The 93,426-nt window shown below is 74.3% G+C and carries 86 protein-coding genes, 1 tRNA gene and 1 pseudogene; 34 read left to right on the top strand and 54 right to left on the bottom strand.

Annotated elements, in window-relative coordinates; translation table 11 throughout:
• Together ABD254_RS13750 and ABD254_RS13745 are read right to left on the bottom strand one after the other, a co-directional pair.
• Window positions 1–894: pseudogene (locus ABD254_RS13750) on the bottom strand (hypothetical protein); the annotation flags it as partial.
• Window positions 895–1,038: 144 nt separating this feature from the next.
• Window positions 1,039–1,362, bottom strand: a complete 324-nt coding sequence (locus ABD254_RS13745) for an MTH1187 family thiamine-binding protein (RefSeq protein WP_344248987.1) — start codon at window positions 1,360–1,362, stop codon at window positions 1,039–1,041.
• Between the two features lie 145 nt (window positions 1,363–1,507).
• Here ABD254_RS13745 and cofD point away from each other — a divergent pair, with 145 nt between their 5' ends.
• The 3 genes from cofD to ABD254_RS13730 all read left to right on the top strand — a co-directional run bounded on the left by cofD (window position 1,508) and on the right by ABD254_RS13730 (window position 3,644).
• Window positions 1,508–2,476, top strand: a complete 969-nt coding sequence (cofD, locus tag ABD254_RS13740) for a 2-phospho-L-lactate transferase (protein WP_344248986.1) — start codon at window positions 1,508–1,510, stop codon at window positions 2,474–2,476.
• 101 nt (window positions 2,477–2,577) lie between these two features.
• Window positions 2,578–3,246: a 2-phospho-L-lactate guanylyltransferase gene (gene cofC, locus ABD254_RS13735; RefSeq protein WP_344248985.1), complete on the top strand. Its 669-nt coding sequence runs from the start codon at window positions 2,578–2,580 to the stop codon at window positions 3,244–3,246.
• A gap of 68 nt (window positions 3,247–3,314) precedes the next feature.
• On the top strand, window positions 3,315–3,644 hold the full coding sequence (locus tag ABD254_RS13730; RefSeq protein WP_344248984.1) for a cupin domain-containing protein: 330 nt from the start codon (window positions 3,315–3,317) through the stop codon (window positions 3,642–3,644).
• A gap of 30 nt (window positions 3,645–3,674) precedes the next feature.
• Here the strand turns inward: ABD254_RS13730 and ABD254_RS13725 are convergent, their stop codons facing one another.
• Window positions 3,675–4,655 carry an aldo/keto reductase gene (locus ABD254_RS13725; protein ID WP_344248983.1) on the bottom strand — a complete coding sequence of 327 codons (981 nt, stop codon included), beginning with the start codon at window positions 4,653–4,655 and terminating at the stop codon, window positions 3,675–3,677.
• A 78-nt stretch (window positions 4,656–4,733) separates the two neighbouring features.
• Here ABD254_RS13725 and pdxR point away from each other — a divergent pair, with 78 nt between their 5' ends.
• Complete coding sequence (gene pdxR / locus ABD254_RS13720; protein ID WP_344248982.1) at window positions 4,734–6,194, top strand: MocR-like pyridoxine biosynthesis transcription factor PdxR; 1,461 nt, start codon at window positions 4,734–4,736, stop codon at window positions 6,192–6,194.
• Window positions 6,195–6,204: 10 nt separating this feature from the next.
• Here pdxR and ABD254_RS13715 read toward each other — a convergent pair whose 3' ends face one another.
• The 3 genes from ABD254_RS13715 to ABD254_RS13705 form a co-directional block, all read right to left on the bottom strand.
• Window positions 6,205–6,834, bottom strand: coding sequence for a nitroreductase family protein (locus ABD254_RS13715; RefSeq protein ID WP_344248981.1), 630 nt, complete (start codon window positions 6,832–6,834; stop codon window positions 6,205–6,207).
• Between the two features lie 178 nt (window positions 6,835–7,012).
• The gene (locus ABD254_RS13710; protein WP_344248980.1) at window positions 7,013–9,220 is read right to left on the bottom strand and encodes a YhgE/Pip family protein; all 2,208 of its coding nucleotides are present in this window, start codon (window positions 9,218–9,220) and stop codon (window positions 7,013–7,015) included.
• Window positions 9,217–10,029, bottom strand: a complete 813-nt coding sequence (locus ABD254_RS13705; protein WP_344248979.1) for a P-loop NTPase family protein — start codon at window positions 10,027–10,029, stop codon at window positions 9,217–9,219. The genes ABD254_RS13710 and ABD254_RS13705 overlap by 4 nt, the downstream gene beginning before the upstream one ends.
• A gap of 105 nt (window positions 10,030–10,134) precedes the next feature.
• Here ABD254_RS13705 and ABD254_RS13700 point away from each other — a divergent pair, with 105 nt between their 5' ends.
• Window positions 10,135–10,785 carry a TetR/AcrR family transcriptional regulator gene (locus tag ABD254_RS13700; RefSeq protein WP_344248978.1) on the top strand — a complete coding sequence of 217 codons (651 nt, stop codon included), beginning with the start codon at window positions 10,135–10,137 and terminating at the stop codon, window positions 10,783–10,785.
• A 136-nt stretch (window positions 10,786–10,921) separates the two neighbouring features.
• Entirely contained in the window at window positions 10,922–11,425 is a 504-nt protein-coding gene (locus tag ABD254_RS13695; RefSeq protein ID WP_344248977.1) for a DUF6174 domain-containing protein, read from the top strand.
• A gap of 70 nt (window positions 11,426–11,495) precedes the next feature.
• Here the strand turns inward: ABD254_RS13695 and ABD254_RS13690 are convergent, their stop codons facing one another.
• Window positions 11,496–14,462 (bottom strand): FAD-binding and (Fe-S)-binding domain-containing protein, encoded by a 2,967-nt coding sequence (locus ABD254_RS13690; RefSeq protein ID WP_344249306.1) that lies wholly within the window; start codon window positions 14,460–14,462, stop codon window positions 11,496–11,498.
• A gap of 230 nt (window positions 14,463–14,692) precedes the next feature.
• On the opposite strand from ABD254_RS13690, the gene ABD254_RS13685 reads away from it, so the two are divergent.
• Window positions 14,693–15,754 (top strand): NAD-dependent epimerase/dehydratase family protein, encoded by a 1,062-nt coding sequence (locus tag ABD254_RS13685; protein WP_344248976.1) that lies wholly within the window; start codon window positions 14,693–14,695, stop codon window positions 15,752–15,754.
• A gap of 125 nt (window positions 15,755–15,879) precedes the next feature.
• On the opposite strand, the gene ABD254_RS13680 is transcribed toward ABD254_RS13685, so the two are convergent.
• From ABD254_RS13680 to ABD254_RS13665, 4 genes are all read right to left on the bottom strand, one after another.
• Window positions 15,880–20,235, bottom strand: a complete 4,356-nt coding sequence (locus ABD254_RS13680) for a S8 family serine peptidase (RefSeq protein WP_344248975.1) — start codon at window positions 20,233–20,235, stop codon at window positions 15,880–15,882.
• A 185-nt stretch (window positions 20,236–20,420) separates the two neighbouring features.
• Window positions 20,421–20,864 (bottom strand): OsmC family peroxiredoxin, encoded by a 444-nt coding sequence (locus ABD254_RS13675; protein WP_344248974.1) that lies wholly within the window; start codon window positions 20,862–20,864, stop codon window positions 20,421–20,423.
• A gap of 127 nt (window positions 20,865–20,991) precedes the next feature.
• Window positions 20,992–22,503: a hypothetical protein gene (locus tag ABD254_RS13670; RefSeq protein WP_344248973.1), complete on the bottom strand. Its 1,512-nt coding sequence runs from the start codon at window positions 22,501–22,503 to the stop codon at window positions 20,992–20,994.
• 59 nt (window positions 22,504–22,562) lie between these two features.
• The gene (locus ABD254_RS13665; protein ID WP_344249304.1) at window positions 22,563–23,111 is read right to left on the bottom strand and encodes an RNA polymerase sigma factor; all 549 of its coding nucleotides are present in this window, start codon (window positions 23,109–23,111) and stop codon (window positions 22,563–22,565) included.
• Window positions 23,112–23,283: 172 nt separating this feature from the next.
• On the opposite strand from ABD254_RS13665, the gene ABD254_RS13660 reads away from it, so the two are divergent.
• Together ABD254_RS13660 and ABD254_RS13655 are read left to right on the top strand one after the other, a co-directional pair.
• Complete coding sequence (locus tag ABD254_RS13660) at window positions 23,284–25,194, top strand: DUF4012 domain-containing protein (protein ID WP_344248972.1); 1,911 nt, start codon at window positions 23,284–23,286, stop codon at window positions 25,192–25,194.
• Between the two features lie 121 nt (window positions 25,195–25,315).
• Window positions 25,316–26,068 carry an LPXTG cell wall anchor domain-containing protein gene (locus ABD254_RS13655; RefSeq protein WP_344248971.1) on the top strand — a complete coding sequence of 251 codons (753 nt, stop codon included), beginning with the start codon at window positions 25,316–25,318 and terminating at the stop codon, window positions 26,066–26,068.
• Between the two features lie 84 nt (window positions 26,069–26,152).
• On the opposite strand, the gene dtd is transcribed toward ABD254_RS13655, so the two are convergent.
• The 9 genes from dtd to ABD254_RS13610 all read right to left on the bottom strand — a co-directional run bounded on the left by dtd (window position 26,153) and on the right by ABD254_RS13610 (window position 32,394).
• Window positions 26,153–26,581: a D-aminoacyl-tRNA deacylase gene (gene dtd, locus ABD254_RS13650; protein WP_344248970.1), complete on the bottom strand. Its 429-nt coding sequence runs from the start codon at window positions 26,579–26,581 to the stop codon at window positions 26,153–26,155.
• A complete protein-coding gene (locus ABD254_RS13645; RefSeq protein WP_344248969.1) occupies window positions 26,578–27,669 on the bottom strand; it encodes an asparaginase in 1,092 nt (363 codons plus the stop codon). Before ABD254_RS13645 ends, dtd begins: the two co-directional genes overlap by 4 nt.
• A gap of 7 nt (window positions 27,670–27,676) precedes the next feature.
• Window positions 27,677–28,009, bottom strand: coding sequence for a DUF2516 family protein (locus ABD254_RS13640; RefSeq protein WP_344248968.1), 333 nt, complete (start codon window positions 28,007–28,009; stop codon window positions 27,677–27,679).
• Window positions 28,010–28,066: 57 nt separating this feature from the next.
• Window positions 28,067–28,492: a type II toxin-antitoxin system VapC family toxin gene (locus ABD254_RS13635; RefSeq protein ID WP_344248967.1), complete on the bottom strand. Its 426-nt coding sequence runs from the start codon at window positions 28,490–28,492 to the stop codon at window positions 28,067–28,069.
• Window positions 28,493–28,610: 118 nt separating this feature from the next.
• The gene (locus tag ABD254_RS13630) at window positions 28,611–28,907 is read right to left on the bottom strand and encodes a type II toxin-antitoxin system Phd/YefM family antitoxin (RefSeq protein ID WP_344248966.1); all 297 of its coding nucleotides are present in this window, start codon (window positions 28,905–28,907) and stop codon (window positions 28,611–28,613) included.
• Between the two features lie 125 nt (window positions 28,908–29,032).
• Window positions 29,033–29,815, bottom strand: a complete 783-nt coding sequence (locus ABD254_RS13625) for an ABC transporter permease (protein WP_344248965.1) — start codon at window positions 29,813–29,815, stop codon at window positions 29,033–29,035.
• A complete protein-coding gene (locus ABD254_RS13620; RefSeq protein WP_344248964.1) occupies window positions 29,812–30,882 on the bottom strand; it encodes an ABC transporter ATP-binding protein in 1,071 nt (356 codons plus the stop codon). Before ABD254_RS13620 ends, ABD254_RS13625 begins: the two co-directional genes overlap by 4 nt.
• A gap of 160 nt (window positions 30,883–31,042) precedes the next feature.
• Window positions 31,043–31,963 (bottom strand): permease prefix domain 1-containing protein, encoded by a 921-nt coding sequence (locus tag ABD254_RS13615; RefSeq protein ID WP_344248963.1) that lies wholly within the window; start codon window positions 31,961–31,963, stop codon window positions 31,043–31,045.
• Window positions 31,960–32,394 carry a PadR family transcriptional regulator gene (locus tag ABD254_RS13610; protein ID WP_344249302.1) on the bottom strand — a complete coding sequence of 145 codons (435 nt, stop codon included), beginning with the start codon at window positions 32,392–32,394 and terminating at the stop codon, window positions 31,960–31,962. Before ABD254_RS13610 ends, ABD254_RS13615 begins: the two co-directional genes overlap by 4 nt.
• A 227-nt stretch (window positions 32,395–32,621) precedes the next feature.
• Between ABD254_RS13610 and ABD254_RS13605 the strand changes: the two genes are divergently transcribed.
• Window positions 32,622–34,640 carry an MDR family MFS transporter gene (locus tag ABD254_RS13605; protein ID WP_344248962.1) on the top strand — a complete coding sequence of 673 codons (2,019 nt, stop codon included), beginning with the start codon at window positions 32,622–32,624 and terminating at the stop codon, window positions 34,638–34,640.
• A 19-nt stretch (window positions 34,641–34,659) separates the two neighbouring features.
• On the opposite strand, the gene ABD254_RS13600 is transcribed toward ABD254_RS13605, so the two are convergent.
• The 3 genes from ABD254_RS13600 to ABD254_RS13590 are packed head-to-tail and all read right to left on the bottom strand — an operon-like array spanning window position 34,660 to window position 37,663.
• Window positions 34,660–35,913: an FUSC family protein gene (locus ABD254_RS13600; protein ID WP_344248961.1), complete on the bottom strand. Its 1,254-nt coding sequence runs from the start codon at window positions 35,911–35,913 to the stop codon at window positions 34,660–34,662.
• Between the two features lie 18 nt (window positions 35,914–35,931).
• The gene (gene ygfZ / locus ABD254_RS13595; RefSeq protein WP_344248960.1) at window positions 35,932–37,083 is read right to left on the bottom strand and encodes a CAF17-like 4Fe-4S cluster assembly/insertion protein YgfZ; all 1,152 of its coding nucleotides are present in this window, start codon (window positions 37,081–37,083) and stop codon (window positions 35,932–35,934) included.
• Window positions 37,084–37,093: 10 nt separating this feature from the next.
• Entirely contained in the window at window positions 37,094–37,663 is a 570-nt protein-coding gene (locus ABD254_RS13590; protein ID WP_344248959.1) for a heme-binding beta-barrel domain-containing protein, read from the bottom strand.
• A 251-nt stretch (window positions 37,664–37,914) separates the two neighbouring features.
• Between ABD254_RS13590 and ABD254_RS13585 the strand changes: the two genes are divergently transcribed.
• Both ABD254_RS13585 and ABD254_RS13580 read left to right on the top strand, forming a co-directional pair.
• Window positions 37,915–38,301: a DsrE family protein gene (locus tag ABD254_RS13585; protein WP_344248958.1), complete on the top strand. Its 387-nt coding sequence runs from the start codon at window positions 37,915–37,917 to the stop codon at window positions 38,299–38,301.
• Between the two features lie 249 nt (window positions 38,302–38,550).
• Window positions 38,551–39,210 carry a YceI family protein gene (locus ABD254_RS13580; RefSeq protein ID WP_344248957.1) on the top strand — a complete coding sequence of 220 codons (660 nt, stop codon included), beginning with the start codon at window positions 38,551–38,553 and terminating at the stop codon, window positions 39,208–39,210.
• Window positions 39,211–39,313: 103 nt separating this feature from the next.
• Here ABD254_RS13580 and ABD254_RS13575 read toward each other — a convergent pair whose 3' ends face one another.
• The gene (locus ABD254_RS13575) at window positions 39,314–40,051 is read right to left on the bottom strand and encodes a hypothetical protein (protein ID WP_344248956.1); all 738 of its coding nucleotides are present in this window, start codon (window positions 40,049–40,051) and stop codon (window positions 39,314–39,316) included.
• Between the two features lie 255 nt (window positions 40,052–40,306).
• Between ABD254_RS13575 and ABD254_RS13570 the strand changes: the two genes are divergently transcribed.
• Window positions 40,307–41,080 carry a winged helix-turn-helix transcriptional regulator gene (locus ABD254_RS13570; protein ID WP_344248955.1) on the top strand — a complete coding sequence of 258 codons (774 nt, stop codon included), beginning with the start codon at window positions 40,307–40,309 and terminating at the stop codon, window positions 41,078–41,080.
• 148 nt (window positions 41,081–41,228) lie between these two features.
• Window positions 41,229–42,167 (top strand): alpha/beta fold hydrolase, encoded by a 939-nt coding sequence (locus tag ABD254_RS13565; protein WP_344249300.1) that lies wholly within the window; start codon window positions 41,229–41,231, stop codon window positions 42,165–42,167.
• Between the two features lie 9 nt (window positions 42,168–42,176).
• On the opposite strand, the gene nth is transcribed toward ABD254_RS13565, so the two are convergent.
• A complete protein-coding gene (nth, locus tag ABD254_RS13560) occupies window positions 42,177–42,851 on the bottom strand; it encodes an endonuclease III (RefSeq protein WP_344249298.1) in 675 nt (224 codons plus the stop codon).
• Window positions 42,852–43,167: 316 nt separating this feature from the next.
• Between nth and ABD254_RS13555 the strand changes: the two genes are divergently transcribed.
• A complete protein-coding gene (locus ABD254_RS13555; protein WP_344248954.1) occupies window positions 43,168–43,845 on the top strand; it encodes a Crp/Fnr family transcriptional regulator in 678 nt (225 codons plus the stop codon).
• A 146-nt stretch (window positions 43,846–43,991) separates the two neighbouring features.
• On the opposite strand, the gene ABD254_RS13550 is transcribed toward ABD254_RS13555, so the two are convergent.
• Complete coding sequence (locus ABD254_RS13550) at window positions 43,992–44,627, bottom strand: TetR/AcrR family transcriptional regulator (protein WP_344248953.1); 636 nt, start codon at window positions 44,625–44,627, stop codon at window positions 43,992–43,994.
• Between the two features lie 81 nt (window positions 44,628–44,708).
• Here ABD254_RS13550 and ABD254_RS13545 point away from each other — a divergent pair, with 81 nt between their 5' ends.
• Window positions 44,709–45,317, top strand: a complete 609-nt coding sequence (locus tag ABD254_RS13545; protein WP_344248952.1) for an NADPH-dependent FMN reductase — start codon at window positions 44,709–44,711, stop codon at window positions 45,315–45,317.
• A 71-nt stretch (window positions 45,318–45,388) separates the two neighbouring features.
• The gene (locus tag ABD254_RS13540) at window positions 45,389–46,798 is read left to right on the top strand and encodes an MFS transporter (RefSeq protein WP_344248951.1); all 1,410 of its coding nucleotides are present in this window, start codon (window positions 45,389–45,391) and stop codon (window positions 46,796–46,798) included.
• Window positions 46,799–46,892: 94 nt separating this feature from the next.
• Here ABD254_RS13540 and ABD254_RS13535 read toward each other — a convergent pair whose 3' ends face one another.
• Together ABD254_RS13535 and sp36 are read right to left on the bottom strand one after the other, a co-directional pair.
• Complete coding sequence (locus ABD254_RS13535) at window positions 46,893–47,375, bottom strand: RidA family protein (protein WP_344248950.1); 483 nt, start codon at window positions 47,373–47,375, stop codon at window positions 46,893–46,895.
• A complete protein-coding gene (gene sp36, locus ABD254_RS13530; RefSeq protein ID WP_188522161.1) occupies window positions 47,372–47,536 on the bottom strand; it encodes a Sp36 family protein in 165 nt (54 codons plus the stop codon). The genes ABD254_RS13535 and sp36 overlap by 4 nt, the downstream gene beginning before the upstream one ends.
• Before the next feature lie 152 nt (window positions 47,537–47,688).
• Here sp36 and ABD254_RS13525 point away from each other — a divergent pair, with 152 nt between their 5' ends.
• From ABD254_RS13525 to ABD254_RS13495, 7 genes are all read left to right on the top strand, one after another.
• Entirely contained in the window at window positions 47,689–50,091 is a 2,403-nt protein-coding gene (locus tag ABD254_RS13525; protein ID WP_344248949.1) for a transglycosylase domain-containing protein, read from the top strand.
• 23 nt (window positions 50,092–50,114) lie between these two features.
• The gene (locus ABD254_RS13520) at window positions 50,115–51,047 is read left to right on the top strand and encodes a metallophosphoesterase (protein ID WP_344248948.1); all 933 of its coding nucleotides are present in this window, start codon (window positions 50,115–50,117) and stop codon (window positions 51,045–51,047) included.
• Window positions 51,048–51,139: 92 nt separating this feature from the next.
• Window positions 51,140–51,216 (top strand) — tRNA-Pro (locus ABD254_RS13515).
• 617 nt (window positions 51,217–51,833) lie between these two features.
• A complete protein-coding gene (locus ABD254_RS13510; RefSeq protein WP_344248947.1) occupies window positions 51,834–52,223 on the top strand; it encodes a hypothetical protein in 390 nt (129 codons plus the stop codon).
• Between the two features lie 115 nt (window positions 52,224–52,338).
• The gene (locus tag ABD254_RS13505) at window positions 52,339–52,995 is read left to right on the top strand and encodes a hypothetical protein (RefSeq protein ID WP_344248946.1); all 657 of its coding nucleotides are present in this window, start codon (window positions 52,339–52,341) and stop codon (window positions 52,993–52,995) included.
• Between the two features lie 344 nt (window positions 52,996–53,339).
• Window positions 53,340–53,837 carry a GNAT family N-acetyltransferase gene (locus ABD254_RS13500; protein WP_344248945.1) on the top strand — a complete coding sequence of 166 codons (498 nt, stop codon included), beginning with the start codon at window positions 53,340–53,342 and terminating at the stop codon, window positions 53,835–53,837.
• A gap of 137 nt (window positions 53,838–53,974) precedes the next feature.
• Window positions 53,975–55,213, top strand: coding sequence for an NAD(P)/FAD-dependent oxidoreductase (locus tag ABD254_RS13495; protein WP_344248944.1), 1,239 nt, complete (start codon window positions 53,975–53,977; stop codon window positions 55,211–55,213).
• A 24-nt stretch (window positions 55,214–55,237) separates the two neighbouring features.
• Here the strand turns inward: ABD254_RS13495 and ABD254_RS13490 are convergent, their stop codons facing one another.
• On the bottom strand, window positions 55,238–57,235 hold the full coding sequence (locus ABD254_RS13490) for a LamG-like jellyroll fold domain-containing protein (protein WP_344248943.1): 1,998 nt from the start codon (window positions 57,233–57,235) through the stop codon (window positions 55,238–55,240).
• Window positions 57,236–57,507: 272 nt separating this feature from the next.
• On the opposite strand from ABD254_RS13490, the gene ABD254_RS13485 reads away from it, so the two are divergent.
• Window positions 57,508–58,887, top strand: coding sequence for a DUF4232 domain-containing protein (locus ABD254_RS13485; protein ID WP_344248942.1), 1,380 nt, complete (start codon window positions 57,508–57,510; stop codon window positions 58,885–58,887).
• A gap of 53 nt (window positions 58,888–58,940) precedes the next feature.
• Here the strand turns inward: ABD254_RS13485 and ABD254_RS13480 are convergent, their stop codons facing one another.
• The gene (locus ABD254_RS13480; RefSeq protein WP_344248941.1) at window positions 58,941–60,947 is read right to left on the bottom strand and encodes a cytochrome c biogenesis protein CcdA; all 2,007 of its coding nucleotides are present in this window, start codon (window positions 60,945–60,947) and stop codon (window positions 58,941–58,943) included.
• Between the two features lie 184 nt (window positions 60,948–61,131).
• On the opposite strand from ABD254_RS13480, the gene ABD254_RS13475 reads away from it, so the two are divergent.
• Window positions 61,132–61,827 (top strand): fasciclin domain-containing protein, encoded by a 696-nt coding sequence (locus tag ABD254_RS13475; RefSeq protein ID WP_344248940.1) that lies wholly within the window; start codon window positions 61,132–61,134, stop codon window positions 61,825–61,827.
• A 79-nt stretch (window positions 61,828–61,906) separates the two neighbouring features.
• Here ABD254_RS13475 and ABD254_RS13470 read toward each other — a convergent pair whose 3' ends face one another.
• The 3 genes from ABD254_RS13470 to ABD254_RS13460 all read right to left on the bottom strand — a co-directional run bounded on the left by ABD254_RS13470 (window position 61,907) and on the right by ABD254_RS13460 (window position 64,443).
• Entirely contained in the window at window positions 61,907–62,638 is a 732-nt protein-coding gene (locus ABD254_RS13470; RefSeq protein WP_344248939.1) for an anti-sigma factor, read from the bottom strand.
• Window positions 62,631–63,215, bottom strand: coding sequence for a sigma-70 family RNA polymerase sigma factor (locus ABD254_RS13465; RefSeq protein ID WP_344248938.1), 585 nt, complete (start codon window positions 63,213–63,215; stop codon window positions 62,631–62,633). Before ABD254_RS13465 ends, ABD254_RS13470 begins: the two co-directional genes overlap by 8 nt.
• Before the next feature lie 160 nt (window positions 63,216–63,375).
• A complete protein-coding gene (locus ABD254_RS13460) occupies window positions 63,376–64,443 on the bottom strand; it encodes a 3-deoxy-7-phosphoheptulonate synthase (RefSeq protein ID WP_344248937.1) in 1,068 nt (355 codons plus the stop codon).
• A 485-nt stretch (window positions 64,444–64,928) separates the two neighbouring features.
• Between ABD254_RS13460 and ABD254_RS13455 the strand changes: the two genes are divergently transcribed.
• Both ABD254_RS13455 and ABD254_RS13450 read left to right on the top strand, forming a co-directional pair.
• A complete protein-coding gene (locus ABD254_RS13455; RefSeq protein WP_344248936.1) occupies window positions 64,929–65,315 on the top strand; it encodes a DUF5655 domain-containing protein in 387 nt (128 codons plus the stop codon).
• 204 nt (window positions 65,316–65,519) lie between these two features.
• The gene (locus tag ABD254_RS13450; RefSeq protein ID WP_344248935.1) at window positions 65,520–67,862 is read left to right on the top strand and encodes an immune inhibitor A domain-containing protein; all 2,343 of its coding nucleotides are present in this window, start codon (window positions 65,520–65,522) and stop codon (window positions 67,860–67,862) included.
• Window positions 67,863–67,987: 125 nt separating this feature from the next.
• On the opposite strand, the gene ABD254_RS13445 is transcribed toward ABD254_RS13450, so the two are convergent.
• The 8 genes from ABD254_RS13445 to ABD254_RS13410 form a co-directional block, all read right to left on the bottom strand.
• On the bottom strand, window positions 67,988–68,719 hold the full coding sequence (locus ABD254_RS13445) for a glutamine amidotransferase (RefSeq protein ID WP_344248934.1): 732 nt from the start codon (window positions 68,717–68,719) through the stop codon (window positions 67,988–67,990).
• A gap of 10 nt (window positions 68,720–68,729) precedes the next feature.
• Entirely contained in the window at window positions 68,730–69,686 is a 957-nt protein-coding gene (locus ABD254_RS13440) for a bile acid:sodium symporter family protein (protein ID WP_344248933.1), read from the bottom strand.
• Between the two features lie 123 nt (window positions 69,687–69,809).
• Complete coding sequence (locus ABD254_RS13435; protein ID WP_344248932.1) at window positions 69,810–70,625, bottom strand: ABC transporter permease; 816 nt, start codon at window positions 70,623–70,625, stop codon at window positions 69,810–69,812.
• Complete coding sequence (locus ABD254_RS13430) at window positions 70,622–71,605, bottom strand: ABC transporter ATP-binding protein (RefSeq protein WP_344248931.1); 984 nt, start codon at window positions 71,603–71,605, stop codon at window positions 70,622–70,624. Before ABD254_RS13430 ends, ABD254_RS13435 begins: the two co-directional genes overlap by 4 nt.
• Window positions 71,606–71,723: 118 nt before the next feature.
• Window positions 71,724–72,518, bottom strand: coding sequence for a hypothetical protein (locus tag ABD254_RS13425; protein ID WP_344248930.1), 795 nt, complete (start codon window positions 72,516–72,518; stop codon window positions 71,724–71,726).
• Window positions 72,519–72,523: 5 nt separating this feature from the next.
• Window positions 72,524–73,312, bottom strand: coding sequence for a hypothetical protein (locus ABD254_RS13420; RefSeq protein WP_344248929.1), 789 nt, complete (start codon window positions 73,310–73,312; stop codon window positions 72,524–72,526).
• Window positions 73,309–74,280 (bottom strand): ATP-binding cassette domain-containing protein, encoded by a 972-nt coding sequence (locus ABD254_RS13415; RefSeq protein WP_344248928.1) that lies wholly within the window; start codon window positions 74,278–74,280, stop codon window positions 73,309–73,311. Before ABD254_RS13415 ends, ABD254_RS13420 begins: the two co-directional genes overlap by 4 nt.
• Window positions 74,277–74,663, bottom strand: a complete 387-nt coding sequence (locus ABD254_RS13410; RefSeq protein WP_344248927.1) for a GntR family transcriptional regulator — start codon at window positions 74,661–74,663, stop codon at window positions 74,277–74,279. Before ABD254_RS13410 ends, ABD254_RS13415 begins: the two co-directional genes overlap by 4 nt.
• 249 nt (window positions 74,664–74,912) lie before the next feature.
• Between ABD254_RS13410 and ABD254_RS13405 the strand changes: the two genes are divergently transcribed.
• The 3 genes from ABD254_RS13405 (at window position 74,913) to ABD254_RS13395 (ending at window position 77,378) form a co-directional block, all read left to right on the top strand.
• A complete protein-coding gene (locus ABD254_RS13405) occupies window positions 74,913–75,614 on the top strand; it encodes a hypothetical protein (protein ID WP_344248926.1) in 702 nt (233 codons plus the stop codon).
• A 152-nt stretch (window positions 75,615–75,766) separates the two neighbouring features.
• The gene (locus tag ABD254_RS13400) at window positions 75,767–76,366 is read left to right on the top strand and encodes a DUF6318 family protein (RefSeq protein ID WP_344248925.1); all 600 of its coding nucleotides are present in this window, start codon (window positions 75,767–75,769) and stop codon (window positions 76,364–76,366) included.
• Between the two features lie 340 nt (window positions 76,367–76,706).
• The gene (locus ABD254_RS13395) at window positions 76,707–77,378 is read left to right on the top strand and encodes a hypothetical protein (RefSeq protein WP_344248924.1); all 672 of its coding nucleotides are present in this window, start codon (window positions 76,707–76,709) and stop codon (window positions 77,376–77,378) included.
• 93 nt (window positions 77,379–77,471) lie between these two features.
• Here the strand turns inward: ABD254_RS13395 and ABD254_RS13390 are convergent, their stop codons facing one another.
• The 4 genes from ABD254_RS13390 to ABD254_RS13375 form a co-directional block, all read right to left on the bottom strand.
• Complete coding sequence (locus tag ABD254_RS13390) at window positions 77,472–78,542, bottom strand: Fic family protein (RefSeq protein WP_344248923.1); 1,071 nt, start codon at window positions 78,540–78,542, stop codon at window positions 77,472–77,474.
• Window positions 78,543–78,737: 195 nt separating this feature from the next.
• Window positions 78,738–79,853: an aspartate-semialdehyde dehydrogenase gene (locus ABD254_RS13385; RefSeq protein ID WP_344249296.1), complete on the bottom strand. Its 1,116-nt coding sequence runs from the start codon at window positions 79,851–79,853 to the stop codon at window positions 78,738–78,740.
• A gap of 5 nt (window positions 79,854–79,858) precedes the next feature.
• The gene (locus tag ABD254_RS13380; protein WP_344248922.1) at window positions 79,859–81,163 is read right to left on the bottom strand and encodes an aspartate kinase; all 1,305 of its coding nucleotides are present in this window, start codon (window positions 81,161–81,163) and stop codon (window positions 79,859–79,861) included.
• 125 nt (window positions 81,164–81,288) lie between these two features.
• Entirely contained in the window at window positions 81,289–82,071 is a 783-nt protein-coding gene (locus ABD254_RS13375; protein ID WP_344248921.1) for a TSUP family transporter, read from the bottom strand.
• Window positions 82,072–82,162: 91 nt separating this feature from the next.
• Between ABD254_RS13375 and ABD254_RS13370 the strand changes: the two genes are divergently transcribed.
• On the top strand, window positions 82,163–82,693 hold the full coding sequence (locus ABD254_RS13370) for an SRPBCC domain-containing protein (RefSeq protein ID WP_344248920.1): 531 nt from the start codon (window positions 82,163–82,165) through the stop codon (window positions 82,691–82,693).
• Between the two features lie 15 nt (window positions 82,694–82,708).
• On the opposite strand, the gene ABD254_RS13365 is transcribed toward ABD254_RS13370, so the two are convergent.
• The 6 genes from ABD254_RS13365 to ABD254_RS13340 form a co-directional block, all read right to left on the bottom strand.
• Window positions 82,709–83,278 (bottom strand): DUF5063 domain-containing protein, encoded by a 570-nt coding sequence (locus tag ABD254_RS13365; RefSeq protein WP_344248919.1) that lies wholly within the window; start codon window positions 83,276–83,278, stop codon window positions 82,709–82,711.
• Between the two features lie 73 nt (window positions 83,279–83,351).
• Entirely contained in the window at window positions 83,352–83,951 is a 600-nt protein-coding gene (gene recR, locus ABD254_RS13360) for a recombination mediator RecR (RefSeq protein ID WP_344248918.1), read from the bottom strand.
• A gap of 119 nt (window positions 83,952–84,070) precedes the next feature.
• Window positions 84,071–84,676 (bottom strand): response regulator, encoded by a 606-nt coding sequence (locus ABD254_RS13355; protein ID WP_344248917.1) that lies wholly within the window; start codon window positions 84,674–84,676, stop codon window positions 84,071–84,073.
• Window positions 84,673–86,010, bottom strand: coding sequence for a sensor histidine kinase (locus ABD254_RS13350; protein ID WP_344248916.1), 1,338 nt, complete (start codon window positions 86,008–86,010; stop codon window positions 84,673–84,675). Before ABD254_RS13350 ends, ABD254_RS13355 begins: the two co-directional genes overlap by 4 nt.
• Before the next feature lie 62 nt (window positions 86,011–86,072).
• Window positions 86,073–86,927 (bottom strand): ABC transporter permease, encoded by an 855-nt coding sequence (locus ABD254_RS13345; protein ID WP_344248915.1) that lies wholly within the window; start codon window positions 86,925–86,927, stop codon window positions 86,073–86,075.
• Window positions 86,924–87,889, bottom strand: a complete 966-nt coding sequence (locus ABD254_RS13340; RefSeq protein WP_344248914.1) for an ABC transporter ATP-binding protein — start codon at window positions 87,887–87,889, stop codon at window positions 86,924–86,926. Before ABD254_RS13340 ends, ABD254_RS13345 begins: the two co-directional genes overlap by 4 nt.
• Before the next feature lie 147 nt (window positions 87,890–88,036).
• On the opposite strand from ABD254_RS13340, the gene ABD254_RS13335 reads away from it, so the two are divergent.
• Window positions 88,037–88,543, top strand: a complete 507-nt coding sequence (locus ABD254_RS13335; RefSeq protein WP_344248913.1) for an NUDIX hydrolase — start codon at window positions 88,037–88,039, stop codon at window positions 88,541–88,543.
• Window positions 88,544–88,599: 56 nt separating this feature from the next.
• Here ABD254_RS13335 and ABD254_RS13330 read toward each other — a convergent pair whose 3' ends face one another.
• The 3 genes from ABD254_RS13330 to ABD254_RS13320 form a co-directional block, all read right to left on the bottom strand.
• Window positions 88,600–89,010: a VOC family protein gene (locus ABD254_RS13330; RefSeq protein ID WP_344248912.1), complete on the bottom strand. Its 411-nt coding sequence runs from the start codon at window positions 89,008–89,010 to the stop codon at window positions 88,600–88,602.
• Window positions 89,011–89,064: 54 nt separating this feature from the next.
• The gene (locus ABD254_RS13325; protein ID WP_344248911.1) at window positions 89,065–89,451 is read right to left on the bottom strand and encodes an NUDIX hydrolase; all 387 of its coding nucleotides are present in this window, start codon (window positions 89,449–89,451) and stop codon (window positions 89,065–89,067) included.
• 79 nt (window positions 89,452–89,530) lie between these two features.
• On the bottom strand, window positions 89,531–92,887 hold the full coding sequence (locus tag ABD254_RS13320) for a DNA polymerase III subunit gamma and tau (protein WP_344248910.1): 3,357 nt from the start codon (window positions 92,885–92,887) through the stop codon (window positions 89,531–89,533).
• A gap of 123 nt (window positions 92,888–93,010) precedes the next feature.
• On the opposite strand from ABD254_RS13320, the gene ABD254_RS13315 reads away from it, so the two are divergent.
• Window positions 93,011–93,426, top strand: a 416-nt coding sequence (locus tag ABD254_RS13315) for a TetR/AcrR family transcriptional regulator (RefSeq protein WP_344248909.1), incomplete at its 3' end; no start/stop codon positions are given.

The raw sequence follows: 93,426 nt of genomic DNA, 5'->3' as shown, positions 1-93,426 counted from the left end.
CCGGCCGAGCCCGGCGGCCGGCCGGGGGTCCGCCGGGGGCGGGGGAACCGAGCCCTCGAGGTCGGGGACCGCCGGCGTCGCGCGGCGGCGACCGGCCCGGGTCGGGGCGTCGTCGGGCCGCCCGCGCGCGGGCTGCGCCGCGGCCGGCTGCTTGCCGCCCAGCGCCAGCCCGACGGCGACGCCCTCGGCGAAGCTCTCCGGCTCGAGGTCGGTCGACCCGTCGGCGTCCGCCGTCGCCGCGGCGGGGTCGGCGCGCTGGCCGGTCACGCCGGGGGCGGTCGCGGCGCCCGGCCCGGTCGACAGGCGCGGCGACGCAGGCGCCGACGCGGGATGGATCACGAGCGGCGAGACGTCGACGAAGCGGCGCCCGTCCGCGCTGTGCACCACGCCCATCTTCAGCACCTCGACGGGCATCGTGGGCTGCCGCAGAAAGTCGACGGCGTTGAGGATCTCCTCGCTCGCCTCCTGGCAGATCATGATGAGGCGCGCGCTGCTGCGCCCCGGCTGGGAGCGGGTGATCGGGACGCTGTCGTAGAACGCGGCGACGTCGCGGTGGAACGCCGACGCGCCGCCGTGGTACCGCGCCGCGAGCTCGCCCCGGGTCAGGCGTCCCGCCGCACCGGCGTGGTCGAGGGCCCGCGTGAGCGCCTCGCGGTCGAGGTCGCCGACGAGCTCGACGACGACGGGCGACCCGGTGGCGTCGAGCGCGAGCAGGTGGGGTTCGTCGGGACCGGCCCCCGGGGCGACCGGGAAGATCTGCTCGCCCAGCAGCCCGTCGATGTGGCTCTCCACGACGGCATGGGCCGTGGTGCCGACACCCGGTTCACGGGTGACCTGGGACCGACCGGACTGGACGAGGAGGGGCCGCTGGGCGTCGACCTCGAACAGTGGCATGCAACACAACTCCTGGTTCGGATCACGACCCCCGCGGCCGGATCCCGGGCACAGCCTAGGCCAGTCGGATGAGTGACCCGTGACACGGGACATTTCGCCCGCCCCGGGGCACGCCGTGCGCCAGGTCCGGGCGAACGGTACGTCTCAGGCGTGCCCGGTGGCGCCGTCGTCGTCCTCGGCGAGCCGCTCCTCGACCCGCGCGACCTTCGCGTCGAGCTGCCCCGTGTAGCCGGGGCGGATGTCGGCCTTGAGCACCAGGGACACGCGGTGGCCGCCGGCGGCGACCGCCTCCGTGGCACGCCGCACGACGGGCATCACCTCGTCCCACTCCCCCTCGATCTCGGTGAACATCGCGGTGGTGCGGTTCGGCAGGCCCGAGGACCGGACGATGCGGACGGCCTCGGCGACGGAGTCCGCGACGGACTCGCCGGCACCGAGCGGGGCGACGGAGAAGGCAAAGACGGCCATGCCCCCATCCTGCCCCCCATCTCGGTGCCGAACATGTGCTTGCTCCGGCTCTCAGAGGTCCGATCCCGTACCAACCCCCTGGTCGGCCTCACGGAACCGCATGCTCGGCCATCGAGGTCTCGGCGTCAGCGCTTAGGCTCGACGGGTGACCTTCTCCCCCGCCGCCCCCCGCGTCACCCTGCTCGCCGGCGGCGTCGGCGGCGCCCGCCTCGCGCACGGCCTGGCCCTGGCCCTGCCTGACGGCGGCGCGGAGCACCTGACCGCCGTCGTCAACGTCGGCGACGACACCGAGCGGCACGGCCTGCTCGTCTCCCCCGACCTCGACACCGTCATGTACACGCTCGCGGGCGCGAACGACGAGGAGCGTGGCTGGGGGCTGCAGGGCGAGACGTACGCGACGCTCGAGCAGCTCGCCCGGCTCGGCGAGGACACCTGGTTCACCCTCGGCGACAAGGACCTGGCGACCCACGTCGTGCGCACCGCCGCCCTGCGCGACGGCGAGCCGCTCAGCGCCGTCACGACGCGGCTCGCGGCGGCGCTCGGCGTCCGCGCCCGGCTGCTGCCCGTCACCGACGACCGGCTGCGCACGCTCGTCGACACGCCCTCGGGCCGCGTCGCGTTCCAGGAGTACTTCGTCCGACGGCGGCACGCCGACGCGGTGCTCGGGCTGGCGTTCGACGGCGCCGCGACCTCACGGCCCGCGCCCGGCGTCCTCGACGCGGTCGCGGGCGCCGACGTGCTCGTCGTCGCGCCGTCCAACCCGTTCCTGTCGGTCGAGCCCGTGCTCGCCGTGCCGGGGGTGCGCGACGCCGTGCGCGCGTCGTCCGCCCGGCGTGTGGCCGTGAGCCCGATCGTCGGGGGCCAGGCGATCAAGGGCCCGGCCGCGCAGATCCTCGAGACGCTCGGGCACGAGGTCTCCGCCCTGGGCGTCGCCCGGCTCTACGCCGGCCTGGTCGACGTCATGGTGGTCGACGACGCCGACGCCGCCCTCGCCGACCCGATCCGCGAGATCGGCCTCGACGTCGTCGTGACCGACACGATCATGGGCGACCCCGCCGGCCGCGAGCGCCTCGCACGCGCCGTGCTCGCCGCCGTCGGCCACCCCGTCCCGTGACCATGCGCTTCGATCGTGCCGAGCATGCGGTTCCTCCGGGACTCCCGGCTCGAGACCCGCAGGAACCGCATGCTCGGCAGGAGGAGCAGGAGGGGGGCGCCGTGGCGGTGGTGCCGCTGCGGGACGGCGTCTCGGGCAAGTCGCGGCTCGCGACGGCGCTGGACCCGCGGGCGCGACGGCGGCTGGTCGCGACGCTCGCGCGCCACGTCGTGGGGGTCCTGGCGGCGGCGCCCCTGGTGGACGCCGTCGTGGTGGTCACCGCGGACGTGCCGTTCACCCGCGAGACGCTTGCCGGCCTGACTCCCTCGGGTCAGGGCGGGATTGCGCCCGTGACCGTCGTCGAGCAGCCGGCGGACCGTCCGGGGCTGAACGCGGCGGTCGACGTCGGCCGCGAGTCGGCGGTCGCGCTCGGGGCGGGGCGGCTGCTCGTCGCGCACGCCGACCTGCCGCTGCTCACCACCGAGGACGTCGCCGCGGTGCTCGCGGCGGGCGGGCTAGGGCGCGACGCCGTGGTTGTCGCGACCGACCGTCACGACGGCGGCACCAACCTGCTGCTCCTCCCGCTCGACGCGGGGGTCGGGTTCGGGTTCCGCTTCGGGACGGGCTCCCGGGCGGCGCACGTCGCCGAGGCCGAGCGCGCCGGGCTGCGCGCCGCCGTCCTGCACCGGCCCGGCACCGCCGCTGACCTCGACACCCTCGACGACTGGGCCCAGCTCCCGGCCGGCGTCCGCGAGCGGCTGCACGACGGCGTCGGCCTCCCGCTGACCTGACCCCGCCCGACCGGGACGCCCCGGTGGCCCTCCGCTCAGTTCTGTTGCCCCGTCCGGTCGACCGGGGCATGAGCATCTCCCCGATCCAGCAGTCCGACCTGCCGGGCAAGAGCTTCGAGGGCTACCTGCACGGCTCGGCAGTGTCCGTCATCTTCTCGCGCACCGACGTCGACGGCGCCGGGCCGCGCCTGCACCTGCACCCGTACGCGGAGACCTTCGTCATCCGTTCCGGCCGGGCCCTGTTCCGCGTAGGCGACGACGAGGTGGTCGCCGTCGGCGGGCAGATCCTCGTGGCACCGCCGAGCACGCCGCACAAGTTCACCGTGATCGGGCCGGAGCTGTACGAGGCCGTGCACGTGCACGCCAGCGACCGGTTCGTCACCGAGTGGCTGGAGTAGCCCCGCACGGCCCCGTCGAGCCCCGCCCCGTCAGACGGCGTCCAGGCGGGCCCGCAGCTCGGGGTCGAGGTCCAGGTCGGCCGCGCCCAGCAGCTCGTCGAGCTGCGCGACGCTGCTCGCCCCGACGATCGGGATCACCGGCACCTCGCCGCCGGTGAGCCACGCGAGCACCACCTGGTTCGGCGTCGCGCCGAGCTCCGCGGCGACCTCGCGCAGCACGCGCAGCCGCTCGTGCGTCGTCGGGTGGTCGAAGCCGTCCCACAGCGGCTTGTCGTCGCGCACGAGCGCGCCCTGCATGAGCGGCGAGTAGGCCGTCACGGCGAGCGGGGCGTCCGTCGCCGCCGACGCGCCCGCGTAGTCGAGCAGCTCGTACGACGCCCAGTTGTGCCGGCCGACGTCGGGCCGCGGGTACGGGTAGGTGAGCTGCTGCTGCACCAGCCCGTAGGGTGCGACGCCCTGGCGCCGCGCCTCCTCGCGCGCCTCGACCACACGGCGCAGCGCGACGTTGGAGATCCCCGCGATCCCGACCAGCCCCTCCGCCTGGAGCTTGCCGAACGCGCCGACCGTCTCCTCGAGCGGGGTGTCGTAGTCGTCGACGTGCCCGTAGTAGGCGTCGAGGTGGTCGATGCTGAGGTGGCGCAGGCTCTCGCGCGCCTCCCAGGCGACGGTCTCCGCCGCGAGTCCCTGGTAGTTGGTCGGCGGGACGTGCTGCAGCGGCAGGTTCGGGTCCTTCTTGGCGGCGCCCACCTTCGTGGCGATGCGCAGCTCGTCCCGGTTGCCGCGGTCGGCGAGCCAGCGGCCGACGACACCCTCGCTGTCGCGGCCGGTGCCCCCGATCCACGAGCTGTAGTTGTTGGCGGTGTCGAGGAACGTGCCGCCCGCCTCGACGTAGCGGTCGAGCACGGCGCGGGCCGTCTGCTCGTCGGTCCGGGTGCCGAACCACATCGTGCCGAGGCACAGGGTGCTGACCTCGAAGGTCGTCGTGGTGTCGCCGATGGTGCGGTAGCGCATGAGGTTCTCCTCGTCCTGGCGTTGCCCTGGTACCGACGACGCTACGGAGCGATCGGTCCGGGTGTACGGTCCATTGGCGTGGGAGATGTCCAGGCCAATTCTCGTCTCGCGTGGGACACCGTGCTCGACCTCGGGCAGGGTCCGGGGTCGCTCGCGCAGCGCCTGGAGCGGGCGGTGCGCGACGCCGTGCACGCCGGCCGTGTCCCGCCCGGCGCCGCGCTGCCGCCGAGCCGGGCGCTCGCCGAGTCCCTCGGCGTCTCACGCTGGGTCGTGACGGAGGCGTACGGCCAGCTCGTCGCGGAGGGGTTCTGCGAGGCCCGCGTCGGCTCGGGCACGCGGGTCGCCGCCGCGGCGGCGCGCCCGGCACGCCCGGCACCCCCGCGACCGGCCGACGCCGGAGGGCCGGCTGCGGAGACCAGGCCCCGCGCGCGCCTCGACCTCGGCCCCGGCGTCCCCGACCTGCGGCACGTCCCCCGCGCCGCGTGGGCACGCGCCGTCCGCGACGCGCTCGCCGACGCCACCGACGTCGACCTCGCCGCCCCGGACCCGGCCGGGCACCCGGCCGCCCGTGCCGCCGTGGCCGGGTACCTCGCCCGGGCGCGGGCGGCCGTCGCGGGGGCGGGCGACGTCGTGGTCACGCACGGCGCGACGGACGGGATGACGCGGCTCGCGCGCCTGCTGCGCTCGGCCGGGCACCGCAGCCTGCTCGTCGAGGACCCGAGCTGGGGTCGCCTGCGCGACGTCGCGCGCGACGCCGGGCTCGACCTCGTCGTCGCGGGTGTCGACGACCGCGGCGTCGACGTCGGCGCGCTGGTCGCCGCAGCCCGGCGCACGGGCGCCCGCGCCGCGCTGCTCACCCCGGCCCACCAGTTCCCCACCGGCACCCTGCTCGCCCCCGAGCGGCGCGAGCAGGTCGTGGCGTGGGCCCGGCAGGTCGACGGCCTGGTCGTGGAGGACGACTACGACGCCGAGTTCCGCTACGACCGGCGGCCCGTGTCGGCGCTGCAGGGTCTCGACCCCGAACGCGTCGCGCTCGTGGGCTCGCTGAGCAAGACCGTCTCGCCCGCGCTCGGGCTGGGCTGGCTCGTGCTGCCGCCGCGCTGGCGGGCGCGGCTCGGGCCGCACGCGGGCGGGTTCCCACCGTCGGTGGTGGACCAGCTCGCCCTCGCGCGCTTCGTCACCGACGGCGGGTACGAGCGACACCTGCGCGCGGCGCGCGGCCGCTTCCGACGGCGCCGCGCAGCCCTGCTCGAGGCGCTGGCGCGACGGCTGCCGGGTCTGCCCGTGACCGGCCTGGCCGCGGGGCTGCACGTGGTCCTCGGCCTGCCGGACGGCGTGGCCGCCGACGCCGTCGTGCGCGCGGCCGCGGAGCGCGAGGTCGCCGTCGCCGACGTGCGGCGTTACCGCGTGCCGTCCGGCCCCCCGGCGGCCGGGGCCGCACCCGGGTCCCTCGTGCTGGGCTACGGCAACCTGGCGGACGCGCGCGTCCAGGAGGCGGTGGCCGCGCTCGCCGCGGCCGTGCGCGACGTCGCCCGCTGAGCCTCGCGCCTCACCACCGGCCGCGGTGCACGACGTCCTCCAGCGGCTTGCGACGCCGCCGCGTCGGCGACCCCTTCGCCCCGCCGTCGGCCGGGTGCCCGACGGCGACGACGCCCGTCTGCACCCACGCGTCCGGGATGCCGAACGCTTCCCGGAACGCCGGCGTCTCGCCCGCCCCGACGCCGAAGAAGCACGCCCCGAGGCCCTCGTCGACCGCCGTCTGGAGCATGAGCAGCGCCGCCATGCCGGCGTCGACGTGCCAGTACGGCACCGGCCAGCGCGCCTCGTCGCGGTCGGTCCACCCCTTGTCGGCCTCCGCGTACCGGCCGAGGTAGGCGTCCTTCGAGCAGAGCGCGACGACGAGCACCGGCGCGGTGCGCATGCCGTCGAGCCACGTCGACATGTCGCGCTGCGACGACCCTTCGGCAGGCTCAGGGCGGCGCGCCGGGGTGGCGGCCGTCCAGAACCGGTCCCGGTCCTCCGGCTCGGTCAGGACGAGGAACGACCAGCCCTGCGAGAAGCCCGCGCTGGGCGCCCGCACGGCGTTGCGCACCAGCCGGTCCACCACCTCCGGCGACACCTCCTCGTCTGTGAACCGCCGCACCATCCGCCGCCTGCGCACCACGTCCTGGAACTCCATGCCGCACATCCTGCCCGCTGCCTCCCGTCCGCCGTCCGCCGTCCGCCGACCATGCCGTTCCGGGGTGCCGACCATGGGGTTGCTCCGGGATTCGGGGTCCGAATCCCCGAGGAACCCCATGTTCGGCGCGAGGGTCGGGGGCGGGCGGGGGGCGGGGCGGGCGGGGGGCGGGGCGGGGCTACAGGACGAGCTCCGGCTGGAGCCTGGTCACCGTCCACACGCGCTGGCGCCGGGCGGCGAGCGTCGTGCAGGCCAGCGCCACGACGAGCACGCCGACCAGCACGGTGACGTCGCGCGCCACCGTCGCGAGGTTGCCGCCGTACAGGAGCTGCCGCAGCCCCTCGACGGCATAGGTCATGGGCATGAACCGGTGCATGGCCTGCAGCGGCTGCGGGATGGTCTGCCACGGGAACGTGCCGCCCGCGGTGACGAGCTGCACCAGCATCAGCACCAGCCCGAGGAACTGCCCCGCCGCGCCGAGCCACACGTTGAGCGCCTGGAGGATGGCGACGAACGTCCCGGAGACGAGCACGAGGAAGAGCGCGGTCGCCAGACCGTGCGCCGGCTGGATGTCGAGCGCGAACTTCGTCACCGCGAACATCGCGGCCACCTGCACGACGCCGATCGCGGCCGGCGTCGCCCAGCCGCCCAGGGCCGTCGCGAGCCCCGACCTGCCCGCCGCCAGCGCCCGCGTCGACAGCGGCCGCACCAGCAGGAACAGCACGTACGCGCCGATCCACGTCGCCAGGGACAGGAAGAACGGCGCCAGCCCGCCGCCGTAGGTGCCGGCCGACGACAGGGACTCGTCCTGGACCGTGACCGGGTTGCCGATGGTCGACGCCGTGTCCGCGCGGGTCTGGTCGTCGACGTCGGGGACCTGGCCGAGCCCCTCGGCCAGGGCGTCGCGCAGCTGCGTCGTGCCGGCCGTCAGCCCACCGAAACCGTCCGCGAGCTGCGTCGTCCCGTCCGCGAGCTCGGCGGCGCCGTCCGAGACCTGCCCGGTGCCGTCCGCGAGCGCGCCCACCCCGTCCACGAGGGCGGGCGTCGCGTCGGCGAGCCGGGACGTGCCGTCCGCCAGCCGGTCCGCGCCGTCCGCGGCCGACACGATGCCGGCCGCGAGCTGCGGCGTCGCGTCGGCGAGCCGGTCGGCGCCGTCGGCGACCCGCCGCGAGCCGTCGGCGAGCGCGTCGAGCTGCGTCGACGCGCCCTCGACCTTCGTCACCGCGGCCTGCACGTCGGTGCGCCGCGCGTCCAGCGCCGCGTCGACGTCCTGCTCGACGGCGCCGAGCTGCTCGTCGACGCCGGCGCGCGCCTCGGCCGTGACCTGCTCGGCGATCGCCTCGCACTGCTCGCGCTGGTCGGCCGGCACGTCGCCGCACGCCGCGGCGACCCGGTCGTCGAGGCGCGCGCTGATGTCGTCCTGCGCCTGCCCGAACGCCGCCTTCGCGTCGGACCGCGCTGCGTCGAGGGTGGGCAGCACCTGGCCGGCGGCGTCGGCGGCCTCGCGGCCGTACTGCGCAACCTCCGCGTTACCGTCGGCGACCTGGGCCGCCCCGTCCGCGAGCTCGCGGGTCTGGTCCGGCAGGGTCGTCGTCGCGTCCTGCAGGCTTCCCAGGCCGGTGGCCAGCGCGCCCGCGCCGTCGTCGAGCTGCCCGACGGCGTCGGCGAGCGTGCCGACCTTCCCGTCCAGCGTCGCCGCGCCGTCCGCGGCCTGCGCGGCGCCGTCCGCGAGCGCGTGCGCGCCGTCGTCGGCGTCGGCGACGCCCTCGTCGAGCTGCGTCGCGCCGTCGCGCACCTGCGTCGCGCCCTCGACGGCGTTCGCGAGGTTGGTGTGGATGGAGGCGAAGCCGCGCAGGAACGTGTCCGCGGCCTCGGTGCCGACCTCGGACGCGATCGAGTCGCGCACCTGCCCGACGATCTGGTCCGAGATGGTGCCCGCGAGGTAGTTGTTCGCGTCGTTGGTGATGAGCGTGAGGCTCGCCTGCTGGGGCTCGAAGTCGCCCGCGGACGCGAGGTCGGCGGAGAACGTCGGCCCGATGACGAGGGCCGCGTCGTAGCGGCCGGAGCGCACCCCGGCCTCGGCGTCCGTCTGGGACGTCTCCACCCACCCGAAGCCGCCGTCGTCCAAGAGCTGGTCGGCGACGTCGCGGCCGAAGTGCCGGTCTGTCTCCTCGCCCGTCTCGCCGTCGGTCGTCGTCGTGCCCTCGTCCTGCACGACGACGGCGGCGGGCACCTGGTCGAGGTTGCCGTACGGGTCGTGGTTGGCGAACAGGTACAGCCCCGCGTAGAGCGTGGGGATCAGCGCCATCGCGAGGACGGCGAGCTGGGGCATCCGGCCCGCGAACAGGCGCCGGACCTCCGACAGCGCGAGGCGGACCGCGGTCACAGGGCCACCTCCCGCGTGTCGTCGCTGGTTGAGCCTGTCGAAACCTCGTTCGTGGTCTCGACAGGCTCGACCGGCGATACCTGCTCGACCGGCGCTTCCGGCTCGACCGGCGATTCCGGCTCGACCGGCGGTTCCGGCTCGACGGGCACGAGCGGAGTCTCGCGCAGCACGACGCGCGGCGGCTCGTGCCTCGTGGCGCCGTGGGCGGGCGGGATCTCGGCGCCGAGGTCGCGCGCGGACGAGCGGGTGCACTGCACGAGCACGCCGAGGCCGGCCTCCGCCAGCCCCCGCGCGACCTCCCACCACCCGGACGGCTCGCCGCCGTGCCGGTCCGGGAGCGTGAGCACGACGAACCGCACGCCGGGGTTCTCGGCCGCGAGCGCGGCGAGGACGGCGGTGCGCACGACGCCGGGCAGCTGGTCGACCCGCCGGCCGCGGTCGTCGGTGAGGTCGTGGTCGGCGAGCCAGCGGCCGACGTCGGCCGGCAGCGAGCGCCGCCCGGCGAGGGCGAGCCCCTCCGCGACGACGTCGGCGAGCGTGAGGGCGTCGTCGGGCTCGCTGATGCCGGGCACGTCGACGACGGCCGTGACGGCGCGCAGCGCCGCCGGCGCGACCTGCTCGCCGTCGAGGCGCACGGTCCCGGCCGTGGGGACGAAGCGCCCCGTCGCCACGAGCGCCAGCGCGGTGTGACCGTGCCCGGGCTCGCCCGCGACGAGGAGGCGCTCCCCCGACGACCACTCGAGGTCCGTGACCTCGAGCATCGGCTCGCGGCGGCCGTCCACCCGCACCCCGCTCAGCGTGATCTGCACCCGTGCGCTCCTCGTCCCGTGCTCGCGCAAGCCGCTGTTGACCCGCGATCAACAACGGTACGACCGATATTGACTGATGGTCAACAACGCCGTACAACTGACGACATGGACCCCGTCACACCCGCCGCGCGCACCCGGCACGTGCCCGCCGACCGACGTCGTCAGCTCTTGGACGCCGCGCTCACGGAGGTCGACGAGTCCGGCCTGGGCGCCCTCACCCCCGCCGCCGTCGCCGCCCGGTCCGGCGCCTCGAAGGCGCTGGTCTTCCACTACTTCGGCTCCACCGTGAAGCTGCGCCGGGCGGTGGCGCTCGAGGCGGTCGCGCACCTGGAGCGCGCGCTGCTGTCCCCCGACGACGGCCCCCTCGCCGAGCGCCCGGTGCGCGCGACGGCGGCGTTCCTCGGCTCGGTCACCGCCCACCGGCGCGTGTGGGAGGACGTCTGGCGCGGCACCCTGTCGTCCGACGACGTCACCGAGGACGCGCTGCGCCGCACCCGAGCCGCGCTCGTCGCGCGCATGACGGCCACCGCCGGCGTCATCGGGTTCACGCCCAGCGGCAAGCTGCAGCTCCTGGCGCGCGGGTGGGTGGCGCTCGTCGAGAACGTCACCGCCGCATGGCTGGGCGGCAGCGACCTCACCCGGCCGGAGCTCGAGCGGCTGCTGCTGGGCAGCCTCGTCGTCCTCGTCCCCGAGCTGCCCGAGCCCGCGCGCTCCGTCGTCCTCGACCTGACCCGCTCGGCCGCGACCGACCGTTGACGCCGAACACGGGCTTGGGATCGCTTTGCGGGCGCAAAGCGGTCCCAAGCCCGTGTTCGGCGCGAGGATGGGTGGCTCGGCGCAAGGTTCGGCTCCTCCGAGACATCACACCGGTATGAGGACCTGCCGTCGCGCCATGATCCTCGCCTGCGCCGCACTGAGCGTCGCCGGCACGCTGGTGCTGAGCAGCTGCACGACCGGCGGGCCGACCTCCGTCGCGACCGTGTCATCAGCGCCGCCAGCGCCGCCAGCGCCGCCAGCGTCGCTCGACCGCCTCGACGAGGCTCGCCGGGACTGGGAGCGCGCCGGCATGCAGGACTACACGTTCGTCGTCGACTCAGGGTGCGGCGAACGGAACCTCATCGGACGGTTCGCGGTCACGGTGCGCGACGGCGTGGTGAGCGCGGTCACGGGCGAGATCGCCGGCGAAGCGATCACCCCGGACGAATACCTCGACGAAGGCGGGGAGACCATCGACGGGTTCCTCGACCGTGTGTCGACCGCGTCGCCGGAGGACGTCGTCGCCCTCGAGCTCGACGACGCCCTCGGCTACCCGACGGTCATCGGCTTCGACCCGGAGCCTCGCGGCATCGACGACGAGGAGTGCTACGAGATCGGCGACGTCGAGGTCACGCCGTAGGTCTCGTGTCTCCGAGCCGCTGGTCGAGCCTGTCGAAAACCGGGTCTCGACAGGCTCGACCGGCGGTTGCTCACAACCGCTCGGCAATGACCTCCACCAGCGCCTTGCCCTCCACGCCCTCGAGCTGCAGGGCCTGGGTGCGGCAGGAGAAGCCGTCGGCGACGAGCTCGGTGCCCGGTTCGGCCTCCCGCAGCGCGGGCAGCAGCGCGTTCTCGGCCACCGCGACGGACACGTCGTAGTGGCCCTTCTGCATGCCGAAGTTGCCCGCGAGCCCGCAGCAGCCGGCGAGCACCTTGATCTCGGCGCCCGCCGCGCGCAGCAGCGCCTCGTCGGCGGAGAAGCCCATCACGGAGTGCTGGTGGCAGTGCGGCTGCACGACGGCGGTGAGGTCGGACAGGTCGGGGACCGACCAGCCGGCCTCGGCGGGCGGCGCCGTCTCGGGCGAGGTGAGCAGCTCGGCGAGCGTGCGGGTGGCGTCCGCGACGGCCTGGGCGCGCGGGTCGTCCGGGAACAGGTCGAGCAGGTCCGACCGCAGCACGGCCGTGCACGACGGCTCCAGCCCGAGGATCGGGATGCCACCCGCGGCGTACGGACCGAGCACGCTCAGCAGCGACGAGAGCCGCCGCCGGGCGCCGTCGAGCTGGCCCGTGGAGATCCAGGTGAGACCGCAGCACGCCTGCTGGCTCGGCACGACGACGTCGTACCCGGCCGCCGCGAGCACCTTCACCGCGGCCTGCGGCACGTTCGGCGACAGGGCGTCGTTGAACGAGTCGGCCCACAGCACGACCTTGGGCCGCTCACCGAGGTCGGGCTTGCCCGGGTCCTCGCCCACGCTGAGGCCGGGGACGCCGTGGGTCGCCCAGCCCCGCCCCCACCAGGTGCGGAAAGGGATCTCCGCGAACTCGGGCACCTTGCGCCGCGTGTCCATGGCGCCCGCCCACAGCACGGCCTTGGCGATCCACGGCACGCCGAGCACCTTGTTGACGAACCGCGGCATCCCACCGGCGAGGCGGGCCCAGCGCGGCAGCCAGCCGAGCGCGTAGTGGTCGACGGGGCGCAGCTTGCCCTTGTACGTGCGGTGCAGCACCTCGGACTTGTACTGGGCCATGTCGACGCCCGCCGGGCAGTCGGACGAGCACGCCTTGCAGCTCAGGCACAGGTCGAGCGACTCGCGCACCTCCGGCGCGGTGAGCCCGCCGACGAGGGTGCCGTTGACGGCGTCCTGGAGCACGCGGGCCCGGCCGCGCGTCACGTCCTTCTCGTCCTTCGTGGCCTGGTAGCTGGGGCACATGAACCCGCCCGACGCGTGGTTGTCGGCGCGGCACTTGCCGACGCCGACGCAACGGTGCACGGCGGTCGTGAGGTCGTGGTGGTCGTGGGCGAAGGAGAAGCCGGTGTGGCCGGCCTTCTTCGCGATGCCGTGCAGCGGGCCCGACCCGGCCAGCCCGCGGTCCCCCACCGGCAGCGTCGAGGGCACGGCGCGGGCCGCGGGGCGGCGCAGGTCGGCGTCGACGGCCGCGGGCCGCACCACGACCCCCGGGTTGAGCAGGTCGTCCGGGTCGAACAGGGCCTTGAACCGCTCCAGGAGCCGGATCGCCTCGGGCGAGTACATGAGCGGGAGCAGCTCGGAGCGCGCGCGGCCGTCGCCGTGCTCTCCTGACAGCGACCCGCCGTGGTGCGCCACGAGCCGGGCCGCGTCGGTCATGAAGGTGCGCAGCACGGAGCCCGAGGTCTCGAGCGGGATGTCGATACGCAGGTGCACGCAGCCGTCGCCGAAGTGCCCGTACGGCAGGCCGTCGACGCCGTAGCGCGCCATCAGGGCCTCGAGGTCGCGCAGGTACGGGCCGAGCCGCTCGGGCGGCACGGCGGAGTCCTCCCAGCCGGGCCACGCCTGCTCCCCCGCGGGCGTGCGACCGGCGAGCCCGGCGCCGTCGGCGCGGATCTGCCACATCTTGGTGGCGTCGGGCCCGGCGGGCAGCACCAGCGACGACGCCGACGACGACGCCGTCACGATCGCCAAGGCCTTCGCGCTCGCCTCGTCCTGCGACGCGCCCCCGACCTCGATCATCAGCCAGCCCGCGCCGTCGGGCAGGGCGGGCACGGCGGACTCGCCCTTGGCCCGCCGCACGACGTCGACCAGCCGGGCGTCGAGGCCCTCGATCGCGAGCGGGTGGTGGCCCAGCAGGTGCGGCACGTCGTCGGCGGCGGCCGGCATGTCGGGGTACCCGAGCACCACGAGGGTGGGCGCCTGCGGCATCGGCACCATGCGCAGCGTCGCGGCGAGCACGGTGACGCACGTGCCCTCCGTGCCCACGAGCGCCTTGGCCAGGTCCGAGCCGTTCTCGGGCAGCAGGTGCTCCAGCGAGTAGCCGGAGACCTGCCGGCCGAACCGGCCGAACTGCGTGCGGATGAGCGCGAGGTTCTCGCGCACCAGCTCCGCCAGGCCCGGCACCTGGGCGAACGACGCGTCCCCCCGCCCGGCGGTGAAGCGCCGACCGCGCCCGTCGACGACGTCGAGCTCCAGCACGTTGTCGGCCGTGCGGCCGTAGGCGACCGCGTGCGGGCCGCACGCGTTGTTGCCGATCATGCCGCCGAGGGTGGCGCGGTTCTGCGTGGACGGGTCGGGGCCGAACCGCAGTCCGTGCGAGGCGCCCGCGCGCTGCAGCGTCGACATGACCGTGCCGGGTTCCACCGTCGCCGTGCCCGCCTCGGGGTCGACGGCGAGGACCTCGTTCAGGTGCCGCGAGAAGTCCAGCACCACGCCCGGCCCGACGGCGTTGCCCGCCACCGACGTGCCCGCCCCGCGCGCGGTGACGGGGATCTTCAGCTCGCGCAGCACCTCGAGCGCGCGCACCGCGTCGGCGGTGCTGCGCGGGAAGGCGACGACGTCGGGGACGACGCGATAGTTCGAGGCGTCCGTGGAGTACTCCGCCCGGCGGCGCGAGCTCGCGTCCACGTCGCCGGCGACGACGGTGCGCAGCGCGGCGGCGACGGCCTCGCGCGCCTGCGTGGCCGCGCGCTCGGCATCCGCCGCCACCTGCTCAGGTCCTTCGCCGGGCCGTCCCGCAGGCACGGCCCGGTCGGCGGCGGCGGTCGTGGTCACGTCGTTCTCGGCGGGCACCGGCCGATTCTCGCATCCGGCGGCCGGGGGCGCCGGAGGTTCCCACGCACAGCTGCTGCTCCGGGCATCGATCCGCCGCCACCTGCTCGGACGAGCCGGGGCGCCAGCGCGCGCGGCGCCGGGCCAGGTTGGCTAGCGTCGGGCACGTGCGCGTCGTCGTGGTGGGAGCGAGCGGGAACGTCGGGACGGCGGTGCTGCGCGCCCTCGCGCGCGAGCCGGTGGTGACGTCGATCGTGGGGGTGGCGCGGCGGGTGCCGCGCGCCGACGGGTCCAGCACCGTGGGGTTCCCGCACGACGCCGCCGAGTGGGTGCGCGTGGACCTCACCGACACCGCTGACGCCGTCGTCCGCGGACTGGACGAGGCCCTCGCCGGCGCCGACGCCGTCGTGCACCTCGCCTGGGCGTCGCCGGCGACCCGCAGCGCCGAGGCGCAGCGCCGGCTGAATCTCGGCGGCACCCGCGCGGTGGTGGACGCCGTGCTGCGCCAGCACGTGCGGCACCTGGTGCTCGGCTCCACGTCGGGCGTGTACTCGCCCGGGCCGGCCGACGGCTCCGCGGTGGACGAGTCGTGGCCGCGGCGGGGCGTGCTCACGTCCACCTACTCGGTGCAGAAGGCCGCGGTGGAGCGGATGCTCGACGACGTCGAGCGGGACCACCCCCGCCTGGTCGTGACGCGGATGCGCCCGGCGCTGATGTTCCAGCGCGAGGCGGGGGCCGAGCTGTCCCGGTACTTCCTCGGCCGGCTGGGGACGCTCGCGCTGCGTCTCGCCGCGAAGCGCGCGCCCACCGGCACGCTCCTGCCCGTGCTGCCGTTCCCTGAGGGGCTGCGGCTGCAGGTCCTGCACGCCGACGACGCCGCCGACGCCTACCGGGCGGTGATCGTCGGCCGGCACCCCGGCGCGTTCAACCTCGCCCCGACGGGCTGGCTCGACGGCGCGGGCCTCGCCCGCCTGCTCGCGGGCGGCCGCACGTTCGCCGTCTCCCCCGACCTGGTCCGCAGAGGACTGGCGGTGGCGTCCGCCGCGCGGCTGGTGCCCATCGACGTGGGCTGGTTCGACATGGCGCGCGCCGACGTCGTCATGGACGCCTCCCGGGCGCGCGAGCTGCTGCACTGGCGGCCCACCCGGAACCCGGGCGACGTGCTGCGCGAGACCGTCGAGGGCGTCCTCGAGGGCGCGAGCGCGAGCACCCCGCCCCTGGCCGGCTGAGCCCGCTCGCCGGTCGAGCCCGCTCGCCGGTCAAGCCCGCTCGCCGGTCAAGCCCGCTCGCCGGTCAAGCCTGTCGAGACCCCGTTGGTCTCGACAGGCTCGACCGGCGAGCGACCGGCGACGTGTCAGGGCAGCTCGGGGAGGTCGAGCAGCGCCACGCCCGACGCCGGGGACGTGTACCCGTACACGAGGACCCTCGAGCCGTGGATCGCGAGCGGGGTCACGGCGGCGAACCGGCGCCGGTCCATCATCTGGGCGACGTCGAAGAGCCGGCCGTCCGTGTCCCACACCACCGGTGTGGCATCCTCCGCGGTCGTCAGGGCAGTGCCGAGCACCAGCCCCTCGTCGGTGATGGCCTGGGCGGTGCCGGCGAACCCGAGGTGGGGAAGCCCGCGCATCCCCTCCTCGGCCGTCCACACGAACGCCTGGTGGCCCGAGCGGCCGACGACGTCGCCGTCCGCGTTGATCCCCTGCGCCACGGAGTCCCCCATGCCCGGCAGGATCCCGAGGTCCTCGATCTGCCCGTCGGGCGTCCAACGCACGGCGTGCAGGACGCCGTCGAGCAACGAGCCACCGATGACGTACCCGGCGTCGTTGATCGCGAGCGCCTGGGTCGCACGGACGTCGTCGCTCAGGTGCGGCAGCATCCGGAAGCCCTCGCCGTCCGTCCACACCCACGCGTCGGAGAACTGGCGCTGGGCCCCGTCCTCGACCACCCGCAGCATCGACGCCCCGACGACCTGAACACCGTGGGCGTCCGTCGCGTCGTTGAGCCCGTAGGTGTACGTCTGGTCGTAGTCCCGGGCGTCGGGGACGCCGAGGTCCACGAGCGTCCCGTCGGCCCGCCAGAGCGCCGCCATCAGGCCCCCCGAGGTCAGCAGCACCTGCCCGGCCGCATCGCCGGCCTCGTTGACGCCGTAGGCCGAGCCCATGCGTCCGTCCGGACCCACGTCGAGGGGCTCGAAGCCGTTCTCGGCCGTCCACAGGCCCGGGGTCGTCAGGCTCTGTACCTGGTCGTCGCCGGAGACCACGCCTGCGGAGTTCATGTCGGTCCCGACGAAGGGCTGGCTCGTCGCCACGACCTCCGCCTGCGGGGTGCGCACGCTGGTCACCCGCACCTCGGCGCTGCCGACGAACCCGCCCGCGGCGTTCACCAGCGGCACGGTCCCCACGAGGGCACGTGAGCCGAACGGGTGCGCCACGGCGGTCACGTCGACGTCCAGGTCCAGCGTGTCCCCGGGGGCGAGCTCCCGGGCGTCGTCGTCGGCCACCGTGACGCTGCCGAGCGACGGGGAGAACAGCTTCTCGACGTAGTCGAACTCCACCTGGCCGGACGGGACCGAGGTGCCGACGACCACGACCGCGTACGAACCTGGCTCGGGGTCGCGGACGGTGATCCGTTCGGTCCCCGGGCCGATCTCCTGCGCGCGGGCGACGACGCGACCCGTCGCGATGTGCCCGAGCAGGACGTCGACGTCGGCGCCGTCCGCGAGCGGGGTGACGGTGAAGTCGAGCAGCGTGGCGTCGCGCGGGACGTCGACGCGGTTCTGCGCCGTGCCGCCGCCTGCGACCGCGCCGCGCAGGGTCACCGTCCGGCCGAGGGCCCCGGCGGCCGGGCGCGCCTCGACCGTGCCCCAGGCGTTGGTGGCCGTGAGCTGCACCTGCTGCGGCGTCTGCACGTCGAGCGCGTCCAGCGTCACCGTCTCGGGCTCGAAGGTCACGCCCTCGAGGACAGCCCGCACCCGGTAGCCCGGCTCGGCCACGGACGCCACGCGCGAGGCCTCCACGACGAGCTCCCAGACGCCGGCCCGCGGCCGCTCGTAGGAGTGGTTCGCGGGGTCGCAGGTGTCCGTCGCGGCGTAGCAGGCGGTGGGCGCGTCGACCGGCATGCCCACAGGGTCGAACGCCCGCACGCGGACGCCCGACGCGGGCTTGCCGTCGGCCCCGGCGAGCGAGACCTGCAGGTTCTGCACGCCTTCCGGCACCGCGACGAACACCGACTCCGCGCCGCCGCGCGGCACACTGCCCTTCGCCGTCACCGCGCGCGCCGGCGCCGCGGCCACGTCGGTCGCGACGACGGTCAGCGGCACGACGTGGTCGACGCCGGGCGTGAGCAGGTCGTCGACCCGCAGCAGGGCGGAGTGCAGGCCCGCGGTCCGCGGGCGCGCCGTGACGCGGATCGTCTCGGTCTCCCCGCGGCCGAGCCGCACCAGGGCCGGGACGTCGAACGTGCCGTCGTCGCCGACGAGCGTCAGCCGGTGCAGGCGGGCGCTCGAGGAACCGGAGCTGCGCGTGACCTCGAGGTCGTACGTCGTGCGCTCGCCGGGGGCCACGCCGCCGTCGTCGGGCAGGCAGCGGTCGTGCACGCCCGCGCCGACGCCAGGCGTGGCCAGCGCCGCCGAGAGGGCGGTGCAGACCGGGGCCGCGACCGCGTAGTCGGCGTGCTGCGGCTTGATCACGCCGTCGACCAGGATCCGGCGCCACGCGCCCGGGACGTCGACGACGCCCGCGCCCTGCGCGGCCACCTGGACGCCGTCGATGAGGTCGGCGCTGTCCACGACGGCGCTGCGCAGTCCGGCGGAGCTGACGTCGAGCCCGCGGGCCTCGGCCGCGGAACGCAGCAGGGCGATGTCGCCCGCCACCTGCGGCGACGCCATCGACGTGCCGTTGAGCATCCCGTACCCGGCGGGCAGGTCGTACCCGGTCTCCGGGACGGCCGCGCCCGCGAGCCACGTCGGGATCGCGGAGACGGCGGCGCCGGGGGCGCTGACCGTGGGCTTGAGCGAGCCGTCCTCCGACGGGCCGCGGGCCGAGAAGGCGAACATGCCCAGGTCGGTGGGCACCCGGGAGCCGTAGTCGGCGAACCACGTGTCGTCGCTGACCGAGGCCGCGACGCTGATGACGCCCTCGCCCGTGGACGGCGGCGCGACCGTGTTGAGGCCCGGGCCGTCGTTGCCCGCCGACGCGACGATGTCGACGTCGTAGGCGTCCACGAGCTCGTCGTAGAGGCGCGCGATGGCGCTCGAGCCGTCGTTGAGGGGCACGAGCCCGCCGATGGAGACGTTGACGACGTCCACGTCGTGCTCGACGACGAGGTCGATCATGCCCTCGGTGAGCGCGACGGACGTGCAGCCGCCGTTCCAGGTGCAGGCGCGGGCGGAGACGATCTGCGCGCCCGGGGCAGCGCCGCGCATCTTGCCGCCCAGCAGGCCGTTGCCCGCCGCGATGCCGGCGACATGCGTGCCGTGCTGGGCGGTGACGACGCCGAGGTTGACGTAGTCGCCCGCCGCGCCGGCGGCGCCGTCCTCGCGGTACTCGACGGTGAACGGCATGCTCTCGACGACGTCCGTGGACGGGTCGTCGGTGCCGAGCTGCCCCACCTGCCGGTCGACGCCGAACGGCAGCATCGGCGTCTCCTCGACGAGGTCGCCGTCCGCGTCGGAGTCCACGCGGACCTCGTGCGTCGCCGCGTCGTACAGCATGGCGAACCGGTCGGACGTGTCGCCGTCCCGGTTGAGGTCGCCGCGGGCGTCGGCCGCCGCCGAGGCGGTCTCGTTGATCGCCGCGATCCCGTACGTGCCCGCGGGCGCCGTGTACTTGATGCCGCCGAAGGTGAAGGCGGGCCCGGTGACCGAGCTGGTGATCCGCTTCCACGTCCCGTCGCCGTCGAGGGCGGGGTCGGTCGCGGTGAACCAGTCGAGCACCTTCGGCTTGCCGTCGGTGGTGGTCTGCAGCGCCGGGTGCGACAGGTCGACGCCGGTGTCCAGGACGCCGATCACGGTGCCGCGGCCGTCCCAGGCCGGGTGCGCGCGGGTGAAGTCGACGGCGCCGGTCTCGCCGACCGGGAGGTACGGGTTGTCGGCGGGGGTGTCGGCGGACGGCGCGGCGGGGGTGTCGGCGCCGGTCGCGCGGGACGTCGTCCCGGCGCCCTCGGCGGTCTCGACCGGCGTCGGGTCGGGGACGCTGAGCTCGCGGTCGAGGTCGACGGCGAGGACGTCGTCGCGGGCGGCGAGCGCCGGGACCTCGTCGGTGGGCACGGTGGCGCGCACGTAGCCGAGGTCGCCCTCGGCGCGGCCGACCTCGCCGCCGGCGTGGTCGACGGCGTCCTCGACGGCGGATGCGCCGGCCGGGTCCACCGCCAGCAGCACGGTGACGGTGGCGTCGTCGGTGGCCTGCGCCTCGCTGAGCAGCTGCTGGTCGGCGTCGCCCAGCTTGGCGTCGAGGGCCGCGGCGTCGTCGCCCTCGACGACCGGCGCGAACCCCTCCTCGGCCTCGCCCGCCGCGTACGGGTCGTCGGGGGCGGAGCCGAGCAGGTCCTGCGCGGCCTCCTGCGGCGAGACGAGCACGTCCTCGTCGCCGGCGGCGGTCGCCGCGGGCTGGGCGAGGCCGGTCACGGCGAGTGACGCGGCCATCAGGACGACGGCGGCTCGCCTCGCGTGCACGGACCGGGTGGTCGGCACGCGACGGTACGTCGGTTTCATCGGGGCTCCTCGTGAGAAAAGGGGTCCCCCGAACGCTCCCGGCGGCGCGACGGCGGGTCAACGGCCCACCCACGGCGGGTTCGTGCCATGACGCGAACTCGCCACCGGTCGGGAACGCCGCCGGGCCGCCCTCCGGTGGGAGGACGGCCCGGCGGCGTCGACGTGGGTGCGGTTCAGCCCTCGGCTCAGCCCTCGAAGGTGACGTCGAGCGTGATCTCGCCGACGCCCGCGAGCGCCTTGGAGACCGGGCAGCCGGCCTTGGCGGCCTCGGCGGCGGCGCGGTAGCCCGCCTCGTCGATGCCGGTCGCCGAGCCGACGACCGTCAGCGCGACCTTCGAGATCTCGAGCCCGCCGCCCGCGGCCGGGCGCACGGTGACGTCGGCGCGCACGTCCGTCTTGCCGGGCGTCCCGCCGGCGTTCGCCACCTCGCCCGAGAACGCCATCGAGAAGCACGACGAGTGCGCGGCCGCGATGAGCTCCTCCGGGCTGGTGACGCCCTGTGCCTCGTCGGCGGTGCGCCGCGGGAACGAGACGTCGAACGCTCCCACGCCGGAGCTGGCGAGCTCGACCCGGCCGGAGCCTTCGTTCAGGGTGCCGTTCCAGGCGGTGCGTGCGGTACGGGTGGCCATGGGAGATCTCCTTCGTGCTCCGGGACAGGTCAGGATCGACCGTAACCCGGCCGCGCCGCTCCCGACACCGTCCGCCCAGGTGGTGGCGGTCACGTCGTCGGGCCGACGTAGGGCCGTCCAAGGGCCGTCACCGTGGCGGCGCCGTGAAGTCCATCGCCTCGTCGGCGACCGCGACGACGGACCAGGCGTTGCCGGCGGCGTCGGACAGCTCGTACGCCGGCACCATCACGACCGTCCCGTCGTCCTGGTACTGCTGCGCGAGGCCCAGCCGCGCGCTCGTGATCTCGACGTCGGACACTGGCCAGTCGACCGGGTCGCCAGCCGAGGGCGGAGTGGGCGGCGGCGTCGGGTCGGTCGGCTCCTCATAGTGCTCCTCGAGCGCGGCCTCCGTGGACTCCGCGAAGACGACCGGCCAGACGGACCCGGAGAACCGGGGGTCGCCGAGACGCTCGACCGCGTCCGCCGCGCTGATCACCGGGTAGGTGCCGAGGTCGGTCGTGCTCGCGAGGAAGCCGTCCAGCCACGCGATCCCGGCCTCGCCGACAGTGGCGCTCCACTGCGCGCCGGTGCGGGAGCCGTCCACGACCTGGTAGGCGGTCACCCAGCGGCTCGGGTCGTCCTCGGCCACCTCGCCGACCTCGAGCTCGTATCCCTCGGGGTCGACGCCGACCTGCTCCATGGCGTCGCTCAGCGCTCGGCGCGCCTCGCGGTCGGAGACGGTGGACGTCCCCGTGGCGTCGGGGCACTCGACGCCGTCGTCCGGGGCGTCCTCGGCCCCGTCCTCAGCCCCGTCCTCGGCCACCCCGGCGGCGGCGTCCGCGCACTGCCACGGGTCGGCGGCCGGGTCGCTGAAGCCGAACGTCGCGGAGCCGTCGACCGACAGCCAGACCGTCGGCCCACGCCCGTCGCGCGGGCCGACGGACCACGACCCGTAGTCCCAGCGCGGCTCGCCCTCGACGCCGAGCGCCTCCGCAACGCGGGCGGCGCCCGCGCGGGTGGCGGCGTCGGTGGCGTCGAAGGCGTAGCCCCGCGCCGTGCCGTCCTCGGTGGACAGGCCGCTGGCGTGGAACACCGCGCGGCCCGACGAGTACCAGCTCGGGTACGCCACGTCGCTGGACAGCGCCATGTCGCCGCTCGCCGCGCCCGACTCCGCTGCGCCCATCGCCCCGTCGGCGGCCGCGCCGCCCGCGGACTCCTCCTGCCCGCCGCCCTGCGGCCCGCCGTGGAGCGCGACCGCCGGCTCCGCCGTCGCCCCCCCGTCGCCGTCGGCGGCCGCCCCGGAGCCCGAGCCCAGCGCGTACCCGCCGGCGCCCACGACCGCGAACGCCACGACGCCGGCGGCCGCCAGCCACGGCGTCCGACGCCGCCGGGTCCGACGCCGGGCGAGCTCGTCACCCGGGCGCTCGTCGCCGGCGGGAGCCCCGTCCGAGAGCGCTCCGGCCCGCAGCTCGTCGCCCACCTGCGCGTCGACCTTGGCGCGCAGGATCCCCGTGCGCGTCCGGGTGTCGGCGGCCGGGTCGGCCGCCCGCAGGCGGGCGAACGCCGCGTCGTCGGGCGCGTCGCCCGGCAGACCGTCCGGCTCCTCGCCCGGCACCTCGCCCGGCACCTCGTCCGGCGTCGTGCGTCCGTCGTCGTTCATCTCGTCCTCCCGGGTGCGGCTGCCAGGTGCGGCGGCGTGCCTCTGCGCAGTCTGTGTGCTCAGCCCGCGCCGGCTTGCGCGCCCGTCTCCTCCTGGCCGTCCCACGCGGCGCGCAGCCGTGCCCGGGCCCGGGAGAGCGCCGCGTCAGCCCCGCCCCGGGACACGCCGAGCACCTGCGCCAGACCCTCGCCGTCGATGCCCTCCCACGCGACCAGCAGCAGGATGCGCCGGTCCCGCGGCGACAGCCGGCCGAGCACGGCCCGCACCCGGTCGTCGTCGACGGCGAGCGTCGCCGGGTCGACGTCGTCCGGCACCTCGGGCACCACCGCGACCGGCGTGGCCCGCGCCTTGCGCCGGTGGTTCGCGAGCACGAAGCCCGCCGTCCGGTAGAGCCAGGGCAGCTCGGCGCCGCGGGGCACGTCGGCGCGACGCCGCCAGGCGGTGGCCAGCACGTCCGCGGCCAGGTCCTCCGCGTCGGCCGCCCCCGCCGGCAACCGGCGCACCAGGTAGCGATGCACCGCCGTCGCGTGCGCGGCGAAGAGCGCGTCGAACCACGCCGCGTCGGCGGCACGACCTGTGTCGGGTGGGTCGTGCGCGTCGTCGTGCACGGCCAGATCGTCCGGGCTCACCGGGCCTCCTGCGGTCCAGAGCGCGTGGGGGCACACGTCGTGCCCCTCGCCGCGACTGTGTCGCCGGGACGTCCCCGCTTGCACCCCGCCGCGCGGAGATCACCCGCAGTTTCATCCCTCGGTCACTCCCGCGGGGACCTACGGTGCCAACATGACGGTCGACACGGAAGCCGCCGGGGCGATGACGAGCACCCCGGCGGCCCCCGTGCGCCCGCGACGACGCCGCGTCGGGCGGTGGGTCGTCCTGGCGGTCTGCCTCGCCCTGCTCGTGTCCGCGGTCGGCGCGGTGCTGCTGGTGCGCGACGCGCTCGTGGCCCGCACGGCGATGACGCGCGCCGCCGACCAGGTCCCCGCCGTCTCGGCGGAGCTGCGCGCGGGAGTCTCCCCGGCACAGGGAGACGACGTCGCGGACCGGGAACCGCTGGCGTCGTCGCCCGCCCTCGCCGAGCTGCGCCGGCAGACCACCACGGCGCGGGAGGCGACCGACGGGCCGCTATGGTGGCTCGCCGCCCGCGCGCCCGTCGTCGGGCCGTCCGCGGGGGCAGCCGCCGACGTGGCGCGCGTGCTCGACGACGTCTCGGACGACGTGCTGCCGGCCCTCGCCGAGGTCGTCGACGCCGTGTCCACCACGTCCCGCACCCCGGGCGGCGGCCTCGACCTGGCGCCCCTGCAGGCGGTCGCTCCGCGGACGGCGGCGGCCCACCAGGTGCTCGCCGACGCCCAGGTCCGGCTGGAGGCCATCGACCCGGACGCGCTGCTGCCGGAGCTGGCCGCACCGGTGACGACCCTGCGCGACCGAGTGGACGAGCTGACCGGCGCCGTGGCGACCGCCGACCGCGCGGCCACCCTCGGCCCGGCGATGCTCGGCGCCGACGGGCCGCGCACCTACCTGCTGCTGAGCATGAGCAGCGCGGAGCTGCGCCCGGGCGGCGGCATCCCCGGTGCGCTGATCCTGCTCCGCGCCGACGAGGGCCGGCTCGAGGTGGTACGGCAGGTCGCGTCGAACGCCGTCGGCCCGTTCGGCGAGCCGGTGCTCCCGCTGACCCCCGACGACGAGGCCGCGTACACGGGGCGCCTCGGCATGTTCGTGCAGGACGTCACCGGCACCCCCGACTTCCCGACGACGGCGCGCCTGGCCGCCGAGATGTGGGCCCGGTCCCAGGGCGAGCAGGTGGACGGCGTGCTCGCGACCGACCCCGTCGCCCTCTCCTTCCTGCTGGCCGAGACCGGGCCGGTCTCGGTGACGCTGTCCCCACCGGTCGCCGAGGCCCTGGGCCGCGACACGGTCGACGTGTCGGCCGAGAACGCCGTCGACGTCCTCCTGCGGCGCGTCTACGACGTGCTCGACCCCGAGACCGCCGACCTGTTCTTCGCCGACGTCGCCGCCGCCGCCCTGTCCCGCGCCACGGCCGACGACGTCTCCCCGGGCGCGCTGGTGTCCGGGCTGCAGCAGGCGACGTCAGAGCACCGGCTGCGCCTGTGGTCGGTGCGCGAGGCGGAGCAGGAGCGCCTGGAAGGCACGCTCGTCGCCGGGACCTACGCCCAGGCGCCCCGCGCGGCGGACGCCGTCGGCCTGTTCCTCACCGACCACGTGGCGGGCAAGATGTCCGCCTACCTCGACTCGTCGCTCACGCACGTCGGCTCGCGGTGCACCCCCGACGGACGCGTCGACACGCTCGAGCTGAGCCTCGCCTCGACCGCCCCCGCGGACGCGGCGACGTCGCTGCCCGCCTACGTCGCGGGGGTGCCGGGCGGCGTGAGCCCGCCGGGCACCCTGCGGCTCGGGGTGACGGTGGCGGGGCCGCGGGGCGCCGACGCCCCGCGCCTGGAGCGGGACGGCACGGCCTTCGGCGGCGAGGCTCGCTCGACGCACGACCGGCCGACCGTCTCGACCACGGTCGCGCTCGCCCCGGGCGAGAGCACGACGCTGCGCCTGACGGTCCCCGCGACCGCGGAGGCGGCCGACGACGGCGGCGCCCGGCCCGGACGGCTCGAGGTCTGGTCCACGCCGACGACGACGATGCCCGGCCTGCACGACCTCGACGTCCCGGTCTGCGGCTGACGCCGGGTGAATCTCGGCTCCGCCAGCGCTTTCACCCGGGTGAGGGGGGTCGCTCGGGCAGGGTGCGCCGCTAGCGTGAAACCCGCGCGGCAACCGGCCCGCACCGACCCAGGGAGTCGAGATGGTCCACGCAGCACGAGCCCGGACCGGCCGACCGACCATGCCCCCGGCCGGCCTCGCGGCCCGCGTCGCGCTCGGCGCGGTCGTCGCGGCCGGAATGGGCATCGCCGGGGCGACAGCCGCCGCGGCGGACACCGTACCGAGCCCCTCGCCGTCGCCCACCGAGTACGTCCCGCCGGAGGAGCCGTCGATCACCGCGGACATCCTCCAGCCGATCTGCGACGGCGACGTCCCCTACCTGCAGTACGCGGTGACCGTCACCGGCACCGACAGCAACACCGTGTCGATCACGTGGATCAACCCCGGCGGCGCCGACGTCGTGCAGTCCGGCCTGCCACTGTCCGGCCGTGTGCTGTGGCCGGGGGCCGAGGTCGCCGCGGACGGGAGCCCGCTCGACTGGCCGGGCTGGCGGCTCGTGGACGGCGTCTGGGTGGAGGGCGACGAGTTCGACTGGGTGCGCCCGTCGGTCGACCTGCTCCTCGAGGTCAACCCCGAGCTCTCCGCCACGGCCGCGTACCCGCCGTCGTCCCCGAACTGCGCCACGAACCCGCCCGGGACGCCCCCGGACAACCCGCCCACCGAGCCCGGTGAGACGGTGCCGGCCGCGCTGCCGCCGGCCGACGCCCCGCCGAGCAGCTCGTGGCTGCCCCAGACGGGGGCCGAGGTGGCGACCCTCGCCGCCGTCGCGGCGGGCCTGGTCGCCGTGGGAGCCCTCACCGTGGCGGCCGTACGCCGCCGCCGTACCGAGCACTGACGGTCACCCGTCGGTCGAGCCCGTCGAGACCTCAGGGTCTCGGCGGGCTCTTCCGACGTGCAGGCCCGTGCGGGTCGGCGTCCGTCAGGACGCCTCGACCAGGATGGTCACCGGGCCGTCGTTGACGAGCTCCACGGCCATGTCGGCGCCGAACCGGCCGGTGGCGACCTCCAGGCCGCGCGCCCGCAGGCCCGCGACGACGGCGTCCACCAGCGGCTCGGCGACGGGCCCCGGGGCCGCGGCGTTCCACGTGGGGCGCCGGCCCTTGCGCACGTCGGCGTAGAGCGTGAACTGGCTGATCACGAGCACGGGCGCGCCCTCGTCGACGGCGGACCGCTCGTCGCGCAGGATGCGCAGCTCCGCGATCTTGCGGGCGATCGTGCCCGCCTGCTGGGGGCCGTCGTCGTGCGTCACGCCGACCAGCGCCACCAGGCCCGGCCGGTCGATCGCGCCCACGACCTCGCCGTCGACCGTGACGCTCGCCCGGGTCGCGCGCTGCACCACCGCCCTCACGCGGGCAGCCCCTCGGCGAGCGGGAGGGCGCGGACCCGGCCGACCGGCGCGCCGCCACCGAGCACGGGCACGTCGGCCACGGCCGCGAGGGCCTCGTCGACCCGGGACCGGTCGACCCCGGCGACGTCGAGCGCGCCGGCGGCCCGCAGGGCGGCGACGAGCACGGCCGGCCGCGGCCGGGACGCACCGTCGAGCACCTTGAACGCCACGGCCGAGCCGTCGGGCAGGCCCGCCGCGTACACGCCGTCGGCGCCGTCCTTGGCGACCAGGCCGGGCACCGCGCGCATGACGGCGGTCGCGTCGCGGCCCTCGCCGGCGACCATCTCGGGGTGGGCCGCGAACGCCCGGGCCACGCGCGCCAGGTGCGGCGTGAGACCGTCGGGTCCCGGCATGCCCGGTGCGGCGCCTTCCCGTTCGAGCGCCGGGGCGGCCGCGAGCCGGGAGAACGCGCGGGCCAGCCCGAGCAGCGACGTGGAGAACAGCGGCGCCCCGCAGCCGTCGACGGTCACGGCCATCGCGGCGGCGTCGTCCCCCGTCGCCTCGGCGAGGGTCGCCCGCACGGACTGCTGCAGCGGGTGCGACGTCTCGCGATAGGTCGCGGTGTCCCAGCCTGCGGCGACGCACGTCGCGAGCATCGCCGCGTGCTTGCCGGAACAGTTCTGCGCGATCGCCTCGGGCCCGTGCCCCGCGCGCTGCCAGGCGAGCGCCTCGGCGCCGTCGTACGGCAGGTCGGGGGTGTTCTGCAGCGCGGCCTCGTCGAGGCCCGCGCCGGCGAGGATCTCCCGCGCCCCGTCCCGGTGCGCGGGCGCGCCGTCGTGGCTGGCGCCCGCGAGGGCGAGCAGCCGGTCCGGCAGGTCGAGGCCCGCACGCAGCATCGCGGCGGCCTGCAGCGGCTTGACCGACGAGCGCGGCCAGATCGTCGTCGTCGGGTCGCCGAGCGCGAACCGGACCTCGCCGTACGGGTCGAGCACGACGAGGTGCCCCAGGTGCACGGACTCCACGAGGTCGCCGCGCACGACCTCCGCGAGCGGCACCGCCCCGCGGGCGACGGGGGCGACGGCGCGCGGGACCTCCGGCGGCGTGGTCACCACCGGGTCACCACCCGCCCGTCGGGCCCTGCGGGCGGCGGCCACCGCCCGTGCCGTACGGCAGGATGCGCGGCCGCACGTCGACCCAGTAGATGATCGCGGGCGCCGTGGCGATGACGTTGAAGAACGACGTCGCCGTCCACAGGTTGGGCGGCAGCCCGAGGAAGCCGATGACGGCGGCGATCCCGAGGATCAGCAGCCAGATGTTCTTGGTCAGCTTGCCCTCGGAGACGTAGGCCTTGGCCGGTCTGCGCGCACCGTCGACGAACGCGACGAGCTGCACCACGAAGACGACCACGGCCAGCGTGGCGAGGACGAGGAACTGGAGGGATCCGAGCACGGAGGCGAGCCTACGGGAGGACGGTGCGCCGTGGACGCGGAGGTGGACCCGCGGCGCTCACGGCACGACCCGCAACCTGACCGAGCGCGCGGCGCCCGCCACATGCTCGTCCCAGGCGGCGACGACGGTGTCGTCGTGCGCGACGGCGAGCGCGCTCGCCACGTGCAGGGCGTCGCCGCCGCGCAGCGGCACGGGGCAGGTCGCGAGCAGGTCGGCGGCCTGCTGGCCGACCGAGGGCGTCACCTCCACGACGTGCAGCGCCGGCCACAGCGTCTCCCACACGGCGAGGCCGCGGCGCCGTGCGAGCGGGTCGAGGACACCGGCCCGCTCGCCCGCGGCAAGGGCCGCGCGCACCTCCGCGTCGGCCACGCGGGACGTCGCGACGACGTCGGCCCGGTTCCACAGCGCGCTCGCGAGCCGGGAGCCGGGCTCGCGCACGCAGAGCTTCACCAGCGCGCTGGCGTCCAGGTAGACGAGGGCCATCGTGCTCCGTTCTCGTTCTCGCCGGTCGGGTCTCCTGCACGCCGGTCGTACCTACGCTGTCCTGAGCCTGTCGAAGGGTCGAGACCCTGGCCTCGACCAGCTCGACCAGCGGGTCTCGTCAGCGGCGGATGCGGCGCACGAGGTCGGACATGCGCGACGGCGCCCGCGCGGGGGCGCGGGTGCCGTTCGTGGCGTTGGCCGTGGCGGTGTCGGGCACGGCGTGCACGGGACGCTCGGTGTCCGCCGGGGTGAGCAGCCCGTCGCGCACGAGCCCCGCGACGAGGTCCGCCGTCCGGACCCCCGACAGCCGGGCGACCGGTACGCCGCGGTCGGTGATGACGACCTCCTCGCCGGCGCGGGCCCGCTCGATCCACGACTTCAGCTCGGCGCGCAGCGCGCTCACGGAGACCTCCATGACGCCCGACCGTACCGCCCCCGCCCACCCGCCGTCTGCCCTCCCTGCTGCCGAACATGCGGTTGGTCCGGGGTTCGAGGGTCGAATCCCGGACCAACCGCATGCTCGGCGGGGCGGACCGCCCGTCAGAGGGCCCGACGGTAGGCCCGGAAGGCGAGCGTCGCGAGCCCCGACATCGCCGCGACGGCGGCGGCGAGGAGGCCCAGGTGCAGCCAGACCGTGCCGGCGTCGGCGAAGCCCTGCAGCCCCTCCCGCGCCACCACGACGGCCCAGTCGAACGGGTTGAACCGCGCGACGTCGGCGATCCAGTCGGGCGCCAGCGACGGGTCCATCACCGCCGACGACAGGAACATCAGCGGGATGGTGAGCAGCTGCGAGACGCCGATGAGCGCCTCCTGCTGGCGGGTCAGCAGCGCGACCGCCGCGGACAGCGCCGCGAACAGGCACGACAGCAGCACCACGGCGACGAGCATCACCGCGATGCCGGCCCAGCCGCCGGGGAACCGGGCGCCGCCGAGCCAGGCGACACCCACCACGACGAGCGCCTGCGCGCAGGCCAGCAGGGAGTACCACGCCATCGTCGCGGCGACGAGGGCGCCACGACTGGTAGGTGACGCGAGGAAGCGGTCCATCACGCCGCGGTCCATGTCCTGCACGAAGGTCGTGCCGGCCCACGCCGCCCCGCCCATCGCCGTCATCATCACGACGCCGGGGGTGAGGTACTCCAGGTACGTGACGTCGGCGCCGCCGGCGAAGCCCGGGATCTCGATGACGGACCGGAACAGCTGGCCGAACAGCAGCAGCCAGACCATCGGCTGCAGCAGGTTCATCACCATGAACACGGGGATGCGCATCCCCTGCCGGGCCTGCCGCCCGGTGAGCAGGACGGTCTGCGTCACGGCGCTCATGCCGCCACCTCCGTCGTCTCCCGCGCCGGGTCGCCGGCGTCGGGTCCTGCCCCCGCGCCGACGCGGTTGGCCTCCTCCAGGCTGCGACCGGTGTGCCGCAGGTAGACGTCGTCGAGCGTGGGCCGGGACAGCCCGGCGGCCCGCACGTCCAGACCCGCGGCGTCGAGCGCGGCGAGCAAGGCCGGCAGGGCGGTGGCGCCCGCGGCGGCGCGCGCCCTCAGACCGCGCCCGTCGGCGGCGACGTCGACGACGCCGGGCACGCCCCGCGCGACGCCGGCCGCCTCCGCGGCCGACCGCGCGTCGGCGAGCTCGACCGTGACGCCGTCGCCCTGCAGCTGGTCCTTGAGGGCGTCCGGCGTGCCCGACGTGACGACGCGCCCCGCGTCCACGATGACGACCCGGTCCGCGAGCCGGTCGGCCTCGTCCAGGTAGTGCGTCGTGAGGAGGATGGTCATGCCGTCGCCCGTGGCCATGCGCTCGATCTCGGACCACATGGCGGCGCGGGCCTCCGGGTCGAGCCCGGTCGTGGGCTCGTCGAGGAACAGCACCTGCGGTCGGTGCACGAGGCCGACGGCGACGTCGAGCTTGCGCGCCATCCCGCCGGACCAGGTCTTCACCAGGCGGTCGGCGGCGTGTGCGACGCCGAACCGGTCGAGCAGCTCGTCCGCCCGCGACCGGGCGTCGAGTGCCCCGAGGCCCTGGAGCCGCCCGGCGAGGACGAGGTTCTCCCGCCCCGTGCCCATGGGGTCGGTCACGGGCCGCTGGGCCACGTAGCCGATGGAGCGTCGGACGGCGGCCGGGTCGCGGGCGACGTCGTGCCCGGCCACACGTGCCGTCCCGGAGTCCGGGCGCGAGAGCGTCGCGAGGATCTTCACCGTGGTGGACTTCCCGGCGCCGTTGGGGCCGAGCAGGCCGAGCACGCTGCCGGGCGCGGCGGCCAGGTCGAGGCCGGCGAGGGCGCGGACCTCGCGCCCGCCGCGGCCGCCGGAGCGGTAGGTCTTGGTCAGGCCGCGCACGTCGATCGAGGCATCGGTCGGCGGCGTCGACCCGCGGGGGGTCGTGCGCATGATTCCTCCAGGTGGTGCTGAGAGTGGTGCTGAGAGTTGGTGCGGTGGTGGAGGGTCCGGCGCACGCCCGTAGGCTGGGAGTGCGTCCGTGGTGCGGCCGAGCGCCGGACCCCGGGTCACCGGTCCTCGGGCGATGGCAGTCGCCCGGGGACCGTTCTTGTCAGTCCTTCGTCGCGGCGAAGAGCATCCGCGCGAGGACGAGCATCGTCACGGCGGTCGCCGCGACGAAGGCCAGCCAGGACCAGGCCCAGCCGACCGTGAGGCCGAGGACGACGAACACGACGAGCGCCACCAGCCAGATGACGGCCGTGTAGACGCCGAACCGCGCGGCGGCCGCCGGGTCCTCCTCGAAGCGGTTGTCGAGCGCCTGCTCCACGGCCGCCTCGCGGACCCACGCCTTCTTGCGGTTGGTCTGGGTGGCGCCGAGCCAGGTCAGGACCAGGACACCGGCGACGAGCACGACGGCCGCCGCCACGTACCAGCCCGCGGCGAGCGGGGCGAGCGCCACGACGCCGGCGAGGCCCGCGCCCGCCACGGTCAGGCCGGCGCCCACCCCGTAGCCGGCGGCGCGGCCGCGCGGAAGCGGGTGGTTGGTCGTCGTCTCCTGCACGAGTGCGGCGCCGGTGAGCCAGCCCGTGGCCAGCGCGCCCACGGCGAGCAGCACCACGACGGCGCCGTTCGCGAGGTCGAGGACGCCGGTCGCGCCGAGGGCGGCGAGCGTCAGAGCGCCGACACCCACGATCGAGGCGAGCACGGTGCTCACGACGAACCCGGCGCGGGGCCGGACCTTGTGGGCGAGGGCCGCGCGCGCCATCGGCGGCAGCGCACCCCGCTCCGTGGCGGGAGCCGCGCCGCCCGTGTGCGGCATCGGCGCCCCGGCCGCGTCGGCCACGAGGGCCCGCACGTCGCCCAGCTCGTCGAAAGCGCGCCGGGCGGCGGCGTCGGACGTGACGCCGGTGGCCTCGAGCTCGGTCGCCCGGGCCTCGAGGTTCGCCCGGATCTCCTCCTTGAGGTCCTGGACCTCGAGGGTGAGGTCGACGCCGGAGAAGGCGTCGTCGAGGAGGCGGTGGACGGTGGTCATCGGTCGGTGCCTTTCGTGGACTGCGCGGAGCGGTTCGCCCTCGCGGACTTCGCGGAGCTCGTGGTGGCGCCCGAGGTCTGGTCGAGGAGGGCGTCGATGACGTCCCGCGTGGCGATCCACGCGGCGACGTTGCGCTGGTACACGGCGCGGCCGGCGTCGGTGATCCGGTAGTACTTGCGGCGACCGCCCTGGGACTCGTCGCCCCAGTAGGCCTCGACCAGGCCGTCCTTGGTCAGACGGCGGTACGTCGCGTAGAGCGTGGCCTCCTTGATCTCGTGCGCACCGCCCGTGGCGTCGCGGATCGTCTTGTAGATCTCGAAGCCGTAGCGGTCCCCGCGACGGAGCGTCGCGAGCACGATCGTGTCGGTGTGACCACGCAGCAGGTCGGCGGAGAACGCGTCGTCCGCCGTGGAAGGTTCAGTTCGCTGCATCACGACAGGTACTGTATCTCATCAACTACTCGACGACAACAGGTGCTGCACGTGCTCCGCGACACAGGCCGCGCCGGGCACGCGGTCGCTCCCTGGCTCGGGGTGCCGACCTGCGCGCTCCGTGGCAACGTGCCTCCCGGGACGAGTTCCGTCCTTCGGCAAGCTCAGGACGACGCAGGCTCAACCACCGGGGCGGTGCCGTCCGCCCGACACCGGGAGGGCACCGCATGACCGCACCGAGCGCACCGGCGGCCGAGCCGCAGGCGCTGCCCCAGCGAAAGATCCTGGCGATCTTCGGCGGGCTCATGCTCGCGATGCTGCTCGCCGCGCTCGACCAGACGATCGTCGCGACCGCGCTGCCGACGATCGTCTCGGACCTCGGCGGCGCCGAGCACCTGTCGTGGGTCGTGACGGCCTACATGCTCGCGAGCACGGCCACCACCGTGCTGTGGGGCAAGCTCGGCGACCTGTACGGGCGCAAGGCGCTGTTCATCGCCTGCATCCTCATCTTCCTGCTCGGCTCGATCCTGTCCGGCACCTCCCAGACGATGGGACAGCTCATCGCCTGGCGAGCGGTGCAGGGCGTCGGCGGCGGCGGGCTCATGGTGCTGTCGCAGGCGATCATCGGCGACGTCGTCCCGCCGCGGGAGCGCGGCAAGTACCAGGGCTTCTTCGGCGCGGTCTTCGGCGTCTCGTCGGTCGCCGGCCCGCTGCTCGGCGGGTTCTTCGTCGACAACCTCGACTGGCGCTGGGTCTTCTACATCAACATCCCGATCGGGATCGTCGCGCTGCTCGTCGTCGCCGCGGTGCTGCCGCACATCGAGTCCGGTCGCAAGCCGCGCGTCGATTACGCGGGCATCATCCTGCTGGGCCTCATCTCGACGTCGATCGTGCTGGTCACGAGCCTGGGTGGCACCACCTGGGAGTGGCAGTCGTGGCCCGTGTACGGCATGGTCGCACTGGCCGTCGCCTCGGTGATCGCGTTCATCGTGGTCGAGCAGCGCGCCCCCGAGCCCGTGCTGCCGCTGCACCTGTTCCGCAGCAAGGTGTTCTCGGTCGCCGCGATCGTGGGCTTCGTCGTGGGGTTCGCGATGTTCGGCGCGATCACCTACCTGCCGCTCTACCTGCAGACCGTGAAGGGCTCCTCCCCGACCCAGTCGGGCCTCGAGATGACGCCGATGATGCTCGGCATGCTGATCACGTCGATCGGCTCCGGGCAGCTCATCTCCCGCACCGGCCGCTACAAGATCTATCCCATCCTGGGCACCGCGATCACCTCGTGCGGCCTCTACCTGCTGTCCCTCATGGGGCGCGACACGACGACGCTCCAGGCCGGCCTGAGCATGTTCGTGCTCGGCGCCGGGCTCGGCATGGTGACGCAGGTGCTCGTCATCGCGGTGCAGAACGCGGTGAGCTACCGCGACCTCGGCACCGCGACGTCGGGCACCACGTACTTCCGCACCATCGGCTCGTCCGTGGGCGTCGCCGTCTTCGGCACGGTCTTCGCCAACCGGCTCACGGACGCGCTGGTCACCGACGTCCCGCCGACGGCCCAGGGGCCATGTTCCCCCCAGGCCCTCGGGGCGTCGACGCAGACGCTCGCGCAGTGCCCGCCGGACGTCCAGGACTGGTTCCTCGACGCCTACGCCGGCGCGCTGCACACCGTGTTCCTGTGGGCGGTGCCGGTGGCGATCCTCGCGTTCGCGCTCACCTGGCTCCTGCCCGAGGTCGAGCTGCGGACGGCGACACGCGGCGGCGACGCGGCGACCGAGGCGGGTCTGGACGCAGGCGGGTCGTTCGCCCTGGGTTCGAGCCGCACGTCGCTCGAGGAGCTGCGGCTCATCCTGTGGCGGCGCGTCGGCAAGCGCGACCCCCTGCGGGTGTACGAGCTGCTGTCACGCGGTGAGCTGTCGCCCGAGGAGGCATGGATGGTCACGCGCGTCTCGCTCAAGCGGAAGCGCTCGGTGCAGCTCATGGCCGAGCGCACCGAGGTCTCGCAGGACACGGTGCGCCGGGTCGCGGAGGCCCTCGAGGCCCGCGGGCTGGTCGAGATCGACGGCGACGCGGTCCTCGCCACGCCCGACGGCGACGCCGCCGCCGAGGAGATCCGCGAGGCCGAGCGGGAGCGGCTGCGGCGCTACGTCGCCGAGTGGCCGGACGGCGACGAGCCCGAGGTCGACCGGCTCGTCGAGGAGCTCACCCACCAGCTCCTCGCGGACGACACGGACGCCGTCGAGCGGCGCTGACCGGCTCGACCGTCGTCGCTCACATCTCGGGGAGCGTGGCGCGGGCGGCGTCGGGCGTCATCCCGGCGGCCTCGAGCGTGTCGACGACGGGCGAGCGCAGCATGAGCACGAGCGACTGCACCTGCCAGTACCCCTCGCCCACGGTGCGCGGGTCGACGTCGGCCGCGACCGCCGTCAGCACCTCCCGGGCCCTGGCCGGGTCGGCGCCGGCGCCGAGGGCGGTGGCGAGCAGCCGCACGCCGCCGGCGTACCGCTCGACGAGGTCCGCGACGGGGTGGTTCGCCGCCTCGCCCGGGTCCGGCGCGACGCCGGCCGCGTCGTCGACGGCGGGGCGAGCGTCCGCGACACCCTCGCGTGGGACACGGCCGGGCGACGTGACCGGCGGCGTGCCGGCCTCGTCCGGCAGCAGGCCGAGCGACCGCAGCGCGGCGGGCGCGCGGCGGGCCAGGACCCGCAGGCCGCGCATCGCCCGGTCGACCAGCACGGCCTGCCCGGCGAGCCGGGTCAGCTCGTCACGGTGCACCCGGTTGACGCTCACGCGGGCGATCTCCCGCGACTTGCGCGCCAGCTCCCGCCAGTCGGCGAGCACCTGTTCCGCGGCACGGCCCCGCACGAGCGCCCCGGCGAGGTCGTCGGTGTCCGCGTCGCGCAGCCCGCGAGCGATCGCCTCGAGGACCTCGGCGAGCTCGTTCGTGGCGTCCTCCGCCAGGCGGCGCAGCCGACGACGCGGGTCGCCCGGCGTCAGCAGGGCGACGACGAGCGCGACCGCGCCCCCGACCAGCGCGTCCGTCCACCTCCCGAGGGCCCCGCTGGACGCGACGGCGGCCGGCAGGCCGACGACGACGATCGCCTGCACGCCGGCCTGGGTCGTGAGCAGGGCGCCGCGGTCGATGAACCGGGCGAGCAGCGCCGAGACCGCCATGACCACGGTGAGCTGCCACCAGCCCGAGCCGATGAGGTGCACCAGCAGGTCGCCCAGCCCCACGCCCACCGCCACGCCCACGGCGACCTCGGCGACCCGGCGCAGCTCCCGGTCGAAGCTGAAACCGAGGCACACCCACGCGGCCACGGCGGCGAAGAACGGCTGGTCGTGGCCGAGGACCAGGCTCGCGAACCCGTACGCGACGCCCGCGGCCAGCGACGCCTGCACGATGGGCCAGAACGAGCTGCGCGCGCGTGAGATCCCCTGGCGCACCCGGATGCGGCGCGTCATCGAGCGCACGGCCGCGCGCGCCACCTCCCCGGCCGGCCGGGCGGCCGGCGGGTCAGCCACGGCGCCCCGCGGGCCGGGTCACAGCAGGCTCTGGGGGGCGTCCGGTCCTCGCGGCGTGAGGCCGCGCGCGAGCGGGCCGTGCGACTCGGGCCGGTCGGCGGACACGCCGTCGCCGGGCACCACGACCTCCTGGGCCGCGGCGAGCTGCAGCTCGGCGCCGCCGACCTCGCCGACGACCGTCAGCTCCGCGTCCTCGGGAACGGACCGCTTGAGCACCGCCAGCGCCACCGGCCCGAGCTCGTGGTGCCGGGCGACGGTGGTCACCGTCCCCACGGCGCGCCCGTCGGGGCCCCCGACGCGCACCTCCGCGCCGGCCTCGGGCACGACGTGCTGTGAGCCGTCCAGGTGCAGCAGGACGAGGCGCCGCGGCGGACGCCCGAGGTTGTGCACCCGCGCGATCGTCTCCTGCCCGCGGTAGCAGCCCTTGTGCAGGTGGACGGCGGTGCGCAGCCAGTCCAGCTCGTGCGGCACGCTGCGGTGGTCGACCTCGTGCGCCAGGCGAGGCCGCCAGGCCTCGACGCGCAGCGCCTCCGTGGCCCAGGTGCCGGCGAGCCGCCAGCCCGAGGCCTCGCGCTCGGCGACGGCGTCGGCGAGGCCGGCCCGCGGCACCAGCACGAGCCGCCAGGGCCGGTCCGCCCCGGGGTGCTCGGCCTCGGGCGGGCCGTAGCGCGTGCCGCCGACGGCGACGCGCGGCCAGGTGTCCCACCAGGTGACGGGCTCGCCCTGGGTGCCCTCGGCGGCGACGGGTTCGCCGATCGCGGCGTACTTGGCGGAGACGTCCGTGATCTCGACCCGCATCATGAACTTCATACGGTCCAGCCAGGCCGCGAGGGGCTCGGCGTGGTCGCCCTCGGTGATCAGCCAGGTGGCCTCGCCGTCGTCGACGACGCCCGCGGCGTGCTCCACGTGCCCCTGCGGCGAGAGCACCAGCAGCTCGGTGGACGTGCGCGGCGGGAGGGCCTGCACGTCCTGCGAGGTGATGGAGTGCAGCCAGGACAGCCGGTCGGGGCCGGCGACGCGCACCACGCCCAGGTGCGACTGGTCGACGACGGCGCCACCGCGCGCGAGCGCGCGCTGCTCGGCCACCGGGTCGCCGTAGTGCCACGCGACGCCGGCGTCGGTGCCGGCGGCGCGCACCGCGCCGTGCCGGGAGAGCAGCGGGCTGTCCATCAGGCCTCCCTCAGGCTTCCGTGATCCGGTCCAGCTTCGCGGATGCGTACGAGCCGAGCGGGTGGCCGAAGGCGGCGAGCTCCTCGACCCACATGAGCTGCCCCTCGACCAGACCGTACAGGCGCTTGGCGGCGGTGACCTCGGCAGCTGTGGACGTGCGCGCCACGAAGTCGGTGGCCAGGTCGACGCGGCCGTTGCCGGCGACGCCGAGGAACAGCGACAGCCGCCCCGACGCGTCGGTCAGCAGGACCTCCAGCGCGTGCCGGTCGTCCTCCAGCCCCTCCGGCCGATCGCTGGACACGCGCCAGTAGCCGTTCTCCGTCGACCAGACGGTGTCGGGCTCGTCGCCGGCGTCCGGGCCGGCGTCGCCCTCGCCGTCGGCCACCGCCGCGGACCGCACCCGCAGCGTGGACTCCACCCGCAGGTAGGGGCCGCCGTCATGGTCGAAGACGAGGTCGTGCACGAAGGGCGTCTCGTCGATGCCCGGGTACTCGATCACACCCTCGCCCCGCCAGCGGCCCACCAGCCACGCCAGCGGGTACACCTCGGGCGCGAGGCCCTCGGGGAAGGCGAAGGGCATCAGCGCTGACCCTGGAACAGCTTGTAGACGACGTATCCGGCGAACCACACGATCGTGACCGACACGACGACCAGCAGACCGGTGAACACTGCCTCGAGAGCTTCGATCGACATGCCGCGATCCTACCCAGCCCGCCGCCCTGCCGAACATGCGGTTGCTCCCGGCCTGAGGCGCCGGGTCCCGGAGGAACCACATGCTCGATGCAGAGAAGAGGCATGGTCGAGGTCGCGCGATCGGTAGGGTCGCCCGTCATGAGCCACTCCTCGCCTGCCCCGGCCGCCCGCTCGCTCGTGATCAAGACCACCTCCGGGCTGGACCGGCCCGAGGCCGCGAACCAGGCGCTCACCGTGGCCGCGGCAGCGGTCGCGTCCGGCGTCGAGGTGAGCCTGTGGCTCACCGGCGAGTCGGCCTGGTTCGCCGTCCCCGGCCGCGCCGCCGAGCTCGCCCTCGAGCACGCCGCGCCCGCCGGCGACCTGCTCGACGCCGTGCTGGCCGCCGGGACGGTGACCCTGTGCACCCAGTGCGCCGCGCGCCGGGAGATCACGGCCGACGACGTCCTGCCCGGGGTGCGCATCGCGGGGGCGGCGGTCTTCGCCGAGGAGATCCTGCGTCCCGGGGCGCAGGCGCTGGTGTACTGACGTCGTCCGCCGTCGTCCGTGCCGGCGGCTCCCCGGGCGTGACGCGCGCCACGGCGCCCGCTTCCCGCTCCTGCTCAGGTGCGCCGTACCCTAGGGTGCCCCGGGCACCGTGCCGTAGATTGAACGTTGAAGCACCCGTCCCACGACCTGCCGTGGGCCTCGCGCCGGTGCCGGCCGCTCGACGAGCCGCCGCCGGAGCACGACGCGAGTCCCGGCACGTGCCCACCGTCGCGACCCGGAGAGCCATCCATGACCTCGCCCACCCGGACCTGGAACGACCTCGTGATCCCGGCCGCGGGCACCTATCTGCTCGACGAGGCGCACAAGCGGCTCGGCTTCCTCGCGATGCACATGATGGTGAGCCCGGTACGGGGCGAGTTCCCCGTCGGCACCGCCGCGATCCACGTCGCCGAGGACCCGATGCAGTCGACGGTGACGGCCACGCTGGAGACCGCGACGATCACCACCCACAACCCGGACCGCGACACGCACCTGCGCAGCGGTGACTTCCTCGACGTCGAGAACTACCCGACCATCGAGTTCCGCAGCACCGGCATCGAGTGGCGCACCGAGGTCGACCCGATCTTCTCGTGGGCGCGCCTCAAGGGCCGCACCCCGGGCCGCGTGGACACGTTCAGCCAGGCAGCCGCCAAGACGTCCGCGAAGTTCCTGCTCCACGGCGACCTCACGATCCGCGGGGTCACGCACCCCATCGCGCTGAACGCCGAGTTCGGCGGCGCCGGTCGTGACCCGTTCGGCAACGACATCTTCGGCTTCAACGCCTCCGCCGACTTCGAGCGGGAGAAGTACGGCCTGACGTGGAACGTCGCGCTCGAGGCCGGCGGCGTGCTCGTCGCCAAGACCGTGCGCATCGAGCTCGCCGGCGAGGCCATCCGCCAGGCGGAGTGAGAGCGAGCCCTCAACCGACGACTCGTTTGGTCGCGCGAGTCTGCGGTTCCGCTACGGGCGAGTGCCTCGTCCCTCGGCCCTCACCCTGCGCTGCACCTCCGCCTCAACCGACGACGAGCCGGCCGACGACGAACACCAGGATGCCGCTCACGGCCACCGGCGTCGTGACGGCGGCGAGCACCGCCCAGCGGCTCGACAACGCGGGCTGGCGCTCGAACAGGAGGCCGAGGACGGCCACCACGAGGCCCGTCACGACACCGGCCACGGCCCCGCTGACCACGTCGATCGCGGGCACCGCCGTCGCCGCCCCCGCGGCCGCGGCACCGCCCAGCGCGACTCCCACCAGCGAGCCCGCCCACCCCCGCGCCACGGGCAGGGCGGAGACCGCCGAGGCGACGGCCAGACCGACGGCGCTCGTCACCACGAGCGCGGCGCCGGCCTCCGTCCGCCCGGCCGCGACCCAGCCCGCGCACGCGACCGCGACGACGACGCCGCTGACCGTGCCGCTCACCGACTCCACGAGCCGGGGCCGGCCTCCGCGCCGCAGCATCTCGGCGACGAACGCCAGCACCAGGCCCATCGCGACGACCAGCGGCAGGTAGCGCAGCACCGGCTCCCCCCGCGTCGCCCAGGCCACGGCGACGCCGCCGACCCCGGACAGCGCGACGACGACGCCGGTGCCGCCGGGCGCCGGCAGCCGCAGCAGCGGCGCCCACCCGGCCGCGAGGAGGAGCACCAGGACGGCAGCCACCAGCGCCAGCCAGTCGGTGCCGAGGTACGCGGCGGCCGCGACGACGGCGGCGAGCACGGAGGTCGAGACGGCTCGGGTGGTCACGGTCACGACGACGAGTCTCCCAGAACCCCGCCAGGCGGCCCGCCACGCCGACCGCTCCCGGGCGGCACACACCTCCGCAACGGACACGTCACACGCCGGTAACACGGTTCGGGGCACACTGCGGGGACACGACGCGCCAGGCCGCGCCGTGGAGCCGGGCCCGCCCGGGTGTGACGCGCACCGCAGCCGCGGTACGTTGGCGGACGCACCTGTCGGGCGCACCGGTCGGGCGACACGCCCGACGAACGGGAGGAGGTGCCGGTGGCAGATCTGCTGATCCTCACGCCCGCGACCGGCGGGTCGGTCGAGGTGCTGCCCGCGCTGGGCCTGCTGAGCCACAAGGTGCGCGTGCTGCCGATGGAGCCGTCCGCGCTGGTCGACGCGCCGGACTCCGACGTCGTGCTGCTCGACGCCCGCCGCGACCTCGTCGCCGCCCGCACCACCTGCCGCCTGCTGCACGCCACCGGCCTGACGGTGCCGCTCGTGCTCGTCCTCACCGAGGGCGGCCTGACCGTCGTGACGCACGAGTGGGGCGCGGACGACCTGCTGCTCGTCACCGCGTCGCCCGCGGAGGTCGAGGCCCGGCTGCGGCTCGTCATCGAGCGTTCCGCCCACGGCCCCGTCGACGACGGCCCGCAGGAGATCGCCGCGGGCGAGCTCACCATCGACGCCGGGGGCTACACCGCCCGCCTGCGCGGACGCCCCATCGACCTCACCTACAAGGAGTTCGAGCTGCTCAAGTACCTCGTGCAGCACCCGGGTCGGGTCTTCACCCGCGCCCAGCTGCTGCAGGAGGTGTGGGGCTACGACTACTACGGGGGCACCCGCACCGTGGACGTGCACGTGCGACGCCTGCGCGCCAAGCTCGGGCCCGAGCACGAGCAGCTCATCGGCACCGTCCGCAACGTCGGCTACCGCTTCGACCCGCCCAAGGAGCCGCGCGGGGGCGACGCGCCCGACGGCGGTGCGGGCGAGCCCGCGACGTCCGACGGTGCGGCCGGGGCGGGCAGCACCCGCGCGACTCCCGGACGCTGAGCGGCCAGCACCGGCCGCGCACGACCCCGGCACGCGACGCCGGCGGCCGGCGCGCGACGTGACGCAGGCGACCCGCGGTCCTGCGCCGGGCCGCGCGTCCGCGGTCGGCGGCACCGGGCGAGCCGGTAGGTTCGGCCGGGTGACCGCGATGTCCGACTCCAGCGACTTCTCCAGCGCCCTCGTGGACGGGCCCTGGAAGCACGAGCTCGTGCCCGCGAACGGGTCGCGGTTCCACGTGGCGACGGCGGGCCCGGAACGCTCCGCCGGCGGCGGCCGGCCGCTGGTGCTGCTGCTGCACGGCTTCCCGCAGTTCTGGTGGGCGTGGCGCCACCAGCTCACGGCGCTGTCCGACGCCGGCTACCGCGTCGCGGCGATGGATCTGCGGGGCGTCGGCGCGTCCGACAAGCCGCCGTCGGGCTACGACGTGCCCACGGGGACGCGCGACGTCGCCGGCGTGGTGCGCTCCCTGGGTCACGACCGGGCCGTCGTCGTCGGGCACGGCACCGGCGGGGTGATCGCGTGGTCGATGGCGCACCTGCAGCCTGCGGTCACGGCCGCGGTCGGGGCCGTCGCGGCGCCGCACCCCGCGCGCCTGCACGTCTCCGGGGCGCAGCTGCTGACCCGCACGGCGCGGCGTCAGCTCGCGTTCTACCAGCTCCCGACGCTGCCGGAGCGCGCCCTCGTCGACGGCGACCTGGTCGCCCGCGCCCTCGACGCCGGGGCGGGCCGCCCGCTGCCGGCCGCGGACGCCGAGCTCTACCGGACGGTCATGCGCATCCCGTTCGCCGCCCACACCGTGATGGAGTCGCTGCGCTGGATGGTGCGCTCGACGCCGCGGCCCGACGGGCGGCGCTACCTGGCGTCCGTGCGCCGCCCGGTCGACGTCCCGGTCCTCCAGCTGCACGGCTCGGCGGACGGGTTCCTGCACCGCGAGCCGGCCGGGGTCGACGGCAGCGCGCTCGCGCGCGACTTCCGCTTCGAGGTGCTCGACGGCGCGGGCCACTACCTGCCCGAGGAGGCGGCCGAGCGGGTCAGCGAGCTGCTGCTGGAGTGGCTGGCGCACGCGACCGCGCCGGCCGCAGGCTGAGCCGGGACGTCAGCCCCGCGGGCCGGGCTTCACCAGCTTCGCCGCGGCGACCGGGTCCGTCTCGCCCTCGCCGTACGACGGGCACCAGCGCGCGACGGGGCACACCCCGCACGCGGGCCGGCGCGAGTGGCAGACGCGACGTCCGTGCCAGACGAGGTGGTGGCTGAGCATCGTCCAGTCTTTCTTCGGGATCAGCTCGCCGACCTCGTGCTCGACCTTCACCGGGTCCTGCTGCGTGGTCCAGCCGAAGCGGCGTGCCAGGCGCCCGAAATGGGTGTCGACCGTGATCCCCGGGACGTCGAACGCGTTGCCGAGCACCACGTTCGCCGTCTTGCGCCCCACCCCGGGAAGCGTGACCAGGTCCTCCAGGCGGGCGGGCACCTCGCCGTCGAACCGCTCGACCAGCGCCTGCCCCAGCCCGATGACGGCGCGCGTCTTGGCGCGGAAGAAGCCGAGCGGCTTGAACAGCTCCTCCATCTCGGCCGGGTCGGCGGACGCGTAGGCCGCGGCGTCGGGGTAGCGGGCGAAGATGGCGGGCGTCGTGGCGTTGACGCGCACGTCGGTGGTCTGCGCGGACAGGACCGTGGCGACCAGCAGCTCGAGCGGCGTGGTGAAGTCGAGCTCCGCCCGCGCGTCCGGGTACGTGACGGCGAGCTCCTTGTCGATGCGGCGGGCGCGGCGCACGAGCGCGAGGCGCGACTCCCCGGTGGGCGTCTCGGCGGGGCCGGCCGCGCCCGTGGGCGCCGTCGGCCGGGTCGACGAGCGGTTCTCTGCGGTCGTCTTCGGCACGTGGGCAGCGTAGCCAGGCCCTCCGACACGGCCACCGGGAGCGGCTCCGGGCACGGGGAGGCGCGCCACGCCGATGTGACGCCGGACACCCGGTTCCCGACGCGATTTGGTGCCGTGAGGCAGACTGAGAACTGGAACACAATCCCTTGACATCACCCGGACGACCCGCCGCGATCGCGGGAGGGCCGCCCCCGACCACGTGAGGATCCCTGTGGACGACACCGTCGTGCTCTCCGCCCCTCTCTTCGCGGACATGGACAGCGAGGAGACCAAGGCGCTCTTCGACTCCATGATCCCCGTCGAGCTCAGCCGGGGGGACGTCCTCTTCCGCGAGGGCGAGCCCGGCGATCGCCTCTACGTGATCGCGCAGGGCAAGATCAAGCTCGGGCGGCGCTCGAGCGACGGCCGGGAGAACCTGCTGTCGATCCTCGGCCCCGGCGAGATGTTCGGCGAGCTCTCGCTGTTCGACCCGGGCCCCCGCACCGCGTCCGCGTCCTCCGTGTCCGACGCCGTGGTCTACGAGCTGCGGCACCAGGCGCTCGTGCAGTGGATCGCCCAGCACCCCAGCGTCGCGACGACGCTGCTGAGCGCGCTGGCCCGCCGCCTACGCCGCACCAACGAGACGCTCGCCGACCTGGTCTTCTCCGACGTCCCCGGCCGGGTCGCGAAGGCGCTGCTCGACCTGTCGACGCGCTTCGGGGAGCCAAACGACGACGGCATCCGCGTGGCGCACGACCTCACCCAGGAGGAGCTCGCCCAGCTGGTCGGCGCCTCCCGCGAGACCGTCAACAAGGCGCTGGCCGACTTCGCCACCCGCGGGTGGGTCCGCCGCGAGGGCCGCGCCGTCGTCCTGCTCGACCTGGACCGCCTGGAGCGCCGCGCGCGCTGAGCCGCAGACGCTGCACGAGCGGGCGGGGGCGAGGGCCTTCGCCCGGTCGTATCCCTCCCGAAGTGGAGGGCGCCCTGGCGCCCGTGAGCGCGACCGGGCGAAGGGCCTCGCCCCCGTCAGTAAACGCCGGGCCGGGCGGCTGACGGTCAGGGGCGGTAGGCGCGCACGAAGACCTCCACGCCGGCGAGGATCCACGCGTCACGGTCCGAAGGCACCGTCCCCGGCGGACCGGGCGTCGCGGAGACGAGCCGCCCGAGGTGGACGGCGGCCCGGTCGGGGTCGTCCACCCGCAACCAACCCGCGTCGGACCACCGCGCAAGCCGGTCGGCCAGGGCTCGTTGCACCCGCAGCGGCCCGGCGTCCCACCACGCCGCGACGGCGTCCGGCCCGAGATGCGCCGCCTCGGCCCGCACCTGGCCGATGAGGGCCCGATGAGCAGTCGACTCCGTGCTCCCCCGCAGCCACCCGCCGGCGAAGCCGACCAGCGCCGGCTCGATCTCCGCGGCGCTCGCGACGCTGGCGAGGTGCCGTTCCACGAGGTCGACCTCGACCTCGGCGACCCGGCCGGCCGAGGCTGCGACGACGGCGTCGAACAGCGCCGACTTGTCGGCGAAGTGCTTGTAGATCGTCCGGGTCGATACCCCGGAGGCCTCGGCGATCGCGCCGATGCTGGCACGGACGTACCCGTCGGACGCGAACACCTCGAGCGCCCCCGCGACGATCGCCGCCCGTTTGTCCGCCCGCAGGTGCCCACTCGCGGGCCGGTCGCCGTCGTTGCCCATGTCTCCCCCTGCTCGTCGCTGGCGTTGTCGAGGCTAACATGTAAAGTGCTCGTTGTACTTTACCGACGACAGGAGCATGACGTGACCCGCATCGCCATCCTCACGGCAAGCACCCGCACGCACCGACGCGGCAAGGCGGTGGCCGACTGGGCCCTCGAGACCGCACGCCGGGTCGGCCCCGCCGACGCGACGTTCGAAGCGCTCGACCTCGCGTCCTTCGGCCTCCCCGTGCTCGACGAGCCCGCCCCCGCGGCATGGGGGGTCGTCGCCCACGACCACACCCGCAGTTGGTCCGAGGCGGTCGCCGGCTTCGACGGGTACCTCTTCGTGACGCCCGAGTACAACCACGGCGTTCCAGGCGTACTGAAGAACGCCATCGACTACCTCTTCTACGAGTGGAACGACAAGGCCGTCGGCTTCGTCAGCTACGGCGTCAACGGCGGTGTGCGTGCCGTCGAACAGCTGCGTCAGACCGCGGCCGAGCTCAAGCTCGCCGACGTGCGCACCCAGGTCGTGCTCAACACGTACACCGACTTCGACTACACCGGCATGGACGTCACGGACCCCACGGTCACCGGGACGTTCTTGCCGGCCGAGCGGCACGCCGACGACCTCGCCCAGCTCCTCCAGGAGCTCGTGACGTGGAGCCGCGCTCTCGCCCCGGTACGCGCCTTGGCGGGCGCCCGCTGATGGCTCCGGTGGGCTCGCGACCGAAAGCGGGCGCCCGCCGCGCGGCAACCAGCCGCGCCACGCTGCCAGTCGTGCTGGGAGGCTTCCTGGCTCTGCCGATGTCGATGTCGGGAGCGAGCGTCGCGATCCCCCGGGTCGCCGCCGACCTGGGTACCGGCGGCGCGGCCGCGCAATGGGTGGTGACGGCCTACTTCCTCACCGCCGCCGCACTCATGCTGATCGCCGGGTCGTTGGCCGACGCCGTCGGGCGGCGCCGGGTGTACCGCGCCGGCGCCGTGGCCTACGCGACCGGCAGCCTCGCCGCGGCCCTCGCGCCGGGGATCGGCGTGCTGCTCGCCGCCCGGGTGCTCACCGGCGCCGGGGCAGCGGGCGTGATGGCGGCCGGCGGGGCCCTTGTCGCCACGACGTTCTCGGGCCCGGCCCGCACCCGTGCGTTCGCAGCGGTGGGCACGACGGCGGGCCTGGGACTGGCTCTGGGCCCGCCCGTGTCGGGATGGCTCGTGGACGCCGTCGGCTGGCGCCTCGGGTTCGGCGTCTTCGCTCTGGCGGGCCTCGGCCTGCTGGCGGGGACCTGGGCGCTGCCCGACAGCCGTGCCTCGACCCGACCGCGCATCGACTGGACCGGCGCGGCGCTGATCGCGTCCGGCCTCGCGGGCACCATGCTCGCCGTCTCCCAGTGGCCCGGGCGCACCTGGACGGACCCCCTCGTCCTCGGCGCAGCCGCCGTCGGCGTGGTCGGCATCGGCCTCGCCGTCGCCGTCGAGAGGCGGGCGCCCCAACCCGTGCTGGACCTTCGGCTCCTTCGCCATCGCCGGTTCATGGGCTGGCTGCTCGCCGCGGGCACGATGGCGCTGGGGTTCGGCGGGGTGCTGTCATTCCTGCCCAGCTACCTGCAGTCCCCCGCCGGGCACAGCGCCACCGCGGTCGGCGCCGTGATGCTGCTGCCCACTCTTCCGATGGTGAGCCTGCCGCCGCTCGCCGCCCGAGCGGTCAATCGTGGCCTGAGCCCGAGGGCCCTCGTCACCGGCGCGCTCCTGCTGCTGGCCGCAGGCAACGCGTGGCTCACCATCCTTGCGCCCGACGTCGGCGTCGTCGCGCTCGCAGGCCCGCTCCTGGCTGTCGGCGCGGGTGTCGGGCTCGCGTCCGGAACCATCGATGCGCAGGCCATGGACCAGATCGACGAGAACCACGTCGGCATGGCGGCCGGGATGCTCAACACGGTACGCGCCGCGGCGAATGCGTTCGTCCTGGCGCTCTTCGGCGCTGCGCTCGTCGGGCTCCTCTCCGCCCGGCTGGGTTCACCGGAGCTCGCCGGGCGGGTGGTGACGGGAAATCTCCCGGTGACGGGCACCGACACCCTCGCCGACCACCTCACCGACGTCTGGCACCTCACGTTGTGGGCCGCGACGGGTGTGTGCGTCGCGGGCGCCGTCGCGGCCGGCGTCCTGCTGCGCGACGGCTCCCGGCGACGCGCACGGTGACGCAATGACGCGCACGGTGATGCGGATGGCATCAGGAACGATCTCGTCGACGTCCCTCGTCCACCACGAGGCCAACGACAAGAGCACCCGAGGATCAGGGAGCGAGCTCGACGATCAGCTCGACCTCGACCGGCGCGTCCAGCGGCAGGACGGCGACCCCGACGGCGCTGCGGGCGTGCACGCCCGCGTCGCCGAAGACCTCGCCGAGCAACGTCGACGCGCCGTTGACGACGCCCGGCTGGCCGGTGAACGACGGGTCGCTGGCGACGAAGCCGACGACCTTGACGACGCGAGCGACGGCGTCCAGCGACCCGGTGAGGGACCGGACGGCGGCGAGCGCGTTGAGGGCACAGGTCCGGGCGAGGTCCTGGGCGACGTCGGGCGGCACGAGGCCGTCACGCTCCCCCACCTTGCCCGTCGTCGGCAGCGCACCGCCTGAGAACGGCAGCTGGCCGGCCGTGTACACGTAGCTCCCGGAGCGGACCGCCGGCTGGTACGCGGCGACGGGGGCCGCGACGTCGGGCAGGGTGATGCCCAGCTCGGCGAGCCGGGCCTCCGGGGAGGTGGCGGCGGTCACTGGTCGCCCGTGGGTCGCTTGAGGTAGGCGACGAGGTTGGTGCTGTCGGGGCCGGGGACGACCTGGACGAGCTCCCAGCCGTCGGACCCCCACTGGTCGAGGATCGCCTTGGTGTTGTGGATCAGGAGGGGGATGGTCGCGTACTCCCACGTGGTAGCCATGCGGCTGATCGTAACCAGCGGTGACGGCCGCCACTCACCCGGAGGGTCACCTGCACGTTCCACGGCGCGGTGACGAGGGGTCCACAGGACCTGCACACCCGGCCCGTTCCGCTGCCCGTGCCGGCTGGATCCGACCCCGTACCCTGGTGGGCATGGCGAACCAGGATCCCCGCCGCATCACTCGCATGATGCCGGCGACACAGCTCGTCGCGCTCCTTCTCGCCTTCGTCCTCGCGGCGGTGGCCGGGGGCGTGCTCGCGGCGGGCCTGGTCATCCCGGTGGTCGCGGGCGCGAACGCCGCGGCAGACACCACGGTCGAGGTCTACGACGAGCTGCCCGCGGAGCTCGAGCCGAGCCCGCTGTCGCAGCAGTCGCGCATCTACGCGAGCAACGGCAAGCTCCTCGCTACGTTCTACGCACAGAACCGGATCGTCGTCCCGCTCGACGAGGTCTCCGAGAACATGCAGAACGCCGTCATCGCCATCGAGGACGAGCGGTTCTGGGAGCACGGCGGCATCGACATGCGCGGCATGACGCGCGCGCTCGCCAACAACCTCGGCAGCAACGCGACCCAGGGCGCCTCCACGCTCACGCAGCAGTACGTGAAGAACATGCTCATCGAGCAGTCGCTGCAGGACGGCGACGACTTCGGGGTCATCCAGGCCAAGGAGGACTCGATCAGCCGCAAGCTGCGCGAGGCGAAGATGTCGATCGCCCTCGAGCAGAAGATGGGCAAGGAGGACATCCTCCAGGGCTACCTCAACGTGGCCCAGTTCGGCTCGAAGAGCATCTACGGCGTCGAGACGGCGGCCCGCTACTACTTCGACAAGCACGCCTCCGAGCTGAGCATCGTCGAGGCCGCCACCGTCGCGGGCATCACCAAGTCGCCCAGCCGGTTCGACCCCTCGGTCAACCCCAAGGACGCGAAGGAGCGCCGCGACCTGGTGCTGCACAGCATGTGGTCGCAGGGGTACATCACGTCCGAGGAGTACGACGAGGCCAAGGCGAAGACGATCAAGGAGACGCTGAACGTCCAGCCGATCGAGATCGGCTGCCACGCCGCCGACAGCGCCGCGTTCTTCTGCGACTACGTGATCAAGGACATCGTCAACAACCCGGCGTTCGGCGAGACCCGCGAGGACCGGCAGCAGCTGCTGTACCGGGGCGGGCTTGAGATCACCACGACGCTCGACCCCAAGAAGCAGAAGGCCGCGGCGGAGTCGATCACCAACGCCGTGCCGGCCGACGACAGCAGCGGACTGGAGGCCGCGATCGCCTCCGTCGAGCCCGGCACGGGCAAGATCCTCGCGATGGCGCAGAACGTGCCCTACACGCCGCCCCAGGGCGACGCCGACGAGGACACCCGCACCACGCTGCTGAACTTCAATGCCGACCCGAACCACGGCGCATCGAAGGGGTTCCAGGTCGGCTCGAACTTCAAGCCGATCGTGCTGGCCGAGTGGCTCAAGGAGGGGCACACCCTCAACGAGACCGTCTCCTCCGTCAAGGTCGACCGATGGCCGCAAAACTTCAACGCGCCGTGCGTCGGCCTCACGAGCGCGGAGCCGTGGGGCCCCGCCAACTCCGAGGGCGCCGTCTACGGCAACCTGTCGGTGCTCAAGGCGACCTACCTGTCGGTGAACACGGCCTACGCCGCGATGGGCTACCAGCTCAACCTGTGCGACATGCGCGACACCGCCTGGGACATGGGCTTCCGCCCGACCAACTCGGGCGTGCAGAAGAAGACGGTCTACGACGCGAAGAAGTCGGACATCGACGTCCAGGCGCCGATGATCGTGGGCACGCAGGAGTCGACCCCGCTGTTCATGGCGGCCATGTATGCCACGCTCGCCAGCGGTGGCACGTACTGCGAGCCTGTCGCGATCACCGAGGTGACCGGCCCGGGCGGCAAGGAGTACAAAGTCCCGGGTGCCAGCTGCGACGAGGACGCGCTCCCGGAGAACATCGCCAACACGATCGTGTCGGCGATGGAGAACGTCCTGACCATCGGCACCGCGGCGGGCCAGGGCCTCGACGGCGGCCGCCCGGCGGCAGGCAAGACCGGCACCACGCAGTACTCGTGGCACACCTGGTTCACGGGCTTCACCAAGCAGTTGTCCACCTCGGTGTGGGTCGGCGACGTCGAGCGCAATGCCAACCACATGGGCATCACCGTGAACGGGCAGTACCACGAGCCCCTCTACGGCTCCGACGTGGCCGCGCCGGCGTGGAACGACTACATGAACATCGCCAGCGAGGGCATGCCGTTCGAGAGCTTCGGCGCCCCCGACCCTGCTCTGGTCGGCGCCGCGCCGCCGCCCGTCACCACCACCCCCGACTCAGGGGACGACGGTGGGGACTCGGGCGACGGCGGCGACTCCGACGGCGGAGACGGTGGCGACGGCGGTGACGGCGACTCGGGCGGCGGCGACAACGGCGGCGGCAACGGCGGCGGGAACGGTCGCGGCAACGGCGCCGACGCCGCCGAGTCCGCGTGGGACTCCATCACCTCCGGAGACTGGGACTCCCTCGGTAACGGCGGGGGCGACAACTGACCGCGGCGGCGCGCGCCGGGCGGGTGCTGGGCGGCCTCGCGGCCGTCGGCGTGGCCGGCCTGGCGTACGCCCACCTGGAGACCAAGCTCTTCACGCTGCGCCGCGTCACGGTCCCGGTGCTGCCGCCGGGAGAGCCCGACCTGCGGGTGCTGCACGTCTCCGACCTGCACCTGACGCCCACGCAGGAGCGCAAGATCGCCTGGGTGCGGTCGCTGGCCGCGCTGGAACCGCACCTCGTCGTCGACACCGGTGACAACCTGGCCCACCGGGACTCCCTCGGGCCGGTGCTGCACGCGCTCGAGCCGCTGCTCGAGCTGCCCGGCGCGTTCGTCATGGGGTCGAACGACTACTACGAGCCCGTGCCGAAGAACCCCGCGCGCTACTTCCTCCCCGACGCCCGGGTGGCCCCGTCCCGCCCGCCCGAGCTGCCGTCAGACGAGCTCGCCGAGGCGATGACCGCAGCCGGGTGGAAGGACCTCACCAACCGCCGCGACGTCGTCGTGGCGGACGGGCGCAGGCTCTCGCTCGTCGGGGTGGACGACCCGCACCTCGACCTCGACGAGTTCCCCACCCCGCTGGTTGAGCCTGTCGAAACCAGGGTCCCGTCGGCTTCGACGAGCTCAACCTCCGAAGTGCTGCACCTCGGCGTCGCGCACGCGCCGTACCGCCGGGTCCTGGACCGGATGCACGAGGACGGCACGGACGTCGTCCTCGCCGGTCACACGCACGGCGGGCAGCTCTGCCTGCCCGGTGTCGGCGCGCTGGTGACGAACTGCGACATCGACCGCCGTCGGGCGAAGGGCCTGCACGGCTGGCCCGGGCCGCGCCCCGACGAGGCCGGCGGCGCGGGCTCCACCTGGCTGCACGTTTCGGCGGGTGCGGGCACCTCCCCGTACGCCCCGGTGCGGTTCGCGTGCCGCCCGGAGGCGACGTTGCTCACGTTCACCGCCCGGTAGGCGGATCTCGTTTTCGTCTGGGGCGGATCGTCGGCTATTCTGAGCAGGCTTCCGCACGAGGACGTAGGTCCCGGTGCATGGAGCAAGTCCTTCGGGGTGTGGCGCAGCTTGGTAGCGCGCTTCGTTCGGGACGAAGAGGTCGCAGGTTCAAATCCTGTCACCCCGACCAGCCGAAAAGGGCCGCTGACCTGGGCATTCGCTCAGGACAGCGGCCCTTTCGCGTTGCCTGGGAGAGACCTCTTCGCGGGTGCTGGGCATCTATCTGGGCATCTAGAGACGGCCTTGACTTCTTCGTCGGGGGCTCGATGCCGCCGCATCGACCAAGGTCAGAGGGTTGCGCCGCCGTTACCGATCTCTTCGCCTACCGTGAGCGTGTGGCTGCCGAGTGAGCATCACAGCCGCGGCCACCAGTCGCGTCTCACCGGTGCGCGTCGGTCTGATTGCCGTGGCAGCCACCATGTTGGTGCACCGAGATGGTTGACTGATGATTTCGCGTAGGCGAAACTACCTGTCATGTCGTTGATTGCCGTGCGCGATGCCGCCGAGCGCCTCGGGGTCTCACCCCGTCAGGTGCAGCACCTCGTCGCCCAGGGTGAGCTCACGTCGCTGGCTCGCGGGGTCATCGACTCGGAGTCGATCGATCGGTTCCTCGCAGTGCGTGGCCAGCAGCGCACGCGCCCGTGGTTGCCCGAGACGGCGTGGGGTGCGGTCGCGATCCTTTCCGGGCTGGTTGCCTCCTGGATGGGCGAGACGCAACGGTCTCGCCTGAAGGCTCGGATGCGGTCCATGAGCGCCGCGGACCTGGTCGAGCGAACGCGGGAGCGCGCCGACGTCGTGCAGTACGCCGGGCACTCGTCCGTCGCTGAACGCTTGAAGCAGCGGATCGTGGACACGAGCGTGGCGCGATCCCGGCTCGGGCTGGCGGACGCCAACATGGTCGATGGCTACGTCGACGCGAACAAGCTCGACGAGCTGGTGCGCAGGTTCGGGCTCGTCCGCGACACCAGCGGCCTCATCACGCTGCGCACCACAACCTTCCCGACCGGCACGATCACACGCATCGCGGCCGCCGACACCGTTCTCACCGCACTGGACCTCGCCGGTTCGCTCGACACCCGCGAACGAACCGCCGGCATGGACGCCCTGACCGACGCCCTGGAGAAGCCACGTGGCTGATCGCCCCACGATCACCGTCCCGACGCCGGCGGGCGGATGGCTCGCACCGTGGCCCAACGTCGCCGAGATCGCTGCAGCCTTGCCGCACACCGCATGGACCCTTGTCGGTGGGCTGATGACCCAGCTCCACACGATCCACCACGGACTGGACGTCGTCCGCCCGACCAACGACGTCGACATCGTGCTGCACGTGGAATCCACCCGCGGTCTGCCTGCCCAAGCCTCACGCGTGCTCGAGTCCCTCGGCTACCAGATGCTCACCTCGATCGACCCACGGGAGCGCACCGCTCACCGGTTCGTCCGCGGCACCGACCGCATCGACCTGGTCACAACCAGGGACGACGTCGTCGACGTCGTCGACGTCCTCGTCGCCGACCACGCCGCGCCCCGCGTGGTCGAGCCGCTTCGTGGCCGTGACCTCGTCGCCATCGAGGGCGGCACCCAGGCGCTGCGCCGCACCGTCAACGCAGGCCTGGTCATCGACGGAGACCCGACGACGATCAGCGTGCCGAACGTGTTCGGGGCACTCGTCCTCAAGGCCGCCGCCTACCGGACCGACTCACGCGATCGCGAGCGCCACCTGCAAGACGCCGCCGCGCTGCTGTGCTGCCTGGACGACCCGTTCGCCGCACGCGAGACCTTCGCCGGGTCAGACCGCCAACGCATCGCCACGCTCACCCGAAACCTACCCGACCACTCCCGCTACTGGAACGCGATCCCGAGCGAAGCCCGCCGCGAAGGCCAGACAGCACTGCGCATCCTCGCAAGCTGAACACGACTCCGCTGGGGCATCTAAGTGGGCATCTACGGCATCCCCCACGGGCACGACAGTGACCGACGGCCAGGGACGATGAGGCGCGGAATCTCGCGCGTTCCCGCAGGTCGCAAGTCGCGCCACTGCCCTTCGGGACGAAGAGGTCGCAGGTTCAAATCCTGTCACCCGACCAGCCGAAAGGCCCTCTGGTCAGCGGAAACGCTGAGGCCAGAGGGCCTTTCGCTTTGCCCGGAGGCTCGGAGTCGCCCTCTGGGGGCGCACCTGGGGGCCTCGTTCTGGCGCGGCCGTCGATATCGAAGATCGCCCTCGACGTCGGCTGATGGGCGCGTCACGATGACGCCATGCCACTGGTTCCCTCCGTGCCCGCCGTCATTCGTCCCGCCACGCCCGACGACGCCGCCGGTTGCGCATTCGTGCACCACACATCGTGGGTCGAGACATACTCCGGGCTGCTCCCGGCGGACCACTGGGAGTCGGACACCCTCGAACGCCGCACGGCGACCTGGCAGCGCTGGCTCGACGACGGCATGGCGGTGACGGTCGCCGAGTCGGGCGGTCAGGTCGTCGGAATCGCCTTCGGCGGCGCGGGGCGTGGCGTCGGGGGCCACGAGCCGGTGCGCGGCCGCGAGCTCTGGCTGCTCTACGTGCTGGCCGCGCACCACGGGACGGGCGCGGGTCAGGCGCTGCTCGACGCCGTCCTGCCGCCGGGCACGCCCGCCCAGCTCTGGGTGGCCGAGGACAACCCCCGGGCGCGGCGGTTCTACGAGCGCAACGGGTTCGTGCCCGATGGCGCGCGCTTCGTCGACGACGGCCTCGCCGAGGTGCGCCACGTCCGCTAGCGGCCCCAGGGGGTTTCGAACCTCCGCAACCCCGACCTTTTCGTCACCCCCGCTCGGCGCCGCGTGGCGTGCCCCGGTGCGTGACGGCGGCCGGGCGGCCAGACTGGGGCGAACCGGCACCTGCGACTGGAGGTCCCATGCCCACCGAACCGATCGTCATCGTCGGCGGCGGCCTCGCCGCCGCCAAGGCCGCCGAAGCGGTGCGCGAGCGGGACGCGGACGTCGGTCTCGTCGTCGTCACGACCGAGCCCTGCGCCCCGTACGAACGTCCGCCGCTGTCCAAGGACTACCTGCGCGGACAGGCGGAGCGGGACACGCTCTTCCCGCTGTCTGAGGACTGGTACGCCGACCAGGGGGTCGAGCTGCGCACGTCGGACACCGTCGTGGGGCTGGACCTCGACGCCCGCCGGGCGACGCTCGCCGGCGGCGCCCAGCTGCCGTTCTCCCGGCTGCTGCTCGCGACCGGCTCGTCGCCGCGCATGCTCGACGTGCCAGGCCGCGACCTGGGGGGCGTGCAGTACCTGCGCACCCTGGAGGACTCCGACCTGCTCGCGTCCACGCTGCTGCCGGCGTCCCTGGAGGGCGACGGCCGCGTCGTCGTGGTGGGCAGCGGGTGGATCGGGATGGAGGTCGCCGCGTCTGCGCGGATGCTCGGCCTGGACGTCACGGTCGTGGGTCTCGACGAGCACCCGCTGGAGGCGGTGCTCGGGCCCGAGATGGGCGCCCTGTACGGGCAGGTGCACGCCGACCACGAGGTCGACCTGCGCCGCGGCGAGGTCATCGCCGTCGTCGGCCGCGAGGGGCGGGCCACCGGCGTCGAGCTGCACGACGGGACCGAGCTGGCTGCCGACCTCGTCGTCGTCGGCGTCGGCGCGACGCCCAACGTGGGCCTCGCCGAGGCCGCGGGCCTCCCGCTCCGCCCGCGCGCGGAGGGTGGCGGCGTCGTCGTCGACGCGACGCTCCGCACCTCCCACCCGGACGTCTTCGCCGCCGGCGACATCGCGTCGATCCCGTCACCGCACTACCGGCGCCCGCTGCGCGTCGAGCACTGGGCCACCGCCCTGGAGTCGGGGGCGCACGCGGGCCGCGCGCTGCTCGGCGACGACGCCCCCTACGACGTCCTGCCGTACTTCTTCAGCGACCAGTTCGACGTCGGGATGGAGTACAAGGGGTTCGTCGACCTGCGCAGCGGCGGCTACGAGGTCGTCGTCAGCGGCTCGGTGTCCGACCGCGAGCTCGTCGCGTTCTGGCTGCGCGACGGCGCCGTGCATGCCGGGATGGCCGTGAACGTCTGGGAGCGGATGGACGACGTCGAGGAGCTGATCCGCTCGGGCCGCAAATTCCCCCGCGCCGAGCTGGAGGGCTTCACCGGCTGACCAGGACGCTCACCGGGCGCTCCGTCAGCGCGCCCCCGTACACCACCGCTGCAGCTTGGACTCGTTCTGTACGGAGTCGAGGACGCGGACCCCGTCCACGGTGCCACGCCAGGCGCCGCCGCCGACCGTGACGACCCCGGACGACGTGCCCGTGAGCGGTGCGGCCGACGCCTGCCCCGTCAGCCCGACCCCGCCGAAGCCGTCCAGCGGGCACGTCCACAGGTCCGCGGTGCCCGTCACCGAGTTCCGCATGCCGACGACGAACGTCCAGCTCCCCGGCTCGGGCGCGACGTCGGAGACCGCCGTCGCGTGCGTGGTGCCGTCTCCCGTGCCCACGGAGAACGACCAGCAGGTCCCTGTGCTCGAGGTGCACGAACCGTCGGCCACCGTGCCGAGCGCGAACCCGGTGCGGTCGCCCTTACCCTGCGTGACGACGGTCGTGGTCTCGCCGTCGGCCGCCGGCTTGAGGAACGCCGCCACGGTCACGTTGCCCGCCGGGTCGACGACGCGCTCCCGGGTGGTCGCGCGGTCGCCGGCGCCGTCGAACGCCAGCGCCCCGTCGTCGGGCGCGCCGCCGAGCTCGGTCATGGGCCCCGTCGACCAGAGATCCTCGCCGGACAGCGTCAGCTCGTGGTCTGCGGACAGGGTGTTGGCGGCCGTCGTGCCCGCCAGCTCGTCGAACCACCAGGTGGCGCCCTGTGCCACGGGGAAGGCGACGGAGAACTCGTACCGGCGCACCGGGCTGACGTTCCCCGCCGCGTCCACGGCCTGGACGACGAGGAAGTTCAGCCCCGGCTCCGTGGGCGCGTGCTCCACCACCTCGCCGGGCTCGGCCCGGTCGGCCAGGGCGTCCGAGCCGAAGGAGTACCGGTAGTACGCCACGTCGGCCGATCCCGGAGTCTCGAAGCGGAAACCCCCCGTCAGGTACAGCCCGCCGGAGACCACGCGCTCGGCGTAGACGGCCGGGTATCCCTCGACCGGGGTGACGCCGGGCTCGTTCGGCGATCGCGTGTCCACGGTGAGCTCGCATCGCTCGGGAGCGGTGAGGTTCCCGCTCGGCAGCACCGCCTGCGCGGTCCACCGGTAGCGACCACCGTGCTCGAGGACCCCGCTCGGCACGGTCCGCACGTGGCGGCTGCCCGACGCCTGCGCCGCGGTCGGGGCGGAGCGCCAGACCCGGGCCCCGGTGTCGAGGTCCCGCACCGTGAAGACGGCGCGCATCGTCGTCGGGAACGGTTCGCGCGCGTTGGACAGCTCGGCCACGAGCCGCGGCGTCGTACTGCGCACGGCGGGCCGGTCGCGCCCGACGACGCACGGCCCGACGGGCGAGCCGAGCACGCCCGCGCCCACCGGCGTCACGACGTCCGTCATCGCCAGGTCCACGACGAGCGACGCGCCGGGGCCGACCGAGGCACGGCCACATCGACGACAGTCCTCGTCGGCGGCGCGCAGCCCGAACGCGAGCGGCAGGCCGGAGAGGACGGCCCGGCCGACCCCGGTCGTGACGTCGAGCTCGAGTGTCCGGCCGCCGCCGCACGCCTCCGACGCGGCGACGTCGAGCACCTCGCCCCACTGCGAGGCCGAGGACGCCCACGACGTCGAGCCGGTCACGGCGGGGACGGCGTGCACCTGCAGGCGGCGCACGCCGCACTGCCGATCCCGGACCACCGGGACGGAGAGCGTCGCGGAGACGACGACGCCGTCCTGCAGCGCAGCAGGCTCGCCGAGGTCACCGAAGTCGTACGCGACGCGCTGGACCCCCTGCGCCGGGCAGCCCCGCCCGCCGTCGCCGACGCACCTGCCCACCGTCCGGGCGCGGTCGAACCCGTGACCCGTCGTGAGGGACGGCGCCGCGCTGCGGATCGTCGTCCGTGCCGAGGGAGCCGACTCGAGCACCACCCTGCCGCTCTCCGGGGCCGCGGCAGCGGTGGTCGCCTGCGGTGGGAGTGCGTCGCGCGGCACCGCCGTCGCCGCCGTCCCCCCGAGCGTCGCGAGCAGACCCGCGACGGCGAGTGCCGCCATTCCTCGACGTCCTCGACCCACCAGATGACCACCGTTCGCCGCGCGTCGACGGCCGCTGACGGCCGCCCGGGCAAGCCCTCGTCGGCCCGGCCCGGCCAGACCGTACCGAGACCGGGCATTCCGGTACATACCTGGGCTCAGATTTCACCCGCTCGGCGTCCACCGAGAGAACCGGCGCACGGGTCGTGCCCTACGCAGACCCGGGGGCGGCCTCCGCACGACCTGCACGAGCACCCCACCGAGGGCCTGCGGCGTCTGGCACGATCGGCGCCGTGACCCGTTTCCGTGCCGCCGTCGTGGTGGTCGTCGTCGCCGCCGTCGGCCTCGCGCTCGCCCTCGTGTGGCGGGCGACGACGGGCGGCCTACCCGGCCCCGTGCGCGACGCCTCGACACGGGCGGAGCAGGTCCCGGGGGTGGTCGACGTCGAGACCCGGCACGACACGCTGGGCGGGTGGCCCGACCAGGCCGCGACGACGTACGTCGACTGGACCGTGCGGCTCGACCCGGCCCTCTCCCCCGCCGACGCGCAGGCGGCCGCCGACGCCGTGGCCGCCGCGGTGCGGCTTCCGGAGTCGCTGGAGGGATCGACGGCGGGATCCCTGACCATCGCGGCGGGAGCTCCCGGCACCGGCGCGGCCGACCACGACGGGACCGCGCTGAGCCTGCGGGATCCTGACGACGGCGCGGTCGCGCTCGCCTACACGGTGCTGGCGGCGGGCGCCTCGGCCGTGGACGACACCAGCGTCACGGTCCCCGACGCGGCCAAGCTCGCCGGGGTCGCGGCCCTCCTGGAGTCGGCCACGACGTTCCAGCCCCCGAGCCTGCTGCGCACCTCGGACGACGCTGTCGTGTACGACGCCGGCCTGGTGCCGCGTGCCGCGACGGCCGAGCTCGTCGCCGACGTGGCCGGGCGGGCCGGCGTCGTGGGGGTCGCCTTCACCTGGGAGCAGACGAGCCCCAGCGACCTGACGGTGACCACGACGGCCCGGCCGGGTTCGCCCGCCGCCACGGCGCTCGCGACCCGGCTCGACGGGGCGCGCCGCTCCGCCGTCGTCACCCCGACGTCGTACACCCTGGTCGCCGGCGACGGGACGGCGACCGCCGGGTGGGTCGCGGGCCTCGAGCCGCCCCGGACCGTGCCGCGCACGGTGCCGCTGCCGGACGCCGTCGAGCCGTGGCCGGCCGACGCCGGGGCCCTCGACTGCACGGGCTCCGACCTCGGTCTGACGCTGGGGGCGCCCGATGCGGCGCTCGGCAGCCGGTATCTCGCGGTGCGGGCCCAGAATGTCTCCGGCCGGCCGTGCGCCGTCGAGGGCGTCCCGAGCATCGCGTTCCTGAACGCCGACGGCGACGAGCAGGACGACGTCCTGGTCACGGCGGCGGCCCCGGGCGTCGTGCCCGGCCGCGTGGTGGTCCCGGCGGGCGAGTCCCTGCTGGCGACGCTCGAGTGGGACGCGATGTCGACGGCGAACGACCCCGACGTCACGACCGCGCTCGCCGTGACGCCGGTGCCGGGCGCGGACCCGGTGCGGCTCGTCCCCGAGGTGCCGGGCGGCGCCGGGACCTCGGGCGGGCCCGCCGGGCTGGACGTGCTCGACGGCGCCGACGTGCAGGTCGGGCCGTGGGCGCAGGCCGCCGACGGCTGGTCGTAGCCGGCCGGGAATTGCCGGCCGGGAATTGCCGGCCGGGGGTCGTCACCGGCCGGTCACCCGAAGGTGAACGTGTAGACCGTGACCCCCTCGGGCACCTCCAGCTCGACCACGCCGTCCGTCGGCCCCTCGCCGCGGAGGACGTCGTACAGGGTCGGGTTCCCGGACACGTCGATCTCACGCTCGGAGCGGACGCCGCCGTCGGGGCCCGTGACGCGGGCGCTCACCGTGCCGGACCCGCCGAGCACCGCGAACACGTCCGTGGACCGATAGGCGAGCCGGAGCGACGCGCCGTCGGCGGCCGCGGTCGCCCCCTGGAAGTCGACGTCCCACGTGCCGCCGAGCGAGAACGTGTCCTGCGGCTGGTCGTCCGGGTGCTCGAAGTTCTCCCGGCCCGAGCCGTACTCCGGCTCGCCGGAGTAGTTGAACACCTTGTTCAGCGCGAGGTACGTCTCCGGGGTCGTCTCGCCGTCCGGCGTCGCGTCGACGACGTCGGTGGCGGGCGGGAGCTCGACGTCCGGGTCCGCCGCCCGCAGCAGGTCACGGACGTGCTGCTCGGTGGTGGCGTAGTCGCCCTCGCCGTGCTTGATGTAGCGGACGGTCCCGTCGGCGTCGATCAGGTACTCCGCCGGCCAGTACCGGTTCCGGTAGGTGGTCCAGGTGGAGTACGCGTTGTCCTGCGCGATCGGATAGGCGACGCCGAGGTCGCGCGCGCCGGCCACCACGTTCCGCGTCTCCCGCTCGAACGCGAACTCGGGCGTGTGCACCCCGATCACCTCGAGGCCGGCGTCGCGGTAGGCGTCGTACCAGGCGTTGACGTGCGGGATGGCGCGCTGGCAGTTGATGCACGAGTACGTCCAGAAGTCGATCAGCACGACCTTGCCGCGCAGGTCGGGGAGGTCGATCGCGCGGCCACCCGGCGTGTTGAGCCAGGTCGTGATGCCGGTCAGCGGCGGGGCGGTGCCGCAGTCCGCGAGCTCGGTCGAGCCGTTGTCGCAGTTCGACAGCTCCCGGTTGGCGTCGGTGACGATGCCGCCCAGGTCGAGCGCCTCCTGCACCGACGTGTTCTCGTCCACCTGCTGCTGCAGCGCGCCCGTGTAGTCGGGCAGCGCCCGCTGCAGCTGCGCCGGGAGGTTCAGCGCGAGCGCGCCGGCGAGCAGGATGACGACGACCCCGCCCGTGACCCGGATCCCGCGCTGGTGACGACGGAACGCGGAGACCCGCTCCGCGACCCGGCGCCCCGCGAGCGCAAACACCAGCAGCGGGATCGCGGCCCCGACGGCGAACGACACCGTGAGCGCCACCGTCCCCGGCCCGATGTCCCCCGTCGCGCCCGCGACGGTGATCGCCGCCAGCACCGGACCCGCGCACGGCACGTACAGCACGCCCAGGCCCAGGCCCAGCAGGAACGCGCCCCGGTCCTGGCTCGCCGTCCGGCGCGAGCCCAGCGACGCGAGCCGCAGGAACGGCCGCTCCAGCACCTCCTCGAACCGCGGCACGATCATGCCGACGCCCAGTGCCGCCAGCAGCACGATGCCGGCCCAGCGCAGCAGGTCCTGCGGCAGCCCGAGCGCACCGAGGAGCAGCGAGCCCAGCAGGGTCATCACGCTGAAGCTCAGCACCAGGCCCGCGATGACCAGGTAGGGCCGCCACGACCGCTCCGGCGCGCGTGCGTGCCCGCCCCCGCCCGCGGGAGCGACGGGCCCGGGCGACGTCGGACCGTTCGGGTCGATGCCGGACACGACGCGGCCGCCGGCGCCTGTGCGCACGGCCGTCGGCACGTCGAAGCGCAGCGCCGGAGGCGCGCCCCTGGGTGCCGCAGCGACGGCGGGCGCGGAGACCTCCACGACGTCGGCCGACCAGCGGTCGTCCGCGTGCTCACCGTCGTCCGCGTGCTCACCGTCGTCCGCGTGCTCACCGTCGTCCGCGTGCTCGGCGGCGCGCGGGTCGCGCGCGCCCTGGACGCCGCCGGCGAAGAAGATCACCGGCAGCATCGGCAGGATGCAGGGCGAGATGCCGGTGATGAGCCCGCCGAGCAGTCCGATGAGGATCAAGGTCTCCATGTCCCCGGTTCGGAGCGGCGCCACGGGCGGATGGGCCACGGGCGGATGGGCCACGGGCGGACGGGCCACGGGCGGACGGGCCGGGCCGCCCGGGTCCGGCAGCCGACCCATCCGGGCCCGCCACGGCTCCGAACCCCCGGTGAAGCGCCCCGGAGACGTGGGGCGACGACGCTAGGAGAGACCGATGAACGTTCGCACTCGCACCCGCACCGCCGCCGCCGGCTTCGCCACCCTGGCCCTGCTGGGGCTCGCCGCCTGTTCGTCCGAGACGGAGCCCGCGGACACGTCGACGGAGGAGTCGATGACGCAGGAGTCGCCCAGCCCCACCGAGGAGCCGATGGACGAGATGGAGTCCGAGGGCTCCGAGGACATGGCCATGGACCCCGCCGCGAACCTCGTCGGGCCGGGCTGCGAGGCCTACGCCGAGCAGGTCCCCGACGGCGCCGGCTCCATCACGGGCATGTCGACCGACCCTGTCGCGGTGGCGGCGTCGAACAACCCGATGCTGAAGACGCTGACGTCGGCCGTCAGCGGCGAGCTCAACCCCGACGTCGACCTGGTCGACACGCTCAACGGCGGGGAGTTCACCGTCTTCGCGCCCGTGGACGACGCGTTCGCGCAGGTGGACCAGAAGACCCTGGACACGCTGTCCACCGACGCGGACCTGCTGACCACGGTGCTCACGTACCACGTGGTGCCCGGCCAGCTCCTGCCCGAGGACGTCGCCGGCGAGCACGAGACCGTGCAGGGCGACACCCTCGAGGTCACCGGCTCCGGCGACGAGATGAAGGTCAACGACGCGAGCGTCGTCTGCGGCGGCGTCATGACGCAGAACGCGACCGTCTACCTCGTCGACTCGGTGCTCATGCCGCCGATGTGATCGCGACCGGACGGCTGAGGGCCGCCGCACCTTCGGGTGCGGCGGCCCTCGCCGCGCCGCCCGGCTCCGGTCGGAGGCCTCAGGTCTCGATCGTCACGACCGGGTCGGTCGTGGGCGCCGGGGACCCGCCCTCGGGCTCCAGCGTGACGGCGACGACCTTGCCGGCACCGCCCTCGACCAGCGCCCTCGACACGCCACCGGACGCGGCGGGCATCAGCCCGGCGGGCTCGGGCGCGTCGCCCTCCACGATCCACAGCTGCCAGTCGTGACCCTCGCCCGGGGCGGGCATGCCGGCCGCCGACACCAGGACGTCGTCGCCGGACACCAGCGCGGTCGCCTCGCCGCCACCGGCGACCGGTGCCGTCACCAGCTGCGCGCCGGGGTCCGCCAGCATCTGCGCGACGCGGTCCGCCTGCTGCTCGAGCTGCACGTTCTCCCGGTGCTCGCGGACCGCGACCGTGGTCGGCACCGCCACGGCCACCACGGCGGCGGCCGCCACCGCGAGCACGCCCCACCGTCTGCGACTGCGGCTCGACGCCGCGCCGTCGGCCCGGGCGGGAGCGCTCCCCGGCACGCGGGACGTCGCCTGGGCCGTCGCCGCGACGCGCTCGAGGACCGCCCCGCGCAGGTGCTCCGGCGGCGCCTGCTCGACCGCGAACGAGGCGACGACCTCGCGGTACTCGTCGAGGGCGCGGCGGGCGTCCGGGTCGGCGTCGAGCAGCCGCTCGACCGTCCGGCGCTCGAGGTCGTCGACCGCGTCCAGCGCGTAGGCGGGGAGCAGCTCCCACGCCTCGCCGTGCTCGTCAGCCACGTCGCACCCCCAGGCAGTCGCGCAGGCGGCCCAGGCCGTCCCGGATCCGGCTCTTGACGGTGGGCAGCGCGGCTCCGAGCCGGTCGGCGACCTCCCGGTACGTGCGACCCCCGTAGTACGCCTCGACGACGGCCTCGCGCTGCGTCGGCGTGAGCGCGTCGAGGCACCGGCGGACGGCCGCGCCCTCGAGGCGTCGCTCGACGTCCTCGGCCACGACGTCGCGGGGTGCGGAGCCGAGGGAGGAGTCGAGGTCGCGCTGGTCGCGGTCGCGGCGCGCCTGCTCGGACCGCACCCGGTCCACGGCCCGCCGGCGGGCGAGCGTCGCGACCCAGGTGCGTGCGGAGGCGCGCGCGGGGTCGAACCGTGCCGCTGTCTGCCACACCTCGACCATCACCTCCTGGGTCACCTCGGCGGCGTGATCCGGGTCGCGGAGCACGCCGAGCGACGTCCCGTAGGCGACGGGCGCCAGCGCGTCGTAGACGGGCCCGAACGTGGCCGGGTCACCGCCGGAGCACGCGACGAGCGCGGCGTCGACGGGCGTCGTCGTAGGAGGCGGCACCTCGTCAGTCTGCCCCACCACGCACAGGGTTCGTCACGGAGGCGCGCTCGGATGGGTCCGCGCGCCCGTGTCCCCCGTCACGCGCGGCCGCCGGACACCGCGCATGGCAACGTGCGTGCTGACGCGATCCGCGAACGGTCGGCTCGCGGATCACGTCAGCACGCACGTTGCCGAGGGCTCAGGCCTGCCGGCGCTCGCGCACGGCGGCGGCGAGGGTGCCGAGCAGCTCGGCGGTGGTGTCCCAGTCGACGCACGAGTCGGTGACGGACTGCCCGTAGACCAGCGAGTCCAGCGGCCCCGGCTTCTGCGCTCCGGCGACGAGGAAGCTCTCCATCATCAGGCCGGTGATGCCCTGCTCCCCCTCGGCGAGGCGCCCGGCGATCTCGCGCACCACCTCGGCCTGCCGCACGTGGTCCTTGCCGGAGTTGCCGTGCGACGCGTCGACCACGAGGCCCGCCTCCACGGCCCCGCCGAGCCCGGACGTGCGCGCCACCGCCAGCGCGTCCGCGACGTCGGCCGCGCCGTAGTTCGGCCCCCCGCGCCCGCCGCGCAGGATGACGTGGCAGTCCGGGTTGCCGGTGGTCTCGACGGCGGCCGCGCGCCCCTCGGCGTCCGCCCCGAAGAAGGTGTGCTCGCTCGCCGCGGTGATGCAGCCGTCGACGGCGATCTGGATGTCGCCGTCGGTCGCGTTCTTGAAGCCCACCGGCATGGACAGGCCCGACGCGAGCTGCCGGTGCACCTGCGACTCCGCGTTGCGCGCCCCGATCGCGCCCCAGGTCACGGCGTCGGCGATGTACTGCGGGCTGGTCGGCTCCAGGAACTCGCACGCGGCGGGCACGCCGGCGTCGAGCACGCCGAGCAGCACCTCGCGCGCCAGGCGCAGGCCGTGGTGCACGTCGTGCGTGCCGTCCAGGTGCGGGTCGTTGATGAGCCCCTTCCACCCGACCGTGGTGCGCGGTTTCTCGAAGTACACCCGCATCACGACGACCAGGTCCTCGGCGAGCTCGCGTGCCAGCGGCGCCAGGCGCTGCGCGTAGTCGAGCGCGGCGGCCGGGTCGTGCACGGAGCACGGCCCGACGATGACGAGCAGGCGGTCGTCCTCGCCGCGGAGCACGTCGCGCACCTCGCGGCGGGACGTCGTGACGAGGTCGCTGCGGGGGGTGCCGAGCGGCAGCTCGGCACGCATCACGCCCGGGGCGGGCAGGGGGTCCAGCGCGCGGACGCGCAGGTCGGAGGTCTCGGCCATCAGCTCAGTATCGGGCCGGCCGGGTTCGGACGGCGCGGGACGGACGGCGGTACCGGCAGCAGTACCGGTGGCGGCGGACGTGGTGGTCATCGCGGGGCTCCTGGTCAGACGGTGGGGGCGGGGCGGTCGGGCGGCGGTCCGGCGTCGTCGTCGAACGTGGCGTGTGCCCGACCGGAGCGGCCCGTCTGACGACGAAGGGCCCCGGACGCGGTCGCGTCCCAGGCCCTGTGCTGGCTCCGGTGGTGGGTGTCGGTCAGGCGCGAGCCCGCCGAGCTCCTACCGGAGCCGGCGTAAAGCGCCAATACCAACGGGTGTCCACGAAGAGGAACGGTACGCGGCGGCGCGACGCGGGTCCACCCGAGTCCACCATCCGGGCGCGGCGGCCCGGCGGTCCCGCGGCGCCGGCCCCGCTGGCGCGTGGCGGACGGACGAGTAGCGTCGGCCGCGTCACGACCCTCGCCGCCTCACCGTCTGCCGAGGTCAGGATGCCGACCCCCGCCACGCCGTCGACGCCCGAGGAGCTGTTCGAGCACTCGCCCGAGGGGCTCGCGATCTGCGTGGCGTTCTCCCGCCTGGTGGCCGACGTCACGGGCGACGACGTCGCGGTCCGCACCACGAAGACGCAGGTCGCGTTCCGCCGGCGGCGCGGCTTCGCATACGTGTGGCCACCGTGGGTCGGCCTGCGGGACCACGTCGACGCCCCCGCCGTCGTGTCGTTCGCCCTCGGGCAGGAGCTCGCCTCGCCCCGCGTGAAGCAGGTCGTGCACCCGTCGTCGCGCGTGTGGATGCACCACGTCGAGGTGCGCGATCCGGGCGAGCTGGACGACGAGATCGCCGGCTGGGTCCGCGAGGCCTACGACGCCGCCGGCTGACCGACGCGGGTCTCCAGGAGCCCGCGGCGGGCACGACGACGCGGCCCGGCGTCTCACCAGGTGGCCTTCCCTGTGGCGTGTTCCACATTTGTAACGCGCCTCTGGTTGAGTACGCGCAGCCACGCTTGCTCGGGACGACCGTCCCGGGCGGCGGGCAGCGCGCCCGGCAACGACCCGCCGGGCCCGGACACCGTGGAGGAAGCCTTGAGAGTTCGCACCACCAGTGCGGTCGGGGTGGCGGCGCTGCTGCTCGCCGCCGTCGTCGCGCCCGGCGTCGCCGCCGCGTCGCCCGCCGTCGACGGACCGCCCACCACCGACACTCCCGCCCAGAGCACACCGGACGACCGTCCGGACGCGCTCGCCGCGAAGCGCACGGCCATGAAGCAGCGGGCGGTCGACCTCGTCGCCACCGGCGACGCGAAGGTCACCACCCGGAGCAAGGGGACGGCCTCGTCCCAGGCCGTCAAGGTCGGCAAGGGCCAGTGGGTCGAGTACGAGACCGAGCAGACGGCCCAGCTCCTGACCTTCCTCGTCGAGTTCGGCGACCAGGCCGACCCGCGCTACCCGGACGCGCCGTCGGGCCCCGGGCGCAACGAGATCCCGAAGCCGGGCCGCACGGACAACTCGACCTACTGGGAGTCGGACTTCTCCCGCGAGCACTACCAGGAGATGTTCTTCACCGGCCTGGAGGACCAGGGCGGGCAGTCGTTCGCGGGCGTCTACGACGAGATGTCCTCGGGACGCTTCGACCTGCAGGGCGACGTGTCCGACTGGGTCACCGTGCCGTACGCGCAGGCCTCCTACGGCTCGAACCTCAAGGACCCGGAGACGGGCGAGCGCCTGGGTGAGTCCCAGACGGACATGACGCGCTTCGTCCAGGACTCGGCGAACGCCTGGTACGACGACCAGATCGCCCAGGGCAAGACCCCGCAGGAGATCACCGACTACCTCCAGTCGTTCGACGTCTGGGACCGGTACGACCTGGACGGCGACGGGATCTTCGACGAGCCCGACGGGTACATCGACCACTTCCAGGCCATCCACGCCGGCGAGGGCGAGGAGGCCGGCGCCGCCGAGTCGACGATCTGGTCGCACCGCTGGGCGGTCAACCAGGCCGGGATCGGAAAGGACGGGCCCGCCGGCTTCCCGAAGGTCGGCGGCATCAGGATCGGCGACACCGACCTGTGGATCCGTGACTACACCACCGAGCCGGAGAACGGCGGCCTCGGCGTCTTCGCGCACGAGTTCGGCCACGACCTCGGCCTGCCGGACTACTACGACACCGCGGGCGGCGACAACGGCACCGCGTACTGGACGCTCATGAGCGGCGGTTCGTGGCTGAGCGAGCGGGGCGCCCCGATCGGCACGACGCCCAACCACATGGGCGCCACCGAGAAGATGTTCCTCGGCTGGTCCGACTACACGACGGTCGACGCCGGCGAGAGCGCCACGGTGGACCTCGGCCCCGCCTACCACGCCACGAACGACGCGCAGGCGGTCGTCGTGGACCTGCCCGACGGCGAGAAGACGATCGACGTGCAGGAGCCGCAGGACGGCAAGTACCTGTACTCCGGCACGGGCGACGACCGCACCGCGACGGCCACGTCGCCGTCGTTCACCGTGCCCGCGGGCGGCACGCTGACGGCAAAGGCCGCCTACGCCATCGAGACCGACTGGGACTACGCGTACGCGGAGATCTCGACCGACGGCGGCGCGACGTTCACGTCGCTGCCCACGAACCTGTCGACCGCCACGGACCCGAACGGCCAGAACACCGGCCACGGGATCACCGGCACCACCAAGGGCGCGTGGGTGGACCTCACCGCCGACCTCTCGGCGTACGCCGGGCAGGAGGCGCAGGTGCGGTTCCGGCACGTCAACGACGCGGCGGCTCACGAGCTGGGCTTCGTCGTCGACGACGTCGCCGTGGGCGACGCGCTCGTCGCCGACGTGGAGGACGACGCCGCGGGCTGGACGCTCGACGGGTTCTCCGTCATCACGGACGGCAGCTACACCCAGGTGTACTCGCACTACTACGTCGCGGAGAACCGCCAGTACGCCGGGTACGACACGACGCTGAAGACCGGGCCGTACAACTTCGGGTTCCGGACGAGCGCGCCGAACACCGTGGAGAAGTTCCCCTACCAGGACGGCCTGCTCGTCTGGTACGTCAACAGCCTGTACGGGGACAACAACACCTCCCAGCACCCCGGTGGTGGCCAGGCCCTCCCGGTGGACGCCCACCCCAAGGCGTTGACGTGGTCGAACGGCGCGGTCGCGGGCAACCGCATCCAGCCCTACGACGCGACGTTCGGCGTCACCCCGACCGACGGCCTCTGGCTCCACCGCCAGCTCGAGGACGGGACCATGACCCGGCTCGTGACCGGGCCGAAGCGCGGCGCGCGGGTGTTCGACGACTCCGACCCGTACGCCTACTACGACCAGGCGAACCCCGGCGGTTCGGTGATCGTCGGCGGCACCGGCACGACCATCGAGGTCAAGAGGGTGCACGGCAGGTCGGGCGTCATGACGGTGAAGGTGAACTGACACATCCCGGAGGTTGACCCGTCGCTGGTCGAGCCTGTCGAGACCTTGGTCTCGACAAGGTTGACCCGTCGCTGGTCGAGCCTGTCGAGACCTTGGTCTCGACAGGCTCGACCGGCGCTTGCGGGTCAGCGGGCGTAGCGGGCCACGAAGGTGCGCAGGATGCGCATCGGCTCGGTGACGCGGTGCTCGCGCGCCCGGGCGACGATGCGGTCGCCCTCCTCGGGCGGGAAGTACCCGTAGGTCCGGTAGACCTCGACCCGCTGCTCGAGCCCCGCGAGGTCGAGCTCCGGGTGGAACTGGGTGGCGTAGACGTTCTCGCCCACCCGGAACATCTGCACGGGGGCGTCGGCGGAGGCGGCGAGCACGGTCGCGGACCGCGGCAGCTCGGCCACCGCCTCCTTGTGCCCCAGGTAGGCCGTGAACCGGCGCGGCACCCCGGCCAGCAGCGGGTCGCGGGCCCCGTCGTCGGTGAGCGTGATCTCGGCCGGCCCGACGGGCTCGGAGTACGTCCGGTCGACGACGGCGCCCAGGTGCGTGCCGAGCGTGCCGATGCCGTAGCAGGCGCCGAGGAACGGGAAGTCCCGGGGCACGACGTCGGCCAGCAGCGCCGCCATCTCCCGCTCGACCCGGACCTGCACCTCGGACTTCTCCGCGGGCGGGTCGGAGGAGTTGAACGGGCCGCCGCCCACGACGACGCCGGAGTAGTGGTCGAGGTCGACGCCCGGCATCGGCTCCCGCTCCAGCCGGACCCGGCGCAGCTGCGACGCGGACAGGCCGGAGTACCGCAGCACGGCCCGGTACTCACCGTCGGCGGCCACGTCCTCGGCCCGCGTCCCGAGGAACAGGAACGGTCTCACGGCTCGCAGGCTAGGCGGTGCCGACCGGCTCTGCCCGGGCTGGCTCGTCCACCGGACGTCGCGCCCAGTACGACGCGAGCAGCGAGCCGGAGATGTTGTGCCACACCGAGAACAGCGCCGCGGGCAGCGCGGCGGCCGGCGTGAAGTGGGCCGTGGCGAGGCTGGCCGCGAGGCCGGAGTTCTGCATCCCGACCTCGACGCTCAGCGCGCGCCGGGCGGGCTCCTCCAGCCGGGCGAGGCTCGCCGCGCCGTAGCCGAGCGCCAGGCCGAGGCCGTTGTGAAGGATGACGGCGAGCGCCAGCAGCAGCCCGGTGCTGAGCACGGCGTCGGCGTTCGCCGCGACGATGCCCGCGACCACCACGACGATGCCCGTCACGGACACCAGCGGCAGGTACGGCAGCATGTACCGCTCGACGAGCCCGCCCGCGAACGTGCGCACCAGCAGGCCGGCGAGCACCGGGAACAGCACGATCTGCATGATGGACGTCACGAGCGCGCCGTAGGTGACGTCGAGCTGCGAGCCCGCGAGCCACAGCACCAGCGCGGGAGTGAGGATCGGCGCGAGCAGCGTCGAGACGGTCGTGAGCGTCACCGACAGCGCGGTGTCGCCCTTCGCGAGGTACACGATGACGTTCGACGCCGTCCCGCCGGGCGCGGCGCCCACGAGGATCATGCCGATCATCGCGTCGCCGGTGAGGCCGAAGAGGTGCCCGATCCCCCACGCCAGCGCCGGCATGATCGTGAACTGCGCGACGACGCCGAGCAGCACCACCCACGGGCGCCGCGCCACGAGCGCGAAGTCCGCGCCGCGGAGCGTGAGCCCCATGCCGAACATGATGATCCCGAGGAAGAGCGGGGTCTGGTCCGCGATCGGGGCGAGCACGGTGGGGGCGAGCAGCCCCGCCACCCCGCCCAGCACCACGAGCACCGCAAACCATCGTCCCGCCAGCTCCGCAACTGTGCGCATGTCGCCGCACCCTATCGACTCACCACCGACAACCGTCGACACCGACCGCCGAACACGGGGTGGGGATCGCAATGGGTCGTCATTGCGATCCCCACCCCGTGTTCGGCAGGCCGTACGGCGACGTCAGCTCCAGCGGAAGAGGCGGCTGGCGAGGGGAAGGAGCACCGCCGCCCACACCGCCATCACGACGTACTGCAGGAGCGGGAACCCGTCACCGAACCACCCGGTGTCCATCGCCTGCGCCGCCGCGCCCATCGGCGTGAACTGGCCGATCTCCCGGACCGCGTCCGGCATGATCGGGCCCGGCGTCCATAGCCCCGCGAGGAACAGCATGGGGAAGTAGACGAGCGACCCGACGGCGTTCGCGGTCGAGGGCTTGTTGACCAGGGCGGCCAGGAGCATGCCCACGGAGAACAGGGAGAGCATCCCCAGCACGAACGCACCGACGACGACGCCGAGCTGGGCGGGCCGGACGATGCCAAAGGCCAGCTGCGCCACCGTGAGCGCGACGGCCACGCCGACCAGGGTGGTCGCGATGTTGATGAACAGGTGCGCCACGACGATGGCCTGCGGCCGCATCGGCGTCGTGGACAGCCGACGCAGCACGCCCTTGTCGCGGAAGGTCGCGAACGTGACGGGCAGCGACAGGACGGCGAGCGTGCCGATCGCCATGGCGAGCACGGTGGGCAGGTAGGTCGCGATCGGTGTCACGCCGTACCAGGCCGAGTCCGGCGGGACGTCGTCGGTCATCGGCTCCCGCATCCCCGGGATGCCGAACCCGACGCCGAGCAGGAGCACCGTCGGGAAGAGGATCCCGAAGAACACGGAGGTGGCGTCGCGCAGCCAGACGGCGGCCTCGGTGCGCAGCAGGAGGCCGAACCCGCGCCAGCCGCGGCCGGTGGCGCGGGGCGGGACGGCGTCGGCGGTGATGGCGGTCATGACCGGTCTCCTTCACGGGTGGCCGCGGCGGCGAGCTGGGCCTCGGGCTGGTAGGTGCGGCCGGTGACGGCGAGGAACACGTCCTCGAGCGACCGCGTGACGGTGCGGACGTCGTCGGGCACGAGGTCGGCCTCGGCGAGGGCCGGGACGACGGCGAACAGGACGCGCCGGGTGCCGGTGACGGCCACCTCGGTGGTCGCGGCGGCCTCGGTGCGCGTGACGTCGGGGTGCCGGTCGGCGAGACCGGCCAGCAGCTCCCGTCCGCGGGCGACGTCGTCGGGTGCGAACCGGACGACGACGGTGCGGTCGTCGTCGAGCCCGTCGACGAGGCCCTGCGGCGTGCCCTCGGCGACGACCTTCCCGCCGTCGATGATGGCGAGCCGGTCGCAGAGGCGCTCGGCCTCGTCCATGAAATGGGTGACCAGCAGGATGGTGACGCCGGTGTCCCGCACGCGCTCGACCAGGTCCCAGGTGGCGCGACGGGCCTGCGGGTCGAGGCCCGTCGTGAGCTCGTCGAGGATCGCGACCTCCGGGTTCCCGACGAGGGCGAGGGCGATGGACAACCGCTGCTTCTGTCCGCCGGAGAGCTTGGCGAACTGCTTGTCGGCGTGCTCGGCGAGGTCGAGCATCGCCAGCAGCTCGTCGGGGTCGGCGGGGTGGGCGTAGAAGCCGGCGAAGAGCCGCAGCGCCTCACCCACCGTGATCTTGTCGTGCAGCGTCGCCTCCTGGAGCTGCACGCCGAGGATGTCCCGGACGGCGGCCGGGTCGCGCTGCGTGTCGATACCGCGCACACGCACGGCCCCGCCGTCCGCGCCACGCAGGCCGGCGAGCGTCTCCACGGTGGTGGTCTTGCCGGCCCCGTTGGGGCCCAGGATGCCGAAGATCTCGCCGCGTTCGACGGCGAACGAGACGTCGTCGACGGCGACCTTCGGACCGTATGTCTTGCGGAGGTTGCGTACCTCCACGATGGGAGCGGCCATCGCTGGCCTCCTCTCTGGGTGGTTTCCGTTGTGCTGTCGGTTGCTCGGGTCAGGCTGAGCGGTGGTCCTGGTGCTGGGGAGCGGACGGTGGGGCGTCAGGGACGCCGCGGTGGGTGCGTCATGGCCGTAGCGAGACGGAGCGCAGCAGGCGGTGGGCGACGACGGTCGCGAGGGCCGCCGCGACGAGGCCACCGACGACCGTGCCGACGGCGCCGAGCGCGACGTCGTCGTACCCGCCGCGCAGCGGGATGCCGAACAGGCCGGTGCGGGTCGCCAGGTCGACGATCGCGCAGGGCACCAGCAAGGACGCGACCAGCAGCGGTCCGAGGACGATCAGCCGCGTCCGGAACGCAGCGACGGCGGACACGCCCACCAGTGCGTACGTCACGACGACGAACGTCTCGCCGAGGACCGTGACGACGATCCCCGCAACCGTGTCGAGCGGCAGCGGCGTGGCGCCGCCCTGCCAGCTGCGGTCGAGGGCGTCGAAGACGCGCTCCTCACCCAGCGTGAGGAGCACCGCCATCACCCCGTAGGCCGGTCCGACCAGGGCGGCGGCCCGCAGGACGCCGTCGACGACCGAGCGACGCGTCCCGCCGGCGGCGACGTGCAGGCGCAGCATGCTGCCGGCGACGATCGCGCCGACCGCGAGCGCCACCCAGCGCGCGGGCGCACCGGACAGGTCGTAGGTGAGGTCCGGCATCTCCCCGCCCCAGCGGTCCACGGCCGCCGGCACCCCGGCGACGAACGCCGCCCAGATCGCCCAGAACCAGGCGCCGGAGACGAGCAGGGAGCGGGTGACGCGTCGTCGGACCTTCCGGACTGCGGCACGCTCGGCCGTGCGCCTCCGCACGGCCGACGTCACGGCCGTCGTCGCGGTGCCCGGTGTCGTGGTGCCCGGTGTCGCGGTCATGGCGCTCACCTCGCCGGCCGCAGGGTGATGGACCGCAGCTGCGACCAGAACCACCCGGTCGCCACGGCCAGGAGCAGCAGCCCCGCCAGGAATCCGACGACGGGTGTGCCGGGCATCCGCTCCTCGCCGAGCAGCGCGGTGAGCGCGTCGTCACCGGCGCCGGTCCGGAGCGCGCCGTCGGTGAGGAGCAGGAGCACCAGGGCGAACGGGATCCACAGGGTGCCGACCAGGGCGCCGTGGCTGTAGTACGCCGCACCGAGGGCCATCGCGGCCACGAGGTACGTGGCGACGACGAGCGCCTCGGCGAGGCCGCTGACCAGGAGCCAGCCGCCGCCGGACGTGAGGCCGCTACCCCGCGGGAGGTCGTGCGTCCAGCCGAAGGCCTCGAAAAGTGCGCCCTCGACGACCAGCCCGACCACGAGCGCGGCCCCGAAGGGGACCGCGACGGCCAGCGACCCGCGGAGCGAACCGAGCCACAGCGCACGCCGGGTGCCGCCCGCCGCCAGGTGCGTGGTCACTGCCATCGCCAGCGCGGCGATGCCCACCGAGAACGCGAACCACCGCGCCGAGTACTCGGCGCCGACCATGGCCCCGCCCTCGAGCACGCCGCCCGCCATGTTCGCGATCACCGGCAGCGCGACCGTCACCACGAGGAAGATGCCCCAGTAGAACGCGCCCATGAAGAGCCCGACGGCGGCGACGTACCGGGTGACCTTCCGCACCGCGCGCGCGTGCACCCGCGCGGCGAAGGCCTCCCGTTCCACGCGGGACGGCGCAGCGTTCGTGACACTCATCGCCGGCTCCTCTCGGGGTCCGCGTCCACCTGCGTGAGCCGCACGAACAGGTCCTGCAGCGGCAGGGTGCCGAGCTCGACCCCGGCCGCCCGCGCCGACTCGCGCTCGCCGTCGCCCGGCGCCCCCTCGAGCGTGACCTGCACGGTGCCGCCGAGGCGCTGGCGGTGCAGCACCCGACGCCCGTCGACGAGGTCGTCGACCGCCGTCGCCGGGCCGGTGAGGCTGAACCCGCGACCCTGCATCTCCTCGGCCGTCTCGGCCAGCAGCACACGGCCCCGGTGGAGCACGATCACGTCCTCGAAGAGCCGCTCGACCTCCTCGACCAGGTGGCTGGACAGCAGGATCGTGCGCGGGTGCTCGGCGTAGTCCGCGAGGATCTCGTCGTAGAACGCGTACCGCGTGGGGGCGTCCATCCCGAGGTAGACCTCGTCGAAGATCGTCAGCGGCGCCCGCGACGCCAGGCCGATGGTGGCGCCGACCGCGGAGCGCTTGCCGCGCGACAAGGCCGCGGGCTTCTTTCGCGGGTTCACCTCGAAGAGGTCGAGCAACCGGCCCGCGAGGTCGCTGTCCCAGGCGGGGCGCAGGTCGGCGTAGTACTTGAGCGACTCGGAGACCTTCTCCTCGTCCTGCAGGTCGCCGCTCTCGCGCACGAGCTGCACGTTCGAGGTGACCCAGGGGTTCTCCCACGGGTCCTCCCAGGCCTGCTGCCCGTCGGAGTCCGGACCGACGCGGACCTCACCGCCGGTGGGTCGCGTGAACGCCGCCAGCAGCGAGAGGAGGGTGGACTTCCCGGCGCCGTTGCGGCCCAGGACCCCGGTGATCGTGCCAGGCCTGATCTGCAGGTCCACGCCGTCGAGGGCCGTCGCGTCGTCGTCCTTGACCAAGGTGCCGTCGGACGTCATCCGGCGACGCGTGCCGAACCGGACGACGACGTCGTCGAGTCGCGCGCCGAAAGGTGCGGGGGTCATGGCTCCTCCGTGGTGGTGGTCTGCTGGTGGCCGTTCGTCCCGAGGACGTAGGCGACGAGCTCGTCGGTCGAGATGCCGAGGATGTCGGCCTGGGCGAGGGCGGGGGCGAGGACGTCGTCGAAGTACGCCTTGCGGTGGCTGTCGAGCAGGCGCTCACGCGCCCCGGGGGCGACGAACATGCCGAGGCCGCGCCGCTTGTACAGCACGCCCTCGTCGACGAGGCCGCTGAAGGCCTTGGCCGCCGTGGCGGGGTTGATGCGGAACGTCGTGGCGAACTGGGTGGTCGACATGACCTGCTCCTCCTCCGCGAGCTCCCCGGCGAGCACCTGCGCGCGGATCATCTGGGCGATCTGCACGTAGATGGGCTCGGGACCGTCGAACACGCGGCGCCTCCTCAGCGGTGATCAAGGTTCAGTGGTTCGTTACTCGACTAATGAACCACAGAGCCTGCCGCCCGCGCAACCCCTCCTGACGAAGAAGCGACGGCGACGGAGGACAGAGCGCGGGGACGTACCGAGGCGCCGCGGCGCGATGACGCGGCGGTGACGCGGCCTCGCGGCCGAGCAGCGTGGTAACGCGGCGCGGCGCCGCGCGGAAGCGCGGGGCCGGCGGCCCCGCCGTTCACTGGAGACATGCCCTGGTCCGCGGACGTCTGGTCGAGCCTCGCGTTCGTCGTCGCGGGCTGCTGGATCCTGGCGACGGCACGCACAGGCCGCTCCCCGGACGACGGAGTCCGGACGCGCGCATGCCTTGGCGTCCTCGCGGTGCTGATCGGCGTCGGCTCGGTCGTGCAGCACGGCCCGGCGCCGTCGTGGAACCCCGTGCTCCACGACCCGCCCCTGCTGGGCGCGTACGCGCTCGTCGCCGCGGACGCCGTCGCCGACCTCACCGGGCGTCGCCTGCGCACCTGGTGGTGGCTCGCCCCGACGCTGGCCGACATGGTCCTCGCCGCGGCGTGGCCCGAGGCGTCGGTCGTCGCGCAGGGCACGACGGCGGCCGTCGCCGTCGTCGCGGTGCTGCTGCGGGCGCGGGCCCGGCCGCCGTTGCGCGCACGCCTGCTCACCGCGCTCGGGTTGCTCGCCCTCGGCAGCCTCGTCGGCGAGCTGTCGCGGCCGGGGCGCCCGTGGAACCAGACCGGCGGGTGGCTCGACGGCGCGCTCTCGGGGCCGGCGGTGTGGCACGTCCTCGCCGCGGCGGCGATCGTCGTCGTCGCCCCGGCCGTGGGTCGGCGTACGGAACCACGGGCGTCGAGCGTCACCGAGCGAACCGAGGGAACCGAGGGAACCGAGGGAACCGAGCGATCGGAACGATCCGAGGGAACCGACTCCGCCTGATCGACGTGGACCGTTCCGTCCTCGCGCGGACGGTCCCAGCGGCCCCCTCGGCCGCCACCTGCACGAACACCGTTGTCCACAGACGGCGCCCTAGCAGCCCGGGGCAATGGCCTACAGTATCGGCGTTGTCACCGTCGACCCGGAGTACCACCATGACCCGCAACCGGGCCATTCTTTCCGCCGCAGGCCTTGCCGTGGCGCTGCTCGTTACCGGCTGCTCCACCGACAGCCCGGAGCCGCCAGCCTCCTCGCCGAGCATCGACACCTCCGCCACCCCGGACGTCTCGCCGTCGCCCGAGCCGAGCGCCACGAGCGTCGTCGTCCAGCCCGAGCGTCCCGCCGCCATGGACGACGACGGCCCCGCCGGCGCCGAGGCTGCTGCGGTCTACTTTCTCGAGCTCGACGACTACATCATGAAAACGAACGACACCGCCGAGTGGGAGGCGATGTCCGGCAAGGGTTGCGGTTACTGCACCAAGCGACTGGACCAAGCGAACGAGATAGCCAGGAAGAACTACTCATGGGAGAGCGAACCATCCAGCGCCCGGGTTACACATACGTACGAGCAGGATTCGGCGACTGAAATCTGGCCCCTCGATGTCGAGGTCCTGCAAGGCGCCGTGAGGCTCACCGACTCCAATGGCGAAGTCATCTACGCCGAAGACCAGGTCACGCTGGATCTCGGCGTAGAGATGGGACGTCACGACGGTCAATGGACCGTACTCGGCGTGGGACAAGTCGAGGAGGGCTGAGGTGCGCCTCGGTGCTCTCCTCCTCGCTGGGGCATTCGCCATGGGCTCCCCGTTGACCGGTGCCCATGCCGCAACAGAAGCCCCTGCCATCGCGCCCGCCAACACCGATGGGGAATCGACGTGGTCGCGCGGCGACGAAGCCGACGACGAGTTTATTGTCGGACGCAAGGGTGATGGCACCCGCCGCGAGAGCGATGACGGGCAATCCGACGAGCCTCAGGACAAGTACCTCCGCGCCGATTCCGTCGCCTGCAACGAGCTGGCCGACCTCGACATCGTCGGGCCGATCGTGTCGGCGCCAGGCGCTTGCCCAGATGGCTCCCTGAACGTCTCGATCACCGTGCCGTGCGAGGACGGCGACTACGAGCTCGCGGCGCTGTGGGTGCAGCGCGTGCAGCCGGACGGCTCGTACGGCGACCCGGAGCAGCTCACCGAGGACCAGTGCGTCACGCCCGCCGACCTGGCCGCGCAGGCACGCAGGGCGTTCGCGACGATGAAGATCCCGACACCCGAAGCCACGGTCCAGGGCGGCGAGCCGATGCTCGTCAACGTTCGCTACCCCGCGTACACGACCGCCGACGCCCAGGACCGGGACGTCACTCTTCTGGGCGTCCCTGTCGTCATCCGCGCGGAGCCGGTCGAGTTCGCGTGGGACTTCGACGACCCGTACTCCGCAGACGGCGACACCCTCGTCACGACCGACCCCGGCCGCCCGTGGACGGAAGGCGATCCCGCCCCGGACGAGTCGTGGATCGGCCACACCTACAGCCGCCTGGGCACCCCCGGCAACGACGCGGGCACCGCCGTCGACGCCGACGGGGACGTCTACCGCACCGGTGTCTCCGTCTCGCTCACGACCACCTGGCAGGGCCGGTTCCGCGTCCAGGGCACCAGCACCTGGACGGACATCCCCGGCGCGATCACGACCACCAGCACGACCGAGCCCGCCACCGTCACCGAGGCCCGCACCCGTCTGGTCTGCGACGACACGCGCGGCAGCACCACCTGCTGACGGTCCCCACGGGCCAGGATCAGGCTCCTCGCAGTCGCGAGCCGGCCACGCGCATCTCCGCGACGTCCTGGTGGCGGCGATACACAGGCGACATCAGCCTCGCAGGACGTTCATCAGCTGCACGTTGATGTACAACACCTCGCGTCCGACTCGCAGGCTGGCGAGCACCTCGGCGTCGACGAGCCCGTGCAGCCATTTCGACGCCGTCGGTCGCGACACTCCGCAGCGTTCGACGACGTCACGGATGCGCGAATACGGCTGCTCCATCAGCACGGACAGCAGGTCGCCGTTCGCGGAGCCCACGACCGTGCGCACGACGCCGAGGAGTCGCGCCTGCACACCGTCGATCCGGTCGACCGCGTCCGTCGTCCGCAACGCCGTGGAACGTACGCCCTCCACGACATAACGGACCCACTCCTCCCAGGCTCCGTCCGCCGTAACCCCCCGCAGCAAGCGGTAGTACTCGTCCTTCGTCTCGATGATGTAGCGCGACAGGTACAGCAGCGGCAGGTGGAGCAGGCGCGCGTCGCAGAGCATGAGGACGTTCATGATGCGACCTGTGCGCCCGTTGCCGTCCGTGAACGGGTGGATCGCCTCGAACTGATAGTGCGCCACCGCCATCCGCACCAGGGGATCGAGGTCGGTCGGCGCGTTGAGGAACTCCGACCAGTTGTCGAGCAGCGCGGTCAACGCCTCGCGACCCGACGGCGGCGTGTACACGCGCTGCCTGGTCGCCGGGTCACCGATGAACACCTCGCCCCGGCGGAAGCCCTCGTCGTGACCACGAATGGTGGCGCAGATCTGTGCCGCCGTACCTGCGGTCAGCGGGCGCCTTCCGACCTCCCGGAAGCCTGCGAACAGCGCCGAACGGTAGCGCAGCGCCTCGCGCGCGGCAGGAGTCGCCCCGACCTCCGTGACGGACGCCGTGAAGAGCTCGTCCGTCGTCGTGACGATGTTCTCGATCTCGGAGCTCGCCTGCGCCTCGAGGAGAGGTATCGCGTTGAGGAGCACGGTCGGGTTGGGCAACGCCCTCGCCCGGGCGTCGAACCGTGCGAGCGCGTCGCGCGCCTCGATCGTCGCCTTGAGCACCGCTCTCGTCTCCAGCTCAGCACGAGGCGGCAGGTGCGGGAGGGCGTCGTACGGCGTAGCGGGGTCCCAGGCCATGCGTACCACACTAGACCGACGTGTAAAGAAACACGCGTCACTTTTACACGTTCCCGCGACGTGTCAACGGACTTGTCACTTCACGCGGCGTCCAACACTGCGCGAGGCCCGACGGCCGAAATTCCGCCGTCGAGCCTCGCGCTCCTTCGCCGCGCCCTCGTGACGCGCCGTCCGTCACGCCGGTCGTGCGACCAGTCAGGCGCCGGCGGCCTCCGCGGCGTCGACCTCGTCGAGGGTGGCGAGCTCGGCAAGGTCGGCGGCGACGAGCTCGGCGATCTGCACGGCGTTGAGCGCCGCCCCCTTGCGCAGGTTGTCGTTCGACACGAACAGCACGAGCCCGCGCCCGTCGGGCACGGACTGGTCGGCGCGGATCCGCCCGACGAACGACGGGTCCGCGCCGGCCGCGGCGAGCGGCGTCGGGACGTCGGTCAGCGCGACGCCGGGCGCGGCGGCGAGCAGCTCGCGCGCCCGACCGGGCGTGATCGGCTCCGCGAACTCGGCATGGATCGCCAGCGAGTGCCCGGTGAACACGGGCACCCGGACGCAGGTCCCGGCGACGGCGAGGTCCGGCAGGCCGAGGATCTTGCGCGACTCGTTGCGGAGCTTCTGCTCCTCGTCGGTCTCGTCGGACCCGTCGTCCACGAGGTTTCCGGCCAGCGGCACGACGTCGAACGCGATCGGCGCGACGTACTTGGCCGGCTCCGGGAACGACACCGCCGCCCCGGAGTGGGCCAACCCCTCCAGGTCGCCGGCGACGGCGGCCCGCGCCTGCTCGGCGAGCTCGCGCACGCCGTCCACCCCGGACCCGGACACCGCCTGGTAGGTCGCGACGCGCAGGCGCTCCAGACCGGCCTCGTCGGCCAGCGGCTTGAGCACCGGCATCGCGGCCATCGTGGTGCAGTTCGGGTTGGCGATGATGCCCATGGAGGCGTCCGCGATCGCCTCCGGGTTCACCTCGGAGACGACCAGCGGCACCCCCGGGTCGAGCCGCCAAGCGGACGAGTTGTCGATGACGACGGCGCCCGCCTCGGCGAACCGCGGCGCGTGCTCGCGCGACGTGCTCCCACCGGCGGAGAAGATCGCGACGTCCACGTCGGCGAGCGCCTCGGTGGGCGTCGCGGCGACGTCCTCCACGACCACGTCGACGCCGCCGAACGGCAGCACCGACCCGGCCGAGCGGGCCGACGCGAAGAAGCGCAGCTCGCGCACGGGGAACTCCCGCTCGGCGAGCAGCCGGCGCAGCACGCCGCCCACCTGCCCGGTCGCGCCGACGACGGCGACGTTCACCCCGGACTCGTTGATCACGGCCACCCCGCTCACCGCCCCGTGCCCGCGTAGACGACTGCCTCGCCGTCGGCGGAGTCGAGGTCGAACGCCGAGTGCACGGCGCGGACCGCGTCGTCGAGCGAGTCGGCGCGGGTGACCACCGAGATGCGGATCTCCGAGGTGGAGATCATCTCGATGTTGATGTTCGCGTCGCGCAGCGCGCCGAACAGCCTCGCGGAGACACCGGGGTGCGACTTCATGCCCGCCCCGACCAGGGACAGCTTGCCGATCTGGTCGTCGAACTGCAGCGACTCGAACCCGATCTCGGCCTGCACGCCCGTGAGCGCCGCCATCGTGGCGGGGCTGTCGCCCTGCGGCAGCGTGAACGAGATGTCGGTGCGGCCCGTCTGCGCCGCCGACACGTTCTGCACGATCATGTCGATGTTCGCGCCCGCGCCCGCGACGACCTCGAAGAGGCGCGCGGCGGTGCCGGGCTTGTCGGGCACGCCGACGACGGTGATCTTGGCCTCGCTGCGGTCGTGCGCGACGCCGGAGATGATCGGGGCTTCCATCTGGGCTTCCTCCTGGGCGCCCGAGGGGGCGTTCGGGTCGATCGCGTCGCCGTGCGTGCCGGAGACGAGGGTGCCGGTGGTGGCGGAGAACGAGGAGCGCACGTGCACGGGCACGCCGTACCGCCGCGCGTACTCGACGCTGCGCAGCGCCAGCACCTTGGCGCCCGAGGCCGCGAGCTCGAGCATCTCCTCGTACGTCACGCGGTCGATCTTGCGGGCGTTCGGCACGATCCGCGGGTCGGCGGTGAACACGCCGTCGACGTCGGTGTAGATCTCGCAGACGTCGGCCTCGAGGCCGGCCGCGAGCGCGACCGCCGTCGTGTCCGAGCCACCGCGGCCGAGCGTGGTGACGTCGTTGCTGCGGCTCACGCCCTGGAAGCCCGCGACGATCGCGACCTGGCCGCGCTCCACGGTCTCGCGGATGCGGTGCGGCACGACGTCGACGATGCGGGCCCTGCCGTGCACGGCGTCCGTGAGGAGGCCGGCCTGCTGGCCGGTGAAGGACTTCGCCTTCACCCCGAGGTTCGTGATGGCCATCGCCAGGAGCGACATCGAGATGCGCTCGCCGGCGGTGAGCAGGATGTCGAGCTCCCGCTGCGGGGGGAGGGGCGTGATCTGGCCGGCGAGATCCATGAGCTCGTCGGTGGTGTCGCCCATGGCGCTCACCACGACGACGACGTCGTTCCCGGCCCGCTTGGCCTCGGCGATCCGTTTGGCCACGCGCTTGATGGAATGGGCGTCCGAGACGGACGACCCGCCGTACTTCTGCACGACAAGGGCCATGCGTTTCACAACCTTCTGCTGGCCGGCCTCCGTCTGTCTCAACGGCCCGCCGGGTGCGTGTGCTTGCCCGTCGATGGTAGACGGCGCCCACGACGCGGGACGAACGACGTCTCAGCCCGTGGGCGTCATGCCGTCCAGTCCTGCACGACGTCGTAGCCGAGCTTCACGATGAGGGCGCCGACCACGACGACGAACACGACGCGCACGAACGCACTGCCCTTGGCGACCGCCATCCGCGCGCCGACGTACCCGCCGACGAGGTTGGCGGCGCCCATCGCGAGGCCCAGCCCCCAGATGACGGCGCCGTGCGGGACGAAGAACAACAGCGCGCCCAGGTTCGTGGCGAAGTTGACGATCTTCGCCAGCGCGGACGCCGGCAGGAACGCGTAGCCGAGGATGCTCACCAGCGAGATCACGAGAAAGGTGCCGGTGCCGGGGCCGAGCAGGCCGTCGTACGCGCCGATGACGAGGCCGATCCCGGCGGCGGTCCAGCGGTGCCGGTTGCCCTCCCAGCGCAGGTTGTCGTGCGCGCCGAGCGTGGGCTTGAGGATCGTGTAGGTCGCCACGCCGATGAGGACGACGAGGATGATCGGCGCGAAGAGCTCCGACGGGATCTGGCTGGCAAGGGCCGCGCCGCCGAACGCGCCCACCAGGGCCGCGAGCGCCATCGGCCCGGCCGTCGTGAGGTCGGGGCCCACGCGGCGGTAGTACGTGAGCGCGCTGATCGACGTCCCCATGATCGAGCCGAGCTTGTTCGTGGCGAGCGCCTGCACCGGCGAGATCCCGGGCACCAGCAGCAGCGCGGGCAGCTGGATCAGCCCGCCGCCTCCCACGACGGCGTCGACCCAACCAGCGGCCAGGCCGGCGAGGACGAGCAGCACGATGGTGAGGAGATCCAGGTCGAGCACCCGCAGATCCTCGCACGGGCCTCGTCCCCGGCCGGGCCCGTCTCGCCCCTTCACCTCCCGCCGCCCGCGGCGCCGTGCCACGCTGGGAGGCATGACCGACGAGGGCGGCCCCGCCGTCGCAGCCACTGGCACCGTCGAGCACGGCCCGGACGGACCCGAGCTCGTCATCACGCGCGTCTTCGCGGCCGCGACGACCGAGGTGTGGGCGAGCCTCACCGAGCCCGCCCTGCTCGAGAGATGGATCGGCCGCTGGGAGGGTGACCCGTCGACGGGACGGGTGGTGTTCCTCATGACCGCCGAGGGCGACGACCCCGAGCCCGAGGAGTGCACCATCGTGCGCTGCGAGCCGCCGTACCGGTACGCCGTCGACACGGCCACGGCAGGCGGGACCTGGCACCTGGCGGTCGAGCTCACGGAGGCCGACGGCGCGACGACGCTCGAGTTCCGGCAGCGGCTCGGCCCCGACGACGACGCCGCCTCGATCGGGCCCGGCTGGGAGTACTACCTCGACCGGCTCGTGGCGGTGCGCTCGGAGCGGCCCGCGAGCACGGTGGTCTGGGAGGCGTACTACCCCGCGCAGAGCGAGCACTTCGCCCGCGCGGCCGCGGCCGCCGGGACCTGACGACTCCCGGCCTCGTCAGGAGTGCAGCGCGTCGTACTCCGCCTCGGCGGCGACGTCGTCCTCGACGTCGAGCCGCAGGTGGGCGAGCACGCCCTGCAGCACGCGCAGCGCGGACGCCGCCCGCTCGCCCCAGGACGACAGGTAGCTGAACTGCCACCACCACAGGCCCTCGAGCTCGTGCCCGTCGTCGTAGTGCTGCAGGCCCTTGGCCAGCTCCTCCGCGACGCACGCGAGGTCGCCGGAGATCGTGGCCGGGGCGACGTCGGCGTTCAGCGCCGGGTCGGACACCTCGACGTAGTCGTCGAAGCCGTCGAACATGTGCGCGAGCGCGTCGCGCAGGGGGTCGACGTCGGTCTCGGGGCCGGCGTCCGGCTCGAACCGCTCCTTGGGCACGACGTCGACGATGGCGGCCAGCCGCGCTCCCGCGGCGAGCAGGTCGGAGGTGGCGAGGATGAGCAGCGAGAGCTCCGCCCCCGGCGCCGCGCCGGACGCGACCTGCGTCGTCGTCGACAGGAACGTCCTGGCCTGCGCCGACATCTGCTCGGCCACGTCGCGGTACTCGGAGCCCGCCTCGATCTCGCCCACGATCTCCCCTCCCTGCGCCGTGGTCGACGACGCGATGTGCCGGACCGTGTCCGGGCGCCTGGTACGGCTCGGGTCAGCCGCCGACGACCCTCCGGCCCTCGAACGCGCGTCCGAGGGTGACCTCGTCCGCGTACTCCAAGTCTCCCCCGACGGGCAGCCCGGACGCGAGGCGGGAGACGGTCACGCCCATCGGGGCGATGAGCCGCGACAGGTAGGTGGCGGTGGCCTCGCCCTCGACGTTCGGGTCGGTGGCGAGGATGACCTCGGTGACGGTGCCGTCCGCGAGGCGCGTCATGAGCTGGCCGATGCGCAGGTCGTCGGGGCCGACGTTCTCGATCGGGTTGATGGCCCCGCCGAGCACGTGGTACCGGCCGCGGAACTCGCGGGTGCGCTCGATCGCGACGACGTCCTTGGGCTCCTCGACGACGCAGATGACGTCGTCGCTGCGGCGCGGGTCGGCGCAGACACGGCACTTCTCGGCCTCGGCGACGTTGCCGCAGGTGTCGCAGAACCGCACGCGCGCCTTGACCTCTGTCAGCGCGTCGACGAGGCGACGCACGTCCGCGGCGTCGGCCGCGAGCAGGTGGAACGCGATGCGCTGTGCGCTCTTGGGCCCGACGCCGGGAAGGCGGCCGAGCTCGTCGATCAGGTCCTGGACCGCGCCTTCGTACACAAGGGGTCAGCCTACGGGGCGCCGCCGACAGCCCCGGCGGTCGAGCCTGTCGAGACCCGGGCGGGTGGTCTTGACGAGCTCGACCGACGGAGAGCGACGACAGGCTCGTCCACCGACAGTCAGATCCAGCCCTGGGCGCGCGCCAGCCGCACGGCCTCGTGCCGGTTGGTGACGCCGAGCTTCGCGACGGCGGACGACAGGTAGTTCCGCACCGTCCCCGGCGCCAGGGCCGCGCGCCGGGCGATCTCGTCGACGGGGGCGCCCTCGGCCGCCAGCTCCAGCACGTCCGCCTCGCGCGCGGTCAGGGGCGAGTCCCCCGCGGAGATCGCGTCGGCCGCCAGCTCCGGGTCCACGTACCGCCCGCCGCCCGCCACCTGGCGCACCGCGCCCGCCAGCACCGCCGCGGACACCGACTTGGGCAGGAAGCCCCGCACCCCCGCGGCGAGCGCCTTCTTGAGGTACCCGGGGCGCCCGTGGCTCGTGACGATGACGACGACGCAGCCCGGCACGGTCTCGCGGACACGCTCGGCGACCTCGATCCCGTCGGCGCCCGGCATCTGCAGGTCCAGGACGGCCACGTCGGGCCGGTGCCGTTCGATCGTCGTCACCGCCTGCGGCCCGTCGCCGGCCACCGCGACCACGTCCAGGTCGTCCTCGAGGTCGAGGAGCTGCGCGACGGCGTCGCGGATGAGGGTCTCGTCGTCGGCGAGCACCACGCGGATCACGCGGGCACGTCCGTGCTGCCGTCCGTGCTGCCGTCCGTGCTGCCGTCCGTGCTTCCGTCCGCGTGGCCGTCCGCGCTTCCGTCCGCGCTTCCGTCCGCGCCGCCGGGCGGCGGCGCCGGCACACGCGCCTCCAGGACGAACCTCTCGCCTTCGGCCGTCACGTCGAGCGAGCCGCCCACGGCGGCGAGCCGCTCCCGCAGCCCGACCAGCCCGGCCCCGCCCTCGAGCCCGGCGACCCCGGCCGCGTCCGGCCGCGCGCCGTCGTTGCCGACCGTCAGCACCATCTGTCCCGCCTCTTCCGCCAGGTCGATCCGGCACTCGCGCGCGGCCGAGTGCCGCACGATGTTCGTCACCGCCTCGCGCACCACCCAGGCCAGCGCGTCGACCTGCGGCGCGCCCAGCTCCGGGACCGAGCCGACGACCCGCACCGACACGCCGGCGGCGTGCAGGACGGACCGTGCGCCGTCCAGCTCGGTCGCGAGGTCGGCGGCGCGATAGCCGGCGACGACGCTGCGCACCTCCCGCAGGGAGTCCTGGGCGAGGGCGCGCACGTCGTCCATCTCGTCGGCGGCGCGCGGGTCGCCGCGCCGGGCCAGCGCCGCCGCGAGCTCCGACTTCACGGCGACGGCGGACAGCGCCCGCCCGACGACGTCGTGCATGTCCCGTGCGATCCGCAGCCGCTCCTCCGCGACGGCGAGCCTCGCCGAGACCTGGCGGGCGGCATCGAGCTCGCGCACCACCTCGACGATCCACATGGACAGCCGCGCGGTGCCGGCCCAGAACAGGACGAACACGTAGCTGGCCGCGCCGAGCACCACCGCCGCGACGCTGACGTCGGTGACGAACCGCACGGCGATCACGACCACGGGCACCGCGAGCCCGGCCAGCGCCACCCGCCGGATCGGGGTCGCGACGGCGAGCGCCCCGCACGTCGCCGCGCCGCACACCCCGATCATCACGGTGCGCGGGTCGCTCACGAGCCCACCCCCGCCGTACGACGGCAGCGCCACCACGGACGCGACCATCACCGCACCCGTCGCGACCAGGAGGGCCACGACCACCGGCCGCGGCCGCCAACCCGTCGCCAGCGGCCCGTCGAACCCGACGTGGACGGTGCCGAAGCACAGCACCATGTGCACGAGGGCCAGGCCGGCCAGGGCGGACGCCGGTCCGGCGTCCGGCAGCTGACCGGGGGTGCTGGTGAGCGCCGCCAGCGCGTACAGGTAGAAGAACGGCTCGAGGAGCACGAACAGGTACAGGCTGACGCGGGTGTAGGTCTCGACCCCGCGCGCGCCGCCGGCCAGGGTCGCGGACGGCCGACGGCGTGTGCTCACGTCGTCAGCCTGCCACGAGCCCCGGCCGGGCGCGGAGGCGTCCGGTGCGGCCACCAGCATCGTCACCGGCGCGGTTCCCACCGCATCCAGCGACGGGCGGCGAGCACGCCGATCACGGTCCAGGCGACCAGGACCGCCACCGACAGCCGCCCGGCGGCGACGGTCTCACCGAAGGTGCTCAGCACCTGGCCGTCACGGTCGAGCCCGACCGCGCCGAGCATCATGAGATCGGCGATCGGGCGCAGCGGGGTGAAGGTGCTGATCGTGTCGAACACGCCCGACGAGCCGCCCGGGGCGGCGCCGCCGAACAGCCCCGCGAACGGGAGCGCGACGAACAGCAGCGGGAGGGTCGTCAGCTGTGCGGACTCGACGGTCCGGGACAGGCCGGAGGTCGCCGCCGCGAGCGCCGTCAGCATGACGGAGCCACCGACCACCGCGACCACCATGAGCAGCGGGTTCACCAGGGCGGGCGGCTCGAGGAACACCGACACGCCCACGACGCCGAGCACGCTCTGCGTCGCGGCCACCACGACCGCGGGCACGGCGGCGCCGGCGAGGATCTCCGCCCTCGACGACTCGCCGACCAGGTAGCGCTTGAGCACCAGCTCCTCGCGGCGCGCCACGTACGCGACAGTGAGGTTGTAGTAGACGACGAACGTGAGCGCCATGAGCGTCAGGACGTTCAGCAGCATCGGGCCGACGACGTCGGGCGCGCCGTCGCCGACACCGCCGACCGCGGTGATCAGCGCCACGGTCAGGAGCGGCAGGGCGAGCGCGTTGAACAGGGCGGTGCGGTTGCGTACCAGCAGCCGCAGCTCCGCGCGGGCGAGCACGCCGACCCGGCGCAGGCTCGGTCGCAGGCCCGAGGTCGTCCGTCCCCGGGTGGTCGGGGTCGGGGTCGGGGTCGTCGTGGTCATGCCGCCACCTCCGAGGCATCGTCGCGGGTGCTGCTGCTGTCGTCCATCGCCAGGAACGCCTGCTCCAGCGACGCGGACCGGGCGTCCAGGTCGTCGAGGCGCAGCTGCCGGGCGTCGGCCCACTGCAGCAGGGTGAACAGGTCGTCCTGCAGGCGGGTGGTCCGCAGGTGCAGGCGGCCGGTGCGGTCGACCTCGGGGACGTCGACGACGCCCTCGAGCGACGGCAGGTCGGCCGCCGAGGGCGTCACGGCGCGCCCGTCGGCGTTCCGGACGACGAACTCCACCCGCGCGGGCTCCGCGGCGACGATGTCGGCCACCGCGCCGGTCCGCACGATGCGACCCGCCTGCAGGATCGCGATGCGGTCCGCGAGCTCCTCCGCCTCCTCGAGGTAGTGGGTGGTGAGCAGCACCGTGGTGCCGGCGGCGAGCATCCCCTGGACCAGGCGCCAGGTGGCGCGCCGGCTCTCGGGGTCGAGGCCGGTCGTGGGCTCGTCGAGGAACAGCACCTCCGGGTCGCCCATGGTGGCGAGCGCCAGGTCGAGGCGACGCTTCTCGCCGCCGGACAGGCTCGCCACCCGCACGTCGGCGCGGTGGGCGAGGCCGACGGCGGCGAGCACGTCGTCGACCGGGCGGGGCCGCGTCAGGGTGCCCGCCCAGGTGCGGGCGGTCTCCACGACGGTGAGGTCGCCGGAGAAGCCGGCGCTCTGCAGCATGATGCCGAGCGAGCCGACGATCTCGCGGCGCTGGTGGTACGGGTCGCGGCCGAGCACGCGGACCTCGCCGCCGTCGGCCGGGGCGAGCCCCTCCACGAGCTCGACGAAGGACGTCTTGCCGGCGCCGTTGGTGCCCAGCAGCGCCACCAGCTCGCCGCGCCGGACGTCGAGGTCGACCCCGCGCACGGCCTCGAACGTGCCGTACCGGCGCCGGGCTCCACGGACGGAGATGATCGGGTTCGATGTCATGTCCCCAGCCTCGCGGCGCCGCGTCGTCGCTGGTAGTGCCACCGTTCACCGGCTGGAGTGAACCCGACACGCCGGGCCGATGACATCTGTCACGGCTCCCCCGCCGTTCCCGGGCGGCCCCGGCCTTGCGGGTGGCACCATCGACCCATGGGCGAGCTGGTGGCGCTGTACGACGACGCGGGGATCCCGTGCGGCACGGCCGACCGGGCTCGGGTGCGGGCGGAGAACCTGCGGCATGCCGCCACCGCCGTGGTGGTCCGCAACGGCGCGGGCGACGTCTACGTGCACCGGCGCACCGGGACCAAGGACCTCTACCCCGGCCGCTACGACTTCTGCGCCGGAGGAGTGCTGCTCGCCGGCGAGGACCCGGCGGAGTCCGCACGACGCGAGCTCGCCGAGGAGCTCGGCGTCACGGGGGTCGAGCTCGTGCCGCTCGGGTTCGCCGACTACGCCGACTCGCGCACCCGGATGCGCGAGTTCCGCTTCGCGTGCACCTACGACGGCCCGGTCACCTGGCAGCCGGACGAGGTCGCCTGGGGCGCGTGGGTCACGCCGGCGCGGCTGCTCGAGATGCTCGACGAGCTGCCGTTCATGCCCGACAGCGTGGCCGGCTTCGGCGCCTGGCTCGACGACCTGCGCCGCGGCGCGACCTGAGGCCGGGGCGGCCTGCCCGCCGGGGCGGCCTGCCCGCCGGGGCGATGGTGCGGCGGTCACTCCCCGTGCGCGACGAGCTCGATCTCGAAACCGTCCTCGTCGACCAGGTACCCGGCGCAGTGGTCGGCTCCCCCGGCGAACGGGTGCCGCTCCGCGAACAGGAGCGTCCACCCGTGCGCGGGGGCGTCGTCGACCAGGGCGTCGAGCTCCGCCCGGGTGCCCGCGTGCAGCGCCAGGTGGTTGAGCCCCGGCCGACGGCGGTCGTGCAGGTCGTCGACGAGGTCCGGGCTCTGCTCGACGACGACATAGGTGCCCCCGAGCCGCCACGACCGACCGCGGTCCCACGACTGGTACGGCCGATGACCCAGCCTGCCGAGGAGCCATCCCCACGACCGCTCGGCACGGGCGAGGTCGGGCACCCACAGCTCCACGTGGTGAAGCGTGCCGCGGGGCACGGCGTCGGTCATCGATCCCTCGTCCGTCGGGGTCGTCGGGGTCGTCGGCGTCGTCATCGGGTCGGTTCAGCGGGCCGCGGCGACGTCCGCCAGCAGGTCGACGGACAGGGGCGCGACCGGGTGCGCGGCGACCGGCGCGGCCGGGTCGACCCACGCGTGCTCGGCGAGCTCCGCCTGCACGCGCAGGTCGAAGGCGTGGGGCAGGTCGACGGCGAAGACGTGCGCGTCGACCACGTGGTCCGGCTCGTTCGCGGCGACGGCGGCACGCCGGCCGAGCGGGCGGACGGTCTCGGGGTACACCTCGAGCCCGATCTCCTCCGCGCACTCGCGCACCAGCGCGGCCACCGGGTCCTCGCCGGGCTCGATCTTGCCGCCGACCTGCATGAACGACGTCGTGCCGTGCTTGCGCACCAACAGGGCGCGGCCGTCGTCGCGCACGATGACGGCGGCCACGATGTGCAGCGTGGTGGGCTCCGCCCCACCGTCGGCGGGTGGGGTCGTTCTCGTGGTCCTCGTCCCGGCTCCCGTCATGTCAGGGCTGCTCCGTAACCTCGTCGATGACCGTGCCGCCGAGCACCTGCACGACGAGCGGCACCCCGGCGAGTCCGGGGGCCGGGGCGGCCTGGTCGTCGTCGGTGGAGTCGTCGTACTCCGCGTACCGGTCGGCCTCCGCGTACCGGTCGTCGACCGGCGCCACCTGGGCGCGGGCGCGGGCCTGGCGCTCGCGCACCTGACGCTCGGCCGCCTGGCGCGGCGTCTCCCGGACGCCGGGAGCCGCGGGTGCCGGCGTCCCCGCCGCGGCGGGGGTCGACCCCGGCACCGGAGCCGGGGAAGCCGACGAGCCGCGGTCGGGCTGGGACACGCTCGAACTGACGGCGCCCGTCAGGGCCTCGCCGGGCCGGGCGTCGCCGGGCCAGGGGTCCGGCGGCGGCTCGGGCGCGCCCTCCGGATCGGTGGGCTCGCTCGCCGGCGCACCGGCCAGCCAGGCCGCATCGGCCTCGTCGGCCGCGCTGCGCTGCGTGGCGTCCGGCCCCGCAGGCTCCACGACCGGCGTCGCCGGCCCGGGTCGGTTGGCGCTCGCCCGGGAGGAGTCCATCGTCGAGCCCTCGAGAGCGGGCGAGCCCTCCCCCGTGCGCGACACGGTCTCCACTCGGGAGGTCTCCCTGGGCGCGGGCAGGTCGTCGGGTGCTCCCAGGGTAGGGCGCTCGGCGAGCGCGACGCCCCCGCCAGACGGGGCCGGCACGGCCGCGAGCCCTTGCTGCGTCCCCGCCCCCGCTGCCGACGCGGCGGGTCCGCTCGGCACGGTGGCACGGGCAGACGTGCCCGTACCGGGGCGCGCGACCTCCGGCCACGCCGGAGCAGACTCGTGCCCACCGGCCGCGCCCCGGCCGCCGGGCTGACCGGACGGTTCGCCCTCGCCGGGCGCGGGCGCGGGGACCCTCGACGCAGAGACGGTGGAGCTGCTGCTTGTCGCCGGGCTCGCCGTCGGCCCGGAGCCGGACCCCTCCGGACCCCCGCCCGGGCCCGCCTGGAAGCCGGAGCCGGGAGGCGCCGAGCCGGGAGGCGCCGAGCCGGGAGGCGCCGAGCCCGTGCCCGACCCGGCACCCGGTGCTCCGCCCTCACCGACCCCCGCCTCGACGCGGGCCCGGACTCCGAGCGTCTGGTAGAGCGACTCCTCGACCGCCTCGACGTGCCGGGGCTGCGAGAACGTGCGGGCCAGGCCGGGGGCGGCGAACCCGAGCCGCAGCACGCCGCCGTCGAGCGCGACGACCTGGGCGTTCGGGCCCACGAGCGCGCGCGTCACCTGGTTGCCCAGGTTGGCGACGACCTCGTCCCAGCGCCGCCGGACCATCTCGGTGGTGACCAGCCCGCCGCCGGGGCCGGCGGTGGCCGGCTCGCCGGGGCCGGCGGCGGCCGCGGGCTCGGCGGTGGCCGGCTCGGCCGTGGCCGGCTCGGCGCTCGTCTCCTCGCCGCCTTCCGCGCCCTCGGACAGGCCTGTCGACGACGTCGGCTGCGGGTCGCCCTCGGACGTCGCGGCCGGCGACTCCTGGGCGCCGTCGTCCGCCACCGCGAGGCGGTCGGGAACCACGGAGCCGACCGGAACCACAGTGTCGTCGGCAACCGCAGCGTCGTCGGGAACCACAGTGTCGTCGGCAACCGCAGCCTCGTCGGGAACCACCGAGCGGTCGGCAACCGCAGCCTCGTCGGCAACCGCAGCGTCGTCGGAAGCCGCAGCCTCGTCGGCAACCGCAGCGTCGTCGGAAGCCGCAGCGTCGTCGGAAGCCGCAGCGTCGTCGGAAGCCGCAGCGTCGCCTGAAGCCACGGTCGCGGACGGCTCGTCGTGCGCCGCGCCGTCCGTGCCGGCGGACGCCGAGCCCTCGGTCTGCTCGGTCGACACCGGCTCGGGCGCGGGCTCCCTCTCGGTCCCGGTCTCGGTCCGTTCGTCCACCGGGTCCGGCAGCTCGTCGGCCCCGGGCGCATGCGCAACGGCAGCGGCCGCAGCGGCGGGGATCGTGGGCGGCTCTGCGGCGGGCTCCGAAGGACGCCGGCTCGCCTGCAGCGCCGCGCGGGCGGCGGCCGCACCGCTGAGGCTTCCCTGACCCACGACGACGTGCGGCGCGGACGGTTCGCCGGCCGGCCCCTGGGTCGGTGCGCCGGCGGGCGTCGACCCCGCGACCGGCACCGCCTCGGCGGGCCTGGCCTGCGGCACGGCCGCCGTCAGGCGACCGCGCTCGAGCCGGTCGATCCGCGCGGCCAGGCCCTGGGCACCGTCGTCGGCGCCGGGCAGCAGCAGCCGGGCGCACAGGAGCTCCAGGTGCAGCCGCGGCGACGTGGCGCCGGTCATCTCGGTGAGCGCCGCGTTGACCAGGTCGGCGGCGCGGGACAGCTCGGCCACGCCGAGGCGGGACGCCTGCGCGCGCATCCGTTCGAGCTGGTCGGCGGGCAGCCCGCGCAGCACCGCCTCGGCGGCGTCGCCCGAGACGGCGATGACGATGAGGTCGCGCAGGCGCTCGAGCACGTCCTCGACGAAGCGCCGCGGCTCGTGGCCCGTCGCGATGATCTGGTCCACGACGCGGAAGATGGCAGCGCCGTCGCGCGCGGCGAGCGCGTCCACGACGTCGTCCAGCAGCGTGGCGTGCGTGAAGCCCAGCAGCCCGACGGCGGTGTCGTACTCCACGGTGCCGGCGCTCGCGCCGGCGATGAGCTGGTCGAGGACCGACAGCGTGTCGCGCACGGAGCCGCCGCCCGCGCGCGTGACCAGGGGCACCACTCCCCCACCGAGCTCGACGCCCTCGGCCTGGCACAGCTGCTCGAGGTAGGGGCCGAGCACGTCCGGGGGGACCAGCCGGAACGGGTAGTGGTGGGTGCGCGAGCGGATGGTGCCGATGACCTTGTCGGGTTCCGTCGTCGCGAACACGAACTTGATGTGGGGCGGCGGCTCCTCGACGATCTTCAGCAGGGCGTTGAAGCCCTGCGGCGTCACCATGTGCGCCTCGTCGAGGATGAAGATCTTGTACCGGTCGCGGGCCGGGGCGAAGGTGGCCCGTTCGCGCAGGTCGCGGGCGTCGTCGACGCCGTTGTGGCTGGCCGCGTCGATCTCCACGACGTCCAGCGAGCCGGGGCCGCCGCGCGCGAGCTCGACGCACGACGGGCACTCGCCGCACGGCGTGTCCAGCGGCGTCTCGGGAGTGTTGCGCGCGCAGTTCAGCGTGCGCGCCAGGATGCGGGCCGACGTCGTCTTGCCGCAGCCGCGCGGGCCGGAGAACAGGTAGGCGTGGTTGACGCGCCCGCTGCGCAGCGCCTGCATGAGCGGTGCGGTGACGTGCTCCTGGCCGATCACCTCGGCGAACGTCTCGGGCCGGTAGCGGCGGTACAGAGCGGTGGTCACCCCGGCAACTCTAGACGCCGTGACCGACAGCCACGAGGCGCGCCCGGCGACCGGTGGACGAAGGGCCACGCGGTCGCGACCGCCATAATGTGAGTCACTCACTTTTGGGCGTAGTGTGGAGCCATGCCCACCCTCACCACCCCCCGCGCACTGAGGACCCGCGCCCGGATCGTCGACGCCGCCCTCGACCTGTTCGAGCGCGACGGCTACGACGCGACCACGGTCGCCCAGGTCGCCGCCGCTTCCGGCGTCACCCAGATGACGTTCTTCCGGCACTTCCCCACCAAGGACGCCGTCCTCGTCTCTGACCCGTACGACCCGCTCATCGCCGAGGCGGTCGGCGCCCAGCCACGCGACCTGCCGGCGTTCGAACGCGTGCGGCGCGGGATGATCGGCGCGCTGGCCGAGATCGCGCCGGACGAGGACGCCACGGCCCGGCGCCGCGTCGCGCTGGTCGCCGCCCACCCGTCGCTCCGCGCCGCCGTCGTCGCCGCGACGGCCGCGACCGAGGACGCGATCGCCGGGCGCCTCGTCGACGA

Source organism: Isoptericola hypogeus (assembly GCF_039531145.1).
In the GTDB taxonomy this organism is placed as follows: domain Bacteria; phylum Actinomycetota; class Actinomycetes; order Actinomycetales; family Cellulomonadaceae; genus Isoptericola; species Isoptericola hypogeus.
The sequence above is the reverse complement of the archived record's forward strand: the minus strand, read 5'-3'. Positions and strand labels throughout refer to the sequence as shown.

Bases quoted from the DNA above. Each gene is read 5' to 3' on its own strand.
- ABD254_RS13345 (WP_344248915.1), bottom strand. From the start codon at position 86,927: ATGACCACGACGACCCCGACCCCGACCCCGACCACCCGGGGACGGACG.
- ABD254_RS13550 (WP_344248953.1), bottom strand. From the start codon at position 44,627: ATGGGCAACGACGGCGACCGGCCCGCGAGTGGGCACCTGCGGGCGGAC.
- ABD254_RS13610 (WP_344249302.1), bottom strand. From the start codon at position 32,394: ATGCAGCGAACTGAACCTTCCACGGCGGACGACGCGTTCTCCGCCGAC.
- ABD254_RS13700 (WP_344248978.1), top strand. From the start codon at position 10,135: ATGGACCCCGTCACACCCGCCGCGCGCACCCGGCACGTGCCCGCCGAC.
- sp36 (WP_188522161.1), bottom strand. From the start codon at position 47,536: ATGGCTACCACGTGGGAGTACGCGACCATCCCCCTCCTGATCCACAAC.
- ABD254_RS13490 (WP_344248943.1), bottom strand. From the start codon at position 57,235: ATGGCGGCACTCGCCGTCGCGGGTCTGCTCGCGACGCTCGGGGGGACG.
- ygfZ (WP_344248960.1), bottom strand. From the start codon at position 37,083: ATGGACAGCCCGCTGCTCTCCCGGCACGGCGCGGTGCGCGCCGCCGGC.
- ABD254_RS13745 (WP_344248987.1), bottom strand. From the start codon at position 1,362: ATGGCCGTCTTTGCCTTCTCCGTCGCCCCGCTCGGTGCCGGCGAGTCC.
- ABD254_RS13430 (WP_344248931.1), bottom strand. From the start codon at position 71,605: ATGGCCGCTCCCATCGTGGAGGTACGCAACCTCCGCAAGACATACGGT.
- ABD254_RS13655 (WP_344248971.1), top strand. From the start codon at position 25,316: ATGGTCCACGCAGCACGAGCCCGGACCGGCCGACCGACCATGCCCCCG.
- ABD254_RS13675 (WP_344248974.1), bottom strand. From the start codon at position 20,864: ATGGCCACCCGTACCGCACGCACCGCCTGGAACGGCACCCTGAACGAA.
- ABD254_RS13620 (WP_344248964.1), bottom strand. From the start codon at position 30,882: ATGCGCACGACCCCCCGCGGGTCGACGCCGCCGACCGATGCCTCGATC.
- ABD254_RS13340 (WP_344248914.1), bottom strand. From the start codon at position 87,889: ATGACATCGAACCCGATCATCTCCGTCCGTGGAGCCCGGCGCCGGTAC.
- ABD254_RS13460 (WP_344248937.1), bottom strand. From the start codon at position 64,443: ATGGCCGAGACCTCCGACCTGCGCGTCCGCGCGCTGGACCCCCTGCCC.
- ABD254_RS13335 (WP_344248913.1), top strand. From the start codon at position 88,037: ATGGGCGAGCTGGTGGCGCTGTACGACGACGCGGGGATCCCGTGCGGC.
- ABD254_RS13695 (WP_344248977.1), top strand. From the start codon at position 10,922: ATGATCCTCGCCTGCGCCGCACTGAGCGTCGCCGGCACGCTGGTGCTG.
- ABD254_RS13680 (WP_344248975.1), bottom strand. From the start codon at position 20,235: ATGAAACCGACGTACCGTCGCGTGCCGACCACCCGGTCCGTGCACGCG.
- ABD254_RS13475 (WP_344248940.1), top strand. From the start codon at position 61,132: ATGAACGTTCGCACTCGCACCCGCACCGCCGCCGCCGGCTTCGCCACC.
- ABD254_RS13455 (WP_344248936.1), top strand. From the start codon at position 64,929: ATGCCGACCCCCGCCACGCCGTCGACGCCCGAGGAGCTGTTCGAGCAC.
- ABD254_RS13730 (WP_344248984.1), top strand. From the start codon at position 3,315: ATGAGCATCTCCCCGATCCAGCAGTCCGACCTGCCGGGCAAGAGCTTC.
- ABD254_RS13380 (WP_344248922.1), bottom strand. From the start codon at position 81,163: ATGGCCCTTGTCGTGCAGAAGTACGGCGGGTCGTCCGTCTCGGACGCC.
- ABD254_RS13425 (WP_344248930.1), bottom strand. From the start codon at position 72,518: ATGACCGCGACACCGGGCACCACGACACCGGGCACCGCGACGACGGCC.
- ABD254_RS13670 (WP_344248973.1), bottom strand. From the start codon at position 22,503: ATGAACGACGACGGACGCACGACGCCGGACGAGGTGCCGGGCGAGGTG.
- ABD254_RS13715 (WP_344248981.1), bottom strand. From the start codon at position 6,834: ATGGAGTTCCAGGACGTGGTGCGCAGGCGGCGGATGGTGCGGCGGTTC.
- ABD254_RS13525 (WP_344248949.1), top strand. From the start codon at position 47,689: ATGGCGAACCAGGATCCCCGCCGCATCACTCGCATGATGCCGGCGACA.
- ABD254_RS13500 (WP_344248945.1), top strand. From the start codon at position 53,340: ATGCCACTGGTTCCCTCCGTGCCCGCCGTCATTCGTCCCGCCACGCCC.
- ABD254_RS13330 (WP_344248912.1), bottom strand. From the start codon at position 89,010: ATGACCGACGCCGTGCCCCGCGGCACGCTTCACCACGTGGAGCTGTGG.
- ABD254_RS13660 (WP_344248972.1), top strand. From the start codon at position 23,284: ATGACGGTCGACACGGAAGCCGCCGGGGCGATGACGAGCACCCCGGCG.
- ABD254_RS13390 (WP_344248923.1), bottom strand. From the start codon at position 78,542: ATGGCCTGGGACCCCGCTACGCCGTACGACGCCCTCCCGCACCTGCCG.
- ABD254_RS13415 (WP_344248928.1), bottom strand. From the start codon at position 74,280: ATGACCCCCGCACCTTTCGGCGCGCGACTCGACGACGTCGTCGTCCGG.
- ABD254_RS13635 (WP_344248967.1), bottom strand. From the start codon at position 28,492: ATGGCCCTCGTCTACCTGGACGCCAGCGCGCTGGTGAAGCTCTGCGTG.
- ABD254_RS13400 (WP_344248925.1), top strand. From the start codon at position 75,767: ATGACCCGCAACCGGGCCATTCTTTCCGCCGCAGGCCTTGCCGTGGCG.
- ABD254_RS13585 (WP_344248958.1), top strand. From the start codon at position 37,915: ATGAGCCACTCCTCGCCTGCCCCGGCCGCCCGCTCGCTCGTGATCAAG.
- ABD254_RS13370 (WP_344248920.1), top strand. From the start codon at position 82,163: ATGACCGACGAGGGCGGCCCCGCCGTCGCAGCCACTGGCACCGTCGAG.
- ABD254_RS13440 (WP_344248933.1), bottom strand. From the start codon at position 69,686: ATGCGCACAGTTGCGGAGCTGGCGGGACGATGGTTTGCGGTGCTCGTG.
- ABD254_RS13580 (WP_344248957.1), top strand. From the start codon at position 38,551: ATGACCTCGCCCACCCGGACCTGGAACGACCTCGTGATCCCGGCCGCG.
- ABD254_RS13565 (WP_344249300.1), top strand. From the start codon at position 41,229: ATGTCCGACTCCAGCGACTTCTCCAGCGCCCTCGTGGACGGGCCCTGG.
- ABD254_RS13630 (WP_344248966.1), bottom strand. From the start codon at position 28,907: ATGGAGGTCTCCGTGAGCGCGCTGCGCGCCGAGCTGAAGTCGTGGATC.
- ABD254_RS13505 (WP_344248946.1), top strand. From the start codon at position 52,339: ATGACCCAGCTCCACACGATCCACCACGGACTGGACGTCGTCCGCCCG.
- ABD254_RS13495 (WP_344248944.1), top strand. From the start codon at position 53,975: ATGCCCACCGAACCGATCGTCATCGTCGGCGGCGGCCTCGCCGCCGCC.
- ABD254_RS13405 (WP_344248926.1), top strand. From the start codon at position 74,913: ATGCCCTGGTCCGCGGACGTCTGGTCGAGCCTCGCGTTCGTCGTCGCG.
- ABD254_RS13480 (WP_344248941.1), bottom strand. From the start codon at position 60,947: ATGGAGACCTTGATCCTCATCGGACTGCTCGGCGGGCTCATCACCGGC.
- ABD254_RS13625 (WP_344248965.1), bottom strand. From the start codon at position 29,815: ATGAGCGCCGTGACGCAGACCGTCCTGCTCACCGGGCGGCAGGCCCGG.
- ABD254_RS13590 (WP_344248959.1), bottom strand. From the start codon at position 37,663: ATGCCCTTCGCCTTCCCCGAGGGCCTCGCGCCCGAGGTGTACCCGCTG.
- ABD254_RS13615 (WP_344248963.1), bottom strand. From the start codon at position 31,963: ATGACCACCGTCCACCGCCTCCTCGACGACGCCTTCTCCGGCGTCGAC.
- ABD254_RS13435 (WP_344248932.1), bottom strand. From the start codon at position 70,625: ATGACCGCCATCACCGCCGACGCCGTCCCGCCCCGCGCCACCGGCCGC.
- ABD254_RS13605 (WP_344248962.1), top strand. From the start codon at position 32,622: ATGACCGCACCGAGCGCACCGGCGGCCGAGCCGCAGGCGCTGCCCCAG.
- ABD254_RS13420 (WP_344248929.1), bottom strand. From the start codon at position 73,312: ATGAGTGTCACGAACGCTGCGCCGTCCCGCGTGGAACGGGAGGCCTTC.
- ABD254_RS13510 (WP_344248947.1), top strand. From the start codon at position 51,834: ATGAGCGCCGCGGACCTGGTCGAGCGAACGCGGGAGCGCGCCGACGTC.
- ABD254_RS13725 (WP_344248983.1), bottom strand. From the start codon at position 4,655: ATGCGCTACCGCACCATCGGCGACACCACGACGACCTTCGAGGTCAGC.